93 protein-coding genes and 2 pseudogenes are annotated in these 87821 nt (G+C 44.3%); 21 read left to right on the forward strand and 74 right to left on the reverse strand.

What is annotated here, in order from left to right; genetic code table 11:
- Positions 1 to 55: 55 nt before the first annotated feature.
- The 8 genes from ACTNA4_RS09420 to ACTNA4_RS09455 form a co-directional block, all read right to left on the reverse strand.
- The gene (locus ACTNA4_RS09420; RefSeq protein ID WP_441029768.1) at positions 56 to 220 is read right to left on the reverse strand and encodes a hypothetical protein; all 165 of its coding nucleotides are present in this window, start codon (positions 218 to 220) and stop codon (positions 56 to 58) included.
- Between the two features lie 125 nt (positions 221 to 345).
- Positions 346 to 1569: a radical SAM protein gene (locus ACTNA4_RS09425; RefSeq protein WP_441029770.1), complete on the reverse strand. Its 1224-nt coding sequence runs from the start codon at positions 1567 to 1569 to the stop codon at positions 346 to 348.
- 213 nt (positions 1570 to 1782) lie between these two features.
- Positions 1783 to 3303, reverse strand: coding sequence for a MobA/MobL family protein (locus ACTNA4_RS09430; protein WP_441029772.1), 1521 nt, complete (start codon positions 3301 to 3303; stop codon positions 1783 to 1785).
- A gap of 324 nt (positions 3304 to 3627) precedes the next feature.
- Positions 3628 to 3975, reverse strand: coding sequence for a complexin-2 (locus ACTNA4_RS09435; RefSeq protein WP_441029774.1), 348 nt, complete (start codon positions 3973 to 3975; stop codon positions 3628 to 3630).
- A gap of 2 nt (positions 3976 to 3977) precedes the next feature.
- Entirely contained in the window at positions 3978 to 5132 is a 1155-nt protein-coding gene (locus tag ACTNA4_RS09440) for an AAA family ATPase (protein WP_441029776.1), read from the reverse strand.
- Positions 5129 to 5506: a plasmid mobilization protein gene (locus ACTNA4_RS09445; protein WP_441029778.1), complete on the reverse strand. Its 378-nt coding sequence runs from the start codon at positions 5504 to 5506 to the stop codon at positions 5129 to 5131. The genes ACTNA4_RS09440 and ACTNA4_RS09445 overlap by 4 nt, the downstream gene beginning before the upstream one ends.
- Positions 5491 to 6582: a tyrosine-type recombinase/integrase gene (locus tag ACTNA4_RS09450; protein ID WP_441029780.1), complete on the reverse strand. Its 1092-nt coding sequence runs from the start codon at positions 6580 to 6582 to the stop codon at positions 5491 to 5493. Before ACTNA4_RS09450 ends, ACTNA4_RS09445 begins: the two co-directional genes overlap by 16 nt.
- 21 nt (positions 6583 to 6603) lie before the next feature.
- Complete coding sequence (locus ACTNA4_RS09455; protein WP_441029782.1) at positions 6604 to 6783, reverse strand: DNA-binding protein; 180 nt, start codon at positions 6781 to 6783, stop codon at positions 6604 to 6606.
- A gap of 417 nt (positions 6784 to 7200) precedes the next feature.
- Between ACTNA4_RS09455 and ACTNA4_RS09460 the strand changes: the two genes are divergently transcribed.
- Complete coding sequence (locus ACTNA4_RS09460; protein WP_441029784.1) at positions 7201 to 7761, forward strand: helix-turn-helix domain-containing protein; 561 nt, start codon at positions 7201 to 7203, stop codon at positions 7759 to 7761.
- Positions 7762 to 7938: 177 nt separating this feature from the next.
- Here ACTNA4_RS09460 and guaA read toward each other — a convergent pair whose 3' ends face one another.
- The 6 genes from guaA to ACTNA4_RS09490 form a co-directional block, all read right to left on the reverse strand.
- Positions 7939 to 9480, reverse strand: coding sequence for a glutamine-hydrolyzing GMP synthase (gene guaA / locus ACTNA4_RS09465; RefSeq protein WP_441018710.1), 1542 nt, complete (start codon positions 9478 to 9480; stop codon positions 7939 to 7941).
- A 65-nt stretch (positions 9481 to 9545) separates the two neighbouring features.
- The gene (locus ACTNA4_RS09470) at positions 9546 to 10553 is read right to left on the reverse strand and encodes a helix-turn-helix domain-containing protein (protein WP_441029786.1); all 1008 of its coding nucleotides are present in this window, start codon (positions 10551 to 10553) and stop codon (positions 9546 to 9548) included.
- Between the two features lie 170 nt (positions 10554 to 10723).
- Positions 10724 to 11020 carry a hypothetical protein gene (locus ACTNA4_RS09475; RefSeq protein WP_427808839.1) on the reverse strand — a complete coding sequence of 99 codons (297 nt, stop codon included), beginning with the start codon at positions 11018 to 11020 and terminating at the stop codon, positions 10724 to 10726.
- Positions 11021 to 11076: 56 nt separating this feature from the next.
- On the reverse strand, positions 11077 to 11937 hold the full coding sequence (locus tag ACTNA4_RS09480; RefSeq protein ID WP_441029788.1) for a DNA glycosylase: 861 nt from the start codon (positions 11935 to 11937) through the stop codon (positions 11077 to 11079).
- 8 nt (positions 11938 to 11945) lie between these two features.
- A complete protein-coding gene (locus ACTNA4_RS09485; protein ID WP_441029790.1) occupies positions 11946 to 12626 on the reverse strand; it encodes a GrpB family protein in 681 nt (226 codons plus the stop codon).
- A 135-nt stretch (positions 12627 to 12761) separates the two neighbouring features.
- Positions 12762 to 13238 (reverse strand): DUF554 family protein, encoded by a 477-nt coding sequence (locus ACTNA4_RS09490; protein WP_441029791.1) that lies wholly within the window; start codon positions 13236 to 13238, stop codon positions 12762 to 12764.
- A gap of 320 nt (positions 13239 to 13558) precedes the next feature.
- Between ACTNA4_RS09490 and ACTNA4_RS09495 the strand changes: the two genes are divergently transcribed.
- Positions 13559 to 13912: a cupin domain-containing protein gene (locus tag ACTNA4_RS09495; protein ID WP_427808835.1), complete on the forward strand. Its 354-nt coding sequence runs from the start codon at positions 13559 to 13561 to the stop codon at positions 13910 to 13912.
- A gap of 177 nt (positions 13913 to 14089) precedes the next feature.
- Here ACTNA4_RS09495 and ACTNA4_RS09500 read toward each other — a convergent pair whose 3' ends face one another.
- The 4 genes from ACTNA4_RS09500 to ACTNA4_RS09515 form a co-directional block, all read right to left on the reverse strand.
- Positions 14090 to 14299, reverse strand: a complete 210-nt coding sequence (locus ACTNA4_RS09500; RefSeq protein ID WP_441018722.1) for a hypothetical protein — start codon at positions 14297 to 14299, stop codon at positions 14090 to 14092.
- A 66-nt stretch (positions 14300 to 14365) separates the two neighbouring features.
- The gene (locus tag ACTNA4_RS09505; RefSeq protein ID WP_427820698.1) at positions 14366 to 15082 is read right to left on the reverse strand and encodes a tetratricopeptide repeat protein; all 717 of its coding nucleotides are present in this window, start codon (positions 15080 to 15082) and stop codon (positions 14366 to 14368) included.
- Positions 15083 to 15280: 198 nt separating this feature from the next.
- Positions 15281 to 15538 carry a sporulation transcriptional regulator SpoIIID gene (gene spoIIID, locus ACTNA4_RS09510; RefSeq protein ID WP_427807583.1) on the reverse strand — a complete coding sequence of 86 codons (258 nt, stop codon included), beginning with the start codon at positions 15536 to 15538 and terminating at the stop codon, positions 15281 to 15283.
- 112 nt (positions 15539 to 15650) lie between these two features.
- Positions 15651 to 16103, reverse strand: coding sequence for a hypothetical protein (locus tag ACTNA4_RS09515; RefSeq protein WP_441029793.1), 453 nt, complete (start codon positions 16101 to 16103; stop codon positions 15651 to 15653).
- Between the two features lie 136 nt (positions 16104 to 16239).
- Between ACTNA4_RS09515 and ACTNA4_RS09520 the strand changes: the two genes are divergently transcribed.
- Both ACTNA4_RS09520 and ACTNA4_RS09525 read left to right on the forward strand, forming a co-directional pair.
- A complete protein-coding gene (locus tag ACTNA4_RS09520; protein ID WP_427807587.1) occupies positions 16240 to 16401 on the forward strand; it encodes an Arc family DNA-binding protein in 162 nt (53 codons plus the stop codon).
- A 120-nt stretch (positions 16402 to 16521) separates the two neighbouring features.
- Complete coding sequence (locus tag ACTNA4_RS09525; RefSeq protein ID WP_427807589.1) at positions 16522 to 16755, forward strand: helix-turn-helix domain-containing protein; 234 nt, start codon at positions 16522 to 16524, stop codon at positions 16753 to 16755.
- A gap of 259 nt (positions 16756 to 17014) precedes the next feature.
- On the opposite strand, the gene ACTNA4_RS09530 is transcribed toward ACTNA4_RS09525, so the two are convergent.
- A complete protein-coding gene (locus ACTNA4_RS09530; protein WP_427807591.1) occupies positions 17015 to 17344 on the reverse strand; it encodes a helix-turn-helix domain-containing protein in 330 nt (109 codons plus the stop codon).
- A gap of 322 nt (positions 17345 to 17666) precedes the next feature.
- Between ACTNA4_RS09530 and ACTNA4_RS09535 the strand changes: the two genes are divergently transcribed.
- The 3 genes from ACTNA4_RS09535 (at position 17667) to ACTNA4_RS09545 (ending at position 19679) form a co-directional block, all read left to right on the forward strand.
- A complete protein-coding gene (locus ACTNA4_RS09535) occupies positions 17667 to 18251 on the forward strand; it encodes a TraX family protein (protein ID WP_441029795.1) in 585 nt (194 codons plus the stop codon).
- Positions 18224 to 18373, forward strand: a complete 150-nt coding sequence (locus tag ACTNA4_RS09540) for a TraX family protein (RefSeq protein WP_441029797.1) — start codon at positions 18224 to 18226, stop codon at positions 18371 to 18373. Before ACTNA4_RS09535 ends, ACTNA4_RS09540 begins: the two co-directional genes overlap by 28 nt.
- Positions 18374 to 18503: 130 nt before the next feature.
- Positions 18504 to 19679, forward strand: a complete 1176-nt coding sequence (locus tag ACTNA4_RS09545) for a M20 metallopeptidase family protein (RefSeq protein ID WP_427807596.1) — start codon at positions 18504 to 18506, stop codon at positions 19677 to 19679.
- Between the two features lie 123 nt (positions 19680 to 19802).
- Here ACTNA4_RS09545 and ACTNA4_RS09550 read toward each other — a convergent pair.
- From ACTNA4_RS09550 to ACTNA4_RS09560, 3 genes and pseudogenes are all read right to left on the reverse strand, one after another.
- Positions 19803 to 20246: pseudogene (locus tag ACTNA4_RS09550) on the reverse strand (glucuronate isomerase); the annotation flags it as partial.
- Positions 20247 to 20363: 117 nt separating this feature from the next.
- Complete coding sequence (locus ACTNA4_RS09555) at positions 20364 to 20963, reverse strand: hypothetical protein (RefSeq protein WP_441029799.1); 600 nt, start codon at positions 20961 to 20963, stop codon at positions 20364 to 20366.
- A 15-nt stretch (positions 20964 to 20978) separates the two neighbouring features.
- Positions 20979 to 21347: pseudogene (locus ACTNA4_RS09560) on the reverse strand (glycosyl hydrolase); the annotation flags it as partial.
- A gap of 71 nt (positions 21348 to 21418) precedes the next feature.
- Between ACTNA4_RS09560 and ACTNA4_RS09565 the strand changes: the two are divergent.
- On the forward strand, positions 21419 to 22876 hold the full coding sequence (locus ACTNA4_RS09565; RefSeq protein WP_441029801.1) for a DDE-type integrase/transposase/recombinase: 1458 nt from the start codon (positions 21419 to 21421) through the stop codon (positions 22874 to 22876).
- Between the two features lie 112 nt (positions 22877 to 22988).
- Here the strand turns inward: ACTNA4_RS09565 and ACTNA4_RS09570 are convergent, their stop codons facing one another.
- The 3 genes from ACTNA4_RS09570 to ACTNA4_RS09580 form a co-directional block, all read right to left on the reverse strand.
- Complete coding sequence (locus ACTNA4_RS09570; protein ID WP_441029803.1) at positions 22989 to 23195, reverse strand: helix-turn-helix domain-containing protein; 207 nt, start codon at positions 23193 to 23195, stop codon at positions 22989 to 22991.
- Positions 23196 to 23323: 128 nt separating this feature from the next.
- Positions 23324 to 23647: a helix-turn-helix domain-containing protein gene (locus ACTNA4_RS09575; protein WP_441029805.1), complete on the reverse strand. Its 324-nt coding sequence runs from the start codon at positions 23645 to 23647 to the stop codon at positions 23324 to 23326.
- Positions 23648 to 23677: 30 nt separating this feature from the next.
- Entirely contained in the window at positions 23678 to 24526 is an 849-nt protein-coding gene (locus tag ACTNA4_RS09580) for a patatin-like phospholipase family protein (protein ID WP_427807606.1), read from the reverse strand.
- Between the two features lie 305 nt (positions 24527 to 24831).
- Between ACTNA4_RS09580 and ACTNA4_RS09585 the strand changes: the two genes are divergently transcribed.
- Both ACTNA4_RS09585 and ACTNA4_RS09590 read left to right on the forward strand, forming a co-directional pair.
- Complete coding sequence (locus ACTNA4_RS09585; protein WP_441029807.1) at positions 24832 to 25551, forward strand: gamma-glutamyl-gamma-aminobutyrate hydrolase family protein; 720 nt, start codon at positions 24832 to 24834, stop codon at positions 25549 to 25551.
- A gap of 395 nt (positions 25552 to 25946) precedes the next feature.
- Positions 25947 to 26816: a hypothetical protein gene (locus ACTNA4_RS09590; protein ID WP_441018172.1), complete on the forward strand. Its 870-nt coding sequence runs from the start codon at positions 25947 to 25949 to the stop codon at positions 26814 to 26816.
- 129 nt (positions 26817 to 26945) lie between these two features.
- Here ACTNA4_RS09590 and ACTNA4_RS09595 read toward each other — a convergent pair whose 3' ends face one another.
- The 5 genes from ACTNA4_RS09595 to tig all read right to left on the reverse strand — a co-directional run bounded on the left by ACTNA4_RS09595 (position 26946) and on the right by tig (position 31645).
- Entirely contained in the window at positions 26946 to 27473 is a 528-nt protein-coding gene (locus ACTNA4_RS09595; RefSeq protein ID WP_441026817.1) for an alpha/beta hydrolase fold domain-containing protein, read from the reverse strand.
- A 462-nt stretch (positions 27474 to 27935) separates the two neighbouring features.
- Positions 27936 to 29027 (reverse strand): M42 family metallopeptidase, encoded by a 1092-nt coding sequence (locus ACTNA4_RS09600; RefSeq protein ID WP_427807611.1) that lies wholly within the window; start codon positions 29025 to 29027, stop codon positions 27936 to 27938.
- 22 nt (positions 29028 to 29049) lie between these two features.
- A complete protein-coding gene (locus ACTNA4_RS09605; RefSeq protein ID WP_427819594.1) occupies positions 29050 to 29826 on the reverse strand; it encodes an HD domain-containing protein in 777 nt (258 codons plus the stop codon).
- A 70-nt stretch (positions 29827 to 29896) separates the two neighbouring features.
- On the reverse strand, positions 29897 to 30547 hold the full coding sequence (locus ACTNA4_RS09610; RefSeq protein ID WP_441029809.1) for an HAD family hydrolase: 651 nt from the start codon (positions 30545 to 30547) through the stop codon (positions 29897 to 29899).
- Positions 30548 to 30574: 27 nt separating this feature from the next.
- Positions 30575 to 31645 carry a trigger factor gene (tig, locus tag ACTNA4_RS09615; RefSeq protein WP_441029811.1) on the reverse strand — a complete coding sequence of 357 codons (1071 nt, stop codon included), beginning with the start codon at positions 31643 to 31645 and terminating at the stop codon, positions 30575 to 30577.
- 247 nt (positions 31646 to 31892) lie between these two features.
- Here tig and ACTNA4_RS09620 point away from each other — a divergent pair, with 247 nt between their 5' ends.
- On the forward strand, positions 31893 to 32345 hold the full coding sequence (locus ACTNA4_RS09620) for a hypothetical protein (protein ID WP_427807619.1): 453 nt from the start codon (positions 31893 to 31895) through the stop codon (positions 32343 to 32345).
- 65 nt (positions 32346 to 32410) lie between these two features.
- Here ACTNA4_RS09620 and ACTNA4_RS09625 read toward each other — a convergent pair whose 3' ends face one another.
- From ACTNA4_RS09625 to ACTNA4_RS09680, 12 genes are all read right to left on the reverse strand, one after another.
- Positions 32411 to 32875: a DUF1934 domain-containing protein gene (locus ACTNA4_RS09625; RefSeq protein ID WP_441029813.1), complete on the reverse strand. Its 465-nt coding sequence runs from the start codon at positions 32873 to 32875 to the stop codon at positions 32411 to 32413.
- Between the two features lie 21 nt (positions 32876 to 32896).
- Positions 32897 to 33874: a 6-phosphofructokinase gene (gene pfkA, locus ACTNA4_RS09630; RefSeq protein ID WP_427819589.1), complete on the reverse strand. Its 978-nt coding sequence runs from the start codon at positions 33872 to 33874 to the stop codon at positions 32897 to 32899.
- 84 nt (positions 33875 to 33958) lie between these two features.
- Complete coding sequence (locus tag ACTNA4_RS09635; protein ID WP_441029815.1) at positions 33959 to 37435, reverse strand: DNA polymerase III subunit alpha; 3477 nt, start codon at positions 37433 to 37435, stop codon at positions 33959 to 33961.
- Between the two features lie 163 nt (positions 37436 to 37598).
- A complete protein-coding gene (locus tag ACTNA4_RS09640; protein ID WP_427807627.1) occupies positions 37599 to 37832 on the reverse strand; it encodes a polya polymerase in 234 nt (77 codons plus the stop codon).
- Positions 37833 to 37975: 143 nt separating this feature from the next.
- Entirely contained in the window at positions 37976 to 38797 is an 822-nt protein-coding gene (locus ACTNA4_RS09645; RefSeq protein ID WP_441029817.1) for a CvfB family protein, read from the reverse strand.
- 97 nt (positions 38798 to 38894) lie between these two features.
- Entirely contained in the window at positions 38895 to 39596 is a 702-nt protein-coding gene (locus ACTNA4_RS09650) for an acyl-[acyl-carrier-protein] thioesterase (protein ID WP_441029819.1), read from the reverse strand.
- 25 nt (positions 39597 to 39621) lie between these two features.
- Complete coding sequence (locus ACTNA4_RS09655) at positions 39622 to 40797, reverse strand: cation diffusion facilitator family transporter (protein WP_427807633.1); 1176 nt, start codon at positions 40795 to 40797, stop codon at positions 39622 to 39624.
- 149 nt (positions 40798 to 40946) lie between these two features.
- Entirely contained in the window at positions 40947 to 41627 is a 681-nt protein-coding gene (spoIIR, locus tag ACTNA4_RS09660) for a stage II sporulation protein R (RefSeq protein WP_441029821.1), read from the reverse strand.
- Positions 41628 to 41721: 94 nt separating this feature from the next.
- Positions 41722 to 42393, reverse strand: coding sequence for a GntR family transcriptional regulator (locus ACTNA4_RS09665; RefSeq protein ID WP_427819585.1), 672 nt, complete (start codon positions 42391 to 42393; stop codon positions 41722 to 41724).
- Between the two features lie 2 nt (positions 42394 to 42395).
- Complete coding sequence (ispE, locus tag ACTNA4_RS09670; RefSeq protein ID WP_427807639.1) at positions 42396 to 43271, reverse strand: 4-(cytidine 5'-diphospho)-2-C-methyl-D-erythritol kinase; 876 nt, start codon at positions 43269 to 43271, stop codon at positions 42396 to 42398.
- Positions 43272 to 43306: 35 nt separating this feature from the next.
- Entirely contained in the window at positions 43307 to 44866 is a 1560-nt protein-coding gene (locus ACTNA4_RS09675) for a DUF3794 and LysM peptidoglycan-binding domain-containing protein (protein WP_441026807.1), read from the reverse strand.
- A 3-nt stretch (positions 44867 to 44869) separates the two neighbouring features.
- Complete coding sequence (locus ACTNA4_RS09680; RefSeq protein ID WP_441029823.1) at positions 44870 to 45292, reverse strand: protease complex subunit PrcB family protein; 423 nt, start codon at positions 45290 to 45292, stop codon at positions 44870 to 44872.
- A gap of 209 nt (positions 45293 to 45501) precedes the next feature.
- On the opposite strand from ACTNA4_RS09680, the gene ACTNA4_RS09685 reads away from it, so the two are divergent.
- The 5 genes from ACTNA4_RS09685 to ACTNA4_RS09705 are packed head-to-tail and all read left to right on the forward strand — an operon-like array spanning position 45502 to position 51029.
- Positions 45502 to 46236: a lysophospholipid acyltransferase family protein gene (locus tag ACTNA4_RS09685; RefSeq protein ID WP_427807645.1), complete on the forward strand. Its 735-nt coding sequence runs from the start codon at positions 45502 to 45504 to the stop codon at positions 46234 to 46236.
- 30 nt (positions 46237 to 46266) lie between these two features.
- Positions 46267 to 47721 (forward strand): nicotinate phosphoribosyltransferase, encoded by a 1455-nt coding sequence (locus ACTNA4_RS09690; RefSeq protein ID WP_427807647.1) that lies wholly within the window; start codon positions 46267 to 46269, stop codon positions 47719 to 47721.
- A gap of 45 nt (positions 47722 to 47766) precedes the next feature.
- Entirely contained in the window at positions 47767 to 48822 is a 1056-nt protein-coding gene (locus ACTNA4_RS09695) for a D-alanine--D-alanine ligase family protein (protein ID WP_441029825.1), read from the forward strand.
- Between the two features lie 16 nt (positions 48823 to 48838).
- Positions 48839 to 50218 carry a UDP-N-acetylmuramoyl-tripeptide--D-alanyl-D-alanine ligase gene (locus ACTNA4_RS09700; RefSeq protein WP_427807651.1) on the forward strand — a complete coding sequence of 460 codons (1380 nt, stop codon included), beginning with the start codon at positions 48839 to 48841 and terminating at the stop codon, positions 50216 to 50218.
- Between the two features lie 4 nt (positions 50219 to 50222).
- Positions 50223 to 51029 (forward strand): Cof-type HAD-IIB family hydrolase, encoded by an 807-nt coding sequence (locus ACTNA4_RS09705; RefSeq protein ID WP_441029827.1) that lies wholly within the window; start codon positions 50223 to 50225, stop codon positions 51027 to 51029.
- 225 nt (positions 51030 to 51254) lie between these two features.
- On the opposite strand, the gene ACTNA4_RS09710 is transcribed toward ACTNA4_RS09705, so the two are convergent.
- The 13 genes from ACTNA4_RS09710 to ACTNA4_RS09770 form a co-directional block, all read right to left on the reverse strand.
- A complete protein-coding gene (locus ACTNA4_RS09710) occupies positions 51255 to 52211 on the reverse strand; it encodes a carbohydrate kinase family protein (protein WP_441029829.1) in 957 nt (318 codons plus the stop codon).
- A gap of 14 nt (positions 52212 to 52225) precedes the next feature.
- On the reverse strand, positions 52226 to 52498 hold the full coding sequence (locus tag ACTNA4_RS09715) for a TIGR04076 family protein (RefSeq protein WP_441018156.1): 273 nt from the start codon (positions 52496 to 52498) through the stop codon (positions 52226 to 52228).
- Complete coding sequence (locus ACTNA4_RS09720; RefSeq protein WP_427819574.1) at positions 52498 to 53316, reverse strand: pyridoxamine kinase; 819 nt, start codon at positions 53314 to 53316, stop codon at positions 52498 to 52500. The genes ACTNA4_RS09715 and ACTNA4_RS09720 overlap by 1 nt, the downstream gene beginning before the upstream one ends.
- Positions 53317 to 53532: 216 nt before the next feature.
- Positions 53533 to 55581: a glycoside hydrolase family 31 protein gene (locus ACTNA4_RS09725; RefSeq protein ID WP_441018158.1), complete on the reverse strand. Its 2049-nt coding sequence runs from the start codon at positions 55579 to 55581 to the stop codon at positions 53533 to 53535.
- 114 nt (positions 55582 to 55695) lie between these two features.
- Complete coding sequence (locus ACTNA4_RS09730; protein WP_441029831.1) at positions 55696 to 56016, reverse strand: P1 family peptidase; 321 nt, start codon at positions 56014 to 56016, stop codon at positions 55696 to 55698.
- A gap of 60 nt (positions 56017 to 56076) precedes the next feature.
- Entirely contained in the window at positions 56077 to 56253 is a 177-nt protein-coding gene (locus ACTNA4_RS09735; RefSeq protein ID WP_441029833.1) for a hypothetical protein, read from the reverse strand.
- Positions 56232 to 56450, reverse strand: a complete 219-nt coding sequence (locus ACTNA4_RS09740; RefSeq protein WP_441018162.1) for a hypothetical protein — start codon at positions 56448 to 56450, stop codon at positions 56232 to 56234. Before ACTNA4_RS09740 ends, ACTNA4_RS09735 begins: the two co-directional genes overlap by 22 nt.
- 52 nt (positions 56451 to 56502) lie before the next feature.
- Positions 56503 to 56697 carry a hypothetical protein gene (locus ACTNA4_RS09745; protein ID WP_441029835.1) on the reverse strand — a complete coding sequence of 65 codons (195 nt, stop codon included), beginning with the start codon at positions 56695 to 56697 and terminating at the stop codon, positions 56503 to 56505.
- 247 nt (positions 56698 to 56944) lie between these two features.
- Positions 56945 to 57484 (reverse strand): amidohydrolase family protein, encoded by a 540-nt coding sequence (locus ACTNA4_RS09750; RefSeq protein ID WP_441029855.1) that lies wholly within the window; start codon positions 57482 to 57484, stop codon positions 56945 to 56947.
- Between the two features lie 202 nt (positions 57485 to 57686).
- Complete coding sequence (locus ACTNA4_RS09755; RefSeq protein ID WP_427807459.1) at positions 57687 to 59321, reverse strand: PucR family transcriptional regulator; 1635 nt, start codon at positions 59319 to 59321, stop codon at positions 57687 to 57689.
- Between the two features lie 130 nt (positions 59322 to 59451).
- Positions 59452 to 60822: an amidohydrolase gene (locus ACTNA4_RS09760; protein WP_441029837.1), complete on the reverse strand. Its 1371-nt coding sequence runs from the start codon at positions 60820 to 60822 to the stop codon at positions 59452 to 59454.
- Between the two features lie 29 nt (positions 60823 to 60851).
- Entirely contained in the window at positions 60852 to 61547 is a 696-nt protein-coding gene (locus ACTNA4_RS09765; protein ID WP_427807463.1) for a hypothetical protein, read from the reverse strand.
- A 13-nt stretch (positions 61548 to 61560) separates the two neighbouring features.
- On the reverse strand, positions 61561 to 62304 hold the full coding sequence (locus ACTNA4_RS09770) for a DUF5058 family protein (protein ID WP_441029839.1): 744 nt from the start codon (positions 62302 to 62304) through the stop codon (positions 61561 to 61563).
- Positions 62305 to 62609: 305 nt separating this feature from the next.
- On the opposite strand from ACTNA4_RS09770, the gene ACTNA4_RS09775 reads away from it, so the two are divergent.
- Positions 62610 to 63773, forward strand: a complete 1164-nt coding sequence (locus tag ACTNA4_RS09775; RefSeq protein ID WP_441029841.1) for a M20 metallopeptidase family protein — start codon at positions 62610 to 62612, stop codon at positions 63771 to 63773.
- An 81-nt stretch (positions 63774 to 63854) separates the two neighbouring features.
- Here the strand turns inward: ACTNA4_RS09775 and ACTNA4_RS09780 are convergent, their stop codons facing one another.
- The 15 genes from ACTNA4_RS09780 to ACTNA4_RS09850 all read right to left on the reverse strand — a co-directional run bounded on the left by ACTNA4_RS09780 (position 63855) and on the right by ACTNA4_RS09850 (position 78214).
- Entirely contained in the window at positions 63855 to 64457 is a 603-nt protein-coding gene (locus ACTNA4_RS09780; RefSeq protein ID WP_441029843.1) for a hypothetical protein, read from the reverse strand.
- A gap of 8 nt (positions 64458 to 64465) precedes the next feature.
- Positions 64466 to 65287, reverse strand: a complete 822-nt coding sequence (locus ACTNA4_RS09785) for a purine-nucleoside phosphorylase (protein ID WP_441029845.1) — start codon at positions 65285 to 65287, stop codon at positions 64466 to 64468.
- Positions 65284 to 66027 carry a Crp/Fnr family transcriptional regulator gene (locus ACTNA4_RS09790; protein ID WP_441029847.1) on the reverse strand — a complete coding sequence of 248 codons (744 nt, stop codon included), beginning with the start codon at positions 66025 to 66027 and terminating at the stop codon, positions 65284 to 65286. Before ACTNA4_RS09790 ends, ACTNA4_RS09785 begins: the two co-directional genes overlap by 4 nt.
- A 33-nt stretch (positions 66028 to 66060) precedes the next feature.
- Positions 66061 to 67251 carry a phosphopentomutase gene (locus ACTNA4_RS09795; protein WP_427807475.1) on the reverse strand — a complete coding sequence of 397 codons (1191 nt, stop codon included), beginning with the start codon at positions 67249 to 67251 and terminating at the stop codon, positions 66061 to 66063.
- Between the two features lie 27 nt (positions 67252 to 67278).
- Positions 67279 to 68256 carry an adenosine deaminase gene (add, locus tag ACTNA4_RS09800; protein ID WP_441029849.1) on the reverse strand — a complete coding sequence of 326 codons (978 nt, stop codon included), beginning with the start codon at positions 68254 to 68256 and terminating at the stop codon, positions 67279 to 67281.
- Between the two features lie 62 nt (positions 68257 to 68318).
- Positions 68319 to 68738, reverse strand: a complete 420-nt coding sequence (locus ACTNA4_RS09805) for a cytidine deaminase (RefSeq protein WP_427807479.1) — start codon at positions 68736 to 68738, stop codon at positions 68319 to 68321.
- A gap of 19 nt (positions 68739 to 68757) precedes the next feature.
- Positions 68758 to 69423 carry a deoxyribose-phosphate aldolase gene (gene deoC / locus ACTNA4_RS09810; protein ID WP_427807481.1) on the reverse strand — a complete coding sequence of 222 codons (666 nt, stop codon included), beginning with the start codon at positions 69421 to 69423 and terminating at the stop codon, positions 68758 to 68760.
- A 15-nt stretch (positions 69424 to 69438) separates the two neighbouring features.
- On the reverse strand, positions 69439 to 70224 hold the full coding sequence (udp, locus tag ACTNA4_RS09815) for a uridine phosphorylase (RefSeq protein WP_427807483.1): 786 nt from the start codon (positions 70222 to 70224) through the stop codon (positions 69439 to 69441).
- A gap of 19 nt (positions 70225 to 70243) precedes the next feature.
- Complete coding sequence (locus ACTNA4_RS09820) at positions 70244 to 71185, reverse strand: ABC transporter permease (protein WP_427807485.1); 942 nt, start codon at positions 71183 to 71185, stop codon at positions 70244 to 70246.
- On the reverse strand, positions 71185 to 72324 hold the full coding sequence (locus tag ACTNA4_RS09825) for an ABC transporter permease (protein ID WP_441029851.1): 1140 nt from the start codon (positions 72322 to 72324) through the stop codon (positions 71185 to 71187). Before ACTNA4_RS09825 ends, ACTNA4_RS09820 begins: the two co-directional genes overlap by 1 nt.
- Before the next feature lie 3 nt (positions 72325 to 72327).
- On the reverse strand, positions 72328 to 73857 hold the full coding sequence (locus ACTNA4_RS09830; RefSeq protein WP_427819546.1) for an ABC transporter ATP-binding protein: 1530 nt from the start codon (positions 73855 to 73857) through the stop codon (positions 72328 to 72330).
- Positions 73858 to 73946: 89 nt separating this feature from the next.
- Positions 73947 to 75143: a BMP family lipoprotein gene (locus ACTNA4_RS09835; RefSeq protein ID WP_427807490.1), complete on the reverse strand. Its 1197-nt coding sequence runs from the start codon at positions 75141 to 75143 to the stop codon at positions 73947 to 73949.
- A gap of 357 nt (positions 75144 to 75500) precedes the next feature.
- Positions 75501 to 75776 carry a septation regulator SpoVG gene (gene spoVG, locus ACTNA4_RS09840; RefSeq protein WP_427807492.1) on the reverse strand — a complete coding sequence of 92 codons (276 nt, stop codon included), beginning with the start codon at positions 75774 to 75776 and terminating at the stop codon, positions 75501 to 75503.
- Between the two features lie 48 nt (positions 75777 to 75824).
- A complete protein-coding gene (glgD, locus tag ACTNA4_RS09845) occupies positions 75825 to 76943 on the reverse strand; it encodes a glucose-1-phosphate adenylyltransferase subunit GlgD (RefSeq protein WP_427807494.1) in 1119 nt (372 codons plus the stop codon).
- On the reverse strand, positions 76940 to 78214 hold the full coding sequence (locus ACTNA4_RS09850) for a glucose-1-phosphate adenylyltransferase (RefSeq protein ID WP_427819543.1): 1275 nt from the start codon (positions 78212 to 78214) through the stop codon (positions 76940 to 76942). Before ACTNA4_RS09850 ends, glgD begins: the two co-directional genes overlap by 4 nt.
- 209 nt (positions 78215 to 78423) lie before the next feature.
- Between ACTNA4_RS09850 and murC the strand changes: the two genes are divergently transcribed.
- The 4 genes from murC to ACTNA4_RS09870 all read left to right on the forward strand — a co-directional run bounded on the left by murC (position 78424) and on the right by ACTNA4_RS09870 (position 83170).
- Positions 78424 to 79803 (forward strand): UDP-N-acetylmuramate--L-alanine ligase, encoded by a 1380-nt coding sequence (murC, locus tag ACTNA4_RS09855; protein WP_427807498.1) that lies wholly within the window; start codon positions 78424 to 78426, stop codon positions 79801 to 79803.
- 130 nt (positions 79804 to 79933) lie between these two features.
- The gene (locus tag ACTNA4_RS09860) at positions 79934 to 80974 is read left to right on the forward strand and encodes a DnaD domain protein (protein ID WP_427807500.1); all 1041 of its coding nucleotides are present in this window, start codon (positions 79934 to 79936) and stop codon (positions 80972 to 80974) included.
- 15 nt (positions 80975 to 80989) lie between these two features.
- The gene (locus tag ACTNA4_RS09865; protein WP_427807502.1) at positions 80990 to 81985 is read left to right on the forward strand and encodes an ATP-binding protein; all 996 of its coding nucleotides are present in this window, start codon (positions 80990 to 80992) and stop codon (positions 81983 to 81985) included.
- Positions 81986 to 83170, forward strand: a complete 1185-nt coding sequence (locus ACTNA4_RS09870) for a ribose-phosphate pyrophosphokinase (RefSeq protein ID WP_427807504.1) — start codon at positions 81986 to 81988, stop codon at positions 83168 to 83170.
- Positions 83171 to 83264: 94 nt separating this feature from the next.
- Here ACTNA4_RS09870 and ACTNA4_RS09875 read toward each other — a convergent pair whose 3' ends face one another.
- From ACTNA4_RS09875 to vanR, 4 genes are read right to left on the reverse strand one after another with little or no spacing between them, the layout of a single operon-like run.
- A complete protein-coding gene (locus tag ACTNA4_RS09875) occupies positions 83265 to 84815 on the reverse strand; it encodes an ATP-binding protein (protein WP_441029853.1) in 1551 nt (516 codons plus the stop codon).
- Positions 84816 to 84818: 3 nt separating this feature from the next.
- Positions 84819 to 85874, reverse strand: a complete 1056-nt coding sequence (locus ACTNA4_RS09880; RefSeq protein WP_427807508.1) for a metallophosphoesterase family protein — start codon at positions 85872 to 85874, stop codon at positions 84819 to 84821.
- Positions 85810 to 87009 carry a sensor histidine kinase gene (locus tag ACTNA4_RS09885; RefSeq protein ID WP_427819537.1) on the reverse strand — a complete coding sequence of 400 codons (1200 nt, stop codon included), beginning with the start codon at positions 87007 to 87009 and terminating at the stop codon, positions 85810 to 85812. Before ACTNA4_RS09885 ends, ACTNA4_RS09880 begins: the two co-directional genes overlap by 65 nt.
- On the reverse strand, positions 86999 to 87688 hold the full coding sequence (gene vanR, locus ACTNA4_RS09890) for a VanR-ABDEGLN family response regulator transcription factor (protein WP_427807512.1): 690 nt from the start codon (positions 87686 to 87688) through the stop codon (positions 86999 to 87001). The genes ACTNA4_RS09885 and vanR overlap by 11 nt, the downstream gene beginning before the upstream one ends.
- Positions 87689 to 87821 lie beyond the last annotated feature (133 nt).

The raw sequence follows: 87821 nt of genomic DNA on the forward strand, positions 1-87821 counted from the left end.
ATATGGATATCCCTTATCTCTCAATACCACTTCCTTCACGCAATACCGGATATTGTTACACAATTTTCTCATTAACAGCCCAAACTCTATTCAATTGACGTACTTGATTATTTCCCTCATATATATTTTCTCTACAAAAAACACTTTCTATTTCCTGTGCCTTTATTCTTTCTTCCAATTCCGGTATTCCCAACTTCTTAATTTGTTTCTCCTTTTCCATCGTTTTCCTCAATCAATCGCATCTTCATATCTTCTGGCACATTTGTTATATATCCTAGTAGAATGCTTATAATTATAAAATAATAAAAAACGCAGCAAGGAATTCCTATATCCTTGCTGCATCAATTATATGTCTAAATATTCTTTAAATTCCTCGTAGTAGTTTTCTTTTATACCTTTAATTGCCTCTATAAGGAAATATAACTGGTTATCGTCCTTATACAGTTCTCTATGATTGATTATTCTTCTCATATGTAACTCTGCTATATACAAACTTATTAGCTTATTCATTTCACATCTAGTTTTTATTCTCTGTGAAAATGTATGATTCACCAAATAATTTGCACCTGAGCATGAACTACATACCGGGAACAAATAACAAGTTTCAAGGCAATTCCTATCAACAAAATCCTCATATTTATAGAAATCAACACTGTTAATTTCTTCAAGTTCTTCTTCTGCAAACGTCAATGGTGTTATAAAACTACAAGGATATTTTTTTCCATCAACATCATAAAAAACAGTACTCGTTCCGATACCACATGATTTATGTTTTTCCACATTATCACTAGAACAAAACTCAATATGCTTGCCATACATTTGATCTAAATTCAAATCACAATGTTCTGTATAATATTCTAACAACTTACGCAATTGTTGTGACAGTATCCGCAAATCGTCCTTATTTCCCCAATCAAAATCTCCCTCGGCAAAATTAACACCATTAATATACTTAAAACCTTGTTCATGTATATATATAATATCATTTGCCAAATTTTGAATAGTACTTTTTGAAATAGTCATTTTAGGACCCTGTTTGGGCCATGTGCTAATAAAAAAAGGAATGTCTATCTTATCATAAGAATTAGACCTATTTTTATTATGTGTTTGGGGAGTTCCGTCCAAGCTTAGTCCTAATACAAATCGTTCCTTATGTTTCCTAAACCACTCCTTATCTTCGCTTGATAACACAGTACCATTGGTCGTTGCAAAAAACATAAGTCTATCATCTTTGTATTTACTCATAGTATACTCATATACATTTTTGAGTAGTTCCATTTCAAGTAATGGTTCCCCACCTATAAATGATATTTCAATCATTTTAGTTCCTTCTGGAATATTCTCAAAAATATCATCTATACATTTCTGTGCAATAGTAAAAGTCATGTGTTTATTGCTTTTGTTTTTTTGATAACAATAAACACATGACAAATTGCAACTATGTGTTACACATAAAGTTGGACTAAAACTTGTAGAATATGGGTCTTGTTTAATCTTCATATTAGTCTGTCGGACCCTGTCCATCTGCGCAAGTCTCAAAACAACCATTTGAACAACCAGTACAGTCACACATATAGACTCCCCTGACTATATCATCTGTAACCGTAATAGAACTTTGTATGCAATTCAATGCACCAATTTTACTATCATCTGATAACATAATACCCATGTCAAATACCTCCTTTATTTCTTGCCATAATTATACAACCTACATTGTTTTGTGTCATCACTAGCCAACATAATACTATATTATTTTTCGACATGAATTGTATAATCAATATTTTATCTGCCACCTTTATCCTTCCTTCTACGGTGGCTCTGTCTGCTATTTTCCCGCTCCTTTACTTCCTGTTGCTTCCTCTGCAATCTCGCTTTCATACTGTCCGCTTCTGCCTTATTTCCGGTCTGCTGTTCCCACTTTGCAACTGCCGACTGATAATCTGCATATTCCGCTTTAGAAGCCTTAAATTCAGCCAGAAACTCCTTCACATTCTTATAGCCATAACCTTGCACGATACTCGATAAATACTGCTTCATATTGGCTATCTGTGTCTTTAGCTGTTCAGCCTGCTCCTGCAACTCCTTACGCTGTTTTGCCTTGAAGATGCCCTTTGCTCCGGCAAGCTCCTTCTCCACATTCGCAAGCTGCCTCTCCCTTTCAAAAATGGCAGCATTCTGTTTCTCCAGTTTTTTATAAATATCCACAAGCCTCGGATATTTTGAAGCAAGTGCTGACTTCTTAGGCATTTCCGGCACAGGCTCACTCTTGACTTTTACAAACGATTTTATCGCCTTAACAGGTGTCTGCTCCGGCTCTGCTTTAATAACTGTTTCTATGCCCTTATCTGCCTTTTGTGAAGCCATTTTGAACACCTTGCCAATGAGAAGCTCCAGCGCATAAATAGCGGTCATAATCAGGCTTTTTAGCAGTGCCGGATTTCTTCCCGACTTCTGAATGGAAGCCTTTACTTTATGTCCGATTTCGCTCTGCTTCACTTCCAAAATCTGTCCCTCCGGCACACCGCTAATCAACGCCCTATCCACCGTCTGATTCCACATGGTACGATACTGATTATCGGTCTTTATCTGCTCTGCTTTTGGGTTGTTCTTGCCAATCTTTTTTGTAGGCAGATACACACCGTTTCTGTCAAAAACCTTGAGCTTTTGCTTGTCATCTTTTACATAAATATTGATGAGGTCAGTGTAGGAGCGTTTCACTACATCAAGGAAGCTGTCGCTCTTAAATCGGCCGTCCTTTATGGTAAAAAGATTACGCTCATATACCTCGCCCTTAGGAATAATTTTACAGCCACTCCGAAGCTGTCCGACTTCATCCAGTATCTCTTTTTTAGTGCGTACATGTTTTCCATTTTCGTCATAAAACATATTTCTTGTTGCAATCTTCTCCACAGGCTCATCAAGCAGTTTTCGCTCCGAAAAGATAAGATGGATATGATAATTGGTCTTGCGTTTGTTGTGGTGCAAAGCTGAAATACATTCCACGCCATAATTCTGCTTAAAGTGTTCTGTGAACAGTTTGAGCAACTTGCCCGGCTCATAATCTACAAAACTTTCCGGCAGAGCAATAATCAATTCTCTTGCTTCAATACAGTTTCCTTTCGTTCCGCTTTCCCTAAATTCCTCTTGATTGCACTTGGCAAGCTCCTTCCAAAATTTGCGGTCAGTTGTTTCATAAACTGCATACAAATTTTCCTGTCTTGCTTTGCTCGATATATAGCTGATTCTGCCTTTCACATTAGGCAGTTTTGACATCTGTATAAATGAATTTCTTACAATAGGCATAGCCCCCTTTCTTTGAAAAATGATAGCGACTTTTGCTATCGTGAGTGGATGCTTAAGCATCCGTTTACGAACCATCTGCCGTATCCGGCACAGCCATAAATGCGACAGCATTTATAATTTACGCTTGCGTAAATTTGCCCCCTGCAAGGGCGAAATACACAGAGTACAAATCTCCGATTTGTGCGATGGGTGTATTTCGCTCTCATACGCCGAGGGCTTGTGAGTGTAGTCCTCTTTTGCCATTACACCCTAATCCGGCTTTCTCCTTAACTGCCATATACAGGAGCGTGGCACGCTCCCGTCCTACACACCGAAGGAAAAAATTTACCATCGAAAGCTCCGGTGCATTCCCACCTTTTCCAGATACTCCTGCCTTGCCTTTTCTCTTTCTTCCTCGGTTGGAGCAGTCTTATATTTTGTGTATAAATCCCGCTTTACCATAGCTTCCAATTTTTCTTCCAAACCATTCTTTATCTGTGGTAAAACATCATCTATTTCCACCAAATGATATTTTAAAAGTGCAAAGAACAATTCCTCGGAAATCTGCACATTTTTCAATCCCATCAATCCATCCTTTCCATCATCATCCGTGACGGTCGTGACGATAGTGACGATATTTTCTATACCGTACCCGATACCTAAAATACCGTCACAACCGTCACATATCGTCACGCTTACCCTTTTACAAGCTCCAGCTTTATCATTCGTCCGCTATGCTCTCTGTTGCTTGCATAGCGGATGCCATAATTCACAAACAACTGCTCTGCTCCAATGTTTAATTTCCTTGTAAGTACATTCGGTTGCATATCCAAATCCGGCAGAAGCTGTAACAATTCCGAAGCTGTTCCGCTCCACAATGGCTGTTCCTCTGATACCACTTTTGCAACAGCTTCCAGTATTGGATCAGCCGGCTCTTTCCAAAGTTCTGTTTCTGCCTTTGTCAGCTTCCACACACATTGCTCCCTGTCAAAATCAAGGAGCAACCGTTGGTCTTGCTGGTCACGCCCAGCCACCTCTAATACAGCCTTGTTATCCGTTCTCTTCTCCTTCTGCATAACAAATGCTCCGTCCGCAGCTCCCAGCAATCCGTTAGTGCCGGAAATCATATCGAAGCTGTCAGAGGACTCCATCTTTCTTGTGTGGTGTACCACCAGCAGACAGATACCATGTTCATCACTAAAAGCTTTCAGCCTGGTTACAATCTCATAGTCACTGGCATAGCTGAATTTATCTCCACCAACTTCCCTTACCTTCTGCAAGGTATCAATGATAATCAGTCTTGCATCTGTATGCTCTTTTACGAACTGGTTAAGCTGTTCTTCCAATCCCTCATTTAGAGTTTTGGACTGTGTGGCAAAGTAGAAATTTTCACTGCTTTCCATACCAAACATCCTTGATAAACGCTTCTGCAATCTTGCATAATCATCCTCTAATGCCAGATACAAAACCGTGCCCTTCCGCACCGGATAATCCCACAAATCAAGCCCCATGCTTACATGGTAGCCGAGCTGTGCCATAAAGAAGGATTTACCTACCTTTGGTGCACCCACAAATAGATAAGTACCTGCATAAATCAGTCCATCCACAATCGGTATCTTGGGTGGATAAACAGTATCGTAAAGTTCGGTCATGGATACTGTCTCTAATCCATCAATCCTATCTCTTTTCTCTGTCGAAATTTCTGTACCGCAGCCACGATTATTTGTGGCTTGCAGATTGCCCTTATCGGGCAAATCTGCTATACTTTCCTTGTTATTTTTACATAGTGGCTGCTTCCCATCTGCGCCAACAGATGAAACCGGAGCAGTCGCTTTTTCTTTTACACTCATTCTGTGTCCTCCTTGTTTTCCGAAGGAAAATGCGAGCTGCTCTCAGCGAACAGAGGACATTCTCCCTTCAATCCGTTCATAGTTTCCGCTATCAGTTGTATGGTATAAAGCAATTCATCATTTGCTTCACTGCAACGCTCCAAACGCTTCAATTCCTCATAAATATCTGCCATCTGATTGCGCAGTGCCTTATACACTCTCGGATTGCCCTGTACCACCACATCCCGGCATTGCAACCGTCTAACAATATAATCCTGCTTAGTTAATCCCGATAATGCCACACAATCATTGATGAGCTTCGCTTCTTCCTCTGATACCCGAAACGCTACTGTCTTGTTTCTCCATCTACCCTTGTAATCTAAGGTCTTGTCCATGCTTCGTCTCCTTCCATTCTCTCCACATCCAACTTATCTGCCATTTCCGTCTGCTTCGTCGGAAATAAGTGTGCATACCGGTAAGTAATATCAATACTTTCATGTCCTACCCTTTCCGCAATTGCCAGAGCAGAAAATCCCATCTCAATTAGTAATGAAATTGCACTATGCCTTAAATCATGAATACGGATACGCTTTACTCCTGCAGCCTTTGCACCTCTGTCCATCTCATGATGCAGATACGATTTTGTAATCTGGAACAGCCTTTCATCCTCCCCAATCTCATACAACATACCGATATACTCCTGCATTTCCTCACACAAAAACTTCGGCATTTTGATTGTCCGGTTACTTTTCTTGGTTTTCGGTGTGGTAATCACATCCCTACCGTTTAACCGCTGATAGGACTTATTGATGGTCATCTCCTGACGCTCAAAATTAAAGTCCTTTGGTGTAAGGGCAAGCAACTCCCCACACCGGATTCCCGTCCAGTAGAGCATTTCAAACGCATAATAGGAAACAGGCTTATCCATCATCACATCCGCAAATTTCAGATATTCCTCTTTCGTCCAGAACAGCATTTTCTTGTGTTCCTCGCTTCCCATTGTTCCGGCTCTCTGCGCCGGATTAGAAGGCAAATGATAATATCTTACTGCATGATTGAAAATGGCACTGAGCTGGCTGTGAATGGTTTTAAGGTAAGTCGGGGAATATACTTCCCCATTCTCCCCCTTATAGGCAAGAAGTTCATTCTGCCATGCAATTACATCCTTCGGCTCAATCTCCGCAATCTTACGCTCCCCAAAGTAGGGAAGTATCTTGGTACGGATAACATGGCTTTTGGACTCCCATGTGTTTTCCTTTACCCTCTTTTTCTTATCTTCCTCGTAAATCTCAAAGAAGCTGGCAAAGGTCATGTCCAGCTTGGAATCACTCTTTAACATGACCTCATGCTCCCATGCAACCGCTTCACGCTTGGTTGCAAATCCTCGTTTCTGTGTCTGCTTACGCTCGCCCTTATAATTGGTATAGCGGTAAATGACACGCCATTTGTCTCCGTCTTTGTATACAGCCATTACATCATCTCCTCTCCTGTTTTATTCGCTGTAACATAACTTCTTGCGGAAGAAGCTGGTATTCACTCTTCCTGTAACTGTCAGATAGCCAAGCTTCTGCATTTCCGCATTCAGCTCTCTGACAACCTTGTAGGCATAGGACTTGGAAACATTAAGCTCCTGCGCCACTTCGTCCACCGTCATAAAGTTCTTGCTCTCCATGTGGTTTCCCCCTTTCTTAAAAATTCTGATTTGCCGCTCTCCCTTACAGGTTCCTGACAAGTTGCCTTGTGTGGTACTTTGTCGTGTTTCCATCTTTGGTACGCTCGCTTTCGGTCTTGGCATACTTTGCCGGATGGTATCTGCTTGGACGGTCATTTAGTTTTATGCTTAACTCTTTTTGTTTAAGTCTGTGTTTTGTATAATACTAAACATTTTCCGTTAAGTCAAGTGGTTTTCAGAAAAATATTAAACATTTTTATTTAAGTTCTTCTTGCTATCCTCATTGACACATGTTATACTATACTTAAACATTTCTGTTTTACCTAACAGATAAATGGCAACAACATGACAGGAGGCAATGCCTCTGTTCCTGCAATGGCAGTCGCATTTTCCTTCGGAAAACAAGGAGGCATAACTATGGCAATCGGACAACGAATTCGATTTTTCCGTAACAGAAAAGGCATGACACAAAAGCAGCTTGGAGAAGTTCTCGGCTTTCTTGGCAAGACTTCTGATGTCCGTATGGCACAATACGAATCAGAAGCAAGGATACCCAAGCATGACCTCGTAAAAGAAATGGCTGGTATCTTTGATGTCAGCACCCATGCACTTACCGTACCGGATATAGATACCTACATCGGTCTTATGCACACCTTTTTTGCATTGGAAGATATGTATGGACTGAAAATTGACGAAATGGATGGTGAAGTAGTCCTTCGTCTAGATAAATCCAACAATTCCACCCACGCCTCAATGGATAAGATGCTACGTACATGGCTCGCAGAAGCCAAGAAGCTGGAGAATAGCGAAAGCACCAAAGAGGAATACGATGAATGGCGTTACAAATATCCGGAACTGGATACACACCAAAACTGGGCTAAGGTTCCTTCACAGGAAATCAGCGATATGCTTCTCGCTGGATTGAAAGAAATGGAAAAAGAAGAAAAGAAAGAAGCGAAACGCAAAAAGAAAAAATAGACATCAAAAAACCTTACCAATTTTCAGTTGTCATTTCTGAAAATCAGTAAGGTTTTCTTATGCTCATAAAGTAATCTTATTCATTGAATAAGGAAAATCTGTTGCCAAAGTGTTGCCAGCGCTTAAACAAATTTGTTTGGAAGTCACATAAATACTGGACTTTTTAAGGTCTATTCCTTACTCAAACTCAATCGTCCCCGGCGGTTTCGAGGTCAGATCATACATGACTCGATTAACCCCTTTCACCTCATTAATAATCCTGTTCATGCACTTATTCAGCACTTCATACGGAATTTCCGCCGCCTCAGCGGTCATAAAGTCACTCGTATTTACAGCTCGAAGCGCCACTGCATAGTCATACGTTCTGAAATCTCCCATTACTCCGACGGATCTCATATTGGTAAGTGCTGCAAAATACTGTCCAAGTCCGGTATCGATGCCAGCTTTCGCAATCTCTTCCCGGTAAATTGCATCTGCATCCTGAACGATCTTCACCTTCTCAGCCGTTACTTCCCCGATGATACGGATTCCAAGTCCCGGTCCCGGGAATGGCTGTCTGCTTACAAGGTATTCCGGAATTCCAAGTTCTCTTCCGGCTTTGCGCACTTCATCTTTGAAGAGAAGTCTGAGCGGTTCCACGATCTCTTTGAAATCCACACAGTCCGGAAGTCCGCCTACATTGTGGTGGCTCTTGATCACTGCGGATTTTCCAAGTCCGGATTCGATGACATCCGGGTAAATGGTTCCCTGAACGAGGAAGTCTACCGCACCGATCTTCTTTGCTTCTTCTTCAAATACACGGATAAATTCTTCACCGATAATCTTTCTCTTTGCTTCCGGTTCGGTTACGCCGGCGAGTTTTGCATAGAAACGATCCTGTGCGTTTACACGGATGAAATTCAGGTCGTATGGTCCTTCCGGCCCGAATACGGCTTCTACTTCGTCGCCTTCATTTTTACGCAGAAGGCCATGGTCTACGAATACGCAGGTGAGCTGCTTTCCGACTGCTTTTGACAGAAGTACGGCTGCCACGGAAGAGTCAACTCCGCCGGACAGTGCGCAGAGCACTTTTCCGTCTCCGACTTTTTCGCGTACATCCTGAATGGTCTTCTCTACGAAGGATCCCATCTGCCAGTCTCCTTTGCATTCGCACACTTTATAAACGAAATTGGAGAGCATCTTTGTTCCTTCCTGGGTATGCATAACTTCCGGATGGAACTGAACTGCATATAATTTCTTCTCTGCACATTCCATTGCAGCTACCGGACATACCGGTGTTGTTGCGGTAATTCTGAATCCTTCCGGTGCATTTGCAATGTAGTCGGTGTGACTCATCCAGCAAATGGTGGATTCGGAAACTCCTTCAAATAAAGCGGATGCAGGATCTACCTTTACTTCTGTTTTGCCATATTCGCTCACCGGAGCAGTTTCTACGCTTCCGCCCATCAGATATGCCATAAGCTGTGAGCCGTAACAGATACCCAGCACCGGAATGCCGAGTTCCAGGATTGCTTTCTCATAACGTGGTGACGCTTCATCATAAACGCTGTTCGGTCCGCCTGTGAAAATGATTCCCTTCGGATTCATTTCCTTGATCTTATCCAGGCTCAGAGTATATGGATGAACTTCACAATATACATTACACTCTCTGACACGTCTTGCAATTAACTGATTATACTGTCCGCCGAAATCGAGGACAATTACTAATTCGTTCTTCACAAGTTTTCCTCCCTATTTTTGTTGTAATGATTTCATTATAAATGAGGTTGCAGAATTTCGCAACCTCAACATTTCTTTCTCTCATCACCTTTCACGATCAGTGCGATTCCGATCACAGCCGCATACAGGACTCCGGCACACGGCCAGACGATCCAGGTTCTGTGCCATGCATTCGTATAGAAACTGATTCCCAGATAAATTGCTGTTATAACACACCAGTAAATGCTGCTGATTCGTGCTGTTTTCTTTTGCTCCATTTTCTTTTCGTAGGTGTAATCGCCTTCCTGAAGGAGCATCTGATAGCAACCTCTCGTCTGTCCTGAGACTACAAATAAGAATACTGCTACAGATACGATGCAAAGGAGCACAACCACGCACCACATATATACCAGATCCCGATCGGTTACGATCGGTGCGGCAAAAAGTGGGACGGCACTGAGAATGCACAGAACGATTCCGACGATCGTACAGATTCGGTAGGTTCCTTCATATTCCGCCATGCGTTTGCGCACAATTCCTTCTACACCGTATTCCAGCGAGAACTGTTCTTTTTCCAGGTATTCGAATCTCTCCATCTTCATTCCGTGTAATACGAAAAATGCAGTGGCCGCCGCTACCATGAGTAAAAGTATGATCAGTCCTGCCCCTCCGGCCAGGTTTTCTGAAATACTGATTTTTGTCTCTTCTGCCAGTACTCCCAGTGCAAGAAGCGGAACAGGCGACAAAACACAGGTCATCACTGCCAATGCCATCTGTTTGGCGGATCCGATCCGTGCCTCCATAAATTCGGCAGCCTCTTCCATGCTGACTCTCCGAAGCACTGCTCCCTCTTCTACCGGTTCTGCCTGTACACTTACAATTTCAGGTGCCAGCTCGATTTCTTCTTTTAATAAGTAATCCGTACTGACTCCGAAGATTTCACTCAGTTTCAGAATCCGCTCCAGATCCGGAATTGATGCTCCGGACTCCCATTTTGAAACAGACTGCCGTGACACGCCCAACTGATATGCCAGTTCTTCCTGCGACCAGCCATTTTTCTTTCTCATTTCCATAATCTTTTCTGCTAAAATCATTTTCTGACCTTCCTTTCTGACAAGAAACTTTCTCGTTGCTTTTTTCTCATCGGGTATGTCTGTATCATAGGATATTTTCCGGTTGACAACCACCAATTGCGCTGTATAATTTGTCACCTGTCAGTTGCATCGAACGATATTCTTCTGAAAATGCCGTTCCATCTGCAGGTTTAATGTCTTTTCCCTTCCAGTCCGGCAAAAAAGAGCTCATAAAAATCATCTTCCCATTCCAGCTTCGGCGAGTTCTCTCCTCCGCCATTGGTACTTCTCTTCATCGCTGCATGAAATTCTTCCCCGGCACAGATCACATCCATTTCATAGAGCTCATATCCCAGTTCCCTGCAGACTCTGCAAAATGCTGACAGTGGCTCCGCTTCTTCCCTGGTCGCCAGAAGACGGCGTTTCCACTCTTCGTTGTGCGCTGCCCTTGTCTGTAATTCATCCAACATTCCTACTACATTCATCATTTCGGTCTCCTCCTTTTTGCTGTCTGTTTACGTTGTCTCTATAGGAAACGATTTCATTACTTTGATCGTTTACCTGCTTCTAATGGTGTCCCTGCCAGTTCATAATAGAAAATGTATTGTTGAAGCACACCTTCCACTCCTTTGTATCGGCGTTTTGGAAAGCCCCGCTTATAGTGCGCCTCCATCGCCTGATGAATATGGGTATCCACCGGAAATGCCTGCAGATGATGCAGTGCAAAAAGGCAGATACAGTCCGCCACCTTCACCCCTACACCGAAAAGCTTCAGAAGTTCTTCTTTCGCTTTTTTATAGGACATGTTCAGGATCGCATCTAAATCGATTTCGCCGCAAACGATGCTTCTGGCACTTCTCACCACATATTTGCTGCGATATCCCAGGTTACATGCTTTGAGCGCATCCTCGTCAAGTCCTGCCAGTGCTTCCGGTTTTGGAAATGCATAATAAGTCTGCCCTTTGGCATTTTCCTTCTTTTCTCCATATTCCCGGCAAATATTTTCAATGCATTTGCGGATTCTTGGAATATTATTTTGCTGGGAAATTAAGAAGGACACGATCATTTCCCATAAATCCTGTCTGAGTATTCGCATTCCGGAACCAAATGCAGCCGCATTTAGCAAATAAGTATCATTCGGATTGATCTGTGCGATATAACTTGCATAATCCGTTTCCAGATCAAAATATTCTTTCCAGAAGCCTTCAAACTCCTCTTCGGTGCAATCGAACATGCACTCTTTTCCATTTTGCAGTATTTCGAGATACCGGTCTCCTGCAATCACCTGCATCCGGATTTCTCCGGAAGCAGGATCCGTCTCGCCATGAATCGGAGTCATACGGAAGCATTGTCCCGAATCACAGATCTGATAAATACTGAAATACTCTATCGTTTTTCTAACCATTTTTCCCTCTACTTTTTCGTTTTTGCATAGCCGACTACGAGACCAAGGCACATCCCTATGCCGATACCATAGCACATTCCGAGTGACATATTTCCAAATGCAGCTCCGAACGCACTTCCCATTGCCACACCGAAACACATTCCAAGAGACATGCAGGTTCCGATATGGTTCTGCTCCTCCTGCCATGCAAGCGCCTCCTGCTCCAGCTCCTTCATAAATGCGTCTTTTTCTTCGCAGTATCCGTCATTATCATAGGTAAATTCTTCTGCAAGCCTCGTCTTTAAGTCCGCATATTCTTCTGCTTTTTCTTTGTTGCTTCTTAGATAATCCCGCACCGCCAGATGCCGCTGGATCTGGTCAGTATTATCTTTCTGAAAAATATGAATATGATGCGTCCGGTTATCTCCGCCTTTTCTGTAGAAACGTCTGCCCGGAATGCCGAATTCTCCCATGCACTCGTATCCAAGAGCTTCAAACTGTGCATTCTGTCCGTCCACAAGGGAAATGTCTTTGACCACAGGCATAATGTCGATCACCGGCTTTGCCTTTAATCCCTTCACAGAAGTACTGCCGATGTGATGAATTTCCACGCAGTTTTTTCCCAGGATTGCTTTTATTTTTTTCGCCTCTTCTTTGAACTGTTTCTCCCATTCCGGATTATAGTCCACAACCTCTATTTTTCTTGCCATGATTATCTCCCCCTCCAATATAGTATAATTATATCGTATCTCTATTAATTCATTAATCTAGAAATCTTTTAATTTCTTTGTTCCCGTTATTGATTGCGTTCCCTATATAGTAAAGCATATTTTCTCATCCAGATTCTAACTTAATATGAAATCGGCAAAAAAGCCGCTATGACCGCAAACCCAAGTGACGGAAGCCTGTTTGCAACCCTCATTTTCTTTCCCCAGACCAAATTTATTCCCACACAGAAGATCAAAATAGAACCGATCATAGAGAGATAATTCAGCGCGAGATCCGTCATGATCGGTTTCAGTAGTGTTGCCAGCAACGTGATCGCACCTTCGAACACGAAAACAGGAATTGCGGAAAACACGCATCCTTTTCCAAAAGAACAAGTCAAAACCATTTACAAAATTCTTATCTTTTGCATTTCCGGTTTTCCTCTTCAACCATTCGCCAAACCGCTCAAACCATTCTTCGATATTGATCATTTCTCCGACCAGAGCGCCCAGCGCGATACAGAGGACGACCATCATTGCCTGCCCGCTCACCAGTGCGCCATTTTCAATCTTCATCACGCCCGCCGTATTGATAGCTGTTCCTAACCCTGCCATTTTATATACCTCTTATCCGTTTCTTTCGTTCGCTGCTCCTTCCAAAGTCTTGCGCATCGGATATACATCATTTTATCTCTTTATCCTTCTTAAGACAACTGACAATTGCAGAAAAAATGACTGGGGCGGGTACTGTAGCCACTTTTGCAGATATGTACCCGTCCCTCCAGTTCACCCATCCCCGCCCAGTCACCAAAATCGAAATAAATACATATGATATATCAAAAGCGTCAAAGGTTATTTCTATGATACCTCGCAATTGCACACCACATATATCTCACGATTTCAGACCATATGTAACAAATGTCGAGCAAAAAGCAATGAACAACACCAATTTCCGTACTGCCATTTGGACGGGCCGTTACGCACAGATGACTCTGATGAGCATTCCTGTCTGTTCAGATATTGGACTGGAAATTCATCCGGAAACGGATCAGATTATTCGGATCGAACAGGGAATGGCGCTGGTGAAAATGGGGCAGCGCAAAAATGAATTGAAGTTTCAGATGGAAGTCTGCAAGGATGATACCATTTTTGTTCCAGCCGGAACATGGCATAATGTGATCAATATTGGCAGAACGCCTTTGAAAGTTTCTTCGATTTATGCACCGCCCCACCACCCGGCTGGAACGGTTCACCGCACGAAAGAAGAGGCGGAGGCGGCTCACAATTAACCGGAAGCTCCCAAATTGTGATATGCATGACGCAAAAATCCCTGTATAGTTTTCAGAATCTATACAGGGATTTTCTACTGTGCAAAATCATGCAAATGGCATCATGCTCACAATACACCAAACAGTTTCTCCCAGTGGTCATCATTTATGATCCTTTCACTGGGTGCATCTGCATTTTCAAGCATACTTTCCACGCAATTCCAAGAAAAGAAGTGGATTTTCATCAAACCTGGCTCCGATTCCATATAACGCCTTCCATTTGTCCGCTTCGAACTTTTCCTTCCACGGCAGAATTTTCTCCGAGAACTCCCCTTCCTGCTCATCCAGCAAAAATCCGTTTTTCGTAATTCGAAAACGCAGTCGCTTCTGTATTTCTACTTGTTTCATCTCCTATATCCTCTGTTCCCCGGTTTGCAAATTGCTTCCAGACCGCTTATTTTATATAAAGCAATTTTACATAAACGGCAGATCTTCATCAAAGAAATCAAAGTCATCGTCTTCCTCGTCAAAATCCGGGAAATCAAAATATTTCTCCAGATACTCTTCGTATTTCTGAATCGCCTTGTCGATCTGCTTTTTCTCTTTTTTCTTTCCTTCTGCTTCATACAATTTAGATGCAGCCGTAAACATAATATCATTTTCATCTAAACAATCTGTTTTATCAAAAATAAACTGATCCACCAGCTTCTCCGCTGCATCAAATTCTTTTGTTTTTATATAAGCGTAAACTCCTGCCGTTGCCGCCATAATATTTTCAGGTTCTTTCTGTATCCACTCTTTACAAAATCGAACCGCTTCCTCCGTTCGTCCGAGCGATTCGAGGGCAGATGATTTTCTGAATTTCAAATCAGAACCGGTATAGTCCGGCCAGCTGAACATAGTGAGCAAATCATCGCACATTTTCAGCAGTATCTCATGCTCGCCTCTCATATCCATCTCATCAAAGCAATCCTCAATCCATCCCTGAATATCGTATTCATAATCGGTAATATCATCGATCATTTCTATTTCGGATGCAAAATTCGGATTATTCTGTCTTTCTTCGCGAACAATTTCCTTCAGAAGCTCGAACGCCTGCTGCCAGCAATTTCCATCCGCTTCTGCACGAATCATATTGTTATAGCATTTTGCCGTCAGTTTATTGAATGTTTTCCATTTCTTATTCTGCATATTATTTTCCCCATATGTGTAAGTAAGTAACTCGGTTTACTGTTTGATAGAATTGCTCTAATTTTTCATTATACTCTTTTTAGGGGATGATGGAAACATAAATGTTGAAGTACTGAGAACTATTTATTGAGGGGAAACTATGTTCTGGACATGAAATGTGAAATGGTTGGGAGCACAGCAAGCTTCCAACCACTTTCTTCAATGATGTTCCATATGTAAATATTTTTCTCGGGTGGCAAGTCCACCGCGGATATGGCGCTCGGACTTGTTGAGATCCAGTATCTTCCGTGCATCTGCTGCTAAAGCCGGGTTGATCTGGAGGAGACGTTCAGTACAGTCTTTATGTACAGTACTCTTACTAATTCCAAACTGTTTTGCCGTCTGCCTCACCGTTGCGTTATTTTCTATAATATAATTTGCAATCTCCACGGCTCTTTTTGCAATATAATCCTTCAAAAAAATCCCCCTGCAAACATTGTTTTTACAATGTATGCAGGAGCCGTTTATAAATATTCGATAATTTCTTTTTCCTCATATACTTTTAATCAAAAGCAGGAGTCTTCTCATGCTAAGATAAACTATAATAAAAAACAATTTTCACAAGTTTATCTGCCGGCACGATCATAATCTCTTTCGTCGAACACATCAAGTCCCGGAAATCTTGTATCACACTCTCCTCCACATACTCATTGATTATCATGGCATCGCCGGTAAATTCAATTGTTCCTACATATCCTTTTTCAGAATCTATCTCCACATTTAAGAAGAGTTCCTGTGCCACATGAAGTGCTTTCTTTGCCATTTTTTCAAAATGTTTTACTCGTTCCTGACTTATATTGTTCAGCTTCGCATCTATTTTCATTTTCGCCATTTCAACTATGGCCTGTGCCTCCATCAGTTTCTGTTTTTTATCCCTAATTTGTTCTTCCTCACTCATTTTACACATCTTTGCCTTGACTTTCTCTTCAATAATCCTGTCACTCATCTTAGATTCCTCATAATAAAGCCTTCTAATTTTCATTCAAAAATACTCCCTTTTGATAAATATAGTGTACTTATTTTAAGTCCATTTATGACATCATAACACTTTCTATACTTAAAATGAACTTATTGTACAAACTTAAATATGTACTCATTTTAAGTAGGAAGGATGTATTATGGAAAAAGAGAAACATTTAGGATTGCGAATAGATGCAGAAACACATCAGAAATTAAAAAGCCTGGCTGAATTTGATGGCCGTTCTATCAACGGTGAGGTTCTTTATTTAATTCGTCAGGCCATCATCCAACATGAGCAGCAGCAAGGACCATTAAAATAAATCTAATAAATACCATTCTCTTCCATATTTTGGACTAATTTTAGTCCCATTATATCATTTTCAACCGCTATGATAAACAGAATAGGACTAATTTTAGTCCACTTTTTTGAGGATGATATTATGGAACAAAAGATAAAACAATCTAATGCAAATATTGGAAAGAATATAAGGGAAATACGTTTAAATGCTGGCATTGGCCAAACGGAATTGGTTGGCCAGTTGCAGCTTCATGATGTAAATATGACTCGTGAGACCCTGGTTAAAATCGAACGCGGAATTCAACATATTACTGTCTCCCAGCTAAAGGGAATACGTGACTGTCTGAATACTACTTATGATGAATTATTAAAATAGAGTTACTACGACGAATCTTAACGCATAGTTCTGTCCTCATCTCAATTCCTTTAAATTCTCCCCAAATCAGGTGTCCACAAGGAGCAATCTCCCGGTACCGCGGCATTTTTCGAAGGATATGCCATTGATACTCCGTCTTATTCTGCCTCAGTCTTAGCAATACATATTGTATGTAGTCTTATTGTAACGCAGCTGAGCCCCAAAATCATTCAATTCATAATTGAATTAACTCTTACGATGGCTCAACAAAAAAGCAGCCTTAAGCTGCCTCTTCCTTTAATTTCATATAATATAACAGAATTCTGTCGGGTATCTTCTCCCATTTTATTTCATAACGATTATCTACATACATTATACCAGGATGTTCTTCCTGCTGACCTACGATCAGCGAGTCCATTGAAACATTCAGCAGCCTGCTTAAGCGATACAGATTATCCAGACTCGGAAGACTTTTTCCTGAAAACCATGCGTAAACAGCCTGAAAAGATCCAACGAGTAACTTCTCTTGAATATCTTTCACGGATATATTTCTTACCTTGCACATTTCTTTAATTTTATGCCCTGTTTTTTTTATATCAATTTCCTGCATTCGCTTTCTCCTTTTCGCCTAAAAGCATTATCTTCTTTTTATTAGATCATCCAATTCCTGCATTTCATCCTCTTTGTTTAACTGAAGTATATCATCTATATATTTATAATTCAATCCAGACATCAGAAAAGGGGGAAATTCTAATTTCATTTTCTTTTATTGATATATTTTCATTCCCGCAAAAAGACGGATTCATCATTTTTCGCTTTCTTTTTAACACTTCATACTGTATAATGGAGCCACTATCCAAAACTTTTTAACATTTTTACTTGAATACCATGAAGGGAGATGAAAATAATATGAAAGAAAAAATCAACAATCTATGCAGCAAAGTTCAGTTTCTTTCAGGGCATGGTTAAAGCTAATCGCCATCACATCCATGCTTATTGACCATGTAAACAAAGCACTGATTTATCCAAATCTGACTTCAAATGACGGAGTCCTTACTGTTGTGAGTAATCTATTTGACATTATCGGCAGAATTGCATTCCCATTGTTTTGTTTTTTGCTGGTTGAAGGTTATTTCAAAACCCGAAGCCGAAAGAAATATCTGTTTAATTTACTGTTATTCGGTGTAATATCAGAAGTACCTTTTGATATGTTTACAACGGCATGTTTTTTTAATATGAACTGGAATAACGTCATGTTCACTCTGGCGTTTGTTCTCATGACAATATGGAGTATAGACATTTTAAAAGAAAAAATGCAGAAGCTGCCAAAAGTGCTTTGGTATTTTGTATCGTGGATTATTATTATCATAATGTGCATAGCTGCCATATATTTGAGTCTTGATTATGAGCACCACGCTATTTTAATCGGTTATTTCTTTTATCTGTTCCATGATGTGCCGCTCTTTGCATTCCTTTTGGTTACGCTTCCATGTATACACAGCCTTGGTCACTTTTAGGCTTTGGTCTGACACTTACATATAACGGCGAGCGTGGCAAACAGAATAAAATGCTTAACTATTGGTTTTATCCTGCCCATTTGCTCACCCTTGGAATACTCCGCCTTTACCTTGGTATTTAGTACAATGAAATACCATCGCTGCTCCGTTACACTCTTAAGGACTTATTATATCATAAAAATTTTATAATTGTACCCTGCAAATTGTGCTACAATACAATTATTCACCAATTTAAGAACAGGAGGAGATTTCATGATGGGAAATGAATTATTAAAAGAGGCTGCCGAACTGCAGGGACAACTTGTTGAATGGAGAAGATCGCTTCATCAGATTCCGGAGACGGGAACAACTCTCCCTCAGACAATTGCATTTATCAAAGCGAGATTAGACGAGATGGGAATTTCATACAAAGTATACGAAGATATTTCATGCATTGAAGCAACGATCGGTTCGGGGGAAAAGTGTTTCATGCTCCGCAGTGATGTAGACGCACTTCCTGTGACGGAGGAAGCTGATGTACCGTTTAAATCCACCAATGGCTGCATGCACGGATGTGGTCATGACATGCACGGAACTTTCTTGCTGGGTGCGGCAAAGCTCTTAAAAGCGCATGAAGATGAATTAAAAGGAACGGTTAAATTGTTATTCCAGTCAGGAGAGGAAGTATTCCAGGGTGCTAAAAAAGCTGTAGCGGCAGGTGTGCTGGAGAATCCGCATGTGGATGCTGCTTTTGCAATGCATGTAATCGCAATCATTCCGAAGGGTATTATCATGACCGGCAAAGAGCCAATGTCTTCTGTAGACGGTTTTAAAATCACACTGATCGGTCATGGCGGACACGGCTCTATGCCGGAAGCTTGTGTTGATCCGATCAACGCAGCCGTTCAGGTCTATCTTGCCCTTCAGTCACTGATCGCACGTGAGATCGGCGGAACGGAAGAAGCTGTTCTTACAATCGGCCAGCTTGCTGCAGGCGATGTATCGAATGTAATTCCTGAGCGTGCCGTTCTTCAGGGAACTCTTCGTACCTTTAAGAAAGAGGTTCGCGAAAGACTTGTTAAACGAATTGAAGAGGTTGCCAAAGGTGTTGCCATGACTTACCGCTGCCAGATGGAATATGAAACCTTAAGTTCGTGCCCAAGTGTCGTTACAGATGATGCCGTAACTGCTCTGGTAGAGGATACCGTTAAATCCATGCTGCCGCAGATTCAGGTCATTCGTGGCGGCCACGGAATGGGCTCAGAAGATTTCGCTGAAATTACCGATAAAGTGCCTGGTTCTTACTACATGATCGGTGCCGGACCGGAAGATCCTTCCAAACGTGTTGGGCAGCACAATCCAAAGGTTTTATTTAACGAGGATATCTTATCCACAGGTGCGGCAATCTACGCTCAAGTAGCAATGAACTGGCTAGACAAGAACGCATAAATTCTTTGTAATTTGTATAAAAAAAAATTTCCTTGCAGGCCATTTTGAATCATGGCTGCAAGGAAATTTTTATTTACCGGTCTTCTCTCCCCTCATTTTTCCTTTCGTCATATCCTGCATGGTTTATAACTCAAATCCAAAGTATTTTACTGCATTATTATAAGAAATTCCGCATACGATCTTTTCCAATGCCTTGTAGTCCGCCGGGTATTCTCCGTTTTCTACCCATCCGCCGATCAGTTCGCGCATGATTCTATGGAAATACTCATGTCTTGTGTAGGACAGGAAGCTTCTGGAATCTGTCAGCATTCCCACAAAGTTTCCGAGCAGCCCGAGATTTACCAGGGATGTCATCTGCGCGATCATTCCCTGCTTGTGATCGTTGAACCACCATGCACTTCCCTGTTGGATCTTGCCGGCAGCCTCTGTTCCCTGGAAGCATCCGAGGATCGTTCCGATCGCCTCATTATCATTCGGATTCAGGGAGTAAAGAATCGTTTTCTGAAGTTCATCCGTCGCGATCAGTGAATTCAGGGAATCTGCCGTCTCGGAACTTGGCGCATGGGAGAAATAGGGACGTTGCATCTTGACACGATGTTGGGGGCAAAAGCCATGTCTTTAAACAAATGTATTAATTGTTTGTGAATTGCACGAAATATTACGTCAAAATCCTTTGCAACGTCCCTATTTCTCTCCTTCCGGAAAGATAATCTTGAATACAAAGAAGAAGATTACCATGGAAACTCCACCTGTAATGAAGGTTACGAGCAGATTATAAACTGCAGGCGGAACATATGCTGATGCGATCGGCATCCATAAATTATTGAATCCGTTACATATCAGCGATATTACTACCCATGCGATAAAGTACCACATTGCCTGGTAAAAAGGATTTCCTTTACTCTTAAAAGTGATATTTCTCTGCAGAGGAAAATTAATGCATTGCGCAAGAAACGAACCCATTTCGTAACTGATAAAATATCCAAGTCCGCCCCCTATCATAACCGCTCCGCTGGCATCACGAAGTACGTTATATCCCAAAAGGCTCCATGTAAAATCCACTCCGAAGAGATGCATTTCTTTCTGTGGCCACATGAATTCTGTTCCGGCAAGGCCGATTCCGAGGATCCCCGGCATGAATGTGAAGACCAGATACTGGAATACGGTAACGCCCATGCTGAACACAAAGAAGTAAAAAATCTGATATACCCATTTTGCCAGTTTGGGATGTTTTTCTTCAAATCCACCCCAAATGCTCATCCATTTTTCTTTCAAATTACCCATTTTTATACCTCACTTTTACTTACGGGAAATTTTTGCTGTGTAGGCTTTATTTTCCTTTGAATTTTTAAAGAAGCCTGATATGATCTGTTTCATTCCCCGGAAGAAATGTCCGTTGACTGCTGTCACCATTCCTCTGACCATGTCCATGCTTACCATTCCGTTTGTCATTTTGGCAATTCCACGGAACGGCATATTGTAAATGAAGAGAATATTCAGATCCGGTTTTCCTTTCTCTTCACTTTTTTTCTTAAGGTTGGTTAATATCTTATATATCAGGCGTGCGGCCGGACTCTTTGCGTAATACATCTGACAAATCGCATCGTTCATTCCCAATTCTCCACCCCATTTTCCGTCCGGAATCTCATGCCCGAGAAGTTTTTTGAAGAGCATTGACCTCCCTTTTCGTGTATAATGAGTTCACCACAAATCCATTACCTCGAAAGGAGCCAATGCTCATGGACATTATACAATACTTACTCTCAATTATTCAATATCTTTACCAGCAAAACTGCTGGCTTCTCAACTTTATCTGCAGATACATTCCTCTTAAGCAATGGGCTTTTGATGATTCCCATTCTCCCAAATACCAAAAGTTCAAGATTGATGAACTCCCTCTGATCACCGACTTCCGCCAGGACTGGACTTACAAGGATCTAATCCCTTACTACGAAAAACGTTATGGTAAGAAGATTCGCCCTGTCATCCGCCGATCAGAATGTAATATTCCTGATGACTGCACCTGCCCCCGCTGCAATGCACCGAAACCATTCCTATACAAAAACAACGGTTCCAAAGGTCAGCTGCTCTGTAAGGTCTGCGATGCAAGGTTCTCCCCGGATGCAAGTCGATTCTCCTCTGTGAAACTACGCTGTCCGCACTGTGGCAATACTCTAGTCCCAAAGAAAGACCGCAAGCACTTTATCGTCCATAAGTGTGTCAATCCCAAATGCCCTTACTATCTCCACAACCTCAAAAAAGTGGATAAGGAAGATCTAAAAGAGGATTACGGCAAAAATAAATATAAGCTCCACTATATCTACCGTGAGTTCACGATGGATTTTTTCAGCATGGATTTGTCTACCCTGCCAAAGAATGCCTCTTCCTTGAAATTCAGCAAGCACAACGCGCATGTCATGTCCTTATGTCTGACTCTTCATGTTAACCTCGGTCTTTCCCTGCGCAAAACTTCTCAGGCTCTCAAAGACCTATATAACATCAGCATCTCCCATCAGCAGATCGCCAACTACTGCAAGACTGCCGCCGTCTGCATCAAACTTTTTGTTGATCAGTATCCCTACGAAAAGGGGGATGTGTTCACAGCTGACGAAACCTACATAAAAATCCGTGGTATCAAGACCTACATCTGGCTCATCATGAATGCCGCCACCCGATCCATCATCGGCTACCAGGTTTCTGACAATCGTGGTGTCGGTCCCTGCATCCTCGCCATGCGTATGGCTTTTCAGGGGCTTGCAAAGCTTCCGGAAAACTTTAAATTTATCGCTGACGGATACAGCGCCTACCCACTTGCCGCAATGGAATTCGGAAAGAAGTTCGGAAAAGACTTTACATTCAAAATCACTCAGGTTATTGGACTTACCAACGACGATGCTGTTTCTACAGAACACCGACCATTCAAACAAATGATTGAACGGCTGAACCGCACCTATAAGGCTTCTTATCGTCACACAAATGGTTTTGACAACATCGACGGTGCCAACTACGACCTTGCTCTCTGGGGTGCTTACTATAACTTCCTTCGTCCGCACAAACACAATAAATACAAAGTTCTAAACGAAGTGGATCTGTTGCAAGGTGCTGACAACATGCCAGGTAAGTGGCAGCTTCTCATCTTCCTTGGCCAGCAGACCATCCTGAAACAACAACACGGTGAAGCCGTTAACTGTTCTTAGATTCCGAGCCGGAAGGAAAAACAGCCACCGGAAGGGTGGCGTACACTACCAATCACTAACATATCTGCAATTTTCAAGGTTCATCTGAGCCTATTTTTATTACTCAGTTTTTTCATAGATTACTTGACACTACCATTAATTGATCCATAGAAAGGCCAAACACTCTGGAAATCGTAATGATCATTTCCAGATCGGGAAGATTCTTATTGTTCTCCCAGTTTGAGACGGCCTGCCTGGATACATTCAGCTTTGCCGCCATCTGCTCCTGTGTCAGTTTGGCGTCTTTCCGAATCTGTCTGATCTGTTTCCCGAAATCCATCGTTCTTCCTCCTCTCTACGTTTCAATCTTACCCTTTGGCGTACCGTTTTATCAAGTAAGCCACTCTTGCATCGCCGATTTCCGGCGCTTTCGTCACTTGCGTGGTTCCTCAATCCGTATAAATACAGCTAAACCATTCTGCCCTGAATCCTCTCCACCAACTTCTTATAATAACACTGTACTCTTTTAGCAAAATTCCTCTGCCCATCATTTCTCTTCAACTCTCTATTCCCACACAGCATATCATCGATCGGCACCTGCAGTAGTTCACTCAGCGCATAAAGATTATCGATGGTGGGCATACTGCTGCCATCCAGCCAGTGATAGACACTCTGCACACTGCCAAGTTCAAGGTATTCCTTAACATTTTTCACATTCAATCCTCTTTTTTTCATAAGAGCCTTGATTCTTCTTCCTGTTTTTACTTTATCTATTGTTGGATATGAATACAAATATGTCCCTCTTTTCATTGAACTTATCGTTTAAATGTCAAAGCAAACTTCTTTTATCTTCTCCAGATTCTTCACCGTCTCATCGTATCCATACTGATAGATCCTGTCGATTTTCTCCAGATCTTTTTCAAATGAATCAATCTGTACTTCTTTCGTCGGCCTTAAGATCACGGCTCTTCCTTCCCGCTCCAGCTTCTCGCAGTAGGCAACCGTCTCATTATACATCATGTGCCTTGTCATCAGCGGACGCACCAGTTTAGGGAACTTCTTGCGGAGCGCCTTCGCTGCCGCGACATTCGCCTTTGACAGTGTTTTTATATATCCTTTCGGCCTTGTAAGAACGATCAGCATCTTCGGATGTCCGTCCGCCTCCGCCTTGCGCACCGGAATCGGATCACAGATCCCGCCGTCATAATACTTCTTCCCATTCAGTTCAATTGCCGGGAACACGAACGGGATCGCGCAAGTTGCCTTGAGCATGCCACAGGTCTCTTCCAGATCTTTTCCATCCAGATATTCCGCTTCCCCGGTTTCGGCATTCGTAACGCCCACACGCACTTCTGTCGGATTGTTCCGGTAAGTCTCCCAATCAAACGGATAAATCTCTTTCGGTATGGTCTCATATGCATACTTCAGGCCAAACAGGCTTCTGTCCGTCAGGTAATTCCGAAGCCCCACATACCGTTTGTCATGTCGGTGATTCATCAGAATATGATAGTTTCTCTTTTTCTGCTTTGAAACATACGAAACTCCATCGGTGATCCCCGCCGAAACTCCAATTACATAATCAAAATTTACATCGTTATCCAACAGTGCATCCATGACACCGCAGGAAAATATAGGTCGGAAGGTTCCCCCTTCCAGTATCAGTGCGTTCATTTTCTGTCATTTCTCCTTCGTTATAGCCGAGCAGCTATTTCTTAGCCCCTCTGCCCTTCCTTATTTCAAGATAAATTGTCTATTCTCCACTTCTTCAACCGGGTCATACTGGTCCAGCGAACGATCCGTAATCAGATTAACTGCCAGTGAAATACACAAGACTCGCCGTCCTACTTGAACAGTATAACATTTATAAAACATAATAAAAACAAAATTTCTGTGAAATCTTTTCGGACTGACACACATATTTCCTCTGTGAAAGACATATTCTGTAACAGCCTACAGCAAAAAGGAGGGCTTTGGAAATGAATCCTGTGATTGGAATTCTGACATGTGGAATGAAGGATAAACAACATTTTGTACCAGACAGCTATGTGACTGCCATCCGGCTCTCAGGCGGACTTCCCATACTGATCCCCGTATTTCCGCCGGACTGGGATGTCACCGGTATTCTTTCACTCTGTGACGGTTTTCTTCTTCCAGGAGGCGGCGATTTCACACCACTTCTTTTCGACGAGAATCCTCTCCCGGGTATCGGAGAAACAAACCTGGAACTGGATGTATTCCAAATTCATTTCACAGAAGAAATTTTAAAATTACGAAAACCACTATTAGGTATCTGTCGTGGTATGCAGCTTATAAATCTGGCTGCCGGAGGAACCATATATCAGGATCTCTCACTCCAGCCCGGAACTCCATTTCTGCATACGCAAACCTCGCAGAACAGAAGTGATGTCAGTCATCAGGTATTTATTGAAAAAGAAAGTCTTCTGCACACGATCACAGGAGACTCTCTTTATACCAACAGTTTTCATCATCAAAGCATACATCTGACCGGAGAAAATGTGATTGCCTGCGCACATACCTCAGACGGAACGGTAGAAGCTATAGAACTTATTGGACATCCCTTCGCCGTAGGAGTACAGTGGCATCCGGAAGCCATGTTCTTCCATTCTTCGGCCATGAGGAAATTATTTTCCTGCTTTGTCCGGAAGGCGTTACAATTGGCACGTAGCCCGCAGTAAATGCTAGCTACTGTGTGAAACATAATTGGAAAACATCTAATCAGTAGATAAACCTAAAAATTCCTATAGCATTTCCTAATTCTATGTGATACAATTTCTTCAAAGCATTAAATCAGATTCTTTTATGCGTAATCATCGCATCTGAACATTCTTGAAATTTTCTAATTCATGAAATCTCGATGCTTTTATTCCCATACAACAGCAGAGAGGTTTCAAAGGAAACGGCTTTCGGTATTCTGTTTTTTGGCCTCCTGCACAATTTCAAAGGAGGTTATTATATGAACAAAACAGGAAAAAACGAGCTCCAAAACAGCTTCCAGACAGAAACGGTCCCTGCGGAAGCTGCGCAGGTGCAGCCCCATGCAAACCGCATCTATAAAGCCAGAATCTTCGAGATGTTGTTTAGTGATAAGAAAGAACTGCTTGGACTTTATAATGCAACTGGAAAGACCAATTACACAGACCCAGAACTGTTGGAAATTAACACACTGGAAAATGCAATCTATATGGCAATGCACAATGATATCTCATTTATCATTGATTCCAGATTGTCACTGTATGAGCACCAATCCACTTATAGCCCGAACCTTCCGCTTCGATATCTGATGTATATAGCAGACTTATATTCAGTTCTTACCAGGAAAGAAAATTTATACGGACATAAGGCAGTTATGATTCCTGTTCCATTTTTCGTAATATTCTACAATGGCGAAGAGCAATTGCCTGACAGGGTTCTGCTGCCACTGTCAGACTTGTTCAAAACTCCGAAGTCGTTTCTGAACAATGAGGAATATAAAGAACTATATCCTGCACTGGAATTGAAAGCTCTTCTTTTGAACATCAATCCGGGCCATAATCAGGAACTTATGAATTCTTGCAAAACGTTAAAAGATTATTCTGAATATACAGCAAGAGTAAGACAGTACGCGAAAGTAATGAATCTGGAAGATGCAGTGGAACGAGCAATTACAGAGTGTATTGCAGAAGGAATTCTTTCAGATTTTCTGGAGAAAAACAGAGCGGAGGCGAAGAGTGTGAGTATTTATGAATATGATCAGGAACGGCATCTACGGCAAGAACGTGAAGAAGCCAGAGAAGAAGGTGAGAAAATCGGGAGAGAAGCTGGCATACGGGCATTCGTCATCGATCATATTGAGGAAGGCATGCCCCCCGAAAAAAGCATCTTAAAATTACAAAAGCTTTTTTCTCTGACAAACGAAGAGGCGAAAAGCTATTACGAAGAGTATTCACAGACGAATTGCTAAAAATGACGCGGAGAAAGATAAAACTCCTCTCCGCGTCATATATTTTCGCAATATTTATGATAACCGTATATCTCTAGAGGAACTTCCGAGTGAATGAATTGATATGCTTTTCATATCATTATTCCCATTTTAATGTTCCGGCATAAATCTGGCCATCTCATCGATACAGTCTTCGCACTGAGGATAAACTCCCGCGTTATCAAAATATGCATGGCCAAATCCCTTATACAATACCGCCGTAGTATCCACCCCGGCATTATGCAGCTTCACCGCATACCCAAGTGTCTCCAGCTTCAGGAAATCATGTTCTCCGACCGTCACAAATGTCGGTGGATTTTTCTTCGGATCTCTCGTATATGGATTCAGATAATCATTCTTTGCATCGCCCGTTCCGAGTATGGCTTCCAGCCCGTCCGTCATTCCTCCGAACATGCCGATCATTTTGGTAAGTCCTCTTTTCTGTTTCGGTGCCATCTCAAACTGATCCATGGACGGATGATAATATTCATCTTCCACCTTTGCCATGTTGAGCGTCGGATACAGAAGCATCTGTCCTCTCACCATATGCGCACCATCTTCCCAGTCTCTGGTTGTACAATACTGTGTCAGATTGCCGCCTGCGCTGTCTCCGCCTACAAAGATCCGTCTTTGCCACAAACATTTTTACGGACTCTTCTACGATGCCCGGATGACCGCCAAAGAAACCGCCTCCGTGAATGTAATAGAGGATTGATCCGTTCTTTTATTTTCTGAAGCAAATCTTCTGAATATTTTTTCATCTTACTTCGTTCCTATTCGATATTTTCCGACACGCTCATCGCAAATGACTCCACTATAATTCATTCGAAATGCAAAATCATATGTATTTCCTTCACTGTCCGTACTTCTCCTCCTTTTATGAACACTTATTCACGTTCTATTCATAATTCTTTTAAATTCTTATCACAGTTTTATCACATTTTTCCCGTATACTAATAATCAAACAAAGGCAATAACTTTTTCATATAAATTTTTTCTTTTTCATAAACGCCGATGCTCAGTTCGCTGGGCATCGGCACTCCTCATTTTATAGGGTTTTCTTTGTAAAACTCTTATTAAAAAGACATTTCATCTGTTCCACTAAAATGACCGAATCACTTCTTCCGACATAGAACGCACCACTTCAACCGCGAGCTGAACCGTCGCCTCAAAATCATAATAAGACGTAATTCCATTTGGTGAATGAATGTATCGCACCGGAACTCCCACAACGATTGCAGGGATTCCATCCATTGCGGTGTTGATGATCGCTCCGTTGTTTCCGCCTCCTTCCCGTACGGAAGCCTGAACGGCCAGGTGCTTTTCTTCTGCCAGATCCAGCACATATCTCTGATACCGCGGAGAGCAGATTACCGAGCAGTCCATAAAGCGGAGCATCGGGCCTTTCTTCAGCGCCGTCTGAATCGCATAGGGTTCTGTAAAGGTATCGTCAGCCGGACAGCCTTCAAAGCAAAGTGCGATCTGCGGCGCAACCTTGTTCACCGCAACTCTTACGCCTCTTTCTCCGACTTCTTCCTGAGAAGAAAGGACTCCGACCAGATCCACCGCCAGTTCTTCTTCTGCAAGCCTTCGCATCGTCTCGATCAGCGCCGCACATCCGATTCGGCAATCAAATCCTTTGCCCATCATAATATCATGCTGCTCATCATAAGTAAATGAGACATCCGGAACTACAGGTTCGCCGATCCGTATTCCGAAATTCTCCACTGCATCCTCTTTGCTCACAGCTCCCACGTCGATCACCAGGGACTGGATATCCGTGCTTCCTCCTGCCTGACGCTCCGCCGGGGTCATAAAATGTGGTGGTTTCGATGCCACAATGCCCGGTATATATTTCCCATAACGATTGCGTACCAGTACCTTCGATGCCGGAAGTGCCTGATCGGTCCATCTTCCGAGGGTCACGAAGCGCAGTGTTCCATTCGGCTTGATGGAATGAACCATCAAGCCCACTTCATCACTGTGGGCATCCAACATCATAACCGGCTTATTTCCTGTATTTTTTCTACGATACAAATAGAGATTTCTCAGACAGTCTTCCTCAGTCTGTACGAATTCTTCTCCGTATTTTTTTGCAGTCAGGATCACCTCATCCTCAAATCCGGATGCCCCCGCCGCATCCGTCAGCTCCTGAATCATGCGTATGGTGTTCTCGTTCTTTTCTCTTTCCATTTTTCCTTCACCTCGTAATATTTTATATATGATCATCCGTCATCCGACGGGCATATTCCAGAATCTGCTGTTCCAGCATTTCCATTTTAGCACGGGTTTCCGGATTCTTATATGTGATCCGGTGTATGATCTGTGAAATATAATCGTTCTCCAGAATGATTTCCATCGTTTCCTTATAATTAATATCATAAAAATACGCTACATAAGACACCCAGTAGTCCATGGATGTTTTTCGACTTTCTGAAAGAATGGATTTCTGTTCCTGGCAGGATCTCCAGACTTCGTCACTGATCACATCCTGCCCCGGCACATCAAGCGGTTTCTCCAGAAGTGTTTCCAGTTTTTCTTCCAGCTTCACACGGCAGTTATCCAGTTTGTCTGCATCACGGATTATTTTAGCGTGCATGAGTGTCCGCTCATCTTCTATTCCTTCCAACTGAAAATCACTGTGCCGGTCGATCGCCATGTAAATGATATCATCCCAAGTGTCTTCTTCAAGAAATTCCCGGATCATTCCCTGCCGGAACAAAATCTCAGCTCCGTATTTTGCATGGTTCATCATCCCCGGATCAAAACTATTGAAACGTTTTAACTGTTCAAAACGCCCGATGTCATGAAGTAATCCTATCATTTTCGCAAGATCTGTATCCTCTTCGGACAACTTCATTCTTCGCGCGATTTCACCACTGCATTCTACCACCTGATACGTATGTATGATTTTCAGATTGATCTTATCGTCCGCACGGTCATAACCGTCCAGATACTCCTCGAATTTCTGTTTTGCTCTTTCAAAATCCATCTCATCACCTCAAAACGCAGGAGGCTTCCGGCATACATCGGATGCTGTTCCTGCATTTTACTCTTTCCTTTTATTTTAACATCAGAAGTTCCGGAATCTCTCCCAGATTCTTTACCACATAATCCGCCATTTCTGCAGTCTCTTTCGTCGGTTCGGTGAGATCCGGCACCATCACGACATGGCAGCCGGCACTCCATGCAGCACGGACACCATTCGGTGAATCCTCTGCCGCAAGACATTCCTCCGGTTTCTTTCTGATCTTCTCGCAGGCATGAAGATATACATCCGGACAGGGTTTCCCATTTTCCACCATGGAGGCGCTGATAATTTCATCAAAAAGATCCGCAAATCCGACCATCTTCAGATAGCGCACTGCCCGCGTCTCCTCTGTCGCAGTCACGACCGCAGTCTGAAAACCTCGTCTTCTCAGTTCTGTGAGCGTCTCTCTCACAAACGGCTTCGTCTCAAGTCCATATTTCTCAATATGTTTTGCCATAAGCTGCTGCCTGCGTCCCCGGATCCCGTCATAATCAAAATCCGCCCCGTACATTTCCTTTGCTTTCACTCTGGCAAATTTTGCATCCAGACTCCGAAACAGATACGCGTCCTCCAGAGACATCCTGTATCCGGCTTCGCGCATTGCCTTCTGCTTGTAGACCGTCAGGTATTTCTCCGTATCGATCAAAATCCCATCCATATCGAATAACACTGCTTTTATCATGAATTGTCCTCTTTCTTCTTGTGAGCGCTAATTCTCGTCCTTCTTCTCAACCTGTTTACAATTATCTGCGAGATAGTCCTGCACAAGATCCATCTTTGCCATCTGCTCTAAATCTTCCAGACTTCCGTAAGATTCCATAACGGATTTCAGCTCCTCAACGCTTCCGTAACCGGTCTGCTGGGCATATTCTTCGTATTTCTTATCGAGCGCTTCATCCGAAACATCGATCTTTGCTTTTTCAATCACCAGATCCATCACCAACAGCTCTTTAAGGCGTTCCTTCGCTGCTTTTGTCAGTTCTGTCTGATACGTCTCTTCATCCATTTCCAGATACGTATCTCTGTACTCTTCAAATTCCACACCGTAATAAGCCGCATTCTGTTCCATCTGCCCCTGAATCGTATCTATCATTTCCTGAAGTTCATCCTGCGGATATTTGGTCACCTGGGCATTCTCCATCAACGCATCCCACGCACTGCTTTTCAGCATGTTTCTGGCTGATGATTCGTTGTTTTCCTTCAGGAACTCGCGCACTTCCTGTTTATATTCTTCAACGGTTGAAGCGGTATCAGAAAGCGTCTTCACAAGCTCATCCGTCAGCTCCGGCACATGAACTTCAGTGATTCCTTTTACCGTAACAGTAAAGACAACCGGCTTTCCTGAAAAATCCGGGTTATTCGGGTATGGGTCCGGGAATGTCAGATTCAGATCAAATGTCTCGCCGATCCCATGTCCCACAATTCCTTCTTCAAAACCATCTATAAAACTGTTGGATCCTAACGTCAGAGGAGCATCCACTGCCGAACCTCCATCAAACGGCACTCCATCCATCTTGCCTTCATAATCAATCGTAACAGTATCTCCGTCCAGCGCTGCACGGTCTGTTACTTCTGTGGATGTAGAATTTGCTTCACACATACTCTGAACATAGCTTTCCACATCTTCATCCGTTACTTCTTCCGCTTCCTGCTTCTCAACCTCCAGCCCTTTATACTGGCTGATCGTTACATAATCATTGGAAATTTTGCCGGAGCATCCGCCAAGGATCACAGCGGACGCACACAGTCCCGCAACCAGCGAAACAAATTTCTTTTTCATATTTTACACCTCATAGTCTTCTTATTTGTATCTGTTCGAAATGAGACCCAAGCTGTTGTTGCTCCACATATCGACACACCTTTTTTGCAGACACATACATTTTGATTATATGACAATTTTTTTAAAATGGAAAGGGATTTCATGCTAATTTAATAACTGTCTTTTTGCGAATCACGAAACCGCTTGCGCCCCCCGACAAATAATGGTACAATGTCATATGGATAATATGTATTAGGAGGACGGGATCATGAGCAAAGTGACAATCGTTTTACTGGTAATTCTGGTAATTTTAATCATTGTTGTAGTTGCCTTATATTTCCTGGGTAAGAAAGCGGAGAAGAAACAGGCAGAGCAGCAGGAGATCATGGACGCTGCCGCACAACAGGTGACTATGCTGATTATCGATAAAGGTAAGATGCGCCTTAAAGATGCCGGTTTTCCTGCAGTTGTAATGGAAAGCACACCGAAATATCTTCGCCGTTCCAAAGTTCCGGTTGTTAAAGCCAAAGTCGGACCGAAGATCATGAACCTGATGTGTGACGCTGCGATCTATGACCTCATTCCGGTCAAGAAAGAGGTTAAAGCAACCGTAAGCGGCATTTACATAACAGCCGTAAGAGGACTGCGCGGACCACTCGAAGCCCCGAAGAAAAAGAAAGGTTTCTTTGCACGCTTCAAGAAAGACGAGACAAAGAAATAATATTCATGGCAAAAAAATGACGTCAGTGTAACAACATTGACGTCATTCTTTTTATAATTTATTTTCTATTTCAGCACACGATCCGCCGCCTGCTTCGGTCGGATATTCATGGATATCCGGCAGTCGGCCATAGCTTCATGATTGATGTCCAGACCATACTCCACTTCCACCCAAATCAGGTCATCCGTTACGTTGACATCCATATCACGGGTATGAATCCCCACCTGGATCTGTCCATACGGAGTATCGTAATAAGTCAGATTCGACTTATTCTTCTCAAATACCATATGTGCATGGGTAAGCCCGCTCTTCATGATCTCGAGCGTATCAGTTCCGGTAATCTTAACCTTGTTCTTGATTACCCCCGGCATTCCCTCAACCAATTCGTCATATATGACATAATGCTTGTCGTTTTTCAAAAAATAGCTTGCCGGGGTGATCACTTCGATCGGTTCATTCTCTTCATCCCCGTTTTCCATAAACTCCATCTGATGGAGTCCGGAAATCGTAAGTAAAACCTCTTGCGTCATACAATCTTTCCAATCAATTATTTATAATGCGAGCTGCTGTGCGATATCGTACTGGTACTGCGGAATTCCTTTCTGCATTGCCAGTGCTTCATTGATGTCGAAATCAATGTACTCGCCATGTTTATATCCTACTACTCGGTTCGTCTTTCCTTCCAGAAGGAGATCTACGGCCATCGCACCCATGATGGAAGCGTATACACGGTCTTTCGCTGTCGGGCTTCCTCCACGCTGCATGTGTCCGAGGATCGTTGCACGGGTCTCCATACCTGTCTCCTCTTCGATTCTCTTAGCCATATTCATAGAATCTCCGATACCTTCGGCATTGATAATGATATAATGCTTCTTACCGCGCTTTCTGTTTTCCTTGATATCTGCCACGATCTTCTCTTCGTTGTAATCGTGTTCCTCCGGAAGAAGAATTCTCTCTGCACCATTGGCAATTCCGCACCATAATGCAAGGTATCCGGCGTCACGTCCCATAACCTCAATGATACTGCATCTTTCATGAGATGTAGATGTATCACGTACCTTATCGATTGCTTCCATAGCTGTATTAACAGCAGTATCAAATCCAATCGTGTATTCTGTACAGGCAATGTCAAGGTCGATCGTTCCCGGAAGTCCGATCGTATTTACACCATAATCAGAAAGCTTCTGGGCCCCTTTGAAAGAACCGTCTCCTCCAATAACTACCAGACCGTCGATTCCGTACTTCTTGCAGATCGCTGCTGCCTTCTGCTGTCCCTCAATGGTACGCATCTCTTCGCAACGTGCTGTCTGAAGAATCGTTCCACCTCTCTGGATCGTATCCGATACATCTCTGGCACTTAAATCAATAATCTCTTCGTTGAGAAGTCCTGAATATCCTCTTCTGATTCCGCGTACCTTGAGGCCTTTTCCTAAAGCTGTCCTTACTACCGCACGGATCGCCGCATTCATTCCCGGTGCATCTCCACCGCTGGTCAACACTCCGATTGTTCTGATAATTTTTTCTGCCATGATATGTTTTCCTCCGTCTCCTTCTGTTGTAGGATTTTAAAGTATGCCAAATAATTCACATTCTCAAGTTACATTGTACTCTATTTAATACATCTTTTCAATGGGTTTTTCCACTACTTTTGCACAAGATTCTCCAAAATAATTCGTCAACCTGCTCAAGATTCCCGGCTCTATTTTAATATTCCTGTTCTTCGGAAGACGCTTTACGGCACGTTCCGCTTTGCAGTAAATGACCACCGCATCATCCCCCTCGCTGTCCGCTATCATCGCGAACAAATGCTTTTCATCAGCAAGATATGCCGCCTTATTCTCATATTGAAGCCAGAGTTCTTTCCTTGTTCTCTCAAATGGGATGATTTCCTCACAGATCAGTTTGCTGGCATTATCGTCCTCCTCGGAAACTCTTCCCTTCACAAAGACTTTGCTGTCCTCCTGGAGATACTGCTGATTTTTCTCGTAATCTCTCGGGAAAATCACGACCTCCACGGTTCCCATCAGATCCTCTATGGTGATAAATGCCATGGTCTGGTTCTTTTTTGTGTATTTGATCGTTTTCGAAGTGATCATTCCTCCGATGATCTCTTTCGCACCGTCACGCACCTTTGTCACGCCGGTCTCCTCATCCAGCTGAAAATCCTGTGTGGTAGCCGAAATATTGTTTCTCCATTTTTCTTCGTATTCCTCCAGTGGATGTCCGCTCAGGTATACGCCCAGAACTTCTTTTTCAAAAGCGAGAAGCGTCTCCTTCTGATATTCTCCCACATCCGGCAGAGTTATCTCGAATTCTTTCTTCTGCTCTTCATCAACAATATCGAACAGTGACATCTGACCGGTCATAGAATATTTCTTCTCCTGATTCACCTGATCCATAACACGGATATAGATCATCATGAGCTGCTTCCGGGTTCCTTTCAGACTGTCAAACGCACCGGACTTAATGAAATTCTCCACGGTTCGTTTGTTCACTTCTTTGTTGGAAAGCCGTTCAATGAAGTCTTTCAGATTTTTAAATTCTCCCCTCAGTTTTCTCTCTTCGATAATAGATTCGATGACCGGACGCCCAATGCTTTTAATCGCAGCCAGACCATAACGAATGTTTCCGTTATCCACTGAGAAATTACCTACTCCGCGATTAATATCCGGAGGCAGGATCTTAATTCCCATCTGCCTGCAGCTGTAAATATATTCTGCCACCTTTCCCGGATTATCGATAACGGATGTCATAAGAGCCGCCATGTATTCCACCGGATGATAATATTTCAGATAGGCCGTCTGATATGCGACAACTGCATATGCCGCCGCATGCGACTTGTTAAATGCGTACTTTGCGAAATCGATCATCTCATTGTAGATTTTATTTGCAATCTCCTCCGAAATTCCATTTGCCACGCATCCCGGAACGTTCTCTTCCGGATTGCCGTAGACAAAATTCTGGCGCTCTCTCTGCATCACATCCGCTTTTTTCTTACTCATCGCACGGCGCAGAAGGTCACTTCGCCCCAGCGTATATCCGGCCAGATCCCGCACGATCTGCATAACCTGTTCCTGATAAACGATACAGCCGTATGTAGGTTCCAGGATCGGCTCCAGCTGCGGGCAGTCATAGGTGATAAGTTCCGGGTGATTCTTTCCTTTTATATATTGCGGAATGAAATCCATCGGCCCCGGGCGGTACAGAGAGATTCCCGCGATAATATCTTCCAGACTCTGCGGCTTCAGTTCCTTCATGAAGCTCTTCATCCCCGCACTTTCCAGCTGGAAGACTCCGTCCGTCTTGCCGCTTCCCAGAAGCTCCATCACCGCCGGGTCATTGTAATCCAGCTCTTCCGGAATGATCCGCTCTCCGGTACTCTCCTCCACCAGGTTGATCGCATCCTGAATCACAGTCAGTGTGCGCAGTCCCAGAAAATCCATTTTCAGAAGTCCCAGTTCTTCCAATGTAGTCATGGTAAACTGAGTGATCACCGTATTATCCGCCCCCAGAGCCAGCGGAACGAATTCGTCTACATTTTTCTGGCAGATTACAACACCTGCCGCATGCATGGATGTATGTCTCGGCAAACCTTCCAGGCGCTTTGACATATCGATCAGTTCCTTCACCTGCGGATTCTCATCATATAACTTCTTAAGTTCCGGATTCATTTTCAGGGCTTTGTCCAGCGTAATATTCAGTTCCTTCGGAACCATCTTGGAGATGGAATCCACAAATGCATACGGAAGGTCCATGACACGTCCCACATCGCGGATCACGCCCCGGGCCTGCAGAGTACCAAAGGTAACGATCTGTGCCACCTGATCTTTGCCATATTTGCGCACAACATAATCAATGACTTCCTGCCTTCTCTCGAAGCAGAAATCCACGTCAATATCCGGCATGGACACACGTTCCGGATTCAGAAAACGCTCAAAAAGAAGCTGATACCGAATGGGATCAATATTCGTGATCCCCAGGGTATACGCCACGATACTTCCGGCCGCCGATCCACGGCCCGGTCCTACCATGATTCCATTTTCCCTTGCGAAATGAATAAAGTCCCAGACGATCAGGAAGTAGTCAACATATCCCATGTTTTTGATGACACCCAATTCATAATTAAGGCGGTCCACCAGTTCCTGTCCCGGCTCACCATACCGTTTTTCCAATCCGTCAAAACATAATTTGTTCAGATATTCCCAGGAAGTAAACCCATCCGGCACGTCGAACTTCGGCAGCTTCGTCACACCGAATTCAATCTCTACATGGCACCGGTCCGCAATCTTCTGTGTATTTTCCAGCGCCTGAAGCGCATAGGGAAAGAGTGCCGCCATTTCTTCCTTCGATTTCACATAATACTGTCCGCCTTCATAGCGCATCCGGTCTTCATCGGCAAGCTTCTTTCCCGTCTGCAGGCACAACAGAATATCGTGGGGCTTTTCATCCTCCGCGTAAGTATAATGTACGTCGTTTGTCGCCACCAGTTCAATTCCGGTTTCCTCCGCAAGCCTAAGAAGCTGCTGATTCACGATCGACTGTTCCGGAATTCCATGGTCCTGAAGTTCCAGAAAGAAATTCCCCTTTCCGAAAATCTTCTCATAACGAAGCGCTGCCTTTCGTCCTTCGTCGTAAAGTCCTCTAAGCAGATTTTTCTGAACCTCTCCCGCAAGGCATGCACTGAGCGCGATGATTCCCTCGTGATACTGCTCCAGAACCTCATAATCCACCCTTGGCTTATAATAGTAACCCTCTGTAAATCCGCGTGAAACGATCTTCATCAGATTAGAATACCCCGTATTGTTTTCGGCAAGCAGCACCAGATGATAATATCGGTCCTCGTCACGCCCCACCGACTCTTTATCAAAACGGGATCCGGGAGCAACATAAACCTCGCACCCCAGCACCGGATTGATCCCGGCCGCGCGCGCGGCACGGTAGAACTCAATGACACCAAACATGACGCCGTGATCTGTGATCGCGGCGGCTGTCATACCAAGTTCTTTCACTCTGTTCACATATTCTTTGATCTTATTGGAACCGTCCAGCAAACTGTATTCTGTATGGACATGTAAATGCGCGAAATTCATAATGAACCACCTGTTTTCCTTTCTTTCCCTATTATAAACAATACCGGATTTTATTACAATCAAAACAGACATCCATTTTGGGAAACATAAAAAAAACGCCGCCCCGCAGAATATGCAGGACAGCAGCCTTTTATCACTTTTATATGATTCAATCTATGATCTATTAGCCGTTGATCATGAACGAAACCAGTTTATCGATATCTTCTTTCTCATATGCGATGATTTCCAGTTCCGGAATTTCTCCGTTAGAGAAGATATTTGCCATGGAAACATACTGAGATAATTTTGATTTCAGATTCAGTCTGTCGCCTTCTCCTGTAACAAGTTCTACCTTTCCTGAACAGCTGTCAACTACCTTAAAAAACTTTTCAATGTTCGTAATATTCTGTACCTTCATATTGCACATCTCCTTTTCTTTTTCACCATTTCTTCGCCTTACAAGTTCAATATAATCAAAAATTTAACAAATTGCAAGTGCTTTTTTTATTTTCAGCGTTTTGTGAAATATATACAATTTCACATGGTATTTTTTGTGTGTTTTTACTTTAATACAATCTTATCCGCAAGAATCTCAATCTTGCGTTCTTTATAGAGATGTCCCACTGCCCGCTTGAATGCGTTCTTGCTGATTCCGAATTCCTTCTTGATCCGCTCCGCATCCGCTTTGTCATTAAATGGAAGTTTTCCGCCGCATTCTTCGATTTTCTGAAGTACCATCAGGGCATCTTTATCCATCTGGATAAATGCTTTCTCCCGCACACTTAAGTTCAGCTTCCCGTCCGGCTTCACTTCCGTTACTCTGGCAGTGATGCGCATACCCGGCCGAAGTCCCGGAGTTACCTCCCTCTTCGGAATCAGCGCGGAGTACTGATCATCCACTGCAACAAACATACCGAAATTATCGCTGCCCTCGTAAATGATTCCTTCCACCCGGTCATCCTTCTGATATGGTGAATCTTTTCTGAGATGCTCATATACTTTCATCGTCGCGCAAAGTCTTTCACTTTTATCCACGTAAAGTGTAACCAGACATTCATCCCCCGGCTTTACTTTAAATGTCTGTTCCCGGAACGGAAGAAAGAGATCCTTCTCCAGTCCCCAATCCAGAAACGCGCCAAACTTTCCTACCTGCAGCACACTCAGCACCGCCAGTCCGCCCAGCATCAGCTTCGGCTCATTCGTTGTTGCAATCAGCCTGTCCGAGGAATCTTTATAAAGAAAGACCTCCACCGGATCCCCCGGTTCAATGCCGTCCGGAACCTGCTTCTTCGGAAGCAGTACCTTCTCTTTTTCACTTCCGAGATATACGCCAAAATCCACCTGCTTAACTACAGTTAATACCTGCTTTTTTCCTAATTCCATTTCTCTTTATCCTTTCACAAAACAGGCTTCTTCTGTGCCCGGTTTGATTCTATTTTATATTACACTGTTCTCTCCATAATGGCAAGGCACTTCTTACCTATTCAAACTCCACCACCGCAAAAATTCCACCGTTTTCATCGCAGAGTTCTATGACTTTTCGCAGCGCTTCCACAGCCGTTCTCGGGTAAATAACATCCCCCATAACCGCTGATCTCTTATATTCCACCCGCACCTGTGATGCGCGCTCACACTCCGGCATGACTTCCAACGCCATCTGGATATACTGACAGTTATTCACATGCTCATTCGTATCGATCTGGGAACGCCGTACCGGAAACCTTTCTTTTGGAACGGTCTCTTTGGGCAACGCGATTTTCCGGGATGCGTATTCCATTTTCAGAGTTTCTTCCTCTCCATATGCAGCAATTTCCTGTTCATCCGGCCTTGCAGGGCGTCCTTTTCTGATATCCATATATACCCAGATGGAGTTGGCGTATGCCAGCACTTCGCCGTCTTTGGTACGCATGCGGAAATTACGTGTCCCGCACATTTTCTCAAATCCCGTAGGCCATGTCTCGATCTGGATCTCTTCTCCCATTTTCGGATAACGCTCCACAACGATCTGCCAGGATGACAGGATCCAGGCTTTCCCTTTTTCCTTCAGTGCTTCAATCCCTAGTCCGAGAGACTCGGAGTGGAACGTACTGCAGTCCTGAAAATAATTGACAAGCGCCGGAAGGGTCATCATCTCTGTATGATCGATCTCACTGAACCGTACTCTGCTTTCAAATCTATACATTCACATTCTCCTCTTTTACTTTCTTCTACTCTGCGACAAAACTATTTTCCAGTGTGATCACGCATTGATAGCGCTTATCAATCTCCTGCATTCTCTCGATCACACGTATCATCAGTTCATCTCCCTTTTTTTCCGAATATTCTCTCGGGACCACCAGATCAAAAATAAGATTGATCTGATCCTCACCTTTTACCATTCGGAAATCATGAATACTGCAGCGGGAGTCTAACTCTTCTACTGCTTTCTCCGTTTTCTTTCTGACTTTCAGTACTGTCTGATCTTCTGTCTCCAACGGATCCATATGTATCACAAGGAAAATGCCGAGTTCCTTTGCCGCATCCCTTTCGATCCGGTCAATGATCTCGTGGGAAACCTCAATCGACACATTATTTGGAACCTCCGCATGAATACTTGCCATGCTTCTTCCCGGTCCGTAATTATGTACGATCAAGTCGTGGCTCCCCATGATCCCGTCATATTTTTCCACAAATTTCTTGATTCTCCGATAATCTTCCGGTGTCGTTGCCTCTCCGATCAGCGGTTCCAGCGTATCTCTCGCAATTCCGATTCCTGCCCACATCACTACCAGGGAAACGCCCAGACCTACAAAGCCGTCAATGTTGATCCCCGTCACTTTCCAAAACAGGATGGAAACTACCGTAGCCGCAGTTGCAATGACATCTCCAAGAGAGTCCGCCGCCGTTGCCATCATAACCTGAGAATCGATTTTTTTGCCAAGCTTCTTATTGAACATTCCAAGCCAGAGCTTAACCAGAATGGACATTCCAAGGATCACGATAGAAACCATCTGGAAACGGAGTTCCTCCGGATGTCTGATTTTACTGATCGAGTCTTTAAAAAAAGTAAATCCCACTTCAATTACAAGAAAGGCCACGATTAACGCCGCCACATATTCGATTCTGCCATGTCCAAATGGATGATCTTCGTCTGCCGGCTTTTCTGCCATTTTCACTCCGACAAGTCCGATGATCGAAGATCCCGCGTCGGAAAGATTGTTAAATGCATCCGCCATGACAGAAACACTGTGCAGGAGCATTCCAACCATCATCTTTGCCAGGGACAACAGCACATTACAGGCAATACCCACACCGCTGGCAAGCACCCCGTAAGCTGTACGTACAGAAATATTATCCGTATCCTCATAGTTCTTTACAAACATCTTCACCAACAAATCCGTCATTATATTTTCCCCTTTCGTAAAAGGACCGTCAACCCGGTGGCTGACGGACACATTATTTCATTATTATCTTATTCATCATAAATGACCAAAGGTATACACATTTTACCACCTTTTCCTGAAATTGCAAATGACTTTCTTCGGGATTCTTTTTATTTTTCTCCCAGGAAGAACCATTTAATCTTGAATTCTGTTCCGACTGTGATCAATTCATATTCTTCTTCTGTAAGCACTGATTCCAGTTCTTTTTTTCCTTCTTCCGGAACGATTGCATGCACGCAGTCTACAAAACAAAGATTCGGATACAATGCACACCACCAGTTTTGTCCTTTGGCCTCTCCTATTTCGATACGCAATGCTTCATATTCTCCCGCAGGAAATGTAACATCTCCGTATGTTTTATCCGGGAAACTGTACCAACCTACACTTGCCCGGACCGGGTATGCATATCCCTCGTCCAGTACAGTCTGTTTGGCAGCCTCTTCAATGTCATCTAAATGTTCTTCTGCCCACACTTTCGTTTCCTTCGCATTTTTAGCATCCGGCAATTCTTTTTTCATATACGCAATTACGGAATTTTTAACTTTCAGCTTCAGCTCCTGATCCTCCTGGCTGTCACTGTTGGCAAGTACATGAAAGCGAAACACTTCCCCAGCCAGACTTTTCTGCACTTCCTGTACCTTGTCAGTAGTCTGACCGATCCGCATCACGCTTCCGGTCAATAGCAACCCGAGAAGAGCCGCCAGCATCAGACGCACTCCCACCTTAAGCCAATGTTTCCATCCCGTATGTTCTACCTTATATTCTTCCGGCAGATAGATTTTCCTTTCCATCGTTATGTACCTCCCGATAAAACAGCTTTCATTTCTGATATTTTCTATCCGGAGTATACACAAAAAAGACAGGTCTTATTCAGACCTGCCCTCACTATTTTTCTTCCAGCACATATCCTACCGATTTTGCCTGATAATCAATATGTCTTCTGACGATATCTTTCGCTGCTTCTTTATTTCTCTTTTCCACACAATCAATAATTATATCATGTTCTGCCAGAAGCTGCGGATAACATTCTTTTAATTTCAAATGTTCCACTCTCAGACGATACATTTGTTCTCTGAGATTGTTCAGCAAAAGAATCAGTCTCTGATTATTCGTTGCGATATACAGGATATCATGAAACTTTTCATCCGCCTCGGCAATCTGTGTCACATCACCAGTTTTCAATGTACGCTCAAATTCTTTCGCAGCCACTCGCATCTCAGCGATCTGTTCCTTGCCGATCCTTTCACATGCCAGCTCAGCCGCCAGTTCTTCCAGCGCCTTTCTTACTTCCAGAACATCCATCATATTCTTTCTGGTGATCTCGGCCACTTCAGCTCCCTTTCTCGGGATCATTAGTACAAGTCCTTCCAGTTCCAGCTTCCGAATGGCCTCCCTGATCGGGGTCCGGCTCACTCCAAGCTTATTGGCAAGCTGAATTTCCATCAGACGTTCCCCCGGCTTCAATTCACCACGCAGGATTGCTCTGCGGAGTGTATTAAATACCACATCTCTGAGTGGCAGATATTCATCCATATCCAGCCTTAAATTCGCATCCATATTTAGCTCCTCCTGACATTGTGTACATTAACGACATATACCTGACGCGCCAATCCCTGCTTTTTCAAATGGTTATATGCCGCTTTTGCCGTTTTCCTATCCTTGAAGATTCCGAAGACTGTCGGTCCGCTGCCACTCATCATCGCCCCCAGAGCTCCTTTTGCCAGCATACACTTCTTGATGCGTGCAATGACCGGATACTCTTCAATCGTGACATTCTCCAGAACATTTCCCATTGAAGCTGCGATTGTTTCGAGATTCCCCGTCTCCAGTCCATCCAGAATCCCATCGATATCCGGATGCACTGTGATTTCTCTGGAATCCAGCTTCTCGTATACCATTTTTGTGGAAACACTGATCGGTGGTTTTGCTATGAGGATCTGGCATTTCGGCATAGGCGGAAGCGGTGTCAACTTCTCTCCGATTCCCTCCGCAAGCACCGTTCCCCGCATGATACAGTACGGCACATCCGCCCCCAGTTTTACGCCCCGATCCATCAGTGCCTTCTGATCAAGCCCCAGTTGATACATGCGGTTCATTCCGTAAAGCACAGCCGCCGCATTTGAGCTCCCTCCTGCCATTCCGGCCGCTACAGGGATACGTTTTTCCAGCGAGATCTTAATTCCTCCCGGAAGCTGGAATTCGTCCATCAGCATCTGGGCCGCTTTCCAGGCAATGTTATTTTCATCCGTCGGGAGATAGAACAAATTAGACTCGATCTCAATCCCGGGTTCCGGCTTCTTCTGTAAAATCACATTGTCATACAGATACAATGTCTGCATGATCATCCGTACGTCATGATATCCGTTCTCACGCCTACCCAGAACATCCAGTCCCAAATTAATCTTCCCCAGTGCCTTCAGTTCCAATTTCTCCATGAGATTTCTCCTTTTGTATCTTGTATACATTATGCTTATAGTATACTCATATTTTCCTTAAAAATCAATATTTTTTGACCTTCTTTTAGTGTTTCAGAGGTCATTTCATTGATTTCCATAATCCCCTCTTTGGTCGTGTAATAACGCTTCGCAAGGCTCCACAGATCATCACCTTTTTTTACAATATATCCTGTGATTCCGGGACGTTTTCCCATACGCACTTCATCGAATGGCTGAAATGCAAGTGCAGTGATGACATCCGTTTTTACCGGACGTCTAAGGAAACTGTTGAAGCTCAGGACTGACTTGATTTCCACCTCGTCATTTCCGGAAAGATCGATCGCAAGCTGCTCCATCCTGCAGGTAATGTCATAACGCAGATCCGGGCATGTTTTTCCACCCTCAAGCAAATAGGAAAACGGGACCATTCCCTGCCACATATCAAACGGAACCAGATCATTCGCTTTTACATAAAGAAAATTTACATGCAGGATTCCTTCAATCTGTACCCCGTCCGGGACCACTTCCATGTGTTCTACCTGCATCGTTCCGCTGCTGTGGCAGATCTGCAGAATTTCATCTTTCAGTTCCGGCAGATTCAGGCGTTCATTGATCTTGCACCTGGACTGATTTTGCAGGATCAGTTCCTCATAAACAGTCTCTCTGCGTTCCGGAATGCATTCCTGTTCTAAAGAGTATACGTCTTCCAATATCGCCGTTTTTTCTTCCTCATAAATCAAGATCCGAAGCTCCAGCGCGGCCTCAATTCCAAGTGCACGCATCTCTCCATCTTCGTCCATCCGCATTTCCACACCCACATCTGAAAGATCGGCATATACATGATGATAGAGGCTTTCATCTGCCCCCATGCATTCCACTCTGCCCTCAAATGATACCGTCTGCTCCACCCAGTCCAGCTTGCCTTCCTGAGATTCATAAAAGCAGAAGATCTGCAGATCCCCGTCAAGAATCAGCGCATCCTGAGATAATTTCGTATCCAGTTTTCTCAGTGCGGTGTCCGTCCACAGCAACGTACCGATATTCTCTTTCGTTCCGGGAATGGTGATTTCCTCTTTGATGCGGTAGACATCCCTCTTACTGGTATGCAGCTGGAGCAATTCTAGCGGACGCATTTTCTTATATAAGTTTCCTTCTTCTTCCACATCGATCGTCGTCTCTTCATCCGTCACACACTCTGTATGTACCGAAAGCTCCGCTACAGCCTTGACTGACAACTTCCGTGAATGGATCACCGATGCCATAAACTCAACTCTGGAAGGCTGAACGATATAGTCCCCCTGCCCTTCTTCTTCCATATAAATCATTTCCTCAAACGGGATTCTCCCTTCCAGAGAAGACAGCTGCATCTCTCCCGTATCTGCCGCGTAAAGTACACGGAAATATAATTTTCCCGCAACGCGCAGATAATTTTCTACTTTTCTGACCTCTTCTATCTTCAGTCTTCCTTCTCCGTAGATCACTCTTCCGACATCATTTTTACTATCCGGTACGTTAAAATCATCATCGATTGTAAATTGATCCACCACTGTTTTGCCCAAAATATTTGTCCTTATTCGCTTCTTAATTAATTCCATATCCTATTCCTCCTTGTTTTCCTGAAATACAACATGTTTCTCCTCCCAGTCCACTTGAATCACCACATATGGAAAAGAAGGCTTTTCACTGACTTTCTCGCCTTGCGCCGGTCCCTGCAGTGTCGTATGAATATAAATAGCATTTTCCGTCTCCTGACATCTATCAACCAGAATCTGATACCCCCCGGTTGTTTTCTCTCCGTATCCCTGTCCTATATAGAGGTACTCGCCATCGCCCCAGGTCAGTCGGAACGGTTCCTCTTTTTTCGCTTCAATCAATGCCTTCATTTCATCCGGTATGTCATCCTCTTCCACAATGGCAAATTCCAATTTCTCCATTCCTTCCCTCTCTTTTCTCTCAATCGAACATCCCGCACACAGACCAAGCATTAACAAACATACCATCACACCAACCCTGCCCGCCACAACTCGACTCCCACGTTCAATTTCCAATCTCCCTAATATCATATTATCTTTCTTGTATTTTCATTCCTCGGATAGTATAATGTAAAGATACTAGGTTGCAGGATCAATCCGTGGTAGCCCGGAACCCCAAGCACTTTGGTCATGCTTGCATGATACTGCAGGACCTTGGCAGCCACCATCATCCATCCCAGAAAGAGAGGATTCCACAAATGATACGTTTCTTGTGCGTAGCAATTTTTTTGATTCTTTATTTAATCTTATCCATTCCCGTTTTTCTGATTGAATGGATCATCGGAAAATTTAACCGGGAAGCACGCGATCTCAGCTCACTGCGCATCGTCCAGTGGGGATTCAAAGTCATTTTAAAGATGACAGGCGTTAAAGTCACAGTCATCGGCGAAGAAAACGTTCCTGACGAACCGGTACTTTTTATCGGAAATCACAGAAGCTTTTTTGATATTCTTCTGACTTATTCGCGCTGTCGCCGTCTGACCGGCTATGTTGCCAAAAAAGAAATGGAGAATATTCCGCTTCTTTCCACATGGATGCGGTATCTCTACTGCCTGTTCCTTGACAGAGATAATATAAAAGAAGGGCTCAAAACGATCCTTCAGGCAATCGACTATGTCAAAAAAGGAATTTCAATCTGCATTTTCCCGGAAGGTACTCGTAATAAAGGGGAAGAATTAAGTATGCTTCCTTTCCATGACGGTTCCTTCAAAATTGCTGAAAAGACAGGCTGTGCCATTGTTCCGATAAGCATGAACAACACCGCTGAAATTTTTGAAAATCATTTTCCCCGTATTAAAAAAACACATGTTGTTCTGGAATACGGGAAACCCATTTATCCAAATGAACTGGATAAGGATACAAAAAAGCATCTCGGTAAATATTGTCAGAACATCATTCAGGAAACAATCAACCGAAATGCCAAATTAGTCTAACTCCAAAGACAAGGAAAAGAGGTAATGGATATGAACAGTAGAAACCTGACACTATTGACCGACCTGTATGAACTGACCATGATGCAGGGCTATTTTGAAAGACAGGAGAACGAAGTCGTTGTCTTCGATGTTTTTTTTCGCAACAATCCCTGTAATTCCGGCTATTCGATCGCAGCCGGGCTGGAACAGGTCATTGAGTATATTAAGAATCTGAACTTCAGTTATGACGATGTGGATTATCTTCGCAAACTGGGGATTTTCTCAGAAGACTTTCTGCAGTATTTAAGCGGTTATCATTTTACCGGAAGCATTTATGCGATTCCGGAAGGCAGCGTAATCTTCCCGAAGGAGCCGCTTCTCAAGGTAATCGCTCCGATCATGGAAGCTCAGCTTGTGGAAACTGCGATCCTGAACATCATTAACCATCAGTCCCTGATTGCAACGAAAACCTCCCGTATTGTATTTGCTGCCGGAGACGGCGGTGTCATGGAATTCGGGCTTCGCCGTGCCCAGGGGCCGGATGCGGGAATCTACGGTGCACGTGCGGCGATGATCGCGGGCTGTGTCGGAACTTCCAACGTTCTCACCGGTCAGATGTTTGATGTGCCTGTTATGGGCACGCATGCGCACAGCTGGATCATGAGCTTTCCGGATGAATATACTGCATTTAAAACTTATGCGGAAATGTATCCGAACTGCTGCACACTTCTGGTAGATACCTACGACACCCTGAAATCCGGTGTCCCGAATGCGATCCGTGTATTTGATGAAATGAAAGCCGCCGGAGTGAGCCCGATGAAGATCGGAATCCGACTGGACAGCGGAGACCTGGCATACCTCTCCAAAAAGGCACGTAAAATGTTAGATGAAGCCGGTCATCCTGAAGCAACGATCTGTGCATCCAACGATCTGGATGAATATCTGATCCACGATCTCAAGATTCAGGGTGCGGCCATCGATTCTTGGGGTGTCGGAACCAATCTGATCACCTCCAAAGACTGCCCGTCCTTCGGTGGCGTATACAAGCTTGCCGCCATTCAGAATAAGGACGGTGAATTTATACCGAAGATCAAGCTTTCTGAAAATACCGAGAAAATTACCAACCCGGGAAATAAAACGATTTTCCGTATTTATGAGAAAGAAAACGGCAAGATCAAAGCTGACCTGATCTGTTTTGCCGATGAGACCATCGATACTTCCAAGGATCTTCTCCTTTTCGACCCTGTCGAGACCTGGAAAAAGACAAAGCTCAAAGGCGGCACCTATACGGTTCGTGAAATGATGGTTCCTATTTTCATCAACGGAGCATGCGTCTACGATTCTCCGAGTGTCAAAGAAATTGCCGCATACTGTCGCAAGGAGAAAGACACCCTCTGGGATGAGACAAAACGTCTCTTCTATCCACACAATGTTTATGTGGATTTGTCAGACCGGCTGTATGCAGTCAAGAAAGAACTGCTTGACAAAATGAGTGTGACTGACTAACCAACTTAAAAGAAATTACTGACTGTTCAAAGGAGTGACTATATCATGAAAATTATCGTTTTAGCCGGAGGGCTCAGCACCGAACGTGACGTTTCCTTATGTTCCGGCGCCGGCATTTGCCGCACCCTGCGCGAACGCGGGCACAAAGCAATCCTTCTGGATGTCTTTCTGGGACTTCCTGATGCACCTGAGAATCTGGAAGACGTTTTCGATCTTCCGGACGGAAACCTGGGCATCGCCGAAAATATCAGCACGACGGAGCCTGACATTGAAGCGGTCAAAGCTTCCCGTGAAGATAAATCCGACTGTTTCCTTGGACCGAATGTCATTGAACTCTGCCGTATGGCAGACATCTCCTTCCTCGGACTTCACGGCGGTGTGGGCGAGGATGGCCGTCTTCAGGCCGCTTTTGATATTCTGGGCATCCGTTACACCGGTCCTGACTCTCTTGGAAATGCACTCGCCATGGACAAGAGTGTGACCAAACAGATCTTCCAACTGAACCACATCCCGACTCCGGAAGGGACCTGGCTGTATAAGAAATCCAAAGATAAACCGTTATCCGAATTCGGGCTCTCTCTTCCGGTTGTTGTAAAACCATGTTCCGGCGGTTCCAGTATCGGTGTTTACATTTGCCATACGGAAGAGGAATATCGAGATGCCATTGAAAAATCCTTCCAGAACGAGACCTGTGTTATTATTGAGAAATATATCCGCGGCCGCGAATTTGCCTGTGGAATCATTGACGGTAAGGCACTTCCGGTCATCGAGATCATTCCGAAAAGCGGGTTCTTTGATTACGCAAATAAATACCAGGCCGGCGGTTCTGAAGAGATTTGTCCTGCCAATATTCCGGACGAGGTTGCTGCTAAAATGATGAAGGCGACCGAGCGGGCATTCCGTGCTCTCAAACTGAACGTTTATTCCCGTGCCGATTTTCTTCTGGACGAAGACGGAAATATCTACTGTCTGGAAGTCAACACACTGCCGGGCATGACCTCTGCCAGCCTTCTCCCGAAAGAAGCCGCTGCTGTTGGAATCAGCTACGGTGAGCTGTGCGAATTGATCCTTGAGAAATCTCTGGATGCAAGATACCGTTAAGAAAGAGGAATGACTTATGAAACATATGACAATACAGAATGTTACCGAAGCCTGTCATGGCACATTCCATGGAAATGTCCCTTTTCTCGAACAGGAGATTCAGGGAGTAGCAATTGACAGCCGTAAAATAAAGCCGGGCTATCTGTTCGTGCCGATCAAAGGTGCAAAAGTGGACGGTCATACTTTTATCCCGCAGGTAATGGAAAACGGAGCTCTCGTTACTCTTGCCGAACATCCTCTGGAAGACGGACCGCATCCGTATATTCTTGTAGATTCCTGTGAACAGGCGCTGAAAGATATCGCTGCCTTCTACCGAAACGCACTGGATATCAAAGTTGTAGGAATCACCGGAAGTGTGGGCAAGACCAGCACCAAGGAAACCATTGCCTCTGTTCTTTCTCAGAAATATAACGTGTTAAAAACAGAAGGTAACTTTAATAATGAGATCGGACTCCCGCTGACCATTTTCAACATCCGCGAGGAACACGAGGTTGCCGTTCTGGAAATGGGGATCGATCATTTCGGCGAAATGCACCGCCTCGCATCGATCAGCCAGCCGGATATCTGCGTCATCACCAACATCGGACTGGCACACATGGAAAACCTGGGCAGCCGTGACGGAATTCTGAAAGCAAAAACCGAAGTGTTCGATCATTTGAAACCAAATGCATGTGTCATCCTGAACGGTGACGATGACAAGCTTTGCACTGTTTCTTCTGTACAAGGAAAGTCTCCCGTTTTCTTTGGACTTTCCCCGGAAAGAAATGCTTACGCCGATGAGATTGAGAACCTCGGACTTCGCGGAACAAATTGTACTCTGCACCTGTCCGCCGGTTCCATCCGTGTACATATCCCGGTTCCGGGCGAACACATGATATACAACGCCCTTGCCGCAGCCTGCACCGGACTCGCACTTGGACTTACACCGGAGGAAATCAAGTCCGGAATCGAATCCTTAAAGACCATTTCCGGAAGAACCAATCTGATTGAGACCGATTCCCTGCTCATCATTGATGACTGTTATAATGCGAATCCAATCTCCATGAAAAGCTCACTGGACGTACTTGCAACCGCTTCCGGAAGAAAAGTTGCCATCATGGGCGATATGTTTGAACTGGGTCCAAACGAATGCGAACTTCACTACAACACCGGTTCCTACGCCGCCGAAAAGCAGATTGACATCATCTGCTGTATCGGCGAACTTTCCCGTCATGCTTACAGCGGTGCAAAGGCACATGCTACGCAAAGTGTAGTACTCTATTTCGAAACACGGCAGGAATTCCTTGAAAAAATCCAGAATGTCATTCAGAAAGGGGATACGATTCTTGTAAAAGCATCCCACAGCATGGAATTCCCGGAAATCGTTTCGGCACTGAAAGAAATGAAACTGAGGTAAAACGATGAACTATCAGATTCTTGTACTGGATTTAGACGGCACCCTGACCAACTCAGAGAAAAAAATCACGCCTCCTACCTTGGAGGCGTTGATCCGGATTCAGGAGAACGGTAAAAAAGTTGTCCTGGCATCCGGACGCCCTACCTATGGAGTAGAACCACTTGCCAGAGAGCTTCATCTGGAACGCTATGGAAGCTATATTCTTTCTTTTAACGGCGCTCGGATCACCGACTGCCGTTCCGGACAAATAATTTATAACAGAACTCTGCCTGCAGATTCCATCCGCCCGATTTACGAAATCGCGTCGAAATATCCGGTGGATATTCTTGCATATGGTCCTTCCGAACTGATTTCCGGGCTTCAGATTAATCAATACGCAGAACTGGAGTCACGAATCAATCATATGCCGATTAAGCAGACGGACCATTTTCTTGATGAAGTATCTTCAATATCAAATAATAAATTTCTCCTCACAGGAGAACCTGCGGAAATCGAAAAAGTCCGCAAAGAAATGATTTCCCATTTCCGCGGCTATCTGAACATTTACTGTTCCGACCCATTCTTTTTGGAAATCATGCCGCAGAATATCGACAAAGCCTTTTCTTTACAGAAACTACTGAACAGCATCGGGCTGACTGCCGATGAAATGATCTGCTGCGGTGACGGGTATAATGATGTAACGATGATTGAATACGCTGGACTCGGCGTTGCAATGCAGAACGCACAGCCGCTAGTTCGTGAAAAGGCGGATTATATCACGAAGTCTAATGATGAAGATGGCGTACTGTATGTGATTGAGAAATTTATGTAGTAATAGGGGACGGTCCTTCCGTCATGATGTTGGCGTCAAAAGCCATGTCTTTAAACAAATGTATTAATTGTTTATGAATTGTACGGATATTAATGCCAAAAACCTTTGTATATAGCAGTGATTTGGGCAATCTGAATATGTTTTTAACTATTATTTTGAAAACAATTAATACAATTTATTGCAAAGATACCTTTTGACCCCAGCATCGTGGCAAAAGGAACGTCCCTATATCATTGCTTCAATCTCTTCTTTTTCAGGCATAGAACGAATCGCACCTTTCTTGGTGGTAATCAGAGAAGCGGCCGCATTTGCAAAAGTCAGCATCTCTTTCAGATTCTCTTCGCTCAAATCTTCGATGCCATGTTCCAGCACATAGTTCAGAACGCTTCCACAGAAGGTATCTCCGGCTCCTGTGGTGTCAGCTACATGTTCCTGAGCAAATCCCGGAACTTCGACGCGAAGATCTTTATAATATGCGCGGCTTCCGTCTTTTCCTAATGTCAGGCATACCAGTGGAATCTGGAAGCGGTCACGGATGATCTGAATTCCTTCGTCATAATCCTCTACTCCTGTAATAAACTGAATTTCATTATCAGAAATCTTCAGAATATCGCAGTGTTCCATTGCAGCCAGGATCTGTTCTTTAGCCAAGTCAAGTGAACTCCACAGCGGCGGGCGAAGATTCGGATCCAGTGAAATAAGAAGTCCGTTCTTTTTCGCAAGTTCTACTGCTTTCTTGGTTGCTTCTCTTACATCGTCATGTGTCATGGAAAGTGTTCCGAAGTGGAAGATTCTTGCTTTGGCAATCGCTTCCTCGTCAATTTCCTCTTTCTTCAACATCATATCTGCTCCCGGTTTCCGGTAAAATGAGAATTCTCTATCGCCATCCGGGAAAGTATGTACAAACGCAAGTGTTGTATTGATTTCTTTGTCAACTAATAAGTTGTCAGAATTAATCCCTGCCTCTTCGATTGTTTCCCGAAGCAGACGGCCAAACTGGTCATCCCCTACTTTGCCGATGAATGCTGTCTTCTTCCCAAGCTTACGCAGTATTGCCAGAACGTTGCAAGGTGCTCCACCCGGATTCGCCTCAAACAGATTATTTCCCTGTTCACTCTTTCCATTCATCGTGAAATCGATCAACAATTCTCCCAGTGCAATTACGTCAAATTCTTTTCCCATGATTTTTCTCCTCCTTAAATTTCTTTTTCCGTGATGCGCTCTATTTTAAATACGTTCAGCGTATCCACATCCGGACAGGCAAACACAGCCGTCCCTTTCTCCTGCCCGGGTATTTCTCCGCCATACCGCAGAATATCAACATATGGAAATGCAACATGCATCGCCATCGGACACAGTTCCCCTCTCTGGGTGTCAAAATCAAAGCTTTCTCCGATCTGGTGTCCTCGATGGCATCCTTTAGGACCTTTTCGGTCTATCAATGTTATTTTTATTTTTGGTCTTCCCATCAGTCCAATACCTCCAGACAGCTTTCAATCGGAATTCCTTTAAATTTGTCCTCATTGTTTTGATTCATGGAAATCAATGCTTTTGTGGCATCCATTGCTTTCTCGGTACTTTCAATCAGCGTTTTTCCTTCTAATAATTTCCCCATAAACACGGAGGAGAAAATATCTCCCGTGCCCGGGAAGCGTACCGGAATGCTGGTAAATGGACGAATACTTCTTTCCTTCGTCTGATAATCATATACGATCACCGCTTCCTTGTGATCAACCACCGCACTTGTAACCACAATCGAATGAGCTCCCTGGGCAAGCAGCTTCTCAATCAGACAATCCGCTTCCTCCAGCGTCATGCCATCTTCTTTATACTGCTCCCCGGCAAGACATGCTGCTTCTGTATAATTCGGCACGATATAATCTGCCACCTTTACCAGTTCCTTCATATGGGATATGGTCTGCTCCGTCACGCCGTTATAAAGCTTTCCTTCGTCCCCCATGATCGGATCCACAAAGATTCTCGTTCCTTTCCTGCTCTGCTGTCTGCAGAATTCTGCCACAAGCTTTGCCTGCCTTTCCGATACGATAAATCCGGTAGATACCGCATCAAAAGAAAATCCCAGTTCATCCCAGATCTTCATGGTATGCTCCATGTAATCCGTCGTTTCCAGTATATCAAATTTTCCGTAGTCAAGGGTATTTGACACCAACGCGGTCGGAAGATTATAAATATGATGACGCATGTGGGAAAGTACCGGTATCATTGCAGATAAAGCAACTTTACCGTATCCGGCCATATCATTGATCAGTAAAATCTGTTTACTCATAACTGTCCGCCTCTCCTTTTGCCTAAATTCATATGATGTAGGGATCAAAAGGTATTTCGCCCCCTATGATACACGGATTTCTCCGCGCTTTGTGCTCTCGAAATCCTATCATCATTCATATACCTAGATTATAAAATACATTTCCGCTCAGTGCAAGCGTCAGGTTCCTAAAACAGGCTTTACTCCTTCCTTTCGGAAAGAATAAAGCCTGTTTCTTTATCTTGATAATTCTTCTTTTGACCGTCTTACTAATTTCCACTCTTCCTGTGGTATATACTCTTTGGAAATTCCATCGTCCGTATAGAGCACATACTCCGCATACTCATCCGCAAATCCAATCCATTCCAGACGATTTTCATCCACGTCGGAAACGGATTTTACATTTTCATCAAGAACCGCAAACGGAAGCATATGATTTTTCTTTACAAAAATAACGACCTCATCCAGCGCAACATCCACATAATGATGTCCCTTTCCCAGAACCTGACTGGTTCTGTCTTCCGGTGACTTCATACGCACCATCAGCATTTCTTCCGGCAGGTATACATAACGTCCCTTTGCATTCTGCGTATAGACCGGAGCAATCATGATGCTGTCACCGACCAGAAGCTGGTCTTCCACACGATAAGCCTGCGAATCTTCCGGATAGTCAAATGACAGCGGTCTGAAATACATCTCATCGCTCAGTACAGCCTTCATATATTCACTGTAAAGATACGGAACCAGGCTGTACCGGATACGGATGATATTCCGGAATTCCGGAATTCTGTCAAACTGGTAAACTTCCTGTTCTCTTGTTCCAAGTGCCGCGTGATTTCGCATCAGTGGTGTAAACATGCCGAATTCCAGCCAGCGCATGACCAGATCTTCTGTCGTATCACTTCCAAACCCTCCGATGTCGGAGCCGGTGTACAGGATACCGATCATGTTCAGTGCCGGCATCTGCTGCATACTTGTCAGGATCTGACTCCACCAGGAATTGTTGTCGCCGGTCCAGATTCCGCCGTAACGGTGCATTCCGATATAGGAAGAGCGCGAGAATAACAACGTTCTCTTTTCCGGAGCAATTTTGTCAAATGCTTCCGCTGCCGCTCTTGTCATATTGAATCCATAAAGGTTATGCACCTTCTCATGACAGATCCATTTGCCATCCATATTATGGTAGAAGCTCCGGTAGTCTTCCGGGCTGTTGGACAATCCTGTAACCAAATCTTTGAGATGGAAAAATGAATAAATATCCAGATTTTCATCCTTCATGGAGATCAGCTCTTCGAACACCTTCTTAATTCGGTCTTCCGAATAGAAAATAGCCGGTTCATTCATATCATTCCAGAACCCTTCGATTCCCTGTTCCATCAGCCATCTGTATTTCCCGCCGAACCATTCTCTGGCTTTTGAGTTCAGAACATCCGGAAAATGTACTTTTCCAGGCCATACTGCTGCCACAAAATCTTTTCCATTCTCATCCTTGCAGAAATAATTTTCCTTCACACCTTCTTCGTAAATCGGATAGTCTTTCTCAATTTTTACGCCGGCATCGATGATCGGCACAAGATGTACTCCCTCTGATTTCATCTCAGAGGTAAATCCCTCAAAATCAGGAAACTTTTCCGTGTCTACCGTAAAATCTTTAAATCTTTCCATATAGTCGATATCAAGATATACTGCATCCAGCGGAATTCCGTTTTCACGATGTCCTTCTACAACTTTCCGAATGTCACTTTCGCTTTGATACCCCCACCGTGACTGCTGATAGCCAAAGGCCCACTTCGGAGCAACATAACTTTGCCCGATCAGTTTACGGAACTGTTTCACAATATCCTTCAGGTTTTCACCTTCAATGACATAGATTACACAATTTTCTTCTGCCGTGATCACAAGCTCATCCAGATGTGTTTCCCCTACATCAAATACAACTTTTCCCGGATCATCCACAAAAATACCGAAAGATTTTTCTTTCTTTTCTGCACGATTCTCTCTGCATAAGATCATAAAATTATGCACACCATATAAAGAATGCTTATTTTCCGTATGTACCGGATCATCCGTGGCATCGCTGACATAAGAAAATCCTCTTTTGTTGATGCCGCGCACCTGTTCGCCAAGTCCATACACAATATCTTCTTCATCCATTCTGCAGCTGAGTCGGACCATATCATCTTTCACTTCCAGATCCATCACCGTAATCCCCTGCTCGCATTCCGGAAGCTCCATCACAACCGCTCCCGTCTCAATCGGCTCTCCGAATATATATTTTCTGATCATGTTCTTTCCCTCCTGAAATGACAGCTCATCATTTAATCTACATTCATTATACACGGCACATAGGACGATTTCTTGTATTATTCGTTCTAAAAATAACACAATATTATCCTTTTTCTACAATTTCAGACTTCTTGCCGCCTTATACCCATATTTTTCTTCCGCCTCCAGAACCGCACGGTTTACCGCTTTCCCAACCACATGCGCCGCCAGCGTTCCTACAACGTCCGGATTTGATTTTACTTTTCCGACCGAAAGCGCATAGATGGAATCCCCATCCATAGAAGTATTCACCGGGCGAATGGTCCGGGCAAGTCCGTTGCTTGCCATGGCCGCCACTTTATTCATCTCTGCTTTATCAAGCCCTGCATTCGTAATAACAGCGCCAATAGAAGTGTTAAACGCGAACTTACTTGCAATCTGAAGCAGTTTTACCATTTCCTCCTCGCTGGAAATCATTCCGTCTTTTTTGCTGTTGAGAAGCCCTGCAAGCTGTTTCTAGGAATCCATTTCAAACACATCTCCGATTGCGTTCACGACAACGATCGCTCCCACCTGAAGGCTTCCAACCTGCAGGCAATAGCATCCAAGTCCGGACTTCATGGCAAATTTATCCCCATGAATCTTACCGACAGTGGCGCCCATTCCGGCACCTACATTTCCATTACGCTCCATATTTTTCTCACTGTCCAAACAGGCCGCGTAACCCATCGCAGCATCAGGACGCACTTTCCCGCTCGCACATCCACGCCGCAAGGTGCTTTTTTATCACAAATAATAACACTGCATCCCGTGCCATGTTCTTCATCCTGCGCATGGCCGATGCGTATATTTTTTATACTGTTAAGACTTATTTCCTTCCACTGGCTCATATTAAATCCTCCTTAATCTGCCATTTTCTCGGAATGTAAACGCTTCACTTATCTACTTCAAATCCATCTCTCTATTAATGTGATATTCCTTATATAATGCATTTCTGAATTTCAAATCACTCGTTGCCCTGCCAGGATCATCAATCCTGGAATCTTTGAGCAATTTCTCCGTTAATGTAGCAAAATAATTCTCATGCTTTTTAACAAAATTCATCATCTGTTCTTTCTGACTTCTATATTTCAACATGCTGAAAATCTCTTGTAAATACAAGGGATCCCATTGGCATTACAGCCATCTTATTCTGTTTTTGATGATTCATATTTCCTCCTGAACTCTGTTATTATTTGCATACAAAACGAGACAAGCGCTCATTTTCTGATATATTGCATCAAAAAAGCACAGGCGTAAATCCATTTTATATCCGGACTTACGCTTGCGCTGCTTCGATAACACAAGTATAAAAGAAAAAAATTATTTTGTCAAAAGTATTTTTTTAGGCTGTATATACAACTTCTCCGTCGATCATGGTCACCTGTACTTTTGCATCGGTATCCAGTCCCAGTCTTCCTTTGACCACGATGATATCCGCATCTTTTCCTGCTTCCAGGCTGCCTAAACGATCTTCCAGACCGAGCTGTCTGACCGGATTGATCGTTACCATGCGAAGGACACGCTCCGGTTCCACACCTTCTCTGACCGCTTCGCCCATGTGATGATACAAAGACTCTTCACTCAGGATCGGAGAATCCGTAATAAGTGCAACATTCACTCCGCGATCATCCAGCATTTTCACCGCTTCCACATCAATTTTACGGCGTTCTCCAGCCGCACGGTAGGTCGCGATTGGGCCATAGCAGATATCACATCCACTCTCTACGATCTCATCCAAATAATCGGTGGCTCCCCATGCATGCTCCAGTGAAAACCGTACGCCATATGCGGTTGCAACCTCGATCGCCGTCAGCATATCGTACTGTGTACAGTGGATTTTACAAGGAATTTCTCCCCGAAGTGCCGGGATGATTGCTTCCATATTTGCCACAAATTCAGCCTCCTTCCTTTGCTATTTTTTCAACAATCTTGATAACATTAAAACTTTAATATTGTAAATTGTCAATTGTTAACAATTTAAAGGGTAGCTTATCACTGTTTTTTCACAAACTGCACACAAAAACAGTGTGGATTTTGTGCATTTTATCTTATATACGCAAAATCCACACTGTTCTGTTTTTGTTTTATAGCGATAAAAACTGCAAAAGCATCTCTATCTTGAGTCTGGAAATCCGATCTTCCAATTCCACATCCAACAGTTCCTTGATCTTGGCAATTCTCTTGCGGATCGTATTGATGTGTACATACATTTTCTCTGCTGTAATGCTAAAGTTCATGTTATTTTCCAGATAAATCTTCAAAGTCTTCAAAAGTTCTCTGTTCTTCTCATCTTCCATAAGGATCCGGTACTGGCTCAGCATTTCCTCCAGTTCCTCTTCTTCAATATCGATCCATGCATATGGCCCCAGCATCTCATAATCCCAGATCTGTTTTTCTGCGAACAGCTTCCTGCCCATCGTCATCACTTTCTGGCATTTCTGCACACTCTTCTTCAGCGACAGCAGATCCACAGAATCACGGCATATCGCAAATTCCAGCTCCATATTGCTGCATTTTTCTCTGACCTTAAGCCGGAACTCTTCCAAGACATTCTCCAAATATTTCAGACTGCACATATCTTTTTCCTGTGTATCCCAGAGAATCATTCCATTGTTCTCATCCAAAAACGCAAATCTCCCAAATTTAGATACCGAGCTGTCCTGAAAAGCTCTCACAAAATTCTTACGTTCGTCTCTGGCATTAACAGCTGCATCTTTCGTCTGGGCAAACATCATACAGATATATTTCTTCGACATGGGAATGCCATGCTGGCTTGCCTGATAGATCAACCGGTCCTTGTCTTTCTCATCATAATTCAGAGCATACAAAATAAAGTTCTCAAATCCGATATTTCCGACACTTTGTGCAACCATGATCTGTTCGTACACCGATTGAAGTTCCAGGAACGCAATCCGAATCGAATACTCATCGCAATAATCTATAAATTCTTTTGACTCCATGACAACAAAGTAAGCCTGCACCACTTCATTCATGACAATGGGAATCAGAATCCAGCTGATCCTTGGACCATCCGGGCTTTGCGGATCGATCAAACGGTATCTCATCATATTAATATGTTCACAGAGAATATGTCTTGTGTGTTCCATGGAAGGATTCCAGTAATCCTCATCCTTCAAATGGGAATCATCCGATATTCTTCTGAAGTTTGCAGAACTGTAATACGCCTTTTCTTCGCTGATATCATAGAGAAAAGCCGGGAAATGCATCTCCAACTCTACAGCCTGAAGAATTTTTTTGATTTTCCTTTCTTTAAAATCCAGATTAGACAGCTGAAACACACTGTCATTCTGAATTCGGAATCTTCGAAATGCCTGGTTCATCACAGTCACATTAATCTGATTAATGACATCCATGAACGCAATTTCAAATGGCATGCTGATGAGCGGTACATCGTGTTTCTCAAACAATTCGATCACATGCTCCGGAATCTCATCCATGTATCGCGCCCTCTTAATCATAAGTCCGGCTGTACGCTGCATGATCCCGTTCTTAAATCCGTCATCCAAACAGTGAGGCTCCTTCGAAAGCGCATATCCCGACGTCATCGAAAGTTCTTTTCCCTTAGCCCATCGAAAGGCATCCGGAGAATCCATAACTGCGATTCCCTGCACTTCTTTAGACAATCCATTCTTTCCGGCCACCACATGAAAATCTTTAAAAAAATCCAAGGCCAACAGTTGATACAATGCTATTCCCATATTTCTTTCCACCTTTTGTAAAACAAGCCAATCCAATTGTATCCAAATTTAAAACAAGTGTAACATTCGCCTTGACTTGATGTCAAGAATACGATTGTTACACTTATTTATGATTCATGATTTCTCCGGACTAGCCTTCATACATCGGAGTATATTCATCCTTCTTTTCTTCAAACTCTTTCAAGATATCTTCCCGAACTTCCGGCTTATTATAGAGATCATATGCAATTCCGGCAATAACCTGCGCAGCACACAGCGCTCCTTTCTCTCCAAGGGAACTACCGGCTGCAGCTGCCGACTGCCAGGTATGCGGAGCCACACCCGCCGGCCAACAGGATGTCGATATCGCACACATCGGCATCATATGACTGACATCTCCGCTGTCGGAAGATGCAGTAAGCGGATTGATCTCATACAGATTGCGCGAATTCAATTTCCACACCATCGGCTTTCCTTCTGTCTCATACAACTTCTGCGCTTTCTCTTTGTCTGCGTCGGAAACGGATTCAAGGAGTCGATTGGCGAATGCCATTTCTTCTTCGTCAAATACAGGCAGTTCTGCCTCTTTCAGATTTTCATAAGCCAGATCTCCAAACGCATGATTTTCCTGCATTTCACAGCATCCATAATCCACTTTCATTTCCACCTGGGTTTCTGTCATAAGTGCTGCGCCTTCCGCCACTTTTCCAACTCTTGCAAGAATCTCTTTTACGTCGGAAATGTACGGTGCTCTCACGAAGTACCATGAACCCGCTCTCGGCGGAACGATATTCGGAGCAAATCCACCGCTGTCTGTGGTGTAATGAATTCGTGCTTTGGATGTCACATGCTCTCTTAAATAGTTCACACCTACATTCATAAGTTCCACTGCATCCAGCGCACTTCTTCCAAGCTCCGGTGCAAATGCCGCATGAGAACTTCTGCCTTTAAATTCAAAATGTGCAGATGCACTTGCCAGATATCCATTGTCATAGACCATGTTCGCACTCATCGGATGCCAGCTGATCGCAAAATCACATCCGTCAAACATATGATAATATGCCATTTTCACTTTTCCACAGAGAAGTTCTTCTTCCGGACATCCGTAAAAACGTACCGTTCCACTTATTCCTTCCGCTTCCAGATAACGTTTTACTGCGATCGCACCGACTGCTGCCGCGGAACCGAGCAGGTTATGCCCACATCCGTGTCCCGGTGCACCCGCTTTAACCGGTTCCTTTTTGTCCGTCACTTTCTGTGAAAGTCCGGGAAGCGCATCATATTCCCCTAAAATTGCAATCACCGGTTTTCCGGAGCCGTACTCTGCACAAAATGCATGCTCCAGATGCTCTTCATTTATAATATGAAATCCTTCTGCATCCAAAAGCCTGCGGAAATAATCTGCCGAAGCTTTCTCATTGCCACCCACTTCCGGATTTTCCCAGATTGTTCTGCAGGAGGTCTGAAGAAGAGACTCCATTTTCTTCACCTCAAGATGAAGATCTTTCTTTTCCATTTTCATTTCACCCTCTCCAATACAATTCTAAAATCTTACGCTTTCTTCTTTGTATTATTTGACATGGTAGCAAATCCAACTGCAATACTGATAAATACACAGCCCAGAGTTCCAAGCCAGTTAGAAGCGCCCGGAAGCCAGTTGAAAAGACCGATACCAATTGCAAAGTAAAGTGCAAATGCGATGACAAGCATAATCAGGCTATGTTTCACCATCTTTATACCAAACTGAACCATAAGTGCACCAAAAAGTGCCGGAAGCAGATAATTAAGTGCCGTCTTAACAGTAGCAGGAAGCATAGACAATACGCTTGTTCCAAGAATGGCTCCGATTGTAAGAACAGATACATTAATAATAATAGAAACAGCCATACCTAAAGTTGCAATAATAGATCCCTGCTCGGTACCCGGTTCAACATCCGCTGCCACCTGTGCCATACTTGCACACGGTACACGCATGTTTGAAATATTACCGGAAAGGAATGCCATGTAGGTTCCTGCGGTTCCAAGTACCGGATAATAAGAAATCGGCTCTACAAACCACAGAACTCCAAATGCGCTGACACCGCTGATAAATGCGGTCAGGAGCGCTGCCGGTTTTGGAAGGATTCCGTAAACAACTGCAAGTGCGATTGCCGGTGAAAAAGCTAATATAACTCCCAGCACGCCGGTAAGCTTACCTATTTTATTTACCTTAGGCATATATTCGTCTTTATAGAAATTATTGCTCATCTTATCTTCCTCCTTAAACCAGTGCAGTGATGATCATTGCACCCAGAATCGTAATTGTCAGGGCCCATTCTTTCAGCCATCCGATATTTTTCTTATTGGCAACGGTATTCAGTACAAACATGATAACTGCTCCGAGAATACATGCCAGCATATTATGCCATGCAGAGGACATTGCTGCTTCTTCTGCTTTTAATACCATTGAATAGAACGGTTTGGAAATATGGCTTGCAACCATGGCTGCAAACACACCGATAATCGCGCAGTTTGCGATGGTTGAAAGTGTACCTGAGTTACCTTTGGAAAGCTTGTGCTCAATCTTATCCATCTTGTTTGCTGAGAAAGTTGAGAAAATTACCCAGCCGACAGAGCAGAGAACCATTATCCATACTGCCATGGCAAGAGCTTCCTCCGTCATCGGGTCGGTACCAAGTGTTACTCCAACTGCAGAAGTACCAAGGCCCGCTGCGATAGATTCAAACATAACAGAACCAATCATAGCAAGGCGCATCCAGCCTACCGGTCCTCCTACCGTTACTAATAATGAAAGCATTCCGCTGAGTACCACGATGGATGGACCAATTGATGTGATGGCACTGCTCTTCATTGCCTTCTTCATCTTGTCCTCACCAAGTCCCATCTTCTTTCCTGCACCGTACGCCCCTCTCGCAAAAAGAACAGCCTGAATCACTACGAGTACTACCGGAATACCACAGGCTATCCACATTGGGATTCCATTTGCAATCTGCATTACATCCATTTTTGTCTCCTCCTTCTAATAACTTTTATCTATAAGTTCTATTGATAATCATAATGTTTTTATTTCCCGATAAAAATAAAGAAAATTTCACTTTTCCTTCACTTTCCTCTAACGATGAAAATTTTTTCACTTTTTATTCCGAATACTGTGAAAGATTGTACATTAAAAAATATTTATACCATTTTAGAAAATATATTTCTTACACTTTGATAAATAAAAAGGTATTCTATTATAAAGAACACGATAGCTGTTCAGACCCAGGCAGTATCTTCGAGGCTGGCTCTGAGCAGAAAAAGGAGGTCTATATGAAAAATCAGATTATGCTGGAAGCAGAAAAGATCAAAGACGAGATGATTGCATGGAGACGCGAACTTCATCAAATTCCGGAACTTGGTCTTACTCTTCCGAAAACGGTAAATTTTGTCACAAAGAAACTGGATGAAATGGGAATTGAATATACGGTCTATGAAGAAAGTTCCAATATTGTTGCCACGATTGGGCACGGAGACGCATGCTATATGATCCGCGGCGATATGGATGCCCTTCCCATAGAAGAAAAATCCTGCGAATCATTCGCTTCTACAAACGGATGCATGCACGCCTGCGGACATGATATGCACACGGCAATGATGCTTGGTGCCGCAAAACTGATCAAGGCACATGAATCTGAATTAAACGGTGTTGCAAAGCTTCTGTTCCAGTCAGCAGAAGAAATCTTTGCCGGAGCAAAGGCAGCCATTGCAGGCGGTGTCATGGAGAACCCACATGTTGATTCCGCGCTGGCTCTTCATGTATTTTCTCAGAAACCTCTGGGAACACTTGGCGGCCACAAGGTTCCTGCCGCCGGTGTTTACGGTTTCCGGATCAAACTGACCGGGCAGGGCGTACACGGCTCCTCACCGGAGCACGGTGTCGATCCGATCAACACGGCAATCCATATCCATCTGGGCCTGCAGGAACTGATGTCCAGAGAAGTTTCCGGATTTGATGAGGTCGCTCTTACCATTGGCAAATTCCACGCCGGAAGCGCCGCCAACATTATCCCGGAAACAGCAGAACTGGAAGGCACACTCCGCGTATTCGATCCGGTACTTCGTGAGAGAATGATCCAGAGGATTCATACCATCACGCAGAATATCGCCGAGGCATATCGCACCAAGGCTGAGATTGAAGTCCTCAGTGATGTACCGCCTCTTGTATGTGACGAACAGGAAAATGCATGGAGCCGGGACGTGATCCATGAAGTCGATGATTCTCTTATCGTAGATGAATTCCACGCAATGGGATCGGAAGATTTCGCTTGTATCTCCGAACTGGTACCGGCAACCTTCTATATGGTGGGAGCCGGTGTGGAAAATCCGGACGAAAGACTGCCTCAGCATAATCCGAAGATCCGCTTTAATGAAGATGTTCTTCCGATCGGAGCCGCTATCTATACAACAGCCGTATTAAAAAAATTAAGTAGATAAGTCATATTTGAATACACAACCAGAGTCCTGCAAAATGCCTCCCTTCTCAACGATCAGGCATTTCACAGGACTCCTCCTCTTTTATTTATTCTGTTTTTTTCTGGATACTTCTGCCGCACCTATAATTCCGGCACCACTTACAAACAACAGAATCATCCACGGCATAACTGCATTCGTGTCTCCTGTCTTTACAGAGCCATTGCCCTTTCCGTTTATCTTATCAGACGGTTTTGCATCACCCTGGTTACCAGTATTATTATTACCAGCATTATCTTTATTGTCGGAATTGTTTTTTTCCTCAACAATTTTAGCCAGCATTTCTGATACATCTGATTTTACAGAGCGTAATGTATCCATTTCTTCTTCTGACAGACTTCCTGACGCAATTAATGCATCAATTTCAGTTGCCAGACGTACGATAGCTTCCTTATCTGCAGAGGTTACAGTCTTTCCTTTATATTCTTTAACTGTTTCTTCAATCTGCTGAATCTTGTTTTCTATGGTCATTGAATGAATCGTAGTATCCAGTTCCATCTTAAGACCTATTGTATCACGGCGTTCACGAAGTACATCAATTGTACTAAGGTTATCTACCGGAGCATCATCCATTGATACGATCGGAGTCAAATTCTCAAATACAGATCCTTCCAATGTTGCGCAGTATTCATTAAAAACTATTTGCACATCTTAAGTCAGATGTTGCTCACAATCGCAGTAATCAATGCTTTAAACTGCGCAGCCACGCGGTCCGCCGTCTCCTGAACCTCTTTGTGATCAAGCTGTTTCGTTGACATACCTGCTGCTAAATTCGTGATACAAGAGATACCGCACACTTCCATTCCCATATGACGGGCAGCCATTGCCTCGCATGCCGTACTCATTCCCACGGCATCTGCTCCCCAGCTCCTGCACATCCGAATCTCTGCCGGTGTCTCATAGGCCGGCCCGGTGAGCTGTGCATAAACGCCTTCCCGAAGCGAAATTCCAAGTTTCTCCGCCTCTTCCCTGATGATTTCACGGATTCGCAGGCTGTATACCTCACTCATATCCGGGAATCGCGCTCCAAGTTCATCAATATTCGGTCCGATCAGCGGACTCGGAACCGCTGTCGTAATATGATCGGTGATCATCATGAAATCTCCCGGCTTATAGTCAAAGTTCACTCCACCTGCCGCATTGGTAAGAATCAACTTCTTCGCTCCCATCATCCCCATCAATCGGGTCGGAAGCACCACATCAGACATCGGATATCCTTCATAATAATGGACGCGTCCCTGCATGACAACGACCGGAACCTCACCCACATATCCGAACACAAATCTTCCTTTATGCCCCGCCACCGTTGATACCGGAAACCTTTCAATCTCTGTATAATCTACGGTTTGTTCTATCTGAATTCCATCTGCGTAATCGCCAAGCCCCGAGCCGAGGATCAGCGCCACCTCCGGCTGAAAATCCGTTTTTGTTCTTACACTTTTTAAGCACATTTCCAGTTTTTTGTAAATGTCATTCATCGCAAGCCTCCTTCTCCTAAATCAATTTTCTCTGAAACGATTTTCTTTAATCCTTCATACTGTTCTTTGCTGATCAGGATCTGATTACCCTCCTTCGTGATCAGCCCTTCTTCCTGAAATTTCTTCACACCCCTACTCACACTCTTTACGCAAAGTCCCGTCTCATCCGCCAGATTCTGCCGATTTCCCTTGACATGAAGAATTCCATTCTTACTGTATCTCTCATAGCGCTCAACAAAAAGCAGCGCCAGCCTGTCAGATCCCTGCATGAAAAGGTACAGACGGCTGTTCCGCCCCTCTTTGAGAAGATATTCTCCGACCAGTTTTGCCTCATGCTTCAGTGACTGAATATCCGAATACATCCATTTTTCAAATTTATTTCTCGGGAGCTTTACCACCACACAGTCAGTCACAGTACGCAGCGTGGTCATGTATTTGTCCAGATCCATCAGAAATTCCATTCCTCCGAACGCATAGACCCGGTTAAACTGCATAAAATCGTATGGCGTCCCGTATACCCGATAATCAATTGCTTCGATAATGCCGCTTCCTATAAAAAATATCATATCTGCCGGTTCCCCTTCTCTTACAAAAATGGTTCCTTTTTTCAGTTCTTCTATCTGAAAGTTCTCCATAAGCCACAACGGAGCACTTTTAAAATATTCTTTAAATTGTTCCTGCCGCTCTTTTTCTACATCCTTCAGGAACGGAAGTGCATCATACAAATAATTATGTTTCACGCATCTTCCTCCTTTCTTTTGACACGGCCATTTTTAGACCAGTTTTTTCAAAATGGAATGTCCGATTGTTCCTTCCGGCATGTTTACGCCGAAATTTTCTGCCACCGAAGCCCCAATAACCGCAAAGGTATCCTCGTTCTCCAGCGCACCGCCGCCTTCCATCTTTCTGGAATAGGCGATAAGCGGTACATATTCCCTGGTGTGATCCGTACCGGTGTAAGTCGGATCATTTCCGTGATCTGCCGTCAGCATCAGCAGGTCATCCTCTCTTAGTTCATCCAGAAGGATACCCAGATTCTTGTCGAATTTCTCGATCTCTTTTGCATATCCTTCTACATCTCTTCGGTGTCCCCAAAGTGCGTCAAAATCAACCAGGTTGACAAAACACAAGCCTCGGAAATCCTTTTTACACAGTTCGATCGTCTGCTCCATGCCATGCACGGAGCTGTTGGAATGATGGGTTTCCGTGATGCCCTCACCGCAGAAAATGTCGTGGATCTTACCCACTCCGATGACATCCAGGCCCGCATCCTTCAGAGCATTCAACGCAGTCGCACCAGTGGGCTTCAGCGCATAATCATGCCGGTTGCTGGTCCGTTTAAACTCACCTTTCTTTTTACCTACATACGGTCTTGCAATGACACGGCCCACACGCCATTCATCCTTCATCGTAATTTCTCTTGCGATCTCACAGCAACGGTATAGATTTTCCAGATCAAAGGTTTCCTCATTTCCGCAGATCTGCAGCACAGAGTCCGCAGAAGTATAGACGATCATCGCTCCGGTGTTGATTTCTTCCTCACCAAGCTCTTCAATAATCTTTGTTCCGCTGGCGCTCTTATTGCCGATCACCCTCTTACCGCAGCGTTTTTCGAGTTCTTCGATCAGTTCCGGCGGAAATCCTGTATCCGTAAATGTCTTGAACGGTTTTTCTGTTTTAATCCCCATCATCTCCCAATGACCGGTCATGGTATCCTTTCCGTTACTTGCCTCCCCGAGACGCAGGTACCGCCCGGACGGGTCCGGAACAGGTTCCATCGCTCCGGCAGTATGGAGATTCAGCATGCCAAGCTTTCTCAGATTCGGAATGTCCAGTGTTTTCATTTTCTCCAGGATATGTCCGAATGTATCGACTCCCTCATCCCCAAACCTGGGAGAGTCCGGCATGGCACCAATTCCAAGCGAATCCAGAACGATCACAAAAATTCTCTTATATTCATTCATTTCACGCTCACCTCAATCTATGTTTCCTTACCTTCTGTCCAATTTTTCAAGCAGTCGTTTCTTCATTTCTTCATCCACAAACGCTGTCTTTGCCGCATTTTTCATCATATGTAAGATCTCTTCATCTGTAATTCCATAGGTTCTTTGAATAAAATCCAGTTCCTTCGTCAGAGACGTTCTGCTCACGGTCCGGTTATCCGTATTGATTGTGACCATTAATCCTGCATCCAGAAATTCTCTCAGCGGATACGCCTCGGTACCCGGAACCGCTTTTGTCTGCAAATTACTGATCGGGCACATTTCAATTCCCACACCGGCCTTACGTACCAGCTTCTGGATGTCCGGTTTTCCGCGCATGGCGATTCCGTGGCCGATTCTTCCGGCTCCCGCAAGCACAGAGTCTTCTATATTCTGGGCGTTTCCGCATTCACCGGCATGCAGCGTGAACGGCATTCCCAGCTCTTTAACCCGTTTAAACAGACTCATAAAGTCACTCATCGGGTAAACAGCTTCCGCGCCGGCCAGATCTGCAGCACAGACACCCTTGCCCAGAAATTCCCGGGCCGTCCGAATCATCTGATAATTTTCCTCTTCACTGTGATGCCTCATGGCACAGGTAATCACATTATACTCTACTCCAAAATCTTTTTTGCCTTTTTCCAGACCTTTCAGCAATGCAGAAATCACCTGACCGGTTCCCATTTCTTCTGTTACAGATAAAAGCGGGGCAAAACGTATCTCTGCATAGCAGACATTCTCCCGGCTCATCGTGCGAAGCACATCGTATCCCGCTCCTTCGAGGCCATCTTCATCTTTCAGGCAGGAACAGGGCAGGTCGAACTTCTCCAGGTATTCTGCCAGGCTGCGGCAGTCTTCCTCCACACTGAGTTCCCGTACGGAAACCGCTCTGCCAAGCCGCGTTCCGATAAATTCCCGACTCAGCGATCCGTCCAGATGGCAATGAAGCTCTATTTTAGGCAGTTTCTTTAATTCATCGATTGTCATCTTTTACACTCCTAATCTTTCTCGATCCAATTGCTCTGCGGTACGTTTCTATCCATCCTGTCTTACGCCAGATTCGTCGGGCCAAATCCCTGCGGGAGCAGTTCTTTCAGTGTAAATATTTCATACTGCTCTTTACCGGTCGCCAGAATGATCTGAAAGGTTTCCGGGTCACAGAATTCCATCATGACCTGACGGCAGACGCCGCAGGGAGCCGCGTATTCTGTCAGGACTCCATCTTTTCCTCCCACAATACAGATTGCCCGAAACTCCCGCTCGCCTTCACTTACCGCCTTAAAAAATGCTGTCCGCTCTGCACAATTTGTCGGAGTGAAAGCTGCATTTTCGATATTGCATCCTGTATAAAACTTTCCATCCTTCGTAAGCAGCGCCGCTCCGACTTTGAAGCCGGAATACGGTGTATAAGAATATTGAAGCTGACCGATTGCCAGTTCAATCATCTCTTCTGCCAGTTTTTTGTCCATCTGCGAACACCTCCATCTCTTAATATCCGGATGCCTCCTCGTTCTTCACGATCTTAACGATCCGGCTTGTTCCAAGCCGGTCTGCTCCCAGCGCCAGAAACTTCTGTGCATCATCCAGAGAGGAAATTCCCCCTGCTGCCTTCATCTTCACATTCGGACCGATATGTTCTGAGAAAAGCTGAATATCTTCAAAGGTTGCTCCTGCCTTCGAAAATCCGGTGGATGTCTTAATATAGTCTGCCCCGGCTTTTGTCACGATCTCGCACATTTTTATTTTTTCTTCATCCGTCAGAAGGCAGGTCTCGATAATGACCTTCAGAATCTTCTCACCGCAGGCTGCTTTCAGCGTACGGATTTCTTCTTCGATAAGATCGTACTTCTGATCCTTCAGCCACCCGATGTTGATCACCATATCGATCTCCGATGCGCCGTTCGCAATCGCGTCCTTTGTCTCGAATTCCTTCGTCTTCGTCGTCATATATCCATTCGGGAATCCGATGACGGTGCAGACCGCCATCTTCCCTTTAACATATTCACTCGCCTGCTTAACATAGCTTGGTGGGATACATACCGATGCTGTTCCATATTTTACAGCATCGTCGCAGATCTGCCTGATCTCCTCCCATGTAGCCTGCTGAAGCAGCAGAGTATGATCTACATGTTTTAAAATTTCCTTTACATCCATATCCTGTTTCTCCTGTTATTCTGTTATTCTTCCATCTTCCCGGATCAGGCTGCGGATTGCCTCCACTGCCACCCGAATCGCCATATCGGTATCGTGCACGACCGGATTCTCCAATCCAAGCTTTTCCCGTTCCTGATTTGCCACTACAAGGAAGCAGGAGCCTGCCCGAACATGCAGGCTGCTCGCCACGACAAACATCGCAGCCGATTCCATCTCGGATGCCAGACATCCCAGACGTTTCCATGCTTCCCATTTGTTCAGGAGTTCATAGCTGACCGGCTTCACCTCCGGCTCATGCTGTCCGTAAAAAGCATCCTTGCACTGTACCACACCTACATGGAACGGAAAACCTTTTTTCTTTGCCGCCTCCACGAGCGCGTTGGTCACATGCAGATCCGGTACTGCCGGAAATTCGATAGGCGCATATTCTTTGCTGGTGCCTTCCATGCGTATCGCCCCGGTTGCAACCACGATATCCCCGCTTTTCACGTCGGTCTGCATACCGCCGCAGGTTCCGATCCGGATAAAGGTATCTGCTCCGCAGCGGTACAGTTCCTCCATGGCAATGGATGCAGAAGGCCCGCCGATTCCAGTCGAAGTCACACTCACTTTCACGCCGTCCAGTGTACCGGTATAGGTCACAAATTCCCGGTTATCGGCGATCAAAACCGGATCCTCAAAATACTGTGCGATCTTCACGCACCGTTTCGGATCTCCCGGCATGATCACATATCGGCCGACTTCTCCCTGCGCCACCTGTATATGATATTGTCTGCTCGCATCTTCTGAATAATTCTTCATGTAAATCAAGCTCTCCTTTCTAACGTGCACCTTTGTCGTACGGGATTCCTTCCGCTTTCGGTGCCCTGGATTTCTTCGAAACAAATACCAGCACAACCAGAGATATAATATATGGAAGCATGTTATACACCGTGCTCGGCAGCTTCAGCGCTACCAGAAGATCAAATCCTGTATAAACATTGGAAAGCGCACGGAACAATCCGAACAAGAGCGCTGCAAGTCCGATATTGACCGGTTTCCACTGTCCGAAGATCATAACTGCCAGAGCCAGGAATCCGAAGCCCGCAACACCATTTTCAAATTTCCATTCACTGACACCTGCGGTGATGTACACCAGACCGCCAAGTCCGCCAAGAGCACCGGAGATCAGAACGCCCGCATACCGCATTTTATATACATTGATTCCCACCGAATCCGCTGCCTGTGGATGTTCGCCACATGCGCAGAGTCTAAGACCGAATTTTGTCTTATAGAGAACCACATATGCCGCGATCAGCACCAGCAGTGCGATCAGCATAAACCAGTTAAATTCAAATTTCCCGATATTTACAATAAACGCTTTCTTCGCATGTCCATAGGCAACCGTTGAAGATACATTATCTGCATTTTCCGCCGTATTGATTGCTCTTACAAGTACAACCGCAACCGCCGGTCCCAGAAGGTTCAGCGCAGTTCCAACCAGCGTCTGGTCTGCCTTAAACCGGATCGCCGCAACGCCAAGAAGCAGAGAGAAAATCATTCCGATCACCACACTGGCCAGGATTACAAGCAGAATCACAGCCGGAGCTGCTGTCCCTGACGGAAGGAATTTCATCATGAGCGCCCCGCCAAGTGCTCCCATAACCATGATGCCTTCCAGACCGATATTGATAACACCACTATGTTCGGAGAAACAACCTCCAAGTGCCACCAGCACCAGAACAGAAGCAAATATTAATGTATACTGAATCAATAACAACATTATGCTTCGCCTCCTTCCTGTTCTTTTGCGGCGCGCTTTTCATCCCGCTTGTCCAGATATCTGTTAAGCCAGATTTTGAAGAAAAGCACAAAGCCGCACATGTAAATGATGAATGCCGAAATCAGATCCGAAATCTGCGAACAGTACATCGTCTTATCCACATAGGTTCCACCGCTGGTAATATGCTGGATAAAATAAGATGAGAATATCGTTCCGATCGGATTCAGTCCGCCGAGGAACGCAGCCGCTATTCCGTTAAATCCCATAGCCGGAACACTGGTCTGCTGTACCATCCACTGCTCGATCCCACTCAGATAGAAGATCCCCGCTCCGAGCCCCGCAAGTCCTCCTGCGATCATCATCGTCAGGATCGTATTGCTCTTCTCATGCATACCGCAGTATTTCGCAGCCTGCTTGTTCAGACCGGTAGCTTTAAGCTCATATCCGAATTTCGTCTTCTCCATAACGATCCACACTACGATTGCGATGAGCACCGAAAACACGATTCCGATCGTCACGAACTGATTGTTGGAAAACAATTTATCCAGTCCCATCGTCGGAAGCAGCGCATCCTTATTCACACTGGAAAGCGGCCGCGTATACGGCGTGGACTGCTCTTTTACACCAGTCAAAAGCATATTCACACAGTAAAGCGAGATCCAGTTCAGCATGATACAGGAAATAACTTCATTTACATTAAAATATGCTTTCAACGCACCGGAAATCCCCCCGACAATTGCCGCCGCAAGCATGGCCGCAAGCAGGCATATATACCATGGCATATCGAATTTCGATCCGAAATAGAGACAGGCGCCGGCACCAACTACATACTGACCGGCCGCACCGATATTAAATAATCCCACTTTATATGCAAAAAGTACCGATAATGCACACATTAAAAGTGCTGAAGCCTTTACCAGTGTCGTTCCCAGATATTTTTTTGCCGCCACCGCACTCGGATAATATAAAAAGTTCTTCAAAATAGCAACAATTGCTTTTCCTGCCCCTTTCGGGTTGATGATCAGAAGTACAATATAGCCGATCAGGAGACCAATGATAATACAGAGCAATGACGCCAGAATTGTCTGAAAACCGTTGTTCCTTAAAATACTTTGCTTCTTTTTCGGTTTCTTATCCATTGATTATGCCTCCTTTCTCTTAGAACCGGCCATATAGAGTCCCAGTTCTTCCACCGTAACATGTTTCGGATCGAATTCCCCTACGATTTCCCCTTCGTACATAACCAGAATTCTGTCCGAAACATTCATAACCTCATCCAGTTCCAGGCTTATGAGCAGAACGCCTTTCCCGGCATCTCTTTGTGCCACCAGTTCTTTATGCACATTCTCAATCGCTCCTACATCCAGTCCGCGGGTTGGCTGTACCGCTACCAGAAGTTCCGGATTCTTATCGATCTCCCGGGCTATGATCGCCTTCTGCTGATTGCCGCCGGACATGGATCTGGCTTTCGTGACCGGTCCCTGACCGGAACGGATGTCGTACTGTTCGATCAGATGCTCTGCATACTCTCTTATTTCTTTCCGTTTCAAAAATCCAAATTTGCTCGTGAACTGTGGTTCGAAATATCTCTGAAGAATCAGGTTGTACTCCAGAGAATAATCCAGAACCAGCCCATGTTTATGACGGTCTTCCGGGATATGGCTCATACCGGAAGTCAGACGTTTCCGAATCGGCATATGAGTGATATCCACCCCGTTCAGGGTGATCGTACCGCCGGTCACCGGTTCGAGTCCGGTAAGCCCATAGACAAATTCAGTCTGACCGTTTCCATCGATTCCTGCAATGCAGACGATCTCACCTCTTCGAACCTGCAAAGATACCTGATTGACTGCATTATTCTTATGCCGCTTTGATGCCACCGTCATTCCCTGAATATCAAGTAATACTTCCTTCGGTTCAGCCGGCTTCTTTTCTACTACAAAATTAACATCCCGGCCTACCATCATCGCAGAAAGCTTCTCCGGTGTCGTGTCTTTGATATCTACCGTACCAATATATTTTCCTTTTCTCAGTACACTGCAGCGGTCTGCCACCTGCATAATCTCGGCAAGCTTATGAGTAATGAAAAGAATACTCTTTCCTTCTGCAGCCAGATTTTTCATGATCGTCATCAGCTCCTGGATCTCCTGCGGTGTCAGCACAGCAGTCGGCTCGTCGAAGATCAGGATCTCATTGTCACGATACAGCATTTTCAGAATCTCTGTTCGCTGCTGCATACCAACGGTAATATCCTCGACCAGTGCATCCGGATCCACTGAAAGTCCATACCGCTCCGACAGTTCCATAACCTTCTTTCTTGCCTCGGCTTTCTGAAGGAAACCTCCCTTGGTGGTCTCCACCCCCAGAATGATATTATCCAGAACGCTGAAACACTCAACCAGTTTAAAATGCTGATGCACCATTCCGATTCCCAGATCATTAGCATCATTCGGATCGTTAATGGTAACTTTCTTCCCGTCTTTGTGAATCTCGCCCTCCTCCGGCTGATAAAGACCAAAGAGCACGCTCATTAATGTGGACTTTCCTGCACCATTTTCTCCCAACAAAGCATGAATCTCACCTTTTTTCAACTGTAAAGTAATATTATCGTTTGCAATGATTCCCGGAAAACGCTTCGTAATATTCAGCATCTCAATTGCATACTCTCCCATCCTTTACACACCTCCTGTCATCGATTATCCTTTCCCTATTTTAAAAGGGAGCGGACCACCGCCCACTCCCCTTGCAGTTTCAGTTACATTTATTTAATGCTGCCGTAGTCATTAACTTTGATTGTCGTTGCCGGCATTGCCGTAATATCATTGGATACGGTAATTTCTCCAGAGTACATTGACTTCACGAGTGTGCGATAATCATCCTCTGTAAATCCGTCGCCCCACTGTGTGCTTTCAAGCGGAAGCTGAACATAGTTTTCTTCCGGATTTTCGGAAACCAGACCAAGATTATCGATCTTGCCTGCGTAGTCACTCCATTTGCCACCCTTAATATCTGTAAGAACCGTATTAACCGTTGCAGCAAGTCCCTTCATAGCAGAAGTAACTGTGATTCCTTCGCCGTATGCATCAATCGTAGGAGCCTGATCAGAGTCAACACCAATCACTTTACCTCCGGTCTTCACTGCTGCTTCGACTGCGGATGTCCAGATACCGCCGCCGCAGGCAAATACGATTTCCACATTCTTTGATCCATACCAGGTATCCATGTAAGCTGTGATATCAGCATCGCCATAGAACTGTCCACCGCATACATACTCGATTTCAATCTGATCTGCGATTCCAAGTTCTTCTGCCGCAGCGTTAGCTCCCTGCACATATCCGTATCCGAAACGTGTAACCGCCGGCACTGCCATACCGCCGAGGAAACCAAGGTGCTTATAACCTAATTTAACAGCTGCGTATCCTGCCATATATCCGGAAAGTTCCTCCTGATAGGTACAGCAGTAAACATTATCTGTGTTATAGTAATCTGCTACGTTGTAGTCGTCCGGATTGTAAGTGTATCCTTCTCCAACGCCCTTCTCACAGATATCTCCTGCTCCAACATCCAATGCAACAAATTTTACATCCGGATAGTTTTCAGACTGAGCAACTACCGTTCCTGCGAACATATATCCCGGCATAACAACGACATTTGCGCCATCAGCCACTGCCTGATCTACACTTGCGTTTCGCGCTTCATCCGAATCGCTCTCCGGTTTGTAGTAATTGAATTCCACATCGTTCTTTTCGCTCCAGGCTTTACAGCTCTCATATGTTGTCTGATTAAAACTCTGATCTGTAATATCTCCGGAGTCGGTGATCATGGCAATCTGCATGTTTTCACCGGAAGTATCCTCTTTCTTTCCTCCGTCTGTACTACTGTCTGATGAGCCGCCGCATGCTGCCAGTGAAAATGCCATCATACCTGCAAGTAACACTGCAATAAGTCTCTTTTTCATAAAAACAGTTCCTCCTTCTTATTCATTGTTATTTTTGCCCTTTTGTCTTTCTTTATTCCGGTATCAGAAACACCCGGAACTGACAATCTTGTAGTAATTATGACATATGTCTCGATAATATCATAGGACTTGAGTCTCTTTTTTTGAAAATATTTTGCATTTTGTCGCAAATAGACATTTTTCCGCTTTGTTATTTATGCATTTTTTACAGTTCGTTTTTTAACCAAAAAGGATTTTGTCCCTTTTTGGAACTATCAACGCTTCTAACTTAAAGGGACCGCCGAATCTCTTTGGAATATGCATGGCAAAAAGCGGACAGCTTACGCTGTCCACTTTCCCCTTAATGACAAATTTGCTCTATTCTTCTGCATCGTCTGCCTGTAATACTTCTTCGTATTTTTCAAGAATCAGTTTCTGAATACGCTCTCTCGTCCCGGAATTAATCGGATGTGCGATATCACGATATTCTCCATCCATCGCTTTCTTACTTGGCATTGCGATGAAAAGTCCTTTTTCGCCTTCAATTACTTTGATGTCATGAACAACAAACTCTTCATCCATTGTAATTGACACAACTGCTTTTAACTTTCCTTCCTTCGCTACCTTCCTCACGCGTACATCTGTGATTTGCATTTTTCTAGCCCCTTTCTCCAGTAATGCATACGACTAACCCTCTGGTCCTTATAATGCATACCTCTCGTTCTTTTCTACTACTACCTTCACACCATTTTCTCCAACGTGGCGCGTATTTGCCCGAATTGTGTCGCGACTTTCTACGATACAGTTTTCTATGTATGTATTATCCCCCAGATAAACATCATTCAGAATGATCGAATTCTTAATCACACAATTATTTCCGACAAATGCTTTCTTAAACAGAATGGAATTTTCCACTGTACCGTTGATGATACATCCGCTGGAAATCAGACTGTTCTTCACAACGGATCCCGGGTTATACTTTGCCGGCGGCAAATCTGTAACTTTTGAATAAATATCTGGGTGTTGTTTAAAGAAATAATTTCTTACTTCCGGTTTCAGGAAATCCATATTCGTCTTATAATAAGCATCTACTGTTGAAATATTGCTCCAGTAGCTATTTATTTTATAACCGTATATCTTCTTCAGATTCTTGTATCTGATCAGGATATCCGTTACAAAATCATGTCTCTCTTCTTCGGCGCTCCGTTCAATCAGTTCAATGAGCTGCCTTCTGCGGATCACATAAATTCCGGTCGAGATCGTCGTCGCATTCGTGATCATCGGCTTTTCTTCAAACTCCTGGATCCGCATAGTCTCGTCCATTTTGACCGTACCGAAACGTGTCGGATCCTCTCCCGGATCCAGATCCTTGCAAACCACTGTAATATCGGCCTTCTTAGCGATGTGATATTCCAGCACTTTATTATAATCCAGTTTATAAACGGCATCACCGGACGTAATGATCACATACGGCTCATGACACCTTTTCAGGAAATCGAGATTCTGGTAAATAGCATCCGCCGTTCCACGATACCAATATCCGTTATCCGCCGTTATGGTCGGCGTAAATACATAGAGTCCTCCCTGTTTTCTTCCGAAATCCCACCATTTGGAGGAATTCAGATGTTCGTTCAGTGAACGGGCATTATACTGTGTCAATACTGCTACCTTCTGTATATGAGAATTCGACATACTGCTGAGTGCAAAGTCAATACACCGGTAGCTGCCTGCGATCGGCATCGCTGCCACCGCACGTTTCTGGGTAAGTTCACGCATCTTGTTGCTGTTTCCGCCCGCTAAAATAAGTCCTACCGCTTTCATGATCTGTCACCCGCCTTTACTAATGCTCCGCCGCTTTCAAGAACGCCGTTTTCATAATCTTCCTTCATCGTAACTCCACTGATTGCAGTGTTTTTACCAATCTGGACACCGGACGGAATGACCGAGTTTTCTCCGATCGTCACAAGTCCGGAATTGTAAATATCGGGTCTGAGGCAGTTCGGTGCCTCACTTCCGATTCCCATTGTAACATTATCACCAACCGTGACATTCTCCGCAATAATGACCTTGTCCACCACGCAGTGTTCACCGATCGTTACATCTTTCATAATGATCGAGTCACGCACCACCGTGCCCTTTCCGATCGTGACACCGGAACTGATCACACAATTGCGCACTTCTCCGTAAATCTCCGCACCGTCACCGATGATGCTCCGTTCAATGACAGACTGATCTGAAATGTATTGTGGCGGAATAATATCACTGTTTGTATAAATCTTCCAGAATTCTTCGTATAAATTAAATTCGGGAATGATATCGATCAGCTCCATATTGGCTTCCCAGTAGGAACTGAGTGTACCGACATCCTTCCAATATCCATTATACTCATATGCGAACAGTCTCTTATCATTCTGATGGCAATACGGAATGATATGCTTGCCGAAGTCGCATCCCGGTTGATCGGAGAGTTTCAAAAGCGCATCCTTCAATACCGGCCAACTGAAAATATAGATACCCATGGATGCAAGATTACTCCGTGGATGTTCCGGTTTCTCCTCAAATTCCGTGATTCTGTTATCATCATCTGTAATAACGATTCCGAAACGGCTTGCCTCCTCAAGCGGAACCGGCATTGCCGCGATCGTCACATCCGCATGGTTCTCTTTATGGAAATCCAGCATCACCTCATAGTCCATCTTATAAATGTGGTCACCGGATAAGATCAGCACATAATCAGGATTAAAGGTCTCCATATAATCCAGATTCTGGTATATCGCATTAGCCGTTCCCGTATACCATTCACTGTTGCTGCTCTTTTCATACGGTGGTAGAATCGATACCCCTCCAATATTACGATCCAAGTCCCAAGGAATTCCGATTCCTATATGTGTGTTGAGTCGTAAGGGCTGATATTGAGTCAATACTCCTACGGTGTCAATTCCCGAGTTGATGCAGTTGCTAAGCGGAAAATCGATAATACGGTATTTTCCTCCGAAAGCCACAGCCGGCTTGGCTACCTTGGCAGTCAGTACTCCGAGTCTGCTTCCCTGACCTCCCGCGAGTAACATCGCTATCATCTCTTTCTTAATCATGTCGTCACCCCTTCTCAGTAATTCTAGTTCTTACATTATAACATATCGCCTTCGTATAGTGAACAATTTTTACAAAAAAAAATCGTTCGTCCCGTTCTTTTTATGAAAATATCACAAAAAGAAATCTCCTGTTTTTTCATATGTAGATTATGATATAATAATTTTACAAAAACCTTTAATATTATTATATGAGAATAGGAAGTGTATTTATGTATAAAATTGATTTTAATCATCCATGCCATGTTCACTTTATCGGAATCGGAGGCATCAGCATGAGCGGACTGGCGGAAATCCTCATGAAAGAGGGATTTACGGTATCCGGTTCTGACAACAAAGAGTCCTCGCTCACGGATCACCTCACCGATAAAGGTGCCGTTATTTTTTACGGCCAGAAGGCTTCCAATATAATCGACGGCATTAATGTCGTTGTTTACACCGCAGCCATTCACGAGGATAATGAAGAATTCATGGAAGCAAAGCGGCAGGGACTTCCGATGCTTTCCCGCGCCGAACTGCTCGGACAGCTTATGACCAATTACGATACGCCCATCGCCGTTTCCGGAACACATGGGAAGACCACGACAACGTCCATGCTGTCACACATTTTTCTCGCCGGAGACATGGACCCCACGATTTCCGTGGGCGGAATCCTCAAGGCGATTCACGGCAACATCCGTGTGGGAAGCTCCGGACTTTTCGTCACAGAAGCCTGCGAGTATACGAACAGCTTCCTGCATTTCTTCCCAAAGATCAGCGTGATCCTGAATATCGATGCCGATCATCTGGATTTCTTCAAGGATCTGGATGACATCCGCCACTCGTTCCGCCTTTTCGCAGAACTCCTGCCGGAAGACGGAACCCTGGTGATCAACGGCGACATCGAAAACCTCTCTTATATTACAGACGGACTTGCCTGTCGCGTTGTGACATTCGGTCGGGAAGCTTCTCTTGATTACAGTGCTTCCGATATTCAATACGATGAACAGGGAAATGCATCCTTTGATCTCATCCGGCACGGGATACCGTCCGGGCATGTGACATTATCTGTAGGCGGAGAACACAATGTTTATAATGCGCTTTCCGCCATTGCTGTTGCGGATCTCCTGGGCGTATCAGCAGAAACGATACAGGAAGGCCTCCTTTCCTTCCACGGAACAGACCGCCGTTTTGAATACAAGGGAGAATTTAACGGTATTACCGTGATCGATGATTACGCACATCATCCCACGGAGATCGAAGCGACCCTGAAAAGTGCTGCCCACTACCCGCACAGAGAACTGTGGTGCATCTTCCAGCCCCACACCTACACCAGAACGAAAGCACTGTTCGATGAATTTGCACAGGCACTTTCACACACAGACCATCTGATCCTGGCAGATATTTATGCAGCGCGAGAGACTGATACCCTGGGCATCTCCTCAGAACAGCTTGCCCGTGCAGCCGCCTCTTACGGCTGTGACGCCATCTATCTGCCAAGCTTTGATGAGATAGAAAAATACGTCAGGGATCACTGTCAATCAGGGGACTTGTTGATAACTATGGGCGCGGGAGACGTTGTAAATATTGGGGAAGATCTCTTAAAAGCCTAGTTATCCCCATTATCCCCACAGTTTTATCAACAAAAAACATCAAATTCTCGTAAAATAATTCTTTTTCCTGCCGCAACTTCATGCTATGATTAAATGGCATCAAATTTACGAACATTAAAGGAGCAGGAACATGAGTGCATTGGTTTTGCGTAATCGTTTCCAGGGCAATACGACTCTGGTCGAGAATGAATTTATAGACAATTACATGGCGGCAGCGAACGGCGAATTTGTCAAGATCTATCTCCTCCTGCTTCGTCATATCAATAATCCGGACGTGTCCCTCAGCATTTCCAGGATTGCCGATTATCTTGAGAACACAGAGGGAGATGTTCTGCGCGCATTGAAGTACTGGGAGAAGCAGGGACTTCTGAGGTTGGAATATGATACGGATCAGAATATCATTGGTCTGGATCTGGTATCTCCTTCCGCACCAAATGCCGCACCCCCGGTCAGACCGGAACCGGTGCCCCGTGAAGCACAGAGTACACCCGCACAGGCGGCGCCCGTTTCCAATCCGAAGTCTGTTGTGAACCGCAAGGAATTAAAGCAGATTCTTTTTGTCGCCGAGCAGTATCTTGGCAAGACTTTAAGCCGAACCGATGTGGACACAATTACCTATTTTTATGACACACTCGGCTTTTCTGCTGATCTGATTGAATATTTAATCGAATATTGTGTCGAAAATGGTCATCGGAGTATGCACTATATCCAGAAAGTTGCTCTGTCCTGGGCGGACGAGCACATCACCAGCGTGGAACAGGCGAAGAATACATCCGCGCTTTATAACAAAACATGCTACTCCATTCTGAATGCATTTGGAATCAAGGGCCGCGGACCTGCCGCTTCCGAATTAGAATACATACGCAAATGGACCGCAACCGACGGGATCGATCTGGAACTGATCCTCGAGGCCTGCAACCGTACCATGGCAGCGATTCATCAGCCCAGTTTTGAATACACAGACAAGATCCTTCAGAACTGGCGCAGCAGAAATGTACATACTCTCACCGATGTCCGTGTTCTTGACTCTGCTTACGAACAGGAAAAAAACGCCCAGAAGAAGAATCCGCGCCGCACACCGGTGCAGTCTGCGCCATCCAAATTCCGCAGTTTCGAAGAACGCTCCTATGATATGGACGAATTGACGAAAGAATTACTGCGAAGCAACTAAGAAAGGGAGAATACCGTGCCGTTAACCAATTCGCAATATAATACGCTGATGCGTATCTATGAAGAGAAACAGGTACGCAGCCGAGACCGCCTGAATCTTCATTTTGAACGGGTATATGAGGCCGTTCCGGAAATAAAATCCCTGGATGATTCTATTTCCTATTACAGCGTACAACAGGCACGCAAGCTGCTTTCCGGAGATGAAAGTGCTTTGCCTGCGCTGAAGAAACAACTTCATGAGCTTTCCCAGAGAAGGACGCAGCTTCTTGTGGAGAACGGTTTTCCGGCAGATTATCTGGAAGCCACTTACGAATGCCCCGACTGCAAAGATACCGGTTATATCGGTAACCAGAAATGTCATTGCTTTTTAAAATCAATCATTGATTTGTTTTATACTCAGTCGAATCTAAAGGGAATTCTTGAGCATGAGAATTTTGACACTTTTTCATTCGACTATTATTCCAAAAATTATATAGATCGTTTGTCCGGACAGACTTCGCGGGCTCTTGCCGAAAAAGCCTACTTTGAGTGTATGAATTTCATCCGCAATTTCGATACCGCCCATGAAAATCTGCTTCTGTTTGGCACTACCGGAATCGGAAAGACGTTTCTCTCCCACTGTATTGCCAGAGAAATCATGCAGTCCGTACATTCCGTTCTTTATCTGACTGCCAGCGAACTTTTCGATTCGCTGCTTGACAAAACCCTGAATAAAACTGACGACAGTCAGTTATTATATGAACAGATTCAAACTTGCGATCTGCTGATTATTGATGACCTGGGAACGGAACGCAATACCGATTTCGTCGTTTCCCAGCTGTTCGTGTGTCTGAATGACCGTATTCTGAATAACCGCTCCACGATCATTTCCACGAACCTCACCCTTGAAAAGATTAAGTCCAACTATACGGAACGGACTTTTTCCCGTATCAGCAATCATTACAAAATTCTTCGCCTTGCCGGCGATGACATTCGTATTCAAAAAAAACTAATGAACAGGGAGGAACTCTAAATGTTACACCGCAAAGAACGTATTCTTGACAATATTCCGGTAGGATCACTCGGCATTATCGCCGTTGACGGCTGTCAGGAAATGGGCGCCCGCGTAAATGACTACCTGGTAAGATGGCGCAAAGAGGACGAAAGTGCCAACAAAGATCATATTGTTTTCAACGGATATGAAAAGGATACTTATCTCATTGATGCAAAGGTTCCACGTTTTGGTTCCGGAGAAGCAAAAGGAATCATTGAAGAGTCCGTAAGGGGAATGGATCTCTATCTGATGGTTGATGTCTGCAATTATAGTCTCACCTACTCCTTGACCGGTAATATCAATCATATGTCTCCGGACGATCATTTCCAGAATCTAAAGCGTATTATCGCTGCTGTAGGTGGAAAAGCCCGCAGATTGAATGTTATTATGCCTTTCCTCTATGAGAGCCGCCAGCATAAGAGAAGCGGACGCGAATCACTGGACTGTGCTCTTGCGCTGCAGGAACTGGTCCGCATGGGCGTTGACAATATCATCACATTTGATGCACACGATCCCCGTGTACAAAACGCAATTCCACTCAGTGGTTTCGAGACGATACGTCCGACTTATCAGTTTGTGAAGGGTCTATTAGATAACGTAAAGGATCTTCAGATCGACAGTGAACATATGATGGCGATCAGCCCGGATGAAGGCGCCACCGAACGTGCAATCTACCTTGCGAACGTACTTGGTCTTGATATGGGTATGTTCTACAAGAGACGTGATTATACCCGCGTTGTGGATGGCCGCAATCCGATTGTCGCACATGAATTCCTTGGCTCTTCTGTGGAGGGAAAAGACGTCATTATTCTGGATGATATGATTTCTTCCGGCGACAGCATCCTCGATGTAGCCGGACAGCTCAAGGCAAGAAAAGCAAAACGAATCTATGCGGCTGCTACCTTCGGTCTCTTTACAAACGGTATGGGTAAATTTGACAAAGCATACGAAGACGGTCTGCTCGATGGTGTTCTGACAACTAACCTGATCTACCAGTCACCGGAGCTTTTAAGCCGTCCATATTACATCAACTGTGATATGAGCAAATACATCGCTCTTGTAATTGACACCCTGAATCACGACGGATCTATCAGCAGTATTCTTGATCCAAGCGAACGTATTCAGAACATTGTTCAGAAATACAAGAATGGGGAAGATTTCTAAATTTTAATATAGGTATTCCTTATCACAAAAGGCTGTGCGAAAAACTATTGTCCTCGTTTTCACACAGCCTTTTTTCAATACCAATATACAGCCCTTATAAACATATCTTATGATACGAAATCCCGTTTCTTTTCAAAGCTTCTTCTTCTCTACTCTGGCATGTAAAGATCAGTACCTGCTTCCGATTCCTTTCCAGCCAACGCAGTACCGCGCTCAGGCGCCGGTCATCATAACAGACAAACGCATCATCAAAGACCACAGGGAATTCTTCTTCATGGAGAATCTCCGCTGCAGCCATACGAAGAGCAAAATAAATCTGTTCCAGCGTTCCCTTACTAACCTGATCCATTGTGATGATTCTGCCTTCCACCAGAAGCTGTACACGCATTGCATCGTCCACCCAGACCTTTTCATATACGCCTTCCGTCACCTCACACAGGATCTCGGAAACACGACAGTTCAGTCTCTGTCCAAACCTGCCCTGCATTTCTTTCGACAGCTGATTCATTCGTTCCGCCGCAATCTCATAGGCCCGGCGATGTTTTTCCAATTCTTTGATGTCGTCACTGACTTCATCCATCTCATCCAGTTCTTCTGACAGATTCTCATACTGTACCTTCTTCTCACGGTACTCCTCCCTAAGCCGCTCCACCTGCCACCTGAGCTTTTCGGTATCTGCTTCCATTTTCTTCTGCTCCTGCGTCTTTTCCTCATCTTCCGCTTTCTTTTTGCGTCCGTCTTTCATACGGTTCCACAAATGCATCCCCTCTGCAAGCGCAATCACAATTGTAATCAGGAAATTCCATGGACGTTTAAAGAGTATAAAGGATAAGATCACCGCCAAAAGCATTGCCAAAAGCACAGCCGGATGAACACGCCAGTTGGAAAAAACACCCTTCCCTGCTTCTTCCTCCGCCGCCTTCCGCAGCTCTTCTCTTCTTTTCCCACAGCTTTCCATTTTGTCGTTCCAGGCATCTTCTGCCTGCTGCAGATCCTTCTCCAGCCGGTGCAGATCCCGCCAAACATAAGAAATCTCCAGCTCAATCTTCTCCCGTTTTTCCTGTTTCTGCCGTCCGTGTTCACGAATTGCTTTTTCCGTCTCTTTTTTTCTCTCGCCTAAAAGTTCCAGTGCCGCCGATAGATTCATTTCACCATTGCCGGTCGCATAATAATTCGCGGCATAATCTTTAAGCCTTGCCGAAAGCGCCGCTGTTGTAGCGGCACGCATCTGCCCCACCGCCACGGTATTTTCAAAATCCGCCTCAGTCATTCCGTCAAGTAGTACATCCAGATCCCCATGCTCCAAAGAAAGCTGTTCCCCGTCATCCTCACAGAAGAGCAGTGCACTCTTCGCGTACTTGTCAAAATGTCGCTCCAGACGGAAATTTCGTCTGCCACAGGTAAACCGAATCACCCCCGCATAATAATTCGGGTTCTCCCATGGTTCATATCTGCTGAAGGTGTCGTTGGCCGCCGCTCTTCCCCGTCCGCGTTCCATCCCAAAAAGCATCCCTTTTAAAAATGTATGAACCGTCGTCTTTCCGGCACCATTTTCCCCATAGATCAGATTCATTCCATCCGAAAACCTGATATTTTTATTTGAGAACTTTCCAAAGTTCTCCAGCACCAGCTCTTTAATCTCCATTTTCTATCCCCTTTTCGTCTCCAGAAGCGCTTTCACGCCCTCAAAAAGCGCCAGAGCTTCCTCACTTCCTTCCGGACTTTGTTTCAGACTTTCGATGTATACTCCCAACAAATTATCTTTGTTCTGCTCCGCCAACATTTCAAAGTCATACGCAGGTTTTGTCTCGTCCACAAATTCAAGTACATTTCCATATGCATCCATTCCAGAGACATCATACACCTGATCCGGACTGCGATATCCGTCAAGTATAATCTTGTACAGATTCTGTGTTCCTCCGGAGACGATCATCTGTGCAATCTTCTCCCTTAATTCTCTTCCTGTCATCTGCTCTGTAGTTTCCACTTTCATATGGACATACTCCCGGGACGCAAACGGAACGAATTCTGTCTTGACGGATTTTCCTCGAATCTCTCCGATTATATATCCATGTTTTCCGACATCATTCTTGTCTGTCGGTTCCAAAGACCCCGAATAATAGATATGGTTTTTCTCAATCTCCATCGGCCGATGTATATGCCCGAGTGCTACATAATCATACCCCAAGTTCATAATATTGTTTCTTTGAATCGGGATATGCTTCTCATCCCCGCCATGGGCTATCAGGATCTCAACCGGCTGTTTCTTCTGTGGAAACGCATCGGTATACAGTGCTTCACGGATTTCTTTCTGCCCGTAACTGAAACCATAGACGCTGGTTCCCAACTCCTCAAATTCCACAAATCCCATAGTCTGCTCCAGCAACGGATAGACCTGGCTTTTCCACTGATATGTAAGATAATAAGAAGATGGTTTTAGATAATCGTGATTCCCGGCGATGAACACGATCTTTGTGTGCGTTAGCTGTGAAAAAAGATAATCCACTTCCTTCAGTTCCCTAAGAAGAGGCTGTCTGTGAAACAGATCTCCCGCAATCAGAAGAAGATCCACCTGTTCTTCCTCACACACCTTAACCAGACGTTCCAGACTGTTCCACAATTCTTCCGCCCGTCTCTGGCTATACGCGCTTCCTGCGTCTGGCGATGCTCCAAGATGGATGTCTGCTGTGTGTATAAACCTCATCAATCTCCCCCTCCTTTTCCATCGGCAAATCCACGATCATCCGGGTTCTTCCGTCTTCACTTTCGGCGCGCATCGAGCCACCATGCAGTTCTACGATTTCTTTCGCGATAGCAAGCCCCAGCCCGGCACCACCCGTTGTACTGGAGCGCGCCGCATCTGCCCTGTAAAATTTATTAAAAATCTTTTCCAGCTTATCTGCCGGAATGGTATCTCCTTCATTTTCAAAAACGATCTCAACAATCTGCTCCTTTTGCCGGGCCAGTATTCGAAGTTCTGTATCGCTTCGGCAGTAGGCAATCGCATTTCTCAGAATATTGTCAAATACTCTGGCCAGTTTATCCGGATCTCCCTTGATCAACAGATTCCCCTCCGTCTGAACTGTGCAGATGAGATTCTTTTCCTGCAGGACCGCATACAATTCATCCGCGATCTGCTCCAGCATCATATCCAGATCCAATTCCACCGGCTCCAGTGTAATATCCTGAAGATTCAGACGCGTGATCTCAAAGAATTCATTGATCAGATCGCCGAGACGGATCGCCTTCTCCAAAGAAATGTGCGTATACCTGGCCCGTTCTGCCTCCGACATTTCCGGATTCGTATCCAGCATCGTCAGATACGCCACCACCGAAGTCAGCGGTGTCTTCAGATCATGCGCCAGGAACAATACCAGATCATTTTTCTTCTCTTCGATCTCCTGCGCTTCTTTTTCCTGTTTTTTCAGTGTCTGCTTGATTTCATTCAGACGATCCTCCAGCGGTTTCAATTCCGTGATAAGCCGGATGGGCTGATCCGAATCAGAGAGAATGTTCTCGATTCCATCACCGATCTGATCCATGTATCTGGTCATTTTCGATAGCGCAATATAGAAGAATAGCGAAAAAAGGGCCAGAAATCCCAGAATCATAAAAAATACTTTGTTATCCCCGATCAGCAGCCAGTACAGATGAATGGCCGTTCCCTCTTCCACATGCAGGGTTTCCATCAGCTTCAGAAACAGATTTGCAAAGCTGTCGTTATACACGCCGTCGATCACATACTCCAGAATCACACCGCCTACCAATACCGTGAGTGCTGTCACAAAAACCGTCTGAAGCAAAATACTGAGTTTTAATTTACGGTAATTATTCTTCAACCTTATACCCAACTCCCCACACCGTCTTGATAAAGTCCGATTTTCCGGTAGGACCGCTCATTTTCTCGCGCAGATGCCGAATATGAACCATGACGGTATTATTGCTGTTTTTATAGTAGTTTTCATGCCAGACCGATTCAAATAACTCCTCCGAACTGATCACCTTCCCACGGTTCTCGCAGAGCAGCCACAAAATATCAAATTCAATCGGAGTCAGCGTCAACGACCGCTCATTGTATGTACATTCATGTGACTGCTTGTTCAGAACCAGCCCGCCGAAATCAATCACATCCCCCTCGCTCCTGCTCTTATCATTGTACTGCGTATAGCGGCGCATCTGCGCTTTCACTCTGGCGACAAGCTCCAACGGATTAAACGGTTTCGGGATGTAATCATCTGCTCCCATTGTAAGTCCGGTAATCTTGTCCAGATATTCCGTTTTTGCCGTCAGCATAATGACCGGAAATGTGTATTTCTCCCGGATTTTCTTCAGAATAGTGAAGCCGTCGATATCGGGAAGCATCACATCCAGAATGGCCAGATCAATTCTCGTGCTCTCAATACAGTCCAACGCATCCTGCCCCGTATAAAACTTCAGGACATGGTATTCATTCTGCAGATACAGCTCCACGACATCTGCAATCTCTTTTTCATCATCCACAATTAATATTGTATTCATACTCCTTCCTCCTTCTCTTATGCGGTAGTGTCAAAAACTACCTGTTTTTTTGTCCCAAAATTCAATAAAAACCTTGATTTTATGGGAGAATGCAAATAAAAAGAGCATTGACCTCCCTTTTTCTGGTATAATG

Origin of the sequence: Bariatricus sp. HCP28S3_A7 (genome assembly GCF_052066375.1) — a bacterium.
Taxonomy (GTDB): Bacteria; Bacillota; Clostridia; order Lachnospirales; family Lachnospiraceae; genus Allocoprococcus.

Bases quoted from the DNA above. Each gene is read 5' to 3' on its own strand.
- ACTNA4_RS09420 (WP_441029768.1), bottom strand. From the start codon at position 220: ATGGAAAAGGAGAAACAAATTAAGAAGTTGGGAATACCGGAATTGGAA.
- ACTNA4_RS09430 (WP_441029772.1), bottom strand. From the start codon at position 3,303: ATGCCTATTGTAAGAAATTCATTTATACAGATGTCAAAACTGCCTAAT.
- ACTNA4_RS09440 (WP_441029776.1), bottom strand. From the start codon at position 5,132: ATGAGTGTAAAAGAAAAAGCGACTGCTCCGGTTTCATCTGTTGGCGCA.
- ACTNA4_RS09445 (WP_441029778.1), bottom strand. From the start codon at position 5,506: ATGGACAAGACCTTAGATTACAAGGGTAGATGGAGAAACAAGACAGTA.
- ACTNA4_RS09450 (WP_441029780.1), bottom strand. From the start codon at position 6,582: ATGGCTGTATACAAAGACGGAGACAAATGGCGTGTCATTTACCGCTAT.
- ACTNA4_RS09455 (WP_441029782.1), bottom strand. From the start codon at position 6,783: ATGGAGAGCAAGAACTTTATGACGGTGGACGAAGTGGCGCAGGAGCTT.
- ACTNA4_RS09460 (WP_441029784.1), top strand. From the start codon at position 7,201: ATGGCAATCGGACAACGAATTCGATTTTTCCGTAACAGAAAAGGCATG.
- ACTNA4_RS09470 (WP_441029786.1), bottom strand. From the start codon at position 10,553: ATGATTTTAGCAGAAAAGATTATGGAAATGAGAAAGAAAAATGGCTGG.
- ACTNA4_RS09475 (WP_427808839.1), bottom strand. From the start codon at position 11,020: ATGATGAATGTAGTAGGAATGTTGGATGAATTACAGACAAGGGCAGCG.
- ACTNA4_RS09480 (WP_441029788.1), bottom strand. From the start codon at position 11,937: ATGGTTAGAAAAACGATAGAGTATTTCAGTATTTATCAGATCTGTGAT.
- ACTNA4_RS09485 (WP_441029790.1), bottom strand. From the start codon at position 12,626: ATGGCAAGAAAAATAGAGGTTGTGGACTATAATCCGGAATGGGAGAAA.
- ACTNA4_RS09490 (WP_441029791.1), bottom strand. From the start codon at position 13,238: ATGGCAGGGTTAGGAACAGCTATCAATACGGCGGGCGTGATGAAGATT.
- ACTNA4_RS09495 (WP_427808835.1), top strand. From the start codon at position 13,559: ATGAACAACACCAATTTCCGTACTGCCATTTGGACGGGCCGTTACGCA.
- ACTNA4_RS09500 (WP_441018722.1), bottom strand. From the start codon at position 14,299: ATGAAACAAGTAGAAATACAGAAGCGACTGCGTTTTCGAATTACGAAA.
- ACTNA4_RS09505 (WP_427820698.1), bottom strand. From the start codon at position 15,082: ATGCAGAATAAGAAATGGAAAACATTCAATAAACTGACGGCAAAATGC.
- ACTNA4_RS09515 (WP_441029793.1), bottom strand. From the start codon at position 16,103: ATGAAAATTAGAAGGCTTTATTATGAGGAATCTAAGATGAGTGACAGG.
- ACTNA4_RS09520 (WP_427807587.1), top strand. From the start codon at position 16,240: ATGGAAAAAGAGAAACATTTAGGATTGCGAATAGATGCAGAAACACAT.
- ACTNA4_RS09525 (WP_427807589.1), top strand. From the start codon at position 16,522: ATGGAACAAAAGATAAAACAATCTAATGCAAATATTGGAAAGAATATA.
- ACTNA4_RS09530 (WP_427807591.1), bottom strand. From the start codon at position 17,344: ATGCAGGAAATTGATATAAAAAAAACAGGGCATAAAATTAAAGAAATG.
- ACTNA4_RS09535 (WP_441029795.1), top strand. From the start codon at position 17,667: ATGCAGCAAAGTTCAGTTTCTTTCAGGGCATGGTTAAAGCTAATCGCC.
- ACTNA4_RS09540 (WP_441029797.1), top strand. From the start codon at position 18,224: ATGTATACACAGCCTTGGTCACTTTTAGGCTTTGGTCTGACACTTACA.
- ACTNA4_RS09545 (WP_427807596.1), top strand. From the start codon at position 18,504: ATGATGGGAAATGAATTATTAAAAGAGGCTGCCGAACTGCAGGGACAA.
- ACTNA4_RS09555 (WP_441029799.1), bottom strand. From the start codon at position 20,963: ATGGGTAATTTGAAAGAAAAATGGATGAGCATTTGGGGTGGATTTGAA.
- ACTNA4_RS09565 (WP_441029801.1), top strand. From the start codon at position 21,419: ATGGACATTATACAATACTTACTCTCAATTATTCAATATCTTTACCAG.
- ACTNA4_RS09570 (WP_441029803.1), bottom strand. From the start codon at position 23,195: ATGGATTTCGGGAAACAGATCAGACAGATTCGGAAAGACGCCAAACTG.
- ACTNA4_RS09580 (WP_427807606.1), bottom strand. From the start codon at position 24,526: ATGAACGCACTGATACTGGAAGGGGGAACCTTCCGACCTATATTTTCC.
- ACTNA4_RS09585 (WP_441029807.1), top strand. From the start codon at position 24,832: ATGAATCCTGTGATTGGAATTCTGACATGTGGAATGAAGGATAAACAA.
- ACTNA4_RS09590 (WP_441018172.1), top strand. From the start codon at position 25,947: ATGTTGTTTAGTGATAAGAAAGAACTGCTTGGACTTTATAATGCAACT.
- ACTNA4_RS09600 (WP_427807611.1), bottom strand. From the start codon at position 29,027: ATGGAAAGAGAAAAGAACGAGAACACCATACGCATGATTCAGGAGCTG.
- ACTNA4_RS09605 (WP_427819594.1), bottom strand. From the start codon at position 29,826: ATGGATTTTGAAAGAGCAAAACAGAAATTCGAGGAGTATCTGGACGGT.
- ACTNA4_RS09610 (WP_441029809.1), bottom strand. From the start codon at position 30,547: ATGATAAAAGCAGTGTTATTCGATATGGATGGGATTTTGATCGATACG.
- tig (WP_441029811.1), bottom strand. From the start codon at position 31,645: ATGAAAAAGAAATTTGTTTCGCTGGTTGCGGGACTGTGTGCGTCCGCT.
- ACTNA4_RS09620 (WP_427807619.1), top strand. From the start codon at position 31,893: ATGAGCAAAGTGACAATCGTTTTACTGGTAATTCTGGTAATTTTAATC.
- ACTNA4_RS09625 (WP_441029813.1), bottom strand. From the start codon at position 32,875: ATGACGCAAGAGGTTTTACTTACGATTTCCGGACTCCATCAGATGGAG.
- pfkA (WP_427819589.1), bottom strand. From the start codon at position 33,874: ATGGCAGAAAAAATTATCAGAACAATCGGAGTGTTGACCAGCGGTGGA.
- ACTNA4_RS09635 (WP_441029815.1), bottom strand. From the start codon at position 37,435: ATGAATTTCGCGCATTTACATGTCCATACAGAATACAGTTTGCTGGAC.
- ACTNA4_RS09640 (WP_427807627.1), bottom strand. From the start codon at position 37,832: ATGAAGGTACAGAATATTACGAACATTGAAAAGTTTTTTAAGGTAGTT.
- ACTNA4_RS09645 (WP_441029817.1), bottom strand. From the start codon at position 38,797: ATGGAATTAGGAAAAAAGCAGGTATTAACTGTAGTTAAGCAGGTGGAT.
- ACTNA4_RS09650 (WP_441029819.1), bottom strand. From the start codon at position 39,596: ATGTATAGATTTGAAAGCAGAGTACGGTTCAGTGAGATCGATCATACA.
- ACTNA4_RS09655 (WP_427807633.1), bottom strand. From the start codon at position 40,797: ATGACGGATTTGTTGGTGAAGATGTTTGTAAAGAACTATGAGGATACG.
- spoIIR (WP_441029821.1), bottom strand. From the start codon at position 41,627: ATGGAAAGGAAAATCTATCTGCCGGAAGAATATAAGGTAGAACATACG.
- ACTNA4_RS09665 (WP_427819585.1), bottom strand. From the start codon at position 42,393: ATGGATGCGAATTTAAGGCTGGATATGGATGAATATCTGCCACTCAGA.
- ispE (WP_427807639.1), bottom strand. From the start codon at position 43,271: ATGGAGAAATTGGAACTGAAGGCACTGGGGAAGATTAATTTGGGACTG.
- ACTNA4_RS09675 (WP_441026807.1), bottom strand. From the start codon at position 44,866: ATGGAATTAATTAAGAAGCGAATAAGGACAAATATTTTGGGCAAAACA.
- ACTNA4_RS09685 (WP_427807645.1), top strand. From the start codon at position 45,502: ATGATACGTTTCTTGTGCGTAGCAATTTTTTTGATTCTTTATTTAATC.
- ACTNA4_RS09690 (WP_427807647.1), top strand. From the start codon at position 46,267: ATGAACAGTAGAAACCTGACACTATTGACCGACCTGTATGAACTGACC.
- ACTNA4_RS09695 (WP_441029825.1), top strand. From the start codon at position 47,767: ATGAAAATTATCGTTTTAGCCGGAGGGCTCAGCACCGAACGTGACGTT.
- ACTNA4_RS09700 (WP_427807651.1), top strand. From the start codon at position 48,839: ATGAAACATATGACAATACAGAATGTTACCGAAGCCTGTCATGGCACA.
- ACTNA4_RS09705 (WP_441029827.1), top strand. From the start codon at position 50,223: ATGAACTATCAGATTCTTGTACTGGATTTAGACGGCACCCTGACCAAC.
- ACTNA4_RS09710 (WP_441029829.1), bottom strand. From the start codon at position 52,211: ATGGGAAAAGAATTTGACGTAATTGCACTGGGAGAATTGTTGATCGAT.
- ACTNA4_RS09715 (WP_441018156.1), bottom strand. From the start codon at position 52,498: ATGGGAAGACCAAAAATAAAAATAACATTGATAGACCGAAAAGGTCCT.
- ACTNA4_RS09720 (WP_427819574.1), bottom strand. From the start codon at position 53,316: ATGAGTAAACAGATTTTACTGATCAATGATATGGCCGGATACGGTAAA.
- ACTNA4_RS09725 (WP_441018158.1), bottom strand. From the start codon at position 55,581: ATGATCAGAAAATATATATTCGGAGAGCCGATTGAGACGGGAGCGGTT.
- ACTNA4_RS09730 (WP_441029831.1), bottom strand. From the start codon at position 56,016: ATGGTAAAACTGCTTCAGATTGCAAGTAAGTTCGCGTTTAACACTTCT.
- ACTNA4_RS09735 (WP_441029833.1), bottom strand. From the start codon at position 56,253: ATGGAGCGTAATGGAAATGTAGGTGCCGGAATGGGCGCCACTGTCGGT.
- ACTNA4_RS09740 (WP_441018162.1), bottom strand. From the start codon at position 56,450: ATGAGCCAGTGGAAGGAAATAAGTCTTAACAGTATAAAAAATATACGC.
- ACTNA4_RS09745 (WP_441029835.1), bottom strand. From the start codon at position 56,697: ATGTTGAAATATAGAAGTCAGAAAGAACAGATGATGAATTTTGTTAAA.
- ACTNA4_RS09750 (WP_441029855.1), bottom strand. From the start codon at position 57,484: ATGGAAGCAATCATCCCGGCACTTCGGGGAGAAATTCCTTGTAAAATC.
- ACTNA4_RS09755 (WP_427807459.1), bottom strand. From the start codon at position 59,321: ATGGGAATAGCATTGTATCAACTGTTGGCCTTGGATTTTTTTAAAGAT.
- ACTNA4_RS09760 (WP_441029837.1), bottom strand. From the start codon at position 60,822: ATGAAAATGGAAAAGAAAGATCTTCATCTTGAGGTGAAGAAAATGGAG.
- ACTNA4_RS09765 (WP_427807463.1), bottom strand. From the start codon at position 61,547: ATGAGCAATAATTTCTATAAAGACGAATATATGCCTAAGGTAAATAAA.
- ACTNA4_RS09770 (WP_441029839.1), bottom strand. From the start codon at position 62,304: ATGGATGTAATGCAGATTGCAAATGGAATCCCAATGTGGATAGCCTGT.
- ACTNA4_RS09775 (WP_441029841.1), top strand. From the start codon at position 62,610: ATGAAAAATCAGATTATGCTGGAAGCAGAAAAGATCAAAGACGAGATG.
- ACTNA4_RS09785 (WP_441029845.1), bottom strand. From the start codon at position 65,287: ATGAATGACATTTACAAAAAACTGGAAATGTGCTTAAAAAGTGTAAGA.
- ACTNA4_RS09795 (WP_427807475.1), bottom strand. From the start codon at position 67,251: ATGAATGAATATAAGAGAATTTTTGTGATCGTTCTGGATTCGCTTGGA.
- add (WP_441029849.1), bottom strand. From the start codon at position 68,256: ATGACAATCGATGAATTAAAGAAACTGCCTAAAATAGAGCTTCATTGC.
- ACTNA4_RS09805 (WP_427807479.1), bottom strand. From the start codon at position 68,738: ATGGACAAAAAACTGGCAGAAGAGATGATTGAACTGGCAATCGGTCAG.
- deoC (WP_427807481.1), bottom strand. From the start codon at position 69,423: ATGGATGTAAAGGAAATTTTAAAACATGTAGATCATACTCTGCTGCTT.
- udp (WP_427807483.1), bottom strand. From the start codon at position 70,224: ATGAAGAATTATTCAGAAGATGCGAGCAGACAATATCATATACAGGTG.
- ACTNA4_RS09820 (WP_427807485.1), bottom strand. From the start codon at position 71,185: ATGTTGTTATTGATTCAGTATACATTAATATTTGCTTCTGTTCTGGTG.
- ACTNA4_RS09825 (WP_441029851.1), bottom strand. From the start codon at position 72,324: ATGGATAAGAAACCGAAAAAGAAGCAAAGTATTTTAAGGAACAACGGT.
- ACTNA4_RS09830 (WP_427819546.1), bottom strand. From the start codon at position 73,857: ATGGGAGAGTATGCAATTGAGATGCTGAATATTACGAAGCGTTTTCCG.
- ACTNA4_RS09835 (WP_427807490.1), bottom strand. From the start codon at position 75,143: ATGAAAAAGAGACTTATTGCAGTGTTACTTGCAGGTATGATGGCATTT.
- spoVG (WP_427807492.1), bottom strand. From the start codon at position 75,776: ATGCAAATCACAGATGTACGCGTGAGGAAGGTAGCGAAGGAAGGAAAG.
- glgD (WP_427807494.1), bottom strand. From the start codon at position 76,943: ATGAAAGCGGTAGGACTTATTTTAGCGGGCGGAAACAGCAACAAGATG.
- ACTNA4_RS09850 (WP_427819543.1), bottom strand. From the start codon at position 78,214: ATGATTAAGAAAGAGATGATAGCGATGTTACTCGCGGGAGGTCAGGGA.
- murC (WP_427807498.1), top strand. From the start codon at position 78,424: ATGTATAAAATTGATTTTAATCATCCATGCCATGTTCACTTTATCGGA.
- ACTNA4_RS09860 (WP_427807500.1), top strand. From the start codon at position 79,934: ATGAGTGCATTGGTTTTGCGTAATCGTTTCCAGGGCAATACGACTCTG.
- ACTNA4_RS09870 (WP_427807504.1), top strand. From the start codon at position 81,986: ATGTTACACCGCAAAGAACGTATTCTTGACAATATTCCGGTAGGATCA.
- ACTNA4_RS09875 (WP_441029853.1), bottom strand. From the start codon at position 84,815: ATGGAGATTAAAGAGCTGGTGCTGGAGAACTTTGGAAAGTTCTCAAAT.
- ACTNA4_RS09880 (WP_427807508.1), bottom strand. From the start codon at position 85,874: ATGAGGTTTATACACACAGCAGACATCCATCTTGGAGCATCGCCAGAC.
- vanR (WP_427807512.1), bottom strand. From the start codon at position 87,688: ATGAATACAATATTAATTGTGGATGATGAAAAAGAGATTGCAGATGTC.